This window comes from Ruegeria sp. AN11 (assembly GCF_056536005.1).
Genome location: NZ_JBQFJD010000002.1, coordinates 786,195 through 901,537 on the forward strand (window position 1 = coordinate 786,195; position 115,343 = coordinate 901,537).

Genomic DNA, 115,343 nt, shown 5'->3' on the forward strand with positions numbered 1-115,343 from the left:
CGAATGGATCGCCGAGCATTCGAAATACCGCGTGTGGAACTTTGATCCGCAAAACTGGCATCCGTTGTCGATGCCGACGATATCTGAGGGCACCCGCCCGGACATTGATGCCTCGCACCACCTAATCGCCATGGGTGAGAACATTCTGGACATTGCGCCCGGAGATGGCAGTTACCGGCTTTGGGGGTTTGATCCGTTCCTTCCCGACCCGTTTGTCGGCCCCCTGAAACAGGGCGCCTTGCCTCAGGGGTTTGATGTGTCTGGTCAGCTGACTCCGGTACAGATGCCGGTTCCGATTGATGCGGCCAAAGCGCTTGTTCCCGGCACGATGGATTTCATGCGCACCAATATCGAACATGTGGTCGTCTACATGCTTGAAAGCCGGACCATGGACAGTGTTCTGGGCTGGCTGTACGAGGCGGACGCACCCCATCTGAACTATGTGAACGCGGAACCGCCGTTCAAGGCAAACTCAAAATCCTATACGAACACTTACAAAGGCACCCCGTACCCGGTGCACCAGTATGAGGATGGCAAGCTGAGCGATCAGTTCGTGCTTTCCTCGCCCAAGATCGATCCGTTTCATTCGACAGCCGACAGCATTCAGCAGCAATACAGCGGCGGTTTTCCTGCCTACCAAAGCGGTGCAGTGCCGGACATGGGCGGATTTGTGTCCAACAACCTCAGCCCCGAAGCAATGAGTTCGTTCAGCCCTACACAATTACCGGTGCTGAACGGTCTGGCCGAGAATTACGCGGTGAGCGATTATTGGTTTTCACCCATGCCGGGCGGCACAATTGCCAACCGGGGCTTTGCCCTGTCGGGATCGAACTACAACATTACGGTAAACTGCGAAGGTGAGCCGCAATACACGCAATACGCAGAGCGGCCCTTGCGGCAGCCGATCTGGAAAGTGCTTCAAAACAACGGCCATCAGGACTGGAAGATTTATTACTCGGTGGAATGGGAGAACCAAGTGTTCACCTATCACCTGTATATGCGCAATCAGTTGCCCAGCGTGGACAAAAGCAAGTTTCAGTACGTGCAGCCGCTCAGCACATTCATTGCAGATGCGAAGGCTGGGATGCTGCCGAAATTCTCGTTCCTCGAACCCGCCTGGATCGCACCAAGTGGCGCGACCTCGTATCATCCCGGTGCTTCCGGCGACATGGTTCCGGGCGAGCGCAAACTGAAAGAGATCTACGAGGCGCTGAGGGCCAGCCCGCAATGGGACAAAACCGCATTGGTGATCACGTTCAGCAAGGGCGGAGGAATGTACGACCATGAGGCACCACCGATGGCACAACCGGCCTGGCCGAGGGATGTGAACGACGGGTTCAAGTATGATGTTTTGGGCCCGCGTGTTCCGACAATAGTGGTGTCGCCGCGAGTGAAATCCAACACGGTGTTTCGCAGTGGCCAACCGCAGCCGTATGAAGGCACCTCTCTGCTGTCGACGGTTTTGGACTGGTACGGCATCCCGCGTGCGCGCTGGGGCTTGGGCGATCGGGTACAGGCGGCACCGACTTTTGAATCCGTGTTTGAACTGAGCGATCCGCGCACCGATCACCCTAAGCTCTCGGTGCCTTACGACAAGGACTATCCGCCTATCGGTTCGGATGGCTGATCCGATGGCTGAGTTTTCCTATTCTCTGGGGGCGGTGGAGCTGTTGAACGAACTGTTCCCACCTGCCGAACTTGCCAATTCCGATCTCGGGTTGACCGACCGCGAAAGCGTGATTGCGCATTACACAAGGAACTCGCTTGAGGCTGACGGGTTTTCCTCGGGCAACGTGCAGGTCACAAAGTCAGGCGGGCAATACCGGGTTTCGATCTCGGCTGATCAGCCGGAAGCGGCGTTGTCTGTCTTTGCCGAACACCATCAGAAACTGTTCGCGCCGGATGCCGCGGGCAAGGCGGTCGCGGGAAAAAACCTGTTGCAGGACCTTGGGGTCTGGAACCCGATGGCCGGTTATCCGGTCAACAGCGACAAGGACGACGGCCTGTGCAAATGGCATCTCTTCCCGCCACTGGGGCTGAACGTCCTGGGTCAGCGGGGTTTGTTGCTGATGCATTACCCGCCGTGGCAGGTGTTGCAGCAGGGTACTTTTCTGGAGTGTATGACCATGCATCGCTGGGATACCGTGTTGCGGGCCAGCGGAATTCCCGCGGATGACGTGAGTTTTTACCGAACCATTGTGGATGTAAATCCAATCGCCGCGCCCGGTGCAGGTCAAAGCGAATACCCCAATGACTATTTTCCCATCATGATGGCCTCGGGCTTTTTCGATGGCCCGCCCGAGCGCAGCTATATCCGATCGATGCTTAACCTCTATCTGAATGGGCCCAACGCAACAGGTGAGCGTCACACGCTGCCGCTGCTGGTCTGCGGATCACCTCTTTATGATCCGCAGGCTCCCGGCTGGTTCAGGGTCGCGTTCAAGGATGATATGCCGAAAGACGAAAACGGCACGCCGGAAACGCCGGTCTTGCAGGTCGGGAAAGTACGGATTTCCCCCGACGACCCGCGCGAGACACCGTATATGGTTGCCAATCACATGATCGCGGCAGGAGTGACCGGAAAGTGCACGGACTGCGCGAAAAAGATACCGGATATTCGGATGTACGAGGCGCAGGATTTGGTGGCTGCGTCCTTTTTGTTTGAATACACCAAAAACCCCGATATCGAGCCGGAGCAGGCAAAGGAGAATGCCTGCCAACGCTGGTTCGGCAACACCAAAGGGCTCGGGCCGCCCAATCCCGGTGACCCACACGACGCGCAGGTCATGTGCGCGCTGGCCCAGATGGACTTGTTCTATTGTCCGGGACCGCCGCCGCACCCGAAATACACGTTCGACGAAGCGATGGCGCGGTGCGCCGGGGCTGGGAACGAAACCTGCGGGTGCAAGATTGCGCCTCCGTCCGGACCGAAGAACAGCATGACACACAGCTAGCGAGGCGTCCAAGAACGGGACAATTGATGTCTTTCATGTACCTCAGGTGTTTTCGTCCTGTTTCAGACCAGTGATTTCGTATGTTCTGACGGGCGCCCCGATGCCGCGCAGTTCAACCGTTCCATGTTCGACGCAGGCGATTTCGGGTTTGATCCGGTCATACGTGTCCTGCGAAATCAGAATGCTACCGGTGCGCGCAGCGTTTTCAAGGCGCGAGGCCTGGTTCACAGCGCGGCCAATCAGGGTGTAATCCATTCGGGACTCGCTGCCGAAATTGCCAACGGTGCAGTATCCGGTGTGAATGCCCATGCGGCATTCCAGAGGTTTTCGGATGCCTTCTTTCAGCCACTCCTCGCGCAGCGCTCCAAGTCTGTCACGCATGGCAATCGCCATTTTGGCGCATGCAATGGCATCATTTTCAGGCCCGCGGGTTTCCGGATCGCCAAAAAAGATGACAATTCCGTCGCCGACAAACTTGTCGATGGTCGCGCCAAAAGACAAAGCAACTTCGGACATTTCTGACAGGTAGTGGTTCAGCAATGTCTTCAGATCTTCGGAACTCATCTGTTCGGCAAGCTCGGTGAACCCGACCAGATCCGAAAAGAAGATCGTCAGAAGCTTGCGCTCCGACGTCAGTCTGACTTCTTTCCTGCGATCGAAAATCGATCGATATACCTGCGGTGACAGGTATTTGGACAGCTGGTTTGCAACGGCTTCCAGTGCATTTGTTTTCTGACTTAGTTCAGCGGTGCGCTGTTCGACCTTCTGCTCAAGATCGACATAAAGCTTGGCGTTCTCGATGGATATTGAGGCTTGCGCCGTCAGCAATTCGGCAATTGCAACCCGCTCCTCCGGGAATGCTCCGGCGGCCAGGTTGTTCTCCAGATAGGCAATCCCGGAAAAGCGGTCGGAACGGATCACCGGAACACACATGACCGAGCGGATCTGATTCCTGACGACATAAGGATCAATGCCATACCGCGGATGGCCGGCTGCATCGTCGAGAACCAGAGGTTTCTGGGTTCGGGCCACATAATTGACAACGGACATTGCTAGGGTATCGGGGTCGGGTTCAAACTGAATATTGCGTGTTTCCAGGTCGCCCTCTTCAACGAGGCATTCAACTACGGCCAGTAGTTGATCGTCATTCATTGACAGGAAAACGCCACGCTGCGCGCCCGTGCTTTCCAGCAGAATGCGCATTGTGCGTGACAGCAGATTGCTCAACACGATTTCGCCCGAAATCGCGCGGGCCGCATTCATGACCGCCTGCAAGTCAAGAGCGCTGTGCGAGATCGAATATCCGCTGTTTTCTGCATCCCTGTCCCCCGATGAACGGGTTGGTGCGATGAGTTGAAGGGTGGGGTTCTCGGCATCCATCAAATCGACTTTCCGCCTTGCACCCCATCGGTGATACAGGCGGCGAGCAGCGTCCAGATGCGCATTGGCCGCAAAACTCTGGCCGATCTTCTCAAAGGCCGACGACGCGAGTTCGTGAATCATGGCCCGGTCGCGGGTAAACCCGTTCTCTTCAGCACATGCGACGGCCCGGGTATAACACGACAGCGCATTCAACATATCGCCCTGCAAGCGCGCAAACTCTCCGCGCATGGCAAGGTCGAGATGGCTGAAATTCTCGGGGCAGTGCTGGGCCCAGTCGGCCATATGATTGGCGTGATCCTCCATCTTCTGCCAAAGATGCGATTGCTCGTCCGCAGGGGATGTCTCGTACGTCGCGGAATAGGTCAGAAAGGCCAGAAACCGGAACCGAACGGATTGCGGCAGCGACATGACACTGTCCATCAACCTTTCCTGCGCGGCTACGTGCGGAACGGCCCCCTTGAAGTTGCGGTACAGGCAGTGAAGTTCGGCCTTATAGATGTGATAGTTCGCGACACCTGTCATGAAACCGCGCTCGGTCATTCCCTTCAGGCAGGAAACTTCATCGAACGTGTCATCGCTAAGTGAATACAAATCCCGGGTGTTGCCTGCGAAATTCTGCAACATCTGCAGAAAAAGACTGCCTGAATCGTAGCTGTCCGCATAGTTGCAGTCCTTGACGATCACCATGTATCGCGACTGTTCGGCAATTGCGGTTTCAAGATCCAGACGCGGGTCCCAGATGATGCAATCCTGAGCGTTATAGGCCAGATACAACAGATCGCCCGACTGGTATCCCGCCTCCAAGCCACGGGTGAACCATTCTGTCATCGTGCTCCAGTGGTGGCCCCAGTGGTGGATGAACATCGTGTAGACGTAAATAATGCGGGATTTCAGGGCAATGTCGTCATATGCCTCGTTCATAGCAAGCGAGAGCTTGCCGAACTCGATCGCTTCAGCAGGGCGGTTCATGCCCCCGCACAGCAACATCCCGTACGTCGAGTAGGCAAAGGCGGTTTCGGCCGAGTTTCCGAAACGCAGTGACAGGTTGACGGATTTCAGGATCAAAAGACGGAACAGGTTTCCGGCACCTGACAGAAAGGCCGCAGGAAAGATCTCCATCAACAGCCCGACCGCCGTTTCCATATTGGCGTCCGTCATACGGCCCGCGTTGATCAGATCGGCAATCTCCCGGCCTGCCAGGTTGACAGAAATCTCTGCGACTTCTGCTTCAACCTCTGCATCCGAGACATCCGCCGTGAACCTGACCCCAAGAAGGGAAAGCCCTTCGAGGGCTGAATCGATGGAGTCTTTCATCCGGCCCAAGGTCGAGTAATGCCTTGTTCTCATCGACAAAACGCGCGCCTTGTCCAGCGAGGTCCGAAGGTTTTCCAGCGCGCGTGACAACTCGGCATCGGCCTCGTCATGCAAGCCGTTCAGATAGGCGGTTTGTGCATAGAGCGATGATAGCGATCTGGTCAGCCCATAGGCCTCTTGCCACGGGTTCGAAGGAAGGAGGGACCGGGCAATACGCAAATAGTTCAAAGCCACCTGATACGAGGACGCATTGTGCGCAATGCGAGCAGCCGCCAGGTTCAGCTCCGCAAGTTCGCGTTTGTCATCTTTCCGGGTGATCAGATCGCGGGCCACGTTCAGATGGCGAACGATCTTGATCAGGCGTTCGTTTTGCGGCTCATCCGTGTCTTCGCTCTGCAAAAGTCGTCCGATCGACAGATGAACAGGCTGTTTTTCGGCGTCATCAATCAACTCGTAAGCGGCCTGATGCAGACGATCATGCTGGAACCGGTAGCGCGGGTTGACTGCCGCATCTGCCCTGGCGTCCGTCAGAGCTGCGGCCTGATCGAAAAGCTGGTAGCTGTCGTCCAAGGGCAGGATGATGTTGCGGGCCAGGGCGCTCATCAGGGATATGCCCAGCTGCTCTTTAGAGCGCTGATAAATCAGCGACAGCTTGGCCATGTCGAACTCGTGTCCGATACAGGCGGCCATGCGCAACGTTTCCTTGGTGTCATCCGGAAGTTTGTTCAGGTTTCCAATCAGGAACTCGACAATGTTATCGCCAATTTCGGCCTTCCTGATCGCAGCCAGATCCCATGTCCAGCGGCCATGTGTGCGGTCAAAATTAATCATCCCATCGTCGAACAGGGATTGAAGCAGTTCCTTTACAAACAGGGGGTTGCCTTCGGTTCGTTGAAAAAGAACAGCGCCAAGCTCTTGCGTGTCCGCCTCATCCGTTCGGAATGTCCGGGCAACTATCTGGTTCACGACCGCCTGATCGAGCGGCGGCAAGGTCAGATCATGTACCGTCCGTGTCTTGGCAACCTCCTTGCGCATCAGGCTCAGCAGGTGGCCGCTGTCCACTTCATTCTCGCGATAAGCGCCCAGAATAAGCAGATGACCGCTGTCCCGGGCCGTTGCCATTTTCTGCAAAAGGTTAAGTGTCGGTGCATCGCTCCATTGCAGGTCGTCAAGATACAGTACCAGCGGGTGGTTTTCATCCGCCAGCAGCCTTACGAAGCTTAGAAATGTCAGTTGCAGCCGGTTCTGCGCCTCGGTCGGAGGAAGGGTCGGGACCGGCGGTTGCGGTCCGATGATCAGCCCCAGATCCGGCAGGACATCCAGCAGAACCTGCGCGTTTCGTCCCAACGCGCCAATAATGTTTGTTTTCCACGTCGCCAGTGACTCTGGCGGTTCTGCCAGCAGTTCCTGAACCAGCCCGGAAAATGCAGCAGCGATGCCGCTATAAGGTCTGACCCTTTCAAACTGGTCAAACTTGCCGCGCAGAAAAAAGCCGCGCGCCTCAAGAATTGGCCGGTTCAGTTCCGCGACCAGCGCGGTTTTCCCAACCCCTGAACTGCCGGAGATCAGGCATAGCTCGGATGCGCCGGCCTCTACCTTGGCAAGCAATTGGGTCAATTGTTCCAGCTCGGCATCGCGTCCGATCAGCACTTGCGGAACACGAAACGTTTCGGACGTGTCTCGCTGCGCGATATCAAAGGGCGCAATTTCACCTGTGCGCGAGAGGCTTCGGCGGCAGATCTCAAGATCGTGCAACAGACCAAACGAGCTTTGGTAGCGGTCTTCAGGGTTTTTGGCCAAAAGCCGCAGCACAATCTCGATCAGCGTCGCTGGAACATATGCCCCGGCATCATCCGGGACACGTGGCCGCTTGGCGATGTGCGCATGGACCCATTCAAGTTGCGTTTCGGCCCTGAATGGCAATTGCCCAAACAAAAGTTCAAAGAATACGACACCAAGAGAATAGAAATCTGATCGGTAGTCGACATCGTGCGAAATCCGTGCGGTGTGCTCGGGCGAGATATAAGGCAGATGGCCCTCGATCAGTTTCGAAGCGACTTTCCCCTGATGTTCCCGCGACAGGGCCGTCGCGATTTCGAAATTCATCAGCCGGACGCTCCAATCCGTGTCATCCAGCAGAATATTCTGTGGTGCGATGTTTTTGTGAACCATACCGCGCGCATGGATGGCGTCCAGCGCAGTGGTAAGCCGGATTATGATGTCGACAACACGCTCAAGCGGCCATGTGGCGGTTCGTTTGGCGCGCAGGTAGTGCGACAAGGTCCATCCGGTCGCGGGGCTGATCATAACCGGGGCACCATTGCCAAGGAAGACCATATCCGTGACCGGGATAATCCCGTCCAGGCTGCCTAGCTCGTTTAACAGCCAATACTCACGTTCCAGCCGCTTGGCATCCCGAATGTCGGGGAACTCGGCAGACAAGGTTTTGACAATCGCCGGCTGTCCGCTTTTGCTGTTGCGGGCATGAAAAAGCGAACTTGCGTAAAACGCCTCGATCTGCTGTTCGATCTGGTATCCGGCGATCTCAAGATGCAAGGCAGAAACTACCTTCCTGAAAGACTACAAGGAACTGTTTAAAAAAACTGTGACACAGACGCGGGCTCCTGCATTATTACACAGGATGAAATTAAGATAGAGCATAACCTTGATTAACTATTTTGGATACGGCTCTAATATGAATTTTACTTCATTAAGAGCTAAAGGCGTCACACCTTCGGCGTCGCGTGCGGCGACGCTCAGGGGGTGGCGTTTAACGTTCAATGTCGAGCATTTCTTTCGCCACGAAGGGGGCGTTGGAAATATCGAACACACCGGAAACCCACAGGACCGGGTTCTGGGCGTTCTGCATTGCTGCAACGAGGCCGACTTGGCAGCGCTCGACCAGATGGAAGCCTATGGCGTGGGGTATGACCGGACTGTGGTCGACATCGAAACTGTTCAGGGGGCCGAGCAGGCGCTGGCCTATGTTGGCTTGCCGGATTTTGTCAACGACGCCTGCCTGCCAACGCGCCGTTATCTGAACATTCTGGCGCGCGGGGCGTCCGAGGCCGGCATTGACCCGGAATACATTTCGGCGCTGAATCGGCATCCGGTTCTTCAGCCACCGGTCCTGCCCGCCTTTGACCCGGGACCTGTTCCCCGTGTCATAGACCACACCGGGCTTGCCCGGCACCTGACGGTGTTGGCGGGATCTGTCTTTGACATGACGAATGCGCGTCCGGCGCAATCTATCGGGAAGGACTGGTTCGGCGGCAGGGAAGTCACGGTGTTTTTGCTCAAGCGACTGGACACCAGCGACGGGACCGAATGTCTCGAAGATATCCTGAACGACCGGCTGCGGCCGGACCAGAAAGACTGTCTGAACACCTATCTGCACGCCTTTGCGGATGAGTATCAGTATGCAGGTCAATTCGACTATACTTCCCTGCCAGCCGAAAAAAGGCTAGGATAGGGCTTTTTAAAGGGGGGTATTATGGGCCATCTGGCAGCGTCTCCGCATGGAGTCATCTCGGAACCTTTGCCTGACATATTTTTCGTCACCGGCACACGAGAGATGCATTTCAATGACATTGACTGGCAGTTCAGCCGGAACATGACGATAGTTCGCGAAGGTGACAGGCTGATATTGTTCAATGCGGTCAGGCTTTCCGATGACGGGTTGAAGGCGCTGGAGCAGTTGGGCCGGATTACCGACGTCGTTCAGGTCGGTGGTTTGCACGGAGCCGACGATGCCTTTTACCGGGACACATTTGGCGCGACCTACTGGGCCCAGCCTGGTGCCGGTCAGGAAGGCGTTCCGGTGGATCGTGAACTGGTCGAAGGCGGCGAACTGCCGATATCAGGTGCGCAGCTTTTCACCTTCAGGACCACCAAGACCCCCGAATGCATTTTTAGGCTCGACCGGGACGGCGGCGTAATGATCGCGTGCGACGCTTTGCAGAACTATCTGAATCCAGACGAATTCTTCAGCAAGGATTCCGCCGAAATGATGGAAGGCATGGGGTTCTTTACACCGGCCAATGTCGGCCCGGTCTGGATGCAGGTGTCCGAACCGCAGGCCGAAGATTTTCAGCGGCTGTCGGCTCTGCAATTCAGGCACGTTTTCTGTGGCCACGGCGCGCCGGTATTGGGTGGCGCGTCTGACGCCTACAAGGCGACTTTCAGGCGGCTTTTTGAGTTTTGACTAAAGTGAGCGTGTGCAAACGGCACGCGCGCATGCTTTTACTTTTGGCCCGCCCCTCGGGAGCGTGCCCAAGACCTATTGTTTGTTCACAGAGGAATTCGTCATGACGAGCGCAAATTGGAAAGCAAATCCGTCTTCCGATCAGTGGAATGATCCAAACAACTGGGACACAGATCAGATACCGATGGCAAACGCCCAGTTCGGAGGATCCTCTCATACCGCGATAACCTTCACTCCTGATTCAATGGCTCAGATCGAGTGTCTTGAATTTTCGGAACAGTCGGATGCCTATTCATTCACAATCCGGGATCTTGCCAAGCAGCCCGCGCTGACGATCACCGGGCGCGGCATCGTCAATCAATCGCTCAATACCCAAAGCTTCATCGTGGCTTCCTTTGGAACCTACAACCAACCTCAGCTGAAGTTCACCGGTTCTGCATCCGCTGGCGAGGGGCCGGTCAGTTTTTACGCAGGCCCTCCGTCGCTGGAAACGACCTACGGGGGCGGCACGATCGCCTTTCATGACGACGCCGATGCCGGGGCCGCGTACTTCACCCTCAGAACCGGGAAAGTGCCCCCTCCGGACAGAAACAGCAGTCTTGGTGGCACAGTAAAATTCAGCGAACGTGCCCGCGCGGGAACCGCGACCTTTTCGATTTTTGGAACTCTGGGCAGCGACGGGGATACCTTTGCCAATGCCGTGTTTCATCAGGCGGCATCTGCGGATCGGGGCACTTTCATCAATCACGGTGGCACTGTCCCGGGCGGTGATGGCGGCAACACGCAGTTTTACGACTATTCGACCGCCGGACAGGCGACCTACCTGAATTTTGGCGGCACCGCAGTGGATGCGGACTGGCATGGGGCCAATGGCGGTGACGTCGCTTTTGACGGCTGCGCGACAGGCGGGCAGGGAAAGTTCAACAACTACCCGGCTACAATCGACGGTGCGCATGGCGGCGTGACCAGTTTCAACAACAACCCCAACTATCCTGCGATGGACAATCCCGGCGCATCAGCGGGCGACGGGACCTATATCAACTATGGTGCAACAAAAGACTGGCCCGGAGGCGGCGGGCATACCGAATTCACAGCGCGCTACGGTTATGCCACAGCCGCCAACGCAACCATTGTGAATTTCGGAAGTGCCGTAAACCGCAACTCGGGCGCGGGGCATACGATCTTTTCAATCAAACCCCCGAACGAATTCTTTTCCAGTGCCGGTAAGGCGACAATCTGGAACCACCCCGGTCAGGTTGGCGGCTATACGATATTTGAATCTTCCTACGGCACCGGCGCGCCAAATCTTCCACCGACCGCAGAAACTGCGATCTTTCACAATCTGGGCGGCAACGAACCGGGTCAGGAGGGCGGATATACCTCGTTCACGGATGTGGGCACCGCAGCCAGTGCCACTTTGATTGCTTATGCCGGGGCGCGCGGCGGCGATGGTGGTCAGGTCCTGTTTTCCGACAAATCTACCGGAGGCTCGGCAACGGTTCAGTTGATCGGCAATGGCGTGCTCGACCTCAGCGGACATGATGGCGGTCTTGGTATCGGACAACTGGATTTGACCAATGGCATACTGAAGGTCCAGCTTGGTACGAACCCCACAACGCTCAGTGTTTCCGGGGCCGTAAACGTAAATCGTTCCCCGGTAACGTTGGTTTTTTCCTTCCCTCGCGGCCATGGTCTGAAAAACGGGGTTGAGTACCCCGTTCTTCAGGCTCCGAACATGGCTGAACTGGATGTGGCGCAATTCGTTGGAAATGCCATAGATGGCAATTCACCGACATTTGTGATCACCGGTGACACCCTGAAGGTATCCTACTAGGCCGCGTCCGAGTTTAAGCGGGCTTGTGCCCGAAGGGTACCTTGCAGAAAACACTGGACAGAGCTGTCTATTGATGCTGTTCTCTAATGGACAGTTATGAACAGTACTGTGCCTGTCCGGATCAAAAGCACTCAGGGAAGGAAATGGACCGATGAAGTCACACTATCGTGCGGTCGTTATTGGTGGCGGCGTTGTCGGCGCGTCTGTTTTGTACCATCTGGCCAAATTCGGCTGGAAAGATGTCTGTCTGATCGAGCGGAACATTTTGACCGCGGGCTCAAGCTGGCACGCCGCAGGCGGCTTTCACGCCCTGAATGCGGACCCTAATATCGCTGCATTGCAGGCCTATACGATCGACCTGCTGTCCGAAATCGAAAAGGAATCCGGACAATCCGTCGGGATGCACATGACTGGTGGCCTCACCCTGGCCGGAACACCCGACCGATGGGAATGGTTGCAATCGGCGTATCGGACATTTCAGGCCATCGGCATCGACGACGTGTGTCTCGTGTCGCCCAAAGAGGCCAAAGAACTGTGCCCGATCATGTCCGATCACGGGATTCTGGGCGGCATGTGGGCCGAGCGCGAAGGATATATCGACACCACCGGCACGGTCCATGCCTATGCGGGCGCGGCCAGGAAGCACGGTGCAGAAGTCATAGAACACAACCGAGTTCTGGAATTGAACCAGACCCAGGGCGGATGGGAGGTTGTGACCGAAAAGGGGACGATCCACGCCGAACATGTTGTCAACGCCGCGGGCCTGTGGGCCAAGCAGGTGGGTCGCATGGCCGGTATCGAACTGCCGGTCTCGCCGCTGAACCATCATTACCTGATCTCCGACACGATCCCGGCCGTCGAGAAGCTGGAACGAGAACTGCCGTTGGTCGTGGATCTCGAGGGCTTTACTTACATGCGGCAGGATCAGAACGGCATCCTGCTGGGCATTTACGAGATCGATCACGAACACTGGATGATGGACGGCGCGCCCTGGGAATACGGATTCGAGTTGCAGCAGGAGGACCCGGATCGGATTGAAAAAGAACTGACGCTGGGTTTTGAGCGTTTCCCGGATCTTCAGCATGTGGGCGTCAAAACATGGGTGAACGGCGCCTTTACCTTTTCACCGGACGGCAACCCCCTGGTCGGTCCGGTACGCGGCAAGCCCGGCTACTGGTGTGCCTGCGCGGTGATGGCAGGTTTTCTGCAAGGCGGCGGCGTCGGGAAGTCGCTGGCCGAATGGATGATCCATGGCGAGCCCGAGGCGGATGTCTTTGGCATGGATGTCGCGCGCTACGGGCCATTTGCCGAGAACAAACAATACATCAAGGAAACCACCGGTCAGTTTTACACCCGGCGGTTTGTGATGACCTATCCGAACGAACAATTGCCGGCCGGCCGGCCGCTGAAAATGGCGCCTGCCTATTCGGACATGACCGAAGCGGGCTGCCAGTGGGGCGCCAGTTGGGGACTTGAGGTTCCGCTGTACTTCGCCCCCGCCAAGGATTTTGCAGAAACACCAACCCTAAAACGATCCAACGCATTCGATCTCGTGGCCGAGGAGTGTAAAGCCGTTCGAGAAACCGTCGGGCTGCTGGACATCTCCGGATTCTCGCGTTTCGAAATCTCGGGTCCCAATGCAGAAGCCTGGCTGGACAATCTGATGGCCAGCAAGTTGCCTGGACCCGGACGGGCAAGACTGGCCCCAATGCTGTCCCCCGAAGGCAAGCTGAAAGGTGATTTGACAGTCTTCAACTGGGGCGACGGCACATGGTGGATCATGGGCAGCTACTACCTGCGCGAATGGCACATGCGCTGGTTCAATACCTACCTGACCGATGGTGTCACGATCCGCGACATTGCCGATGATATTGTTGGGTTCAGCCTGTCTGGGCCAAACAGCCGCAAGGTTCTGGAAAAACTGACGGTTGGCCCTATCGGCGACCTTCGGTTTATGGGGTGCGGTACGTTCGATATCGGACTGATCCGCGCCAAAGTCGGCCGACTTTCAGTAGCGGGAGAGCTGGGATACGAAATCCACTGTCGAGCGGCTGAACACATCGCTCTGCGAAAAACCCTTCTGAAGGCCGGAGCGGATCTGGGCATACGTGAAGTTGGTTTCAACGCGTTGCTGTCACTGCGGCTGGAAAAGAGTTTTGGCATCTGGTCGGCCGAGTTTACGCAGGCGTACACGCCCGCGCAAACGGGAATGGATCGCTGGATCGACTGGTCCAAATCGTTCATCGGAAAGTCCGCGGCCGAAGCGGAACGCACGGCCACACCGGATCAGGTCATCGTCACGGTTGAGATCGACAGTCAGGATGCGGATGCCAGCGGTTATGAACCTGTTTGGAAAGATGGCAGGCGCGTGGGCTTTGTCACATCGGGTGGATACGGGCACACAGTACGGAAATCGCTGGCAATGGCCATGGTGGATCGGGAATGTGCCGAGGAAGGGACCAAGTTGCAGATCCATGTGGTGGGCGTTGAAAAAACGGCGCGTGTGATCGCCGCATCGCCCTATGATCCCCAAGGTCTGGCGATGAGAGGGTGATGCGATGAACCCAGAAAACAACAGCCCGGGTGGCAGGCGCAGGGGACGCGGCGGCGAGACCGTCAGGACCCCGGCGCGCGATGTGAACTACCGCCAGCTCAAAACCCCGTTTCCGGCGATGGACGTGTTTTCGGCAGATGAGATTGCGAACATGCACGCAACTGCCCTGCGATTGCTGGAAGAGCTGGGCATAAAAGTTCTGTTGCCCGAGGCCCGGGCTATTTTCGCGAAAGGCGGTGCCCGCGTCGATGAGGACACCGAAATGGTGAATATCGGACGCGACATGGTCGACGCGGCGCTGGCAACGGCGCCAAAGTCCATCACCTGCCGCGCGGGGGCGCGACACCGGGATGTGACACTGGAGCTTGGCAGCCTTGTATTTCAAGCCGGGGCAGGGGCACCCAACGCGACCGACCTCGAACGGGGGCGGCGTGCGGGTTCGGCGCGGGACTACAGGGAATACACGCAGATCAACCATCACTTCGATGTGTTTCAGATGCTATCACCCTCGGTCGAACCTCAGGATGTGCCGACCCATCTGCGGCACTATTTCACGACCGAAGTTCAACTGACGCTGTCAGACAAGTTTCCGTTCCTGTTTTCCCGTGGCACACCGCAGGCAATGGACAATTTTGAGATGCTGAGGAACTTTCGGGGTCTGTCGGACGATGAATTCCTTGCCACGCCACATGCATACACGATCATAAACACCAATAGTCCCCGTACACTCGACATCCCGATGGCGCAGGGTCTGATCGATTTTGCCCGACACGGGCAACTTTCGATTGTCACGCCCTTCACGCTGATGGGTGCGATGGCTCCGATCACGGTGGCCGGGGCGATTACGCTCAGCCATGCCGAGGCGCTGGCGGCGATCACGCTGACCCAGCTGGCCCGTCCGGGTGCGCCGGTCTGCTACGGCACGTTCACGTCCAATGTCGACATGAAATCCGGGGCGCCCGCCTTTGGGACACCTGCGCATTTTCACGCCTCGCTCGCGGCCGGGCAGCTGGCGCGTTTCATAGGTTTGCCCTGGCGTTCCGCTGCCGGTTCAGCGTCCAATCTGAACGACGTGCAGGCGGCAAACGAAAACCAGTTTGGCCTGTGGGGATGCCTGATGGCCGGGGCAACGGTGATCATTCATTCCGCAGGATGGCTCGAAGGTGGGCTCAGTGTTTCCTACGAGAAACTCATTACCGACGCAGAGGTTCTGAACATGGTGGCCGAACTTTGCGCCGGGCGCGCGGCGGGGGTCGATGAAATCGGACTGGATTCGGCACTGTCGCAGGTGGAGCCGTGTGGTCACTTCTTTGCCGCGCCGCAGACAATGAAGCGTTATAACACCGAATTCTACGAGCCGATTGTGCACGACTATGCCAATTTCGGCACCTGGAGCGAACGCGGCTCAGTTGACGCCTCGGTGCGGGCGACCAAGGTCTGGAAAGATATTCTTGCTGCAGACAAAAGACCCGATTTGGATGGTGCACGGGTCGAAAACCTGAAACAGTTCATCGCAAAGCGCACGGCGGAAGGCGGTGCACCGCCGGAGAGTTGAATGAACAAGCGTGCCCAACCAATTTTAAACCGGGATGACCCGGAAAAGGACCCGCTGGTCGGAAACATCAAGGTCACGCGTGAAGACTGGCTGAACCTGTCGCGTGACGTTCTGGTTCACGAAGGTGTTGCCGAGCTGAAGATACTGTCTCTGGCCCGTCGGCTTGGGGTCTCGCGGTCCAGCTTTTACTGGTACTTCGAGGACAGGGCCGATCTTCTGGCAAAGCTTCTGGAGGAGTGGGAGGCGCGGAACACGCAAACGATTGTAACCCACTGCGCAAAACCCGCGCCAGATATCTGTGCTGCGGTTTGCAATTTCTTCCGCTGCTTTGTGACCTCGGATCTGTTCGATCAGGGGCTGGATTTTGCGGTGCGGGAATGGGCGCGCCGGGACGATCAGGTCAATGCTCTGATCGACGCCGCCGATAAAACCCGACTGGACGCCATAACCGAAATGTACGCGCGCCACGGCTACGACGCAGGCGACGCAGATGCGCGGGCCCGCATCCTGTATTTCATGCAGATCGGATATCACGCGGCAGAAATGCGCGAAACTATGGAGGTGCGGGTCAGCCGGATCGAAGGGTTCCTGAAGGGTTTTACCGGAAAGGAACCTTCAGCTGAGTTGATTCAGAGTTTCGTGGCCTATTCACTGGCAATGGATAAGAAAGAATGACGCGGTATTCGGCATTTCAGGTTTTTCGCGAAGGTTTGCGCGGTCAGAAAGGCTGGGCCAAAGCCTGGCGGTCTGCCACGCTGAAACCAGCCTATGATGCGGTGATCATCGGCGGTGGCGGGCACGGGTTGGCAACCGCCTACTACCTTGCCAAAAACCACGGGATGACCAATGTCGCCGTACTTGAAAAAGGCTGGCTTGGCGGCGGCAATACCGGGCGAAACACCACCGCGATCCGCTCCAACTACTTTTATCCTGAAAGCGCCGCGCTTTATGATTTTTCGGTCCGGTTGTACGAACGCCTGTCCAAAGAGCTGAACTACAACGTCATGTTCTCGCAACGCGGTATGCTTGTGACCGCTCATTCCGAGCATGACATGGAAATGGCCGCGCGGCAGTACAACGCCATGCGTCTGAATGGCATAGATGCCGAGCTGCTGAGCCGGGAAGAGATCCGCAAGCGGGTTCCTGTTCTGAACTTCCGGGACGATGCGCGTTATCCGATTCATGGTGGTGTCAATCAGCCGCGTGGCGGAACCGGTCGGCACGACGCGGTTGCCTGGGGATATGCGCGCGCGGCCGACCAATTGGGGGTAGACATCATTCAGAACTGCGAAGTGCAAGGCTTTGTGATGGAAGCCGGGCGTTGCGTCGGTGTGCAGACGTCATTGGGTGAAGTGCGCGCGGGTGTGATTGGCGCTTCTGTGGCAGGGCATTCGTCTGTTCTGGGGCAAATTGCCGGGTACAAATTGCCCATCCATTCTTATGCGCTGCAGGCGTTTGTATCCGAACCGTTGAAGCCGGTTCTGGATACCGTCGTGTTATGCCCGGCACTGGGAACTTATGTCAGCCAATCAGACAAGGGCGGGCTGGTGGTCGGCGGTGGGCTGGACCGAGTGCCGTCCTACGGTCAACGCGGCAACCTGCCGATGCAGGAAGTCGTTTTGGGCGGGCTGGCCGAGATGATGCCGGCCTTGGCCAAGGTGAAGCTTCTGCGCCATTGGGCCGGGATCGTCGACGTGACGCCCGACAGTTCTCCGATTATCGGACCGTCGGGCGTGGATGGCATCTATCTCAATTGCGGCTGGGGTACCGGCGGCTTCAAGGCGATCCCGGCGGGCGGGTATCTGCTGGCACATCTGATGGCCACGGGCGGCCATCACGAGATCAGCCGCCCCTTTGACATCAGCCGTTTCGCAACAGGCGCGCTTGTGGATGAAAGCGCGGCCTCTGGCATTCCGCACTAGGAGGTTGAATTGCAGATATTTCCCTGTCCCTTTTGCGGTCCCCGGGACGAGCGCGAGTTTCACTTTGCAGCCGAGGCGGGAAAAACCCGCCCGGATACCAGCGGCGCGGTTTCCGATGCGGAATGGGCAGGCTATCTGCACATGCACCGCAACGATAAGGGAGTGGTCCGGGAAATCTGGATGCACACAACCTGCGCCGAAGTGTTCCTGTTGGAGCGTGACAGTGTGACGATGGATGTCCTTGGCTCGACCCCTCTCAGAAAGGTCGCGCCATGACGTCATTTCGCACTACTTCGGGCGGGCTGATTGATCGGACCCGGCCGCTGAATTTCACATTCGATGGCAAACCCTATCAGGGATTTGCTGGCGACACTGTGGCTTCGGCGCTGATGGCCAGCGGCGCGCGTGTGATGGGGCGCAGTTTCAAGTACCATCGTCCGCGCGGTGTCTGGAGTGCCTGGGTGGATGAGCCCAACGCGATCATGACAGTCACCTTGAACGGCCGCGAACTGCCCAATTGCCTGGCCACAACCACGCATCTTGAGGAGGGGATGCAGGTCCGCGCGGTCAATGCCTGGCCCACTGCACAGTTCGATATCAAGGGCGGCCTTGATTTCTTTCACCGTTGGTTGTCTGCCGGGTTTTATTACAAAACCTTCATCTGGCCCGACTGGCATCTGTTTGAACCATCGATCCGGAAAATGGCCGGATTGGGCGCAGTGTCGACGGACGTTTTCGACGGCTATTCCTCGGACAAAACTCATGCGCATTGCGACACGCTGGTTGTGGGCGCGGGCCCGGCAGGGCTGGTCGCTGCCCGCACAGCCGCAGAGGCCGGGCAGGACGTCGTTCTGGTCGATGATCATCCGGAAACCGGCGGCAGCGCCTATCAGTTCGAGGCGATTGAATCCGGGGCGCCGGTAGAATGGGTTACATCGCTAAGAATGGCCATCGAGTTGGCAGGCGGGCGCATCCTGACATCGACCACAGCTTTTGGGGTCTATGACCACGGTTTGGTTGGGCTGGTTGAAAACGGCCCTTTCGGCACCGCTCCGCGCCTATGGCGGATGAGGGCAGGGCGCGTCATTCTGGCCAGCGGGGCTTTGGACCGGCCGATAACGTTTGCCAACAATGACCGGCCGGGCGTGATGTCGCTGATGGGCGCGGCCGAGTATCTTGCGCGGTATGGTGTTCTGGCCGGGCGGGAGGTTGCGGTTCTCAGCAATCACTCATTGGCCGATCCGATCATTGCCAAGCTCAAGGACACCGGGGCGCGGGTCGTCCAAATCGACCCTTCGACGGGACCGGTCAAAGTTTCTGGCGGCAAGTCTCTGAAATCAATCTTTGCAGGTGACAGAACCTATCCGGTCGATACCGTGCTGAGCTCAGGCGGGTTGACGCCGCTGGTGCATCTGTGGCGGCACGCTGGGGGTAAACTGGATTGGTGCGCCACGCGGCAGACCTTCCTGCCTGGTGCCGCACCTGGCGGGATGGTCGCAATCGGCGCGGCCAACGGCACCTACGATCTGAACGCAGCGCTGGATGAGGCAAGTGCGGCCGGTCGGGGCGAAACTACAACACGTCCGGACACCACTATTATCCTTAACCCGTTGTGGCCAACACCCGGCTCGAAAGGGCGCCAGTGGATCGATTTTCAGCATGATGTCACGCTCAAAGACGTGGAACTTGCCGCCCGCGAAAACTTTGTCTCGGTCGAGCATCTGAAACGCTACACGACACTTGGGATGGCGTCGGATCAGGGCAAGACATCAAACATGGCCGGGCTTGCGGCCATGGCAGCCATTCAGGACCGGCCAATCCCCGAGGTTGGCACCACAACCTTCCGTCCCCCCTTTGTGCCGGTCCCGATAGAGACCTACCATGGGGCGCGAACCAAGGAACTTTGCAATCCGCTGAAACGCTTGCCGCTGGAACCGCAGCACCGCGCGCTTGACGCGGCGCTTTGTGAATATGGCGGGTGGCTACGCCCGGGATGGTACGGCAACGGAACGCCGGAACAGTTGATCCGGGCCGAGGCAGTGCGCACACGCGAGAGCGCGGGCATTCTCGATGGCTCTCCCTTAGGCAAGATCGAGGTAATGGGCCCGGATGCCGAAGCCTTTGTGAATTTCATCTTTTATAACACCATCAAAACACTCAAACCCGGTGCAATCCGCTACGGATTCATGCTGACCGAAGGCGGCATCGTTTATGATGACGGGGTGATCTCGCGGTTGGATCAGAACCGGTTTGTGATTTCCTGCTCGTCCAGCCACGTGGACAGCGTGCGCATGCACCTGGAATCCTGGCGTCAGGATGGCAACGACCCCGATCGTATTTTTGTGCACGACATGACCCATCAATATGTCACGGTTACGGTCACCGGGCCCAAAGCCCGGGAAATCCTGACGGTTCTCGATCTGGGTATTGATCTGTCCGCTCAGGCGTTCCCGCACATGACCTTTCGGGAAGGGAGCTTCAATGACGCCTCTGTTCGGGTGTCACGTGTCAGTTTCACCGGCGACCTCAGCTATGAAATCTCGGTCCCTGCATCGTCTGGGCGCAGCCTGTGGCAGGCCGCAGTTGAGGCGGCTGCGCCATTCGGCGCCGCCCCTGTCGGCATCGAGGCAATCTCGGTCCTGCGAGCCGAAAAAGGCTATATCATGATCGGCAAGGACACGGATGGAGAGACCATGCCGCACGATCTGGGTTATTCCATGCCCCGGGAAAAGAAGAAAACCCCATTTGTCGGGGACCGCAGCCTTCACACCGCCACGGCCAACCGTTTGGACCGCAAGACACTGGTCGGCCTGACCGTTCCGGTGGGCGAACCGGCCATTCCGACCGGCGCGCATATGGTGACTGGTGACACACCACCCCGCTCGCTGGGTTACGTAACATCAAGCTATGACAGTCCAAGTGTCGGCGCGCCGATTGCATTGGGGTTGATGGAAAGCGGTGCAGAACGAACAGGCGAAATGATCGACATCTGGCACGACGGCCAGCGTCGCAAGGCGACGTTGTGTGCGCCTTGCTTCTACGACCCGGAAGGGGAGCGTCTGAATGCGTGACGACCGGAATAAATGGGCCCCCGCTGGGCAATACGGGCAAGAGATTGATTTGGGGTCAACCGCTATGTCCCGAGTGCATCTCGAACGCCAGACCCTGATGTCCGGCCCCGACCTTGCATCGCGGTCGGTGCCCCCGTGCACCGGCTGGCCTGATGTCGTGGCAGATGACGTTTACACCATCGCCCTGCGTCGCGACAGATTGCTTGAGATCAACGGAGCAGACCGACAGGAAGGCTGGCACGAAGAACAGAACATGGCTGTTTCTGACGTTTCGCACGCCTATTCGGTTTTTGACCTGATTGGGCCGGGGGCGATGGAGTTGCTACAGCGCGGAACCGAAATCCGGCTTGATCAGCCATCCAAAAGCGCGGTCCGTCGATTTTTCGGGTTCGAGGTCATTCTTTACCGCGTTCAATCGGAAACCCGGTTTCGCCTGCATATCGCAAATGCACACGACCACGCATTGTGTGAGTTTCTTACCAAAGCGGCCAATGCTTTCTGACAGTATCTGTGTCGCGAGCGAAGGCCCGTTTCGGGCAGATGAATGGTCGTTCGGTTGATCAGCGAGTGGGGCAAAAACCCACGTTTGGCTTGACTTGGCTTCCCCAAGCAGGAACCGTTAAGTCAGAGGGGTTTATCGGGCTCGGTGGGCATTCCGCTATCTGACCCGCCAGCTTCCGCAGGAGGGCCAGGAACATGTATCGCCTTCGTCTATTTTCGGTCCGGCATTCGGGTACATTTGAAAAAATTTACAAGTACGTGGAAAGGGCGATGGTTGCGCTTGACCCGCTGTTCGACCGGATCGGATATCACCGGGTGGAAAAACCTGTTGCGCTGGTTGAACGGGGTGTGAAATCGCTGCTGTTTGATTGCCGCATGTGCGGTCAATGCGTTTTGTCATCGACCGGTATGTCGTGCCCCATGAATTGCCCGAAACAGTTGCGCAACGGCCCCTGCGGCGGGGTTCGGCCCGGCGAATACTGCGAAGTGAAACCGGACATGAAATGCGTCTGGGCATTGGCCTGGAGCGGGGCGAGCCGGATGAGCAGCGGTGCGGCACAGATCAATGAGGTTTTGCCTCCGGTCGAGCACACCTTGCAGGGGACGTCTTCGTGGCTGCGTGTCAGCCGGGAAAAAGCGATGCGTGCGCGGGATCAACGTGACCTGGCCAAACAAGCCCTGGCGCAGTCCTTCCCCGAGGCCCGGTCGATGGAGCCGGTTGCCGCACCTTTGGCGCAGGAACCCGAAAATATCGGGAGCGGTAAGAAATGACTGGTCATATCGAAGCGCTGGACACTCATTCATCCCGTTCTGCACTTCCGGAAGGATTTGTCTCACACAGTCGTCTGGAAAAAGTCCTGCGGTCTGGCCGGTTTGCCGTCACGGCCGAATTGAACCCTCCTGACAGCGCCGATCCGTCCGATGTCTACGATGCCGCCCAGCCGCTCAGCGAGGTTGCCGATGCCATCAACGCAACGGATGCTTCAGGTGCCAACTGCCACATGTCCTCGATCGGCATATCCGCGTTGCTGACACGGGCCGGGTACTCGCCCGTCTATCAGATCTCCTGCCGTGATCGTAACCGTATCGCAATTCAAGGCGATGTGCTGGGCGCTGCCGCGCTTGGTGTCAGCAACGTCCTGTGCCTGACGGGCGACGGGGTCGGTGCAGGGGATCAGCCCGGCGCGAAACCTGTTTTTGACTTTGATTCGCTGACGTTGCTGCGCACCATCCGCTCGATGCGGGACAACGGAACATTTCTGTCGGGGCGCAAAATAACCGCGCCGCCGCAGATGTTTCTGGGCGCAGCCGAGAACCCATGTATTCCCCCGTATGAATGGCGTCCAAACCAATTGGCCAAAAAGATCACTGCCGGGGCGGATTTCATCCAGACCAACTACATTTTCGACATGCCGTTGTTCGAATCTTTCATGTCTCGTGTCCGGGACGAAGGGTTGGACAAGAAAGTGTTCATTCTGGCGGGGGTCGGCCCGCTAGCATCGGCCCGAGCGGCCCGCTGGATGCGCAACAACGTGCCCGGGATTCATATCCCGGACGCGGTCATCGAACGGCTTGAAAAAGCGGACAATCCCAGCGAGGAAGGCAAAAGGATCTGCATTGAACTGCTTCAGCAGGTACAGCAGATCAGGGGCGTCGCGGGGGCGCATGTCATGGCTTATCGACGCGAACATATGGTTGCCGATATCATCCGCGAAGCCGGAGTTCTGCACGCCCGCCGCAGGACCAACCGATGACACCGGCGCCCTCGTCCAAGCGCAGCGAACTTGGATTGTGGCAAAGAATTTGAATATCATTAGAGTATTGAACAACAAAACCGAAAGACAGCGGCGCTGGCTGTGTGCGCCTGTGGCGGTCTAATTCAAGGGAAGGTCTGCATTATGAAAATTGACGGCAAGCATTACCGCTCGCTCTGGTTCAACACAGAAAAGGATGTGCTGGAGATCATTGATCAGCGATGGCTGCCGCACAAGCTGGTGATCCGGCCTGTCGACACCATGGATGCCTTTTGCACTGCAATCGTGGAAATGAGCGTGCGTGGCGCGCCTTTGATCGGAGCGACCGCCGCATACGGCATGGCGCTGCAAATGCGGCTGGACCCATCGGATGCGGCAATGGATCAGGCCTGGGAAACGCTGCACGCCACACGACCGACCGCGATCAACCTTCGGTGGGCGTTGGACCGGTGCCGTACGGCTATGCGTCAGTTGGCCCCGTCTGACCGGGCGGCAGCGGCATTGCAAATGGCCCATGACATTGCGGACGAAGATGTCGAGATCAATCGGATGATCGGTGTCCACGGACTTGAACTGATCCGCGACATTGCAGCGAAGAAGCCCGAAGGCGAACCGGTCCGCCTGCTGACCCACTGCAACGCCGGCTGGTTGGCGACGGTCGATTGGGGCACCGCCACCAGCCCGATGTATCACGCCTTTGATGCGGGTATTCCCATCCATGTGTGGGCCGATGAAACCCGGCCGCGCAACCAGGGTGCACTGACATCATGGGAACTGGGCAACCACGGCGTGCCGCACACCTATATTGTCGACAACGCAGGCGGGCACCTGATGCAGCACGGGCAGGTCGACATGGTCATTGTCGGCACCGACCGGACCACCCGCCGCGGCGATGTCTGCAACAAAATCGGAACCTATCTCAAGGCGTTGGCCGCCCATGACAACAATGTGCCTTTCTATGTGGCTCTGCCGTCGCCGACCATTGACTGGACGGTCAGTGACGGCGTTCGCGATATCCCGATCGAGAAACGCGATCCGCGCGAAGTTACGCATATCTGGGGCAGGGACGATGCGAACGAGATTTCTTCGGTGCAGGTGACACCTGACGGAACTGAAGGCATGGATTTTGCGTTCGACGTCACACCCGCGCGGCTTGTCACGGGGCTGATCACTGAACGTGGCGTATTCGAAGCTTCAGAGGAAAGTCTGGCAGCGGGGTTCCCCGAGATGCAGCGCGGCGCTGCCTGATCTGGCACGGCACAGAACAGATCAAATAGTTATTTAGCGAAACGCTGGTGCACTTGCAGCCCGCCTAACTATGGCGGGCTAGATGCTTTCGAAGGCGAAATTCAGGCTTTAGAAGAAAATGAATTCATCCACGTGGAATGGATGAAACGCCTGAGCTTTGCCTGTGCTGATGCCATTCGCTTTGGCCTGGTGAGGGGCGGCTTCCTGCGCCCTTGCCGCCCGGATACGTGCCCGCTCAAGCTCTGCCCAAAGAAAAAACAGGCCCTCACGTTTCCCTACCAGGGATTCCGGCACCAAACGCCGCGATTTTTTGACTTTCTGCTCGATTTTTGCCTCCGGGCTTTGCACCCCTTTTGCACATTTCTAACAATGCGGCAAAATTTGGGCAACGAAATTCCCGGAGGACGTCGAGTTATGCGCTGATATATGCCCGGAAAGCCTACTTTCCGTTCATATCCCGCCACCCACATTACGTTTTGACAGTGTATGAACCGAGGTTAGTTTGCCCTGTTCACCATGTTCGTCACGCTTGTTGCCGCGAAGAGCAAGGCAGCCACACAAACGATTGTTGGCCCGGCAGGCGTATCGAATTCCAAGGCAGCGCGTAGCCCCCCAATAACCGATAAGGTGCCGATCACGGCAGCTATCACCGCCATGCTTTCAGGCGTACGGGCCAGAGGCCGGGCTGCTGCCGAAGGGATGATCAGCATTGCGCCGATAAGCAACACGCCAACAACCTTGATGGCAACTGCAACCGTGACAGCCAGCGCCAGCGTGAGAAACAACTGCTCTCGTCTTGGGTCAATACCGCTTGCATAAGCCAGATCGGTGTTGAGGGTCGCCGTCAGCAATGCCGACCAGCGCCACGAAATCAACAGAACAACCAGCGCCGCACCGCCCCAGATCACAGCCAGATCACCGCGTGATACGGCCAAAATATCGCCAAACAGATAGGCCATCAGGTCTATTCGCACCCCTGACAGAAACGAAACTGCGACCAGACCGAAGGCAAGTGCGGAATGGGCCAGTACCCCCAACAAGGTGTCCATCGTGTATCCGCGCCCGGACAGGAACGTCACAGTCAGCGCCAGTAGAAGCGCAACGGCAGTCGCGCCTGCAAAGATCGACACCTGAAAAGAAAGGGACAAGGCAACCCCCAGAATTGCGGCATGGGCGGTTGCATCGCCGAAATAGGCCATGCGCCGCCAGACCACAAAAGAACCCAAAGGTGCCGCTGCGCACGCTACACCAACCCCGGCCAGCGTGGCGCGCGTCAAAAAATCATCCAGCATTACTCGGCAGCCTCCTTCGAAGCGTGATCATGACCATGGTCGTGGTCATGGCGATACAGTGCCAGTGCACCACCTGTCCCCGAACCGAACAGGGCCCGGTATTCCGGCGCGGTTGCCACCGTTGCAGGCGTACCTTCGCAACAGACGTGGCCGTTCAGGCATATGACACGGTCCGAGGCGCTCATGACCACGTGTAGATCGTGGCTGATCATCAGTACGGCGCATCCGGTCTCGGCACGGGTGGCTTCGATCTGTTGATAAAACGCTGCAGAACCCGGTTGATCGAGCCCCTGAGTCGCCTCGTCCAGCAACAGCAACTCGGGCTGGTTCAGCAAAGCCCGCGCCAGCAGGACGCGCTGGAACTGCCCACCGGACAGTTGTGACATTTGCTGCCCCGAAAGATCGGGAACGCCCGCACGTTTCAGCGCTTGTCTGCAGGCCGATCGATTAACGGCGCCCGGAAGACGCATGAACCGTTCCACCGTGATCGGAAGCGTAGGGTCGATATGCAGCCGCTGCGGGACATAACCCAGCCTCAGCCCGGGTTTCAGCCGTACACGGCCAGTCGAAGCACGCGTCGCCCCGATCAGGGACCGCAGCAGGCTTGTCTTTCCCGATCCGTTTGGCCCGACTATCGTGACGATCTCACCCGGATTTATCGACAGGTTCACATCGCGCAGCACGGTTTTTGCGCCATAGCGGATGCTGAGGCCTTCAATGGTTGCGAGACTCATGAATTTTCTTTCCCAACGCAGGTCGGGCACAGGCCTTCTACTTCGATGATGGTACGTTCAATCCGGAATCCGGATGTCTTGGCAGCTTCTCCCAATGCCCCTTTTTCGGGGGTGGATTGTGCCTCGGCGACTATTTCGCAGTTTCGGCAGATCATGAAGGCAGGGGCGTGCGCTTCGCCGGGATGGGCGCAGGCAACGAACGCGTTCAGTCGTTCGATTTTGTGAACGAATCCATGCTCAACCAGAAAATCCAGCGCACGATACGCGACCGGTGGTTGAGATCCGAAACCCGCCTCGCGCAGCCTTTCAAGGATCGCATAGGCGCCAAGCGCCTTGTGGTCTTCCAGCAGCACTTGCAACACCTTGCGTCGAACGGGTGTAAAGCGAAGGTTCTCTTTCTCGCAACGCGCATCTGCCGACGCGATAGCGTCGGTAACGCAGGCGGAATGGTCATGCTGTTCGAACCCGACGCTGACGGCTTCCTCGCGGTTCTGCAAGTCACTTGTCATGTTATTACATATCGTATAGTTGAGCGATTAATGTTATACAATCACATAGGGAACCCCATGTCCAGAAAGCTTCTTTCCCTGTCCATCAGCGCAACCTTGTTTGGAAGTGTGGCGTGGGCTGATACACCGAATGTCGCAGTTGATATCGCGCCCGTGCATTCACTGGTCGCGCGGGTAATGGATGGTGTCGGCAGTCCGGTTCTGATTGTTCAACCCGGAGCTTCGCCGCACGAATACTCCCTGCGCCCTTCGGACGCCGCTGCACTGCAAGACGCGGACTTGGTGTTTTGGGTCGGAGAAGACCTGACACCCTGGTTGGAAGGGGCAATCGAAACGCTTTCGGAAAACGCAGATGTGACATCCCTGATGGAGGCTGAGGGCGCGGTCGAACTGGAGCTTCGCGAGAGCGCGTTGTTCGAGGCGCATGACCATGAAGCACATGCCGACTCGGACAATCACGATCACGATGACCACAATGATCATGAAAACCATGATGAACATGATGACGATCATGCCGAAGAAAAAGATCATGACGACCACGATCACGACGAACATGCTGAACACGATCATGGGTCACACGACACTCATGTCTGGTTGTCACCCGAGAACGCGGCAATCTGGCTGAACCTGATCGCCGGGAAGCTCTCAGCCTCTGATCCGGACAATGCAAGTGCCTATTTCTCGAACGCTGCGGCGGCACGGGAAGAAATCGAAGCCCTGAAAACCGAGATCAACGAGATATTGGAACCGGCGCGCGGGAAAGAGTTCATTGTCTTCCATGATGCCTACCAATATTTCGAAGTTGCCTTCGATATTCCGGCCGCCGGGGCAATTTCGCTTTCTGATGCCTCCGATCCCAGCCCGGCACGGATCGCCGAGATTCAGGGCCGTATTCGTGCGGAGGGCATCGACTGTGTCCTTGCCGAACCTCAGTACGACCCCAAACTGGTCCAGACGGTTCTGGACGGGACCGAGGCCAATACCGGCGTCAGCGACCCGATCGGCGCAAATATCGAACCGGGTCCATCGTTTTATCCTCAACTTCTTCGTAATCTTGCAACCACCCTCTCGGATTGCCTTTGACCATTCGGCCTGCATTCCGCTGAAATCGGAGTGCAGGCCGAAACCTCGCAAGGAAACCGTTCGGTTGACCGGCGGATTCATTTGAATCCGCCGAATTTCAGCGCAACGCTTTTCGCGCAGCAACTCCTCGGCTACACTTCTCTCATTGATAACGAGTATTTACCGCTGTCCCGGCATTCATTTGTTTTTTGAGAGGAAAAGTCATGAGCAAACGTCCCACAAAATCGCGGAAGTCAAAGTCTGGCGGAAAGTCCAGCTTGCCAAAAGCGCTTGCTGCGGCCCCGCGGCTTGGTAACCGGGTGCTGAACGCTCACAGGGATATGACTGACCTGCGGGACAGAGCATATAAGCCAACATTGCGACAGCTTCGCCTGACGATGGATCCGCCGCATCCCGATCTAAGCCCCATACGGGATCAGGGACGGGAAGGGGCTTGTACCGGGTTTGCCCTGTCCAGTGCGATCACCCTGATGAACCGGCAGCGCCACGCACGGATCGATCCGTCCGCACAGGTCCCGATGGCCAGTGCACGCATGCTGTACGAGATGGCCAAAATCAACGATGAATGGCCCGGGGAAGACTACGAAGGGTCCAGCATCCGTGCGGCCTTGAAAGGGTTCTACCACAACGGCGTCTGCAGCGACGAAACCGCACCGTACCAGGATGGTGACTCCGGCTGGCATCTGACTGTTGAGCACGCCAAAGAGGCCCGCAACCTTGGACTGGGCGCATATTATCGCATGCGTCCGGAAATTATCGACTACCACGCCGCTTTGAATGAGGTCGGCGTCATCTACGTGTCCGCGCGGATTCACCGGGGATGGCGAAATCCGGCGGATGGCGAAATCGAACCTTCATATTTCAGCGAGGGCGGACACGCCTTCATCATCGTCGGCTATAATGAACGCGGGTTTCTGATCCAGAATTCATGGGGCGAGGACTGGGGCGGCTTCGATGGCCGTCCGGGAATTGCCCTGTGGAAGTATGAAGACTGGTCCGCCACCATTATGGATGCCTGGGTGTTGCGCCTGGCGGTTCCGACGCCGGACGCCTTTGACCTGACAATCAGCAATCCTTCACCTCAATCTCGAACCCTGTTCGGTTCACAGGAAGTCCGCGCGCCCCGGCACGAAGACATCATCGGACACATCATCCATCTCGATGACGGTCAGCTTAGGGAAACCGGGAAATACCCGACACCGATGACGACCATACAGGAGACTGCGGACTTTCTGTCCGACGAAGCCGCAACGGCTGAGCGTGGGTACGAACACCTGTTATTCTATGCGCATGGCGGCCTGAACAACGCCAACGCCTCGGCCAATCGCGTCCGGAAAATGAAGGAAGTGTTCAAGCGCAACGGAATTTACCCCATCCACTTCATGTGGGAGACCGGTTTTTTTGAATCGCTCACCGATGTCGTCTTTTCGTCGCGCAGTAGGGCCGAGGCTCGGGTCGGCGGCCTGTCGGATTTCTTTGATACCGCCCTGGAATCCTTTGCCCGCAAACCGGGAACAGCTGTATGGCGCGACATGAAATGGGACGCCCGGGAAAGCTTTAGGGCCGGGGGCGGCGGGCGTAAAGCTGTCAAGGCACTTCTAAAGGGCAACGCGCAGCGGTCCAAACCCCTTCAGATCCATTTTGTGGGTCACAGCGCGGGCTCGATACTTCTGGCGCATATGCTGGATGCCATGGACAAAATGAACCCGCTCAAAACCCCGGTTGCATCATGTTCCCTGATGGCTCCGGCCTGCACCGTCGATCTGTTCCAGAAAAGCTATCACCCCAGAATACGCAAAGCCGGAGTTGCCAGCGGTGTCGCAAACCTTTGGCAGTATAACCTGATCGATCAGCGCGAACAGGATGACAGTGTCGGGCCCTATCGGAAATCCCTGCTGTATTTCGTGTCCAATGCATTTGAAGACCAAAAGGAAATGCCGATCCTGGGCATGGACAAGTTCGGCAAAAAGGTTCCCGGGAAGAAGGGCTACAAAGTGCACTTTGCCGGGCGTGCATCATCTATGACGGACAGTCACACCCATGGCGGATTCGACAATGATCGCCAGACAATGAACGATATTCTCAAAAATGTGCTTGGGAAAAAACCGTCACCTGCGAACGGGTTCCAGCCCAGCGATCTTGTCGGTTACTGACATGCGCTCTGGTTAGAGCGCAGACATCAGTTCAGTAAGCGACCGAGGACGGAAACTGGGCCAATGCGGTGGCACCTGAACTGTGTTGTTTCACCGGTCCAGGCAGGCATCCGGAGAACCGCTGTTCCCGGACCTTTTCCGGAGTGTTGTTGTACATTGTCCAAAAGGACCGACCCAGGGACGTGATCGACGAAAACCCGGTCGCGGCAGATATTTCTCGCAATGACATGTCCGTATTGCGCAGCAGGCTGTTTGCACGCTCCAGCCTCAGCGCCCTGTAAGTGCATAGCAGCTTGGTTCCTGTTTTGCTCAGAAACCTTCGCTGAAGCTGCCGGGTCGACGTGCCCAGTACGGTCGAGATATCAGGGATTTTCAGCGGCTCTTCAATGTGGGTCAGCATAGTGTCCACGGCCTGCCTGACCAGTGGGTCTGCGCCCGACCGTTGTATAAGCCGGATGGCCAGTTGGCTTTGGTATTGTGGTCCCGACTCCGTCAGACCGATATAGTCGCGCAGGGATTCCGCAATGTAGGCCCCGTGATCAAGCGACACGAAATCCGACATCAGCCGCAGTGAGCTGAGCCGGGTCGAAGCACTGTGCATGCGACCTGTCGAAGCAAGATGTGTATCGGTTCCGCATTGCTGCAACCCGTTTTCCTGCGCTGCGGCAACAAAGTTTGAATGGACAGCGGCGTCTGTTTTGTCGGCCCGTCCCATCTGCGCCAGCAGCAGAACGGCGCCGCCAACCAGAATTGTTCTTGGTGCCAGGCTAAACACCTGCGAGGTCCAGTTGCGCTCGCGCGAGGAGAGTTTCCAGTTTTTGTGAATATCGCCCCAGAAAATCGCGGTCCGTCCGGCCCAGTACAAGGGTGTCCCCGCGCTTTCAACGGCGACACGCCGGATGTTTACCTTGTAGGAGTGCCCCTCGATCAGATCGTTCAACGCGTCGTAGAATTCGACGATCATATCGGTGGATGGCAGTGCACCCGTTTCCTTTACGAAAACGTCAACTTCATGGACCTTCAGGGCCTTGAGCGCGGCCGGCTCAGCCAGTTCGCTGCTGGCGTTTTTAGGGATATAGTGCTTCATCTCAATAACAGTGACCTGCTTTCAATTTGTGCACCGGAGTGTGGCTGCGGAGGTGGCTAAATGGTGCCCCCGCCGGATGTTTCCGGCGAGGGGTATTATCTTTCACTCAGCGGCTTCTTCGTATTCTGACATTGGAGGGCATGTGCAGATGAGGTTTCTGTCGCCGTATGCGTTGTCGACGCGGTTGACGGGGGACCAGTATTTGTCGACGCCCATGGAGCCCGGGGGGAAGCAGGCCTGTTCGCGGGTGTAGGGGCGGTCCCAGTCGCCGACCAGATCGCGCACCGTGTGGGGGGCGTTTTTCAGCGGGTTGTTGTCCGCGTCGATCTTGCCGTCGATGATGTCCTGCGCCTCGGCCCGGATGGACAGCATGGCATCGCAGAAGCGGTCCAGCTCGGCCATGGGTTCCGATTCGGTGGGTTCGACCATCAGGGTGCCCGCCACCGGCCAGGACATGGTCGGCGCGTGGAAGCCGCTATCGACCAGACGCTTGGCGATGTCGTCGACGCTGACATGCGCGGCCTCGTCCAGCGGACGGGTGTCGAGGATGCATTCATGCGCCACCCGGCCCGTTTCCGAGGTGTATAGGATCGGATAGGCATCCTTGAGCCGTGCCGCGATGTAGTTGGCGTTCAGGATTGCCACTTTCGTCGCCTGCGTCAGACCCTCACCGCCCATCAGCAGCACATAGGCCCACGATACGGGAAGGATCGAGGGCGAGCCGAAGGGCGCCGCCGAGACCGGGCCCACGGCGGTGCCGTATTCCGGGTGGCCGGGCAGATGCTCTTCCAGATGCGCCTTGACGCCGATCGGGCCCATGCCGGGGCCGCCGCCGCCATGCGGGATGCAGAAGGTCTTGTGCAGGTTCAGGTGGCTGACGTCGCCGCCGATCTTGCCCGGCTGGGCCAGACCGACCATGGCGTTCATGTTGGCGCCGTCGATATAGACCTGACCGCCGTGGTCATGGGTGATCTGGCAGACCTCCTGCACGGTTTCCTCGAACACGCCATGGGTCGAGGGGTAGGTGATCATGCAGGCGGCCAGATGGTCGCTGTGCTTTTCCGCCTTGGCGCGGAAATCGGCGACATCGATGTTGCCCTTGTCATCCGACTGCACCGGCACCACCTGCCAGCCCACCATCTGCGCCGAGGCCGGGTTGGTGCCATGCGCCGAGGTCGGGATCAGACAGACATTGCGGTGCCCTTCGCCACGGGCGAAGTGATAGTTGCGGATGGTCAGCAGACCCGCGTACTCACCCTGCGCGCCCGAGTTGGGCTGCTGGCTGATCGCGTCATAACCGGTGATCTGGCACAGCTTGTCGTTCAGATCGGCAATCATCTCAAGATAGCCCTGCGCCTGATCTTCCGGGCAGAACGGGTGCAGATTGCCGAACTCGGGCCAGGTGACCGGGATCATCTCGATCGTGGCGTTCAGCTTCATGGTGCAGGACCCCAGCGGGATCATCGCCCGGTCCAGTGCCAGGTCGCGGTCGGCCAGACGGCGCATGTAGCGGGTGATCTCGGCCTCGGCCCGGTTCTTGTGGAAGATCGGGTGGGTCAGGTACGCGCTTTCGCGCAGCGCATGTTCCGGCAGGCGGTAATGCTTGTTCGAGCTGTCATCCTTGCGGTCGATGCCGAAGGCACCCCAGACCGCCTCGATGGTCTCGGGGCGGGTCTGTTCATCAAGGCTGATGCCGACCTTGGTCTCGCCCACCTTGCGCAGGTTGACGCCCCGGGCCACGGCGGCCTCCATGACCGTCTTCTGCAGATGGCCGACCTCGACCGTGATGGTGTCGAAGAACACCTCGGGTTCCACGGCAAAGCCTGCCGCCTCCAGACCGTCGGCCAGGCGCGAGGTCTTGCGGTGCACCGATTGCGCGATGGCCTTGATGCCGTCGGGGCCGTGATAGACCGCATACATCGAGGCAATGACGGCCAGCAGCGCCTGCGCGGTGCAGACGTTCGAGTTCGCCTTCTCGCGGCGGATATGCTGCTCGCGGGTCTGCAGCGCCAAGCGATAGGCCTTGTTGCCACGGCTGTCGATGCTGACGCCGATGATCCGCCCCGGCATCGACCGTTTCAGCTTGTCGGTGGTCGCCATGTAGGCCGCGTGCGGGCCGCCATAGCCCATCGGCACGCCAAAGCGCTGGGTCGAGCCGATGGCAATGTCCGCGCCCATCTCGCCCGGTGACTTCAGCAGTGCCAGCGACAGGATATCGGCCGCTACGATGGCGATCGCCTTATGTTCATGCAGCGCCGCGATCTCGGCAGAGAAGTCGCGCACATGGCCATAGGTGCCCGGATACTGGAAGATGGCGCCAAACACCGCACCAGCATCCAGCGTATCCGGATCGGCCACCTGCACGTCGATGCCCAGAGGCTCGGCGCGTGTTTTAATGACCGCGATGGTCTGCGGGTGGCAGTTCTTGTCCACGAAGAAGGCCGCGTTGTTGGCCTTGGACCGGCCGCCGCGCTTGGCCATCGCCATGGCTTCGGCCGCCGCGGTGGCTTCGTCCAGCAGCGAGGCGTTGGCCACGTCCAGCCCGGTCAGGTCGCTGACCATGGTCTGGAAGTTCAGAAGCGCCTCAAGACGGCCCTGGCTGATCTCGGGCTGATAGGGCGTATAGGCGGTGTACCAGGCCGGGTTTTCCAGGATGTTGCGCAGGATCGGCGCCGGCGTGGTGGTGCCGTAATAGCCCTGACCGATCAGCGAGGTCAGAACCTTGTTCTTGCGCGCCACCTCTTTCATGTGGAACAGCGCATCGCGCTCGGTCATCGCCGGACCCCAGTCCAGCGGCTCTGTCTGCCGGATCGCCGGCGGGACGGTGGCGTCGATCAGCTCGTCCAGCGTCTTGAAGCCGATCACCTTCAGCATGTCGCGCATCTCGGTGGGCGACGGGCCGATGTGGCGGCGATTGGCGAAGTCATAGGCTTCGTAATCGGTCAGTTTGAAGGCCATTGCAGCGCTCCTCATGAAATGTCTCACCCAGCCGCTCTGGCAGGAGCCTCCGGCGTGGGGTAAGGGCCGTCCTGGAACCTGTCCGGGGACAGTTTCAGGCCCAAACGGGCGGAGCCCAAATCAGCGGCTCCGGGTGAAAGAAGGGGGCGGATCCCGTCGGAACCCGCCGTTTGCTCAGCCGATCAGGGCCTTGTAGCCGTCCAGATCCATCAGATCCTCCAGCTGCGACGCATCCGCGATCTTGATCTTGTAGATCCACGCCTCGCCCTCGGGGTCGTCGTTCAGCGAACCGGGATTGTCCGCCAGCGCCTCGTTCACCTCGACAATCTCGCCATCCACCGGCGCATAAAGCTCGGACGCCGCCTTGACCGACTCGATCACGCCGATCTCGCCGCCCTTCTCAAACTCGTCACCCGCTTCCTGCTGCTCGACAAAAACAACATCGCCAAGCTGCTCAGCCGCATGAACCGTAATCCCCAGCGTCGCAACTTCTCCTTCAACTCGCAGCCACTCGTGCTCTTCAGAATAATACGTCGACATTCCTGTTCTCTCCTGACTTCAACGCTTGTAGTTTTGTTTGACGAAAGGCGTGGCCACGATCTCGGCCGGTTGCGCCTTGCCCCGAATGATCAGGTTCACCTTCTCGCCCGGCTCGCCGTGGCCTGCGGACACATAGCCCATCGCGACCGGACCGCCGATGGTCGGACCAAAGCCACCCGAAGTGATCTGCCCGATGGTATTTCCTTCGGCACATTGGATCTCGACGCCCTGACGCGCGGGGGCACGACCGGAAGGCAGAATGCCGACCAGTTTGCGCGCGGCGCCCTCTGCTAGTTCCCGTTGAACACGCTCAGCGCCAGGGAAACCGCCTTCTTCCTTGCGGCGCTTTTGAATGGCCCAGGCCAGCGACGCCTCGATCGGCGAGGTGGTCTGATCGATGTCGTTCCCATAGAGGCACAGACCGGCTTCGAGCCGCAGACTGTCGCGCGCGCCCAGACCGGCCGCTTCGCAGTCTTCGTGGGCCAGAAACGCCTTGCTGATCTCGATGGCCTTGTCCTCGGGGATCGAGATTTCGTAACCGTCCTCGCCGGTATAGCCCAGACGCGAGATACGGCATTCGACGCCGTTGATCGGGGCCATTGTGGTTTCCATGAACTTCAAATCGCGCGCCGCAGGGCAAAGCGCGCCCACCACATCCTCGGCCTTCGGTCCCTGAACAGCGACCAGAGCACGGTCGAAAATCTCGGTGACTTCGACCCCTTCCAGATGCTCTTTCATGTGCGGGATGTCCTGATGGCGCAGGGCTGCGTTGACCACGACAAAGAAATAGTCACCCGCGTTGGACACGATCAGGTCGTCCATGATCCCGCCTTCCGCGTTGGTGAAAAACCCGTAACGTGCCTTGCCGGGCTTCAGAGTGGCATAGGCCTGAGGGCAGATGGCTTCCAGCTTCTCGCCCACGTTCTCGCCACGCAGGATCACCTGACCCATGTGGCTGACGTCGAACAGCGCGGCTTTTTCCCGGCACTGAAAATGTTCACCCATGATACCCAGCGGATACTGAACGGGCATCTCCCATCCGGCAAAATCCACCATCTTTCCGCCCAGTTCGACATGCAGGTCGTATAGCGGCGTACGTTTCGGTTCGGTCATCTTCTCAACCTTTCAATCAGCGGGACTGGTCGCGAACGACCATAACGGTGCAATGCGCATTGCGCACGACACGTGCCAGGTTCGGACCGATTTCATAATTCGGGAAATCGCCTTTGGTCGACGCCATGACGATCAGGTCGAAGCCTTCCTTGTGGGCAAGCTTCAGAATTTCGCGGTAGACGCTGCCTTCCTCGACATGCACGGGCACGTCAGAGGCATTGCCGTGATCCAGAATGGCCTGAACCTTGCCCCGCACGTGGTCTTTTGCGCCTGCGCCATAGTTGGCGGGCAGGTTCGGCAGCTGGATGATCTCGGGGATGACAGCGATCGCGTGCAGCTCGGCACCGTAGAATTTCGCCTGTTCCAACGCGACCGGCAAAGCCAGCTTCCACGAGTGGTCGTCGGTGTGATCAATTGGCAGCAGGATTTTCGTGGCCATCACGTCTCTCCTCGAGATATGGAATTCTGTTTCGAAGGTGGAGGGCCGGGACGGCCCCCCGTTTTTTCTGTTCGAATTACTCGGCAGGAGTGTTGCCGGGTTCTTCCGATTGGCCGCCCGAGGCGAAGAACTCTTTCGTCAGTTTGAAGACGATCGGGCTCAGCAGGACCAGGGCTATCAGGTTCGGAAGCGCCATCATCGCGTTCAGCGTATCCGCCAGCAGCCAGATGAAGCCCAGATCCGCGGTTGCACCGAAGTAGATCATGACAATCCAAAGGATGCGGTAGGGCAGCAGGGATTTGACGCCCAGCAGGAACTCGACGCATTTCTCGCCGTAGAAGGACCAGCCGAGGATGGTGGTGAAGGCAAAGATCGACAGAGCGATGGCGATCAGATACCCACCGATACCAGGCAGGGACAGTTCGAACGCCGCCGAGGTCAGTGCCGCGCCGGATTCACCCGATGTCCATGCACCCGACGAGATGATCGCCAGACCGGTGATCGAGCAAACGATGATGGTGTCGATGAACGTACCCAACATCGCGATCAGGCCCTGGTTGACCGGACCTTTGGTCTCGGCCGCTGCGTGTGCGATCGGAGCTGAACCCAAACCGGCTTCGTTCGAGAAGACACCGCGCGCCACGCCAAACCGGATTGCGGCCCAGACTGCTGCACCGGCGAAACCACCTTCGGCGGCCGACGGAGTAAACGCGTGGGTGAAGACCAGCGACAGGGCGTGACCGATGCTGCCGATGTTAATCAGCAGAACCAGCAGTCCCGCGATGATGTAGGCAATTGCCATGAACGGAACCAGTTTGCCGGCAACCGCACCAATGCGGGTAATACCACCCAGGATCACGGCTGCTGTCAGAACCATCAGGACGACGCCAGTGACCGAAGTGTTCAGGCCGAAATTTGATTCCAGAACCTGCGCCACACCGTTGGCCTGCACACCGTTGCCGATTCCGAAAGCGGCCACCGCGCCGAACAGGGCGAAAGCAACACCCAGCCAGGCCCATTTCGCGCCCAAACCGTTCTTGATGTAGTACATCGGACCGCCGACAAAGTTGCCCAACTCGTCCTGCTCGCGGTATTTCACGGCGCAGACAGCTTCGGCGTATTTGGTGGCCATGCCCACCAGGGCGGTCATCCACATCCAGAACAAGGCGCCCGGACCGCCCAGGAAGACAGCAGTGGCCACACCGGCGATGTTACCCGTGCCGATTGTTGCCGACAGCGAGGTCATCAGCGCGTTGAACGGGCTGATCTGCCCTTCGCCCTGACCCTCACGGCCTTTGAACAGCAGGCTGAAGCCTGTGCCAATTCGCAGGATCGGCATGAACTTCAGGCCGACCTGTAGGAAGAAACCAGCGCCGAGGATGAGGACCAGCATTGGTACCCCCCACACGATGCTATTTATTTCCCCTACAAAGTTAGATAACGCTTCCATGGTTTCCCTCCCATTTGCGTCAGGTTTATGCCCCGTTGGCGACGGCCCGCTGGCGGGCCTGCTTAAGAGCAGCGAAATCTTCGTCCGCGTGGAACGACGACCGGGTCAGCGGTGTTGCCGACACGTGCAGAAAGCCCTTGGAACGGGCAATTTGTTCTAGCTTTTCAAACTCTTCCGGTGACCAAAACCGGTCAATCGGATGGTGTTTCGGGGTCGGTTGCAGATATTGTCCGACGGTTAGGAAATCGACATTGGCAGCGCGCAGATCGTCCATCACCTGGCGCACATCATTAATTGTTTCGCCCAACCCTACCATAAGTCCCGATTTTGTGAAGATTTCCGGTTCGGCCCGTTTGGCATCGTCCAGAAGCCGCAAAGAGGCATAATAACGGGCACCCGGCCGCACCGTCGGGTACAAATGCGGCACGGTTTCCAGATTATGGTTAAACACATCCGGCGCCGCTTCGAAGACGACATCCGGGGCTTTGCCCTTGCCCAGAAAATCAGGCGTCAGAACCTCGATTGTCGTCCCGGGGTTCTGATGACGCACGGCGCGGATCGTTTGCGCGATATGCTCGGCCCCACCGTCTTCCAGATCGTCGCGATCCACGGAAGTGATCACCACATGGCGCAAACCCAGCTTTTTGACCGCCGCCGCGACCCGGCCCGGTTCGAACGCATCCAGAGCGTCAGGACGGCCCGTCGCCACGTTACAGAAGGAACAGCCGCGGGTGCAGACCTCGCCCATGATCATCATGGTTGCGTGGCGTTTGGACCAGCACTCTCCGATGTTGGGGCAGGCGGCTTCTTCGCAAACGGTCGCCAGATCGTGCTCGCGCATCAGGCGGCGGGTTTCGTAATACTCGGATCCTTCGATCTTTTTCTTACGTATCCACTTCGGTTTGCGCGGTATGACACTGTCGGCCTTTTTGGCCTTTTCCGGGTGGCGTGGGCGAAGCTGGATGGTCATCTGGCTGCTCCGGTTCAGGCGTGGATTGCGCGGCCCATGGCGTCAAGGCAGGCTTCCTTGACAGCCTCGCCCATCGCCGGGTGCGCGTGGCAGGTTGCGGCGACCTCGGCGACGGTTGCGCCTTTGGTCATGGCCAGCACCAGTTCGGCGATCAGGTCACCGCCATGCGCCCCGCAGATATGGCCCCCCAGTATCTTGCCACCCGCGTCGGCCAGAACCTTGACCGCGCCGTCTGTTTCTCCGGTCGATCGGGCACGGGAATTGGCCATGAAGGCAAATTTTCCGACCGTATACTCCGATCCGGTCTCTTTCAGCGCTTCTTCGGTCAGACCAACGGACGCAACCTCGGGGTCGGTGTAAACCACGCCGGGTACCGTGTTGTAATCCACATGCCCGGCCAACCCGGCCAGCATCTCGACGCAGGCAACACCGTCTTCCTCTGCCTTGTGCGCCAGCATCGGACCGGGCACGCAGTCACCTATGGCGTAGATGCCGGGCACCGATGTCTGGAATGTGCTGTCGACTTCGACAAAGCCGCGCTGATTCACGGCAACACCCAGTTCTTCCAGCCCGAGACCCCGGGTAACGGGACGGCGACCGACTGCGATCAGAACCTTGTCGGCTTCCATCACCTCTTCCTTGTCCTTGCCGACGCGGTCCATGGTTAGGGTCAGGCCTGAAGCGGTTTTTTCAACCGACTTCAGGGCGCGGCCCAGTTGGAACTTCAGCCCGCGCTTGGACAAGGCCCGCTGCGCCAGCTTGGCGATCTCGCCGTCAATGCCCGGCAGCACGCGGTCCAGATATTCGACAACAGTGACCTTGGCGCCCAGGCGCGCCCAGACCTGCCCCAGTTCCAGACCGATTACACCCGCACCGATTACGACCAGATGCTCGGGTACGCTCTCCAGCGCGATCGCGCCGGTCGAACTCAGGATATCCTGCTCATCAATTTCGATACACGGCGGCGAGGTCGGCTCGGACCCGGTGGCGATCAGGATGTTTTTGGCTTTATGAACCGCGTCGCCGACCTTGACCTGACCTGCGGCAGGGATGCTGGCCCAGCCTTCGATCAGATCGACACCATTCTTCTTGAACAGAAACGCGATGCCCTTGGTCAGATCACCTACGATCTTGTCCTTGCGCTCCATCATCGCGCCAACGTCGATGCTGGCCCCCTCGACTGCAATGCCGTGGGAGGAGAGATGGGAGAGTTCGGCATATTTGGCCGAGGAGGTCAGCAAGGCTTTGGAGGGAATGCACCCCACATTCAGACAGGTTCCGCCCAGTGCCCCGCGTCCTTCCACGCAGGCCACTTTCAGCCCCAGCTGAGCTGCGCGGATCGCGGCGACATAGCCGCCGGGTCCGCCACCGATAACGATAAGATCGTAGGTATTCATGGGCTTGCTCTCAGTAGATCGGGTAGCTCGCGCACAGGGCGCGGACTTGTTCGCGGGTTGCCTTCTCGACGGTTTCATCCCCATCCGGCGACTGTGCAAGCGCATCCAGAACGTCGCCGATCAGGTGGCCGATCTTCTTGAACTCTTCGGGACCGAAGCCACGGCTGCATCCGGCGGCGGTGCCCAGACGGACTCCGCTTGTGACCGTCGGCTTTTCCGGGTCTCCGGGCACGCTGTTCTTGTTGCAGGTGAACCCGGCGCGCTCCAGCGCCGCCTCGGCCGCGTTACCCTTCACCCCGATGGGTCGAAGATCGACCAGCATCAGGTGGTTGTCCGTGCCACCCGAAACGATGTCACAGCCGCGCGACATCATCACATTGGACAATGCCTCGGCGCTGTCGACGACGCGTTGCATGTATTCCTTGAATTCCGGCTTCTGAGCTTCGCCAAACGCGACTGCTTTGCCTGCGATGACGTGCATCAGCGGGCCACCCTGAAGGCCTGGGAACACAGCGGAATTGATCTTCTTCGCCAGCGCTTCATCATTGGTCAAGATGATGCCGCCGCGCGGACCGCGCAGCGTTTTATGGGTTGTCGACGTCACGACATGCGCGTGTCCGACAGGCGAAGGGTGCAGACCTGTCGCGACCAGACCCGCGATATGGGCCATGTCGGCCAGCAGCCACGCCCCGACTTCGTCGGCGATTTCGCGGAACCGGGCAAAGTCGATCTTGCGCGAATAGGCCGACGCGCCCGCGATGATCAGTTTGGGTTTCTCTGCGCGTGCCAGTTCGGCGACTTGATCGTAGTCGATCACACCCGCGTCGGTCAGACCGTACTGAACCGGACGGAACCATTTGCCCGACTGCGCAGGTTTCGCGCCATGAGTCAGGTGGCCACCAGCATCCAGCGACATGCCCAGGATCGTGTCGCCCGGGCTCAGCAACGCCAGTTTGACGGCACCGTTGGCCTGTGCGCCGGAATGCGGCTGCACATTGGCAAACTCGCAGCCGAAAATCGACTTCAGCCGTTCGATGGCTTCAATCTCGACCTCATCCACATATTCGCATCCGCCATAGTAGCGACGACCGGGATAGCCTTCGGCATATTTGTTGGTCAGCACTGAACCCTGCGCTTCGATTACGGCCTGCGAGACAATGTTCTCGGACGCGATAAGCTCAATTTGTTCAGCCTGACGGGAAGCTTCACGCGAAATCGACGCCGCAATAACCGGGTCGGATGCTGCAAGAGACGTTCTGAACATGATTTCCTCCTCCGAAATCCGAATCCTTAACAGGGGATTTTGTTTCCTATAGTGGAAAACAAATGATCTAGGCAACATTTTTTTCCGATTTGTTATGTTGAGGGCTAATCGGGAACTATGTATCCTTGCTGAAAGTGGGGGGATTCAATATGTCAGACGATTTACAGCCTGATGGGGCGGGACTTCAGGACCAGGACGATGGAGCCGCTCTGGGTCGCTCGATCCGGGATGCACGCCGTGAGAAGGGCTGGACGCTGGAAGAGGCTGGCAGGGCCGCCGGCATTGGTCGCTCGACGCTTTCAAAGATTGAAAACAACCAGACCCGACCCAGTTTCGATATTGTCCGCCGGTTGACTCAGGCGCTGGATATGAACCCGCCGCAGCTGTTCCGGCAATCCGGTCAGACGGGGGTCGCCGGGCGGCGTGACTTCACCCCAAAAGGGACGGGCGAGATCAGGCATACCGCCACCTACATGCACGAGTTGCTGTGCCCGGAACTGACCAGCAAGCGCATGCTACCCTATGTAGCGACAATCAAGGCGCGTGACATATCCGAATTCGACAACTGGATCCGGCATTCCGGGGAAGAGTTCATGTATGTCCTGAAGGGCGAGTTGATCTTTGTTTCGGAGCATTATCGCCCGCTGCCGATGAAGGCGGGGGACTCGCTTTATTATGACAGCAGCATGGGCCATGGATGCGTATCCACCAGCGAGGAAGACGCGCAGGTTCTGTGGGTGTCACTGGAATAGTCCCGCTTTAGACCAGAGCGGTTGAAAACCATGGGAAACGGCTAAGCAGAACCAGGATTGCTGCAACAGCCAGCAAGAAGGGCCAGAGCGATCGCAAAATGCGACCCGGTGAGGCCCCGCTCATGGAAGATGCGATGTAAAGCCCGACACCCACCGGTGGCGTCAGCAGGCCCAGAACTAGGTTCAGGCACATGACGACGCCGAACTGATAGGGGCTGATGTCGTAGTCGTTCATTGCGATGGGCAGCAGGATGGGGGTGATCAGAATGACGGCCGCGATGCCATCGATCAACATTCCGACCCCCAGCAAGATCAGGTTGACGATCAGCAGGAACAGGAATGGATCATCTGTAATGGAGGTGATCAGGACCGCCAGCTTCTGCGGCAGTGCCTCATAGATGATTACCCAGCCAAAAACACTTGCGGCAGAAATCATGAAGATGATCATAGACGCGTTGATTGCCGTGCGCCGGAACATCTGGGGCAGCGCCTTGGGCTTAAGCTCTCCGTAGATCAGCCAGCCAATCAGGAACGCGATCAGGGACGCGATAGCGGCGGATTCCGTGGGCGTGGCAATACCGAACAGAACCCCCCCGATAATGGCCATGGGGATCAATACCGCCGGTAAACAGGCAAGCAGGGCCGAAATCGATTCCTGCCGCGTAAACCAGGCGCCTTTGGGAAATCCCTGCGCGAAACCGATCAGGGCGATCACCACGGCAAACGAGATCGACAGCAACAGTCCGGGCAGGATGCCGGCAAGAAACATGTCACCGATGGGGATCTGCGCCAGAACGCCAAAGATCACGAACATCATGGATGGTGGAATGACCGGTGCCAGCAATCCCCCAGCGGCTGTGGTGGCAGCGGCAAAGCCCTTGTCATAGCCTTCCCGCTCCATCTCAGGCGTCATGGCCCGCGCCATGACGGCAATCTGCGCCGTGGCCGATCCGATGATGGCGGCCATGAACATGTTGGCCAGCAGGTTGATATAGGCCAGCCCGCCGCGAAAGCCGCCGACAAAGACCCGGGCGGCATCGATAAGCCGTCGGGTCATGCCACCTTCGTTCATCATCTCGCCGGTCAGCATGAAAAGAGGAATGGCCAGAAGCCCATAGTTCTCGAGGCCCGAGAACATCTTCTGGGCAAAGCTGTCATACAAAACGGTGTTGCCGCTTTCCCAAATGTACCAGATTGCGGTCAGCGACAGGACCAGCGCAACGGGAACCGCGATCAGCAGCTTGAAGGCAAAAATCAGAGGCGTCATGCGTTGCCCTCGGGTTGAGGGACACGGGGGCCGGTCAGATTTGAAATGCTGTGCAGCGTTGCCCCCAGCGCAAACAGCCACATGACCATCCAGACCAGGTATTTCGGAACGCCCAGCGTTGTTGTCGGTTCCGCGTAGATGAAGTTGAAAGTCGCACCCTGAAACTGCTTGGTGTCGAACCCATGCCGCGCCAGTTCCAGCGGTGAATACCAGCGCCAACAGAACCAGATCATGAACAGGGCAAAGATCAGAACGATTAGGTCAACAAGCCGGGCCGCCAAGTCCCGCAACATAGGGGGCAGGGCATCCGTCAGGATCGTAACGGCCACAGCGTGACCATAGTGCAGCGCCGCGGATGCGCCGAGAAAGGTCATCCAGGCCATGGCATAGATCGCCAGCTCATCCACCCAGAACAAAGCGGACCCCAGGCTCCGTGTCACGACGTTCAGCAGGATAAGAACCGATATGGCGGCGGCCAGAAAAGACGCGAGCCACAGTTCAGCACGCGCCCATGCTGCAGAAATCCGCCGGATCATTGCGCTCACTCCTCAAAACAAGGGGCGCAAATCACCTGCGCCCCAATTGCATGAGTACCGTATTAGTTGGCGGTTTCCGCAGCAACCTGTCGCAATTGATCCAGCGCACCTGATTTCCCGGCCCAGGTCTGGTTCCATTGATCAATGGCATCACCAAAGAATGAGCTGTCCACCTGAACATAGGTTTTGCCGGTGCCTTTCACCTGATCCAGCCATTCCTGTTCCTTGGCAACATAGGTGTCGATGGTACTGTCCACGTGACGGGCCATCAGTTCACCGATCATGGTGCGGTCTTCTTCGGACAGACCGGCCCAGACCTTGGCCGACACAAGACCAACCATCGGGAACATCATGTGGTCCGACTGCACGACGGTGTCGGCATGTTCGTAATATTTCAGAACCCAGATCAGTTCTGCGTCCATGTCGATGGCATCGACCTGACCGTTGGCCAGCGCATCGTAAACGGCGGGCAGGGGCATCGGGGTCGGGGCCGCACCAACGGCGTTGTAGAAGTCGAGAATAGGCTCGAACGGAGTGATCCGCAGTTTGAGACCGGCTAGGTCCTCTGCCGAGTTCACGTCGCCCCGGGCAACGATCTGGCGCAGGCCGGCCATGCCGTACCCGGTGCCGACGACACCAACCTCGGCCGGAAGCTGATCCAGCATACTGCGTGCGCCATCGCTGCGCAGGATGCGGCCCGCGTGGCCGATATCGCTGGCCAGATACGGGGCATAGAACGCGCCGAAATCCTTGGCGCGATTGGACACTTCGGCCACTGTCATGAACGCCATGTCCAAAGCACCTGTTTGCAACTGCTGCAGCATCTCGGCTTCGTTGCCCAACTGACGCGCCGGAAAAACTGTCACGCTATGCGCGCCACCGCTGGCTTCCGACAAGTCTGCGCCAAAGGCCTCGGCCGCCTTGGTCCAGATATGCGGCGGTGGCGTGATCAGACCCAGGCGAAACTCATCTGCCAGCGCAATCGTTGCGGAAAAAGAAGCCACAACCGCAGCAGTCGCGCCGCAGAGGGCTTTGTGAAGGTAGTTCATTGTATTCTCCCTGTTTTGTTCCGGTTCGGCTCAGAGCTGGACCCAGTCCGCAGGCGGCTTACCCTTTCCGGGATGCAGCGTTCCGCAGTTCGGACAAGTTCGAGCTTCGGTACTGTTATGGAAAGCATCGTAAATCTTTGGCAGTGCGGTGACGATCCCTTCGGGGCCATCAAGCGCAACTTCTTCGCGATGCACAAGGCCTTCGCAGTTAAAGCAAAACCATTCGAACCCTTCTTTCATCCCCGGCTGACGCGGGGCTTCGACCACGATGCCGATCGATCCTTCCTGTGGGCGCTGCGGCGCGTGGCGCACATGAGGCGGCAACAGGAAAACCTCGCCTTCACGCACCGGCACATCGTAGATTTTGCCGCCGTCGGCGATCTTCAGCATCATGTCGCCCTTTTGCTGAAAGAACCATTCTTCAACCGGATCATCGTGAAAATCGACACGTGTATTCGGGCCGCCAACGACCATGACAATCATGTCGCCTTCCTTGTGCAGCAACTGATTGCCAACCGGAGGGCGCAGTTTGTCAGCGTTGTCTTCCACCCATTTCTGGAAATTGAAGGGTTTCAGCGTCGGGTGTTGTCCCATGTGCTTTCTCCTGCCTGACCGGTGCTTGGGGCACAGCAACACTATATCGTGCCGTCAAAAAGCCTAGGACAAGCCGTATGAAAGAAATATTTGTTTCTGGGAATGTCGGTATCCATTAACCTGATATCAGATTGATCAAAGCTGAAGGCCGCAATCCTCGAACGCTGCGCTTGTGGCGGCTTTTTCGGCCTCGGTCAGTTCCAGCATGGGATGGCGCACGCGGCCTCCGACCTGCCCAAGCAATTCCTGCCAGTATTTACCGTGAGCGGTTGGTTTTCCGCCAGGCTTGGTACGCTTAATCGCGGTTCGGACCGGATCAAGACTGTCACGCACGCGCCGGGCCTGGTCGAACTTTCCGGCAAATGCCAATTCAGTGTATTCGTGCATACGCAAGTCGTTCGCCGTCTGGATTTGGTAGGGCGGCGAGGAACACAGGTAAAGCTGCCAGCCCAGCTCCTCGATATTGTCCAGCCAGTCGTCTTCCAGAGACGTGGACACCAGGATCTTGTCACCCACCATCCGCGTCAGTTTTGCATACATGTCCCGGGGGACCGAGTATTTGATGGCCATGATGTTGGGCAGCTCCGCAATACGCGCACAAGTTTCGGGCTGCATCAGATACCCGCTGTCGGGATGGCTCCACATGGCGATGCCGATATCCAGGCGGTCGCAGATATACTTGTAGTAATTGTACAAAACCTCGTCGCGGTCGTGACAAAAGCTGAGCATCGGGGCGTGGACCACCACATAATCCGCACCGCAGTCCTGAGCATGCCGTCCAAGCTCCAGCACGGTGTCCACGTTCTGATCCGAGATCGACATGATCGTCCCGGCCTTGTCCCCGCATTCCTCGGCGGCGATGGTCATGTTGCGTTTGCGTTCGTCCAGCGACATCGACCAGAACTCACCCTGTTTGCCTGCGATGAACAGGCCCTGAATTTGCAGATCGTCGATCCAGTGCCGAATGTTCCGGCGCAATCCGGCCTCGTTCAGGCTGAGGTCTTCGTTGAACGGGTTCAACGCGGCTGCCCAAATCCCCCGCATGGTTTCGCGCGAATAGGCTTTGGCGTCGTGTTTGGCATATTTCATGGGCAGGAAGTCCGAAGGTCAGATGTTAGATCGCTAGCGTGCAAACACTCTGGTTCCGTCAAACGCACAAAGCCAAGCGCATAGGGCGGATCTGGATATTAAATATTTCGATAACAGAGAGCCTGCAGTTTCGGATAGGTTAAGGCTGCATCTGGAGGCTCTATGAAAATCGGCATTATCGGCGAAGGCGCTATCGGGCGTTACGTGGCACAGCACTTGCTTGAAAAAGGCGAAGGGCCTGATGCCATATTGGTTTCACCCGGACGGCGACTTGACGGAAAGGAGGCCGGTCCATCCCGTGTTTCCTGCGTCTCTGACCTGCCCGGCGGGATCGATCTGATGGTCGATTGCGCGGGCCATGCGGGCCTGAAAGCACACGGAGCCGCCATTCTGGAACGGGGCATCGACCTGGTAACACTGTCAGTCGGCGCATTGGCTGACCCTGATCTTGAACAGGCGCTGGCACTGGCGGCGCGTAACGGTCATTCGCATTTGCGCCTTGCCAGCGGGGCAATCGGCGCACTGGATTGTCTGTCCGCCGCAAGGGTAGGGGGGCTGACCGAGGTCATCTATCGCGGCAGCAAGCCCCCGGCGGGATGGCGCGGTTCAGCTGCAGAAGAACAATTGAAGCTGGACGACCTAAAATCAGCGGCAGTACATTTTTGCGGAACTGCCCGGCAAGCAGCCGTGGCCTATCCAAAGAACGCCAACGTGGCAGCGGCCATAGCGTTGGCGGGGCTGGGATTTGACGAGACAAGGGTTGAACTGATCGCCGATCCGGCTGTTAATGCCAATATCCACGAAATCGAGGCGCGCGGCAGTTTTGGCACCTTCACATTCAGGATCGAAGGAAAGGCGCTGCCGGACAACCCGCGCAGTTCGGCTCTGGCTGCCATGAGCGCGATTGCCGCCATCGAAAGACAGCCCGCAGCGATCAGTATATGAGGGGCCTTCATGGTCGCACATCATACCCGTATCGTTGAGCGCGCGCTGACGCGGTTGAAGCTGCGCCAGTTGCGTCTGCTGGTTGCGGTCGGGCAGCACGGCAGCATCCAGAACGCGGCGCGCGATCTGGGCATTTCGCAGCCTGCCGCCACCAAGATGATTCAGGACCTGGAGCTGGATTTCGAGGTCAAGCTTTTCGAGCGGACCAATCGCGGCGTTGTGCCCACGGTGTTTGGTGAAGCACTGATCCGCCATGGCAAGCTGATCTTCGCGCAGGTCTCAAATGCCGCTCAGGAATTGGATGATCTGAACGAAGGCAACAGCGGCCGGGTTGTGGTGGGAACCCTGCTGGCGGCGTCACCAACCTTGCTGCCACGCGCTGTCGAACGGCTGCTGAAAGACCGCCCGAAAGTCGCGGTCAAAATTGTCGAGGGGACAAACGAAGTGCTGATGCCTGCGCTTTTGTCGGGCGAGATCGACATGGTTGTCGGTCGTCTGCCAAGTCATCGCCACCGAGCACGGATCACGCAGGAAAAGTTCTTTGATGAACGGGTATTGGCCGTGACGGGAACGCAGCATCCTTTGGTCGGCAAGCCGAATATCACTTTCGAAGAACTCAGACGCTTTGGCTGGATACTTCCGCCGGTCGAAACCACTCTGCGCCGCCAAACCGACCAGTATTTTGTGCGGCAGGATCAGTACCAGCCGGGTGTTTCAATTGAATCGGTCTCCTATCTTGCCAACAGGTCCCTGTTGCGATCCCACGATTTTGTCGGGCTGATGCCGGCCCATGTCGCCTCGTTGGATATCGACCGTGGCCTGCTGGCCTGCCTGGACTGGGCTGTCCCATTTGGTGCGGGCCCGGTTGGCGTCTCGCACAGAGGGGAAAACAGCCTGTCCCCGGCAAGCAGCACATTTCTGGATGCCCTGCGCGCGGCAGCAGGGGACATCTGAACCATCCCTGCAGATATCACGCAATCGGATATCAGTATTTCTTCAATTCAGTTGAGGTGATGCCAGCGGAAATGAGACCCTGAAGCTGAATTGCAACCTGCGAGGGCGCCATGAGCACTTATCCGGACCTGAAACTTTATATCGGCGGTGAGTGGCGCAAGGCAGCAGACGACATTCCCGTGTTGAACCCTGCGACCGAAGAGGAAATCGGCAGGCTTCCCAAAGCGGGCAGGTCCGATCTGGATGACGCGCTGGCTGCGGCCGAAGCGGGGTTTCGCGTTTGGCGTCGCACGGCCCCACGCGACCGTGCGGACATCATGATCAAGGCTGCGGCGCTGATGCGCGACCGGCAGGAGGAGATTGCCCGCTCAATCACTGCCGAGCATGGAAAGCCGCTGGCACAGGCCCGGCTCGAGGTGATCCGCGGCTGCGAGTTTTTCGAATGGGACGCGGGCGAGGCCATGCGTACTTATGGCCGCGTTATCCCCTCGGCGCCCGGCGTTCGATATGTTGTGCACCACCAACCCATCGGGGTGGTTCTTGGCCTCTCGCCCTGGAATTTCCCGATGAGCCAGCCGGCACGCAAGATTGCAGGCGCGCTGGCATCGGGGTGTTCGATCATCCTGAAAGCGGCTGAAGAAACTCCGGCAGGTGCCATGCATATCGCGCGCGCCTTCCACGACGCCGGCTTGCCACCGGGTGTCCTGAACCTTGTCTTTGGTGAGCCTGCGGATATCTCAAGCCATCTTATCCGGCAGGATCCAGTACGGCTTGTCGCCTTTACCGGGTCAACAGCGGTCGGGCGCCACCTGACGACGCTCGCCTCGGAGAACATGACGCGCGTCCTGATGGAGCTGGGCGGGCATGCACCAGTCATCGTCTGTGAAGATACAGACGTTGAAAAAGCCGCACTTAGCGGAGCGGTCCGCAAATACAGGAATGCAGGGCAGGTCTGCACCTCGCCAACCCGGTTTTTTGTGCACGAAAGCATCTACAAGCCATTCCTGGACACATTCACTAAACGGGCCGCTGCCACTGTCGTAGGGAACGGAGTGGAAGAGGGTATCGAAATGGGGCCGCTGGCAAACGACCGCCGCGTTCCCGCGCTGAGCGAACTTGTGGAAGATGCCCGTGATGCCGGTGCAACGATCTGCACCGGGGGCGGTCGGATCGGAGCCAAAGGCTATTTCTTTGCGCCGACCGTTTTGACGAATGTGCCTGACGACGCCCGCGTGATGCAAGAAGAGCCATTTGGCCCGCTGGCCGTGATCAATCCGGTTGCTTCACTGGACGAAGCCATAGCCAAGGCGAATGCGACACCTTTTGGTCTTGCCGCTTACGGGTTTTCAAACAGGGCCGACTATATTGACCGGATGACCGATGAAGTCGAAGCCGGAAACCTTTCCTTTAATACGCTGGAAGCATCATTGCCGGAAACACCTTTTGGCGGGGTCAAATCCAGTGGATACGGCCGGGAAGGCGGGACGGAGGGTCTGGAAAACTATATGATTGTTAAAAATATCTCGCACAGCACCCAGATCGTTTGATCATGCGCGGGGCAAAATCCGGCCCCGAAATATCGTTCTGACAGTAAATGGCGAAGTAGCTTAAAGCACTGTCATTGTTAAAATTTTTGACAAATTAAAGAATTAGTAGAATGGGTCATATTTTGGCCTCAATCAAACGTCAGTTCACATAGCCACTGGCATTGACGCCGCTCACACTCAATCGCTGCGGCATGCAGTTGCTTTTCCCCCTCGTGGCAACTCAGATCCGACCTCCCACTTGAAAACGGATCTTGCCGTAGCGATTGAAAGCCAGTTTTTTCACATCTGATCTGGTTCGGGTCATGCCTATTGATGCTCTGAAAACTCCTGTTCAAGCCAGGTTTCGAACAGTTGCTTAACAGGCTCGTTTGCGCCTGTTCCGCTTGTCTCAACAAGAAAGTGGGATTGGTTGATTGGGACCGCATCGCCGACAATCGCGATGGCCTGTCCGGACTCGATCGCGGTTTGCGCGAACCTTTCCAGCACCATTGCGTACCCTCCGCCCGCCGCAACGACGCCCATCGCGGCGACGGTTGTATCGACGGAGTAGGGGGACAAGGGTTCAGAATACGCTATGCCCAACGCTTCGAAATACTTCTGCCCCATGTCCTGAAATCCCAGAATCTGCACAAGCGGTTGCTTGCGGAGTTCGGCAACCGGAATGCTTTGCCCCGACGCCGAATCCGCCGCGACAGGTACGATACGCTCGGTCGAGATTTTTCGGGTTCGCGCATCAGGCCAGTCACCAACCCCCACGCGCAACTCGACATCCACGTTTTCGCGACCAGCCGAATCCGCCCAAATGTTCGAGACCAGCCGAATGGATACATCGGGCTGGCTGCGGGTGAATTCCGGCAGCCTGTGTGCCAGCCAGAGCGTCGCTGTCGAGATCGGAGCCCGCACGGTTAGAACCTGCGCGCTTCCGGACCCGAAAAGGCTGGCGGTCGATACCGTAATATCGCTTAGCGCGCGCCGCACGGAATAGGCGTAGGCCTGTCCGACCTCTGTCAGGCTCAGGTTTCTGGCCGCGCGAAAGAAAAGCTTGCACCCCAACTGCGCCTCTAGCGAGCGGACATGCAGACTGAGCGCCGTTTGCGTTATGCCCAGTTCCTTAGCTGCGGCCGTAAAGCTCATATGCCGCGCTGCGCATTCAAACGATCTGAGCCAGACAAGATTTGGGGAATTGGACACGTTCAGCACCAAGGAAAGTTTGTGATTATTGCTCTTTTTATTCGTTTTACTTTTTCGCTTCAACGTCGCTAAATCGGTGCGCAAACGGAATTTTCACCGGCCTGATCAGACCGGACAACCTGGGGAACGCGCTCATGAAAGTTGGATTTATTGGTCTGGGCAACGTCGGCGGCAAGCTTTCGGGTTCGCTGCTGCGCAATGGTATGGACCTGACAGTCCATGATCTGAACGAAGAACTGGTTGATGCCTTCGTGGCCCGTGGTGCGAAAAAGGCGGAAGGACCGGCGCAACTGATGCGGGATTGTGATGCGGTCATCACCTGCCTGCCGTCGCCTGCTGCGTCGGACGCCGTCATGCAGCAGATGTTGCCTGAAGTGACCGACGGCAAAATCTGGATGGAGATGTCCACCACGGATGAGGCTGAAGTCAAACGCCTGGGGGCCATGGTGATGGAGCGGGGCGGGGCGGCAGTGGATTGCCCGGTCTCAGGCGGATGCCACCGCGCGGCGACTGGAAATATCTCGATCTTTGCGGGATGTGATCGCGCAACGTTCGAGCGTATCGCGCCGTTCCTCAAGACCATGGGCCGCCGTATTTTGCATACCGGTGAGTTGGGGTCGGCTTCGGTCCTGAAAGTTTTGACGAACTATCTGGCCACAGCCAATCTGGTGACCTGCTGCGAGGCTCTGGTCACGGCCAAAGCCGCAGGTATGGACCTGAATACCACCTATGAAGCGATCAAGATCAGTTCCGGCACATCGTTTGTTCATGAGACCGAGAGTCAGGTCATCCTGAACGGATCACGCGACATCTCGTTCACCATGGATCTGGTCAAAAAGGACGTGAGCCTGTTCCAGCAGGTTGCCGACCGCCACAACGTCCCGTTGGAAATCTCGCCCATGCTGGTTCAGATTTTCGAGGACGGGATCGAACGTTTTGGCGAACGTGAGTTGTCGCCCAACATAATCAGGCGCCTGGAAGAGGTCACAGGCCTGGAGATCCTTGCACCCGGCTTCCCGCCCGAGATGGAAGACGATGAACCCGAAGAGCCCGGCTATGAGGTGATCCCGCAAGGCAAGGCGCTGAAAGCCGCTGAATGACCTGATCACGTCGGGCTTTGAACCGGCTCAGGCATATCATAGCTGTGGCCGCCAGGGCCATTCTGTCCGGCAAGCTGGTGCTGCTAAATCGCGAGTAGGGGATTGGACATGACGACAGCGGACACCAACCCAACGGAAAATGCCGCCCATCGCCCCGAGCCTGGTCCGATGAGCCGCGAGTGGCACTGGCACCCTGAATTGCCGGTGAACCACGCGCCATATTGGCATTGGCCGCCGAAACCTCGTGTTCTGGCTAAGTGGCTTTGGCAGAATTACCTGCAGGTTTCCGATCGTTCGATCTATTTGGCACTGTCGTTTGTTGTGGCGTTCTGGATGCAACCCGTTGGCCCCGAACAAATGCAATTCGCGTTCGGGTGGATGTCATGGGTTTTCATCCGAAACTGGGCTCTGCTGATCATTGTCGCAGGTGGGCTGCATTTCTGGTTCTACGGAATTGACGGGCAGGGCAAGCTGCTGAAATACGACCCAAGACCCTACATGAAGCGCAAGAATGCGCTTTATAAGTTCGGCTATCAGACCTGGGACAATATGTACTATTCGCTGGTCTACGGTGCCACGATCCTGTCGGCGCTCGAGTGCTTTTTGCGCTGGATGTATGCCAATGGTTACGTCGCCACGCTTAGCTTTGACGCTCATCCGGTCTGGTTTATTCTACTGTTTCCGATACTCGCCATATGGCAGAGTTTTCATTTCTACATGGTGCATCTTTTTCTGCATCAACCGTTCATTTACAGACATGTCCACGCAGTTCATCATCGCAACGTAAACACCGGACCCTGGTCGGGCATGTCGATGCACCCGGTCGAGGCTCTCGGCTACCTCAGCGCGATCCTGATCGTTCTGGTATTGCCAAGTCATCCGGTTCACATGATCTTTCTGGGATTTTGGCTGATGCTGGGCGCCGCTTCATCTCATTCAGGTTACGAGGCGATTTGGGCCCACGACCGCAAAGCACTCCTGATCGGTGCCTTTTTTCATCAGTTGCATCATCGATACTACGAATGCAACTACGGCAACGCGGAAATGCCGTGGGACAAGTGGTTCGGCACATATCACGACGGCTCAGAGGAGGCGACCGTACGCACGCGCAACCGGAAACGCGAAATGCATGCGTCAGGGAAGTAGCTAACGTTTCGTTTTCCCGTGGTTTTATGAAAATACAACTCTAAATGGCGTTCGTCGGGATATCCCGCATAATGATGATTATGTTAATAACGTGGGGGTGTATCGTTTAGGTACTCGCTTTGGCCAACGACAACGGCTTCGCAATGCTTGTTTTCTGATACTTCTTATCTATATTGTCATATATGAAATATAAGGAAGCTTGTGATGTCCAGGATTCTTCATCTTTATGATGTCGCAGAAGATACCGAACGCGATCTTTCCGCGCAGGAAGCGGTTCGGCTTGCCCAAAAGGACAAATCCCTGATCCTTATCAGCGGTGTTCGGGACATGTCGCCCAGGACATTTCACCTCATCGCATCCTCGGTTGCCAGACGAAAGCTGGAGCGCGCTCAGGAGCGTATTGACGCGATGATCGATGCCTATCTCGACACGGACGCGTTCGATCAGGTCGAGGCAAAGATTGACGAAGACAACGCCCGGCTGCGCGCTGAGTTCCTGAGCGATTTTGAGGTCCTTACAAGCGCCCAGATCCATGCCATGTCTGGCAGCACATCGAGAAACAAGTCAGCCACGGCGAACGACTGGAAAAAGGCCGGAAAGATCTTTTCGGTCAAACTGCAGGGCAAGGACCTGTATCCGGCGTTCCAATTTAATGCTGATGGGCGGCCCTATGCGACCTTGGTGGACGTGCTTGCGGCGCTTCCGCAGGATTTGACTCCCTGGCAAACGGCCTTTTGGCTTGTCGCGCCCCAAAACGCGCTGGATGGTGCCCGGCCCATTGATCTTGTTCAGGCCGGTGACGCGCGGGTTGCCGATGCCGCTGCACGCGCGTTTAAAACGCCGGCAGGCTGACGGCGCGTGATACTTCCGAATTCGGCCGGACAGCATCCCTACTTTGCGCTGGAAAGCGGGCGAGAGGTCTTTCGCCTGCACCGAGACGTTCTGGATGGTGATCAGTTCAATCCCGGCTACGGCACGTCCCGCTTCGCCCCCTTTCAGGATCTCGAGGGCAAAATAGTTCCCACTCTTTACTCCGCTACCACATTTGATGGCGCGGCTTATGAAACACTGTTCCGAGAACGTCCGGCCAAGTATCAGACATTCCCTCGTAACCGTCTTGATGACTATGCAGCAAGCCGGTTAACGACCAGGCGGGAACTTCAGTTGGTTCGTTTGTTTACGCCGGAACTCGCCGCCTGGGACATCGCGGAAGCTGACCTGCTTACCTACGATGAAAGCAACTATCCCACTTGCCGGGAGCTTGCCGCCTTGATCTGGAAAGACAATCCCGCCGCAGATGGCATGATCTGGTCATCCGTGCGTGACAGTTCCGCATTGGCGATGATGCTGTTCGAAGATCGGGTAACACCCGGCGCGCTGACGGTAACAGAAACGCGGTACGTTCAGCGCGACGCGGACTTGCTGGATCAGCTGAGAACAACGGCGCGCCGCGCGGGCATCACGATCAGCCGTTAAGCTTGTTTTGAAAAGGTGTCGAACGCCTTGAGCGCCTTGGCGCTGTAGGCATAAGACGGGCCGCCCCCCATATAGGTCGCCATGGCCAGCGCCTCGCACAGTTCTTCCCGGCTGGCACCGAGGCGCACCAAAGAACGGACGTGAAAGCCGATACAACTGTCACACCGCGTCGCAATTGCGATCCCGAGCGCCATGAACTCTTTGGTTTTTTCGCTGAGCGCGCCGTTGGACTTGGCGGCCTTACCCATGATGCCAAAGCCTTTGACCGTCTCGGGCACTTCTTTCGAATATGTTGCGATGTCGGCCTCAATCGCGGCCATGAAGTCATTCCAGTCCATGTCGTCCTCCTTCAGCCGCGTTCGTCCGATCCCATGCGGCGTTCCAGCCAGCGCACTCCGGCGCTGATGATCAGAACCAGGATCAGATATTCAAGGATCAGCAGCGAATAGATCTCAAGCGGGCGGTATTCTGTCACCACCAGCTCGTTCGCGCGCCGCGTCAGTTCCTGCATGCCGATGACGCTGGCAAAGGCGCTCATCTTGACAATGTAGATGAACTGGTTCGCCAGCGGCGGCAAAATGCGCCGGATCGCCTGAGGCAGGATCACATAGCGCATGGTTTGAAGGTAGTTCAGGCCGATGGTCTGGGCCGCCTCGGTCTGTCCCTTGGCAATCGACTGGATACCGGCCCGGTATATCTCGGCCGTAAATGCGCTGTCGGACAAGGCAAGCGTGATGATCGCACCCCAAAACGGATCAATCGGTATGTTCAGGCCCATTTCGCGAAAAACGATCGGCAGGCCGTAGAAGACCCAGAACAGCATGGGCAGCAGCGGGATCGAGCGGATCAGTTCGACATAGATCCGGTTCACCAAACGCCAGCCTCGGCTTTTGGCCAGCCCCGGCAATGCCACGATTAGCCCCAGGACAATCGAGATGACGGCAGCGATCACTGAAATCAAGATGGTGTCGCCCATGCCGGAAATCAGGAATTTGACATTGATCCAGCCCGCTTCGGTCATCGGATTGATGACATACCATCCCCATGTGGAAGAACTGGAACAAGCTGCAAGCGCCAGAAACGACAGGAGAAGAAGAAGGTTTCTTATCATCGCGTTTGGCCCCCTCAATGTTGCAGTATCTGGCTGAGAAATTTCTGGCAGCGCTCGGATCGGGGGGCGCCAAAGAACTCCTCGGGGTTGCCCTGCTCGACAATCTGCCCCGCATCCATGAACACCATGTTGTCTGCCACTTTGCGGGCAAAGCCCATCTCATGGGTCACCACGACCATGGTCATACCTTCTTGCGCAAGTTCCACCATCACATCGAGCACTTCGGAAATCATCTCGGGGTCCAGTGCCGACGTGGGTTCGTCAAACAACAGGACCCGGGGCTCCATGCATAACGACCGCGCGATGGCAACGCGCTGCTGCTGTCCGCCGGACAGTTGGCCGGGGCGTTTTTCGGCCTGATCCGGGATGTGAACCCGTTCCAGATAATGCCTCGCCCGAGCCTCGGCGTCGGCACGCGACATTCCTCGTGACTTGATCGGGCCAAGGGTCAGGTTTTCCAGAACGCTCAGGTGCGGGAATAGATTGAACTGCTGAAACACCATTCCGACCTCTGACCGGATGGCCGTCACGGATTTGGGGTCATTCGTCAGTTCAATTCCATCAACACGGATGGTGCCTTTCTGGTGTTCTTCCAATCGGTTGATACAGCGCACCACGGTCGATTTGCCGGACCCCGAAGGGCCGCAGATCACAACCTTTTCGCCCGACTTGATGCCAAGATTGATGTCCTTCAAAACATGGAAATCGCCGTACCATTTATTGACATTCACAAGTTCGATTGCCGTTTCGCTCACTGGCCGGGCTCCCTTGGTATGAAGTTTTCCTGGGAAGAAATATTTTTCTTGAGGTTAACGTTGCACTTGACGTTAAATCAAGCATCAAAAATGCTAGTATACAACGGCAATCAATGAACAACCAACGGGAGCACTCAGATGAAAAACCTACTCAGGACGGCCGCTGCGGCAGCCATCGGACTGGCCCTTGCCGGGGCCGCACAGGCCCAGTCAGCGCTGAACGAAATCCTTGATGGCGGTGTCCTGAAGGTTGGCACAACCGGTGACTGGAATCCGATGACCCTGCGCGACCCTGCGACCAACAGCTACAAAGGGTATGACATCGACATCATGACCGAGCTGGCCAACGACCTGGGGGTCGAGGTCGAGTTTGTTCCGACCGACTGGAAAACGCTGGTCAACGGCGTGGTCTCGGGCAAATACCACATGACCGGTTCGGCTTCGATCTCGCCGCCACGCATGAAGGTTGCGGGTTTCTCGGAAAGCTACATCTCGGTCGAACTCTATCCTTTCACGACCAAGGACAAGGCCGACCGTTTCAACGGCTACGACTCGATCAACCAGCCTGACGTCAAGGTTGCAACAACCCTTGGCACCACATTCGAAAAACGCGCGCGCGAATGGTTCCCGAATGCGGATATCAAGGTGGTCGAGGCCCCTGCCCGCGGATTTCAGGAGGTTCTGGCCGGACGTGCCGACGTCTTTATCACGTCAAACATCGAAGGCGCGACGCTGGAAGCCAAATTTCCGGTTGTCCCCGTTGCAGGCGCCGAGGCGCGTTCTCCTTCGCCCATCGCCATGCTGCTGCCACAGGACGATCAGGTGTGGATCAATTACGTGAACAACTGGATCAAAGTGAAAAAGGCGCAGGGGTTCTTTGAGGCCAACAAGGAAAAATGGGGGCTTTGATCCCCATATTCAGAACCGTTCGCTCCGGCCGGAGCGGACGGTCTATCCGGGCAATGCTTTGGCCAGAAGCGAAATAAAACTGACCTTGTCCGTCTTTAGCTCAACCGCCCCATGGGTCGTACTGGAATCATAACTCAGACTGTCGCCGGGGCGCATGTGGTACAAGCCTTCGCCGCACCGAAAGATCATTTCGCCCTCGGTTACATGCACGAACTCTGCCCCTTCATGCTGATACAGCGGACCCGGCGGCAAGGGGCCTTCAAGCGTGACAAGGAAGCTTTCGAAGCTCACGTGGCTGGCTTCGGCACGTCCGATCAGTTTGAACGCATGCCCAAAATCGCTACCCATACGCTGAACCGTCATGCCCTCGCCGGCGGCCACAAAGGATACATCCGTCACTTCGGCAGTTCCGGCGAAGAAATTGATCAGCGGAACGCCCGTGGCCTTCGCCAACGCCTCAAGCGAACTCAGCGAAGCGGAAACCTGTCCCCGCTCGATCTTGGAAATCATCGCTGGCGAGACATTGGCGCGCGCCGACAGTTCAGCGATCGTCAGGCCGGCCAGAACCCTATGGGCTTTGACCGCTGCGCCGATTACCTGATCCAGCCGGGGCTTTTCCCCTTCGATGGGTGCGGAACCTTCCATGCACGCAGCGTAACGCCCCGGTACAAAAAGGGAAAGCGCGCGTAACCGTAAGGACACATGATGCAACTGGAACACATGACCTGGTACGAAGTTGACGACCGCCTTGGCAGTGGCTGCGCGGTGATGCTTCCTATCGGTTCGACCGAACAACACGGGCCGATCGGGCGGATCGGGACCGACACGATCTGTGCCGGGGCCGTCGCACTGCGCGCCGCTGATCTGTGTGACGCGATCGTGGCACCCGCCCTGGCCTACACGCCCGCACCCTTCAACGCTGCCTTTCCCGGCACGGTTTCCGTTACCCCGGATGTGTTCACCCTTTACGCAAGGGAAATCATTGAAGGCCTTTTGGCGCAGGGCTTTTCTGGCGTCTTCATCGTTAACGGCCATGGTGCGAACATTGCACCGCTGCAGGCCATAAGCGCCGACCTGCCCCCGAACGCCTTGATCATCCGCAGCTGGTGGGAGCCTGAACCCGTCAACGCATTGCGGCGAACGCTATACGGAGAATGGGAAGGGATGCACGCCACCCCGTCCGAAGTTGCCATCACGCAATCCTTGTTGGGCGCCATATCCGACGAACGCGCCGATGAGCCGCCGCAAAAGCTGACCCCTCAATACCTGCGTGATCACAGCGGAGACCGTCACGGGCCGCCCGATGAACACCGCGCAGAATTCCCGGACGGGCGGGTCGGATCCCATTCCGCGCTGGCCACGCCTACAGACGGAGCCCGACTGTTGGAGATGGCGGCTCAAGCCATCTCACGGGAGTTTCTTGATTTTCAAAAGGCAAGGAAGCAAAGTTGACAACACTTGGTGCCAGATTTTTAGTTGCACTAAAATAAATTTTGATCTTACCCACATTCTTCTGTTCAATGGTCAGAACAAATGGAATGCAGGAGAGACCGGATGCAAGCTCCGACAACGCGGGCAAAAACCAAGGGGCAGCCGACCGAATTGGGTCAGGCGATCCGGCGACGCCGAAAGGCGATGGGGCTGACGCTGGATCAGGTTGCCAAGAAAGCCGATCTGACTACTGGCTTTCTGTCGCAGGTCGAGCGTGGGCTCAGCTCTCCCTCTTTAACCTCTCTCATGGCAATTGCCGCGGCTTTGCAAACAACCATTGAACAGCTGCTGAGCGTTCCACAGGTCTTTTCCGAGTTTGTCGCCAAGGATAGCAGACAGACCTATTCCCTTGGTTTGCGCGGGCGGTTTTACGAGAAACTCGGGCCGGGATTTCTGGGCGCTCTGTTCCACCCGCAGATCGTTCATCGTCCGCCGGGGCACATATCGGAACGTATGTGCCACAGCGGTGAAGCCTTTTGCTATCTGCAAGCCGGTCAACTGGAATACCATCTGGGTGATCGTGTTTTTATCATGTCACCCGGTGACGTGGTTCATCACGACACATCGACGCCTCACTATTCCGTTGTCCTGGGCGAAACCGAGGCCGTCGAACTGTGGGTTACAACCTCTCCGATCAAGGATTCCGCGCCACCAGACAGCGGTTAGGACTGCGAAAAACTCAGTCCCGGAATGCCGCGGTCTAAAAAAGTTTCATCTTTTGCTAAAAAAAACTTTAGTAAAACTAAGAATCGCTTAATGTCCCTCCGCAGGAGCAAGAAGATTTGCGGGAGGAGAAGAAGATGAAGCTGAAGACACTATTGGGCGCCACGGTCGCCGCGACGCTTGCGCTGCCCGTTCTGGCGCAAGAACGCGGGGGCACATTGAACTTTGCCCGCTATGACGGATCGCGCCTTATCGATCCGATCTACGCGGACCGCAACCCCGATATCTGGATGGTTGGCAGCCTGTTCGACACGCTTTTGCGCAGCAGCCCCGATGGCAACTCGGTCGAACCCGGGCTTGCAGAAGACTATGCAGTGTCAGAGGACGGCAAGACCGTATCCCTGACCCCGCGAGAAGGTATCCAGTTCGCTGACGGCTCGCCCATGTCGGGCGCGGATGTGGTCTTTTCGCTGGATCGCGCCCGCAACCCTGACCTGAGCCCATGGGCTGGTCTACTGGGGTCGATTGACGCGGTGTCCGCGGATGGAAACGCGATCACCATCGCTTTGAAAGACCCCGATCCCACCCTGTTGTCGATGTTGGCCATATTCAACACCGCCATCGTTTCGAAAGCCGCATTCGACGCAGCCGCAGGTGAAACGGATCAGGACAAATCCGCTGCCATTTTTGCGGCCACAAGCGCAGGCGTCGGCTCCGGCCCGTTCTATTTGTGCGGCTTTGAACAAGGGGCCAGCATGGATTTCTGCGCCAACGAGCATTACTGGCGCATGGCCGCGGATGGCAAAGCCCTGCCCTATCTGGACGGCGTCCATTTCGAGATCGTTCCCGATGATGCAACCCGCATTCTACGCCTCCAGGCGGGAGAGGTTGATGCAGCCGAGTTCATCCCGTTCAGCCGCGTGGCCGAGCTTGAGGCCGATCCGAACATCAACATGCAGCTGTATCCGTCAACACGGATCATCTATTCGCCGATCAACACCCATGAGACACGCGCCGACGGTTCCCCCAACCCGCTGGCAGACCCCCGCGTGCGGCAGGCGCTGAACTATGGAACCAACAAGGATGCTCTGATCGGTGTGGTTCTGCACGGTGCGGGCCAACCCATGAGCTCACCGCTGATGGCCAAAGCAACGCAATATGCGGCCGATCTGAGCCCGCTCTATAGCTATGATCTTGAAAAAGCCAAAGGGTTGATCGCGGATGCCGGGGTCGCGGACGGCACGCAGGTGACTCTGACCACGCTGGCCGGATCCGCCGATGACGCAACAATTTTCGCCGCGCTTCAGCAAATGTGGGGCGAGTTGGGAATTGATCTGGTGGTCGAACAGGTCGACGGCGCCACGCGCGGGGCCAAGAACCGCTCGGGTGAGTTTGACATTCACACCTATGGCTGGGTCAACGATGTGAACGATCCCAGCCAGGTTGTCGGCTGGCTGGGCTACACACCGACTGCCAAGGCTGTCGGCACCGGTTGGGAGAACGCAGAGTTCAACACCCTGTTCGAAGAGGCCGCCAAAGACATGGACCCGGACTCTCGAAAGGCCAAGTTCGACCGCATGCAGGCACTTTATGCCGAGGCAGCCCCCTTGCTGTTCATGTATGAAACACCTTTCGCTGTCGCGCTGGGGACGGCGGTCGAGGGCTATGTTCAGACCCCGCTTGGCAATAACATCTTCGATGAAGCCACAGTCAGCCGCTAAGAGCTGATCCCTTGCCTCGCCGCACCCTGCGGCGGGGCCCTTTGCGGAGCGTCGAATTGTCCAGCCTGTCCTACATCTTCAAACGGCTTTTGCTGATGATCCCGACCTTCTTTCTGGTCATGATCATCATATTTATGCTGGTGCGCCTGTTGCCCGGTGATCCGGCCATCGCCATGGCCGGGGACCGCGCATCTGACGCCGATATTGCTGCAATCCGGGAAAGACTGGGTCTGACGGAACCGATGCCAGTGCAATTCTGGCTGTTTCTGACCAATACTCTGCAGGGCGATCTGGGCCGTTCGATCCTGATGCGGACGGATGTCGTGGGCGTCATTGCCGATCGATTGCCGATCACGGTTTTCCTGACGATTTACTCGGTTGTGCTATCCCTGATCATCGCTGGTCCGCTGGCCTTTGTCGCGGCGCTCAATCGCGGCCGCTGGCCCGATGCGGTGATCCGCACTGTGTTCCAGATCGGCCTGTCGATGCCGGTGTTTTACATCGGACTGGTTCTGCTGACCTTTTTGGCGGCGCAGTTGCGCCTGTTCCCGGTGGGTGGCTATGGCGACACGTTTGGTGAGCGTCTCTATCACCTGTTTCTGCCTTCGGTGACCGTGGCGCTTTATACTTCGGCCATGATCATGCGGAACTTGCGCAGCGCGATTATCGAGGTTCTGGATGCCGAGTATGTCCAGTTCGCCCGCGCCAAGGGTCTGCCGCCGCGCCTGATCCTTGGCCGTCACGTGTTGCGCAACGCGCTGATCTCCACGGTCACCCTGCTGGGCCTGTCCATCGGCAATCTGATGAGCGGAACGCTGGTTACCGAGACTGTCTTTGCGGTGCCCGGAATGGGACGGCTGATGCTGGAAGCGATCTTTGCGCGCGACTACCCGCTGATACAGGGGCTGACCCTGACCTTCGCGCTTCTGGTTTCGCTGGTCTTTCTGATGACGGACCTGTTCCAAAGCCGCCTGGACCCAAGGATGCGCCTGCAATGAGTGACGTGCCTTTCACAGCCGACCGCCCATCCCTTGCCCGCGCCGCCTTGCGCAAGCCGGGTTTTGTGGCCGGTTTGCTGATCATCGGGTTATCGACCCTGCTGGCCATCTTTCCCGGAGCGTTTGCTCCTTACGATCCAAATGCAATTGACTATCTGGCGGTGCGTCAGCCGCCATCATGGGAGCACCCGTTCGGCACCGACCTGCTAGGCCGTGACAGCTTGTCCCGCGTGATCTGGGCTTATCAGGTCAATATGCAAATGGCGATCTTCGGCACAGTTTTTGCTCTGGTGACGGGTGTCATCATCGGAGCTCTGGTCGGATATTACCGGAGCATTGCCGATCTGATCTTCGGACGGATCGTCGATGCGGTCATCACATTTCCATTTCTGGTGCTGGTGATCGCGGTAGTCGCCGTTTTGGGGCCGGGCCTTATCAACATGTATATCGCCATATCAGTGGTCTACTGGGTCTATTACGCGCGTCTGATGCGAGCCGAGGTGATCGCGCAGATGGGCAATGACTATGCGGCCGCCGGGGTCGTCATGGGCTATTCCGACCGGCGCATCATCTTCCGTCACCTGCTGCCCAATGCCATCACCCCGGTCATTGTCTACTGGATGACTGACATGGCGCTGGTGATCTTGCTGGGTTCGTCGCTGGGCTATCTTGGGTTGGGCGCGCAGCCACCGCAGGCGGAATGGGGCGTGCTGATCGCCGAGGGGCGCAATTTCATCTCGACCGCATGGTGGCTCAGCCTGATGCCCGGTTTGGCAATCGTTTTGACGGGCCTTGGCTTTTCGCTGCTGGGCGACGGGCTGGCCGATCTGCTGAGACCACGGGGAAAAGAGATGACTGAACGAACTCCCATCCTCGAGGTTCAGGGGCTTAACACCACTTTCCACCGCAACGGCCGGGAACTGCCGGCCCTGCGCGACGTCAGCTTCAGCGTGGCTCGTGGCGAGGTTCTGGGGCTGGTCGGTGAAAGCAGTTCGGGCAAAAGCGTCACCCTGCGCTCGATCATCGGACTGGCGCGGCGTTATGGCGATGTCAGCGGGCAGGTCCGCTGGCAGGGCCGCGATCTGGTGCCGCTGCCGGACCGCGCTCTGCGGCAGGTCCAGGGGCGCGAGATCGCGATGATCTTTCAGGAACCCATGACCTCGCTGAACCCATTGCTGACAGTGGGTCTGCAACTGGAGGAGACATTGCGCGCACATACGGATCTGTCCGGAAAAGCCCGGCGCGACCGGGCGGTCGAGATGCTGGATCTGGTCGGTATCCCCTCGGCGGCGCAAAGGCTCAGGGATTACCCGCACCAGTTCTCCGGTGGTATGCGCCAACGGGTCATGATCGCAATCGCACTGGCCGCCAACCCCAGGTTGCTGCTGGCGGATGAGCCGACTACGGCGCTGGATGTGACCATTCAGGCGCAGATCCTCGATCTGATTCTGCGTCTGGCGGACGAGATGGAAATGGGCGTCGTCCTTGTCACTCATGATCTGGGCGTGGTCGCCCAAACCTGTGACAACGTGGCGGTTATTTATGCAGGCCGGATCGTCGAACAGGGGCCGGTTCGGGATGTGCTGCGCGAACCCCGCCATCCTTACACAGTTGGCCTGATGCGCTCGGTTCCGGAAAATCTTACACCTCGGACGCCGCTTTATTCCGTGCCGGGTGTTCCTCCATCTCTGGACGCGCTTCCGCAGGGATGCGCCTTTGCGCCACGCTGCGAGGCCTGCATCCAGCCCTGCCAGCAGGACCGCCCGGTTCTGTCGGTGATCGCGGACAGCAGGCAGGTGGCCTGCTTCAACCCTGTGACCAAGGCCGAAGGAAACGCCGCATGAACAATGCCGTGATCGAAATACGCGACCTGCATCAGCGGTTTGCCCTGGGTCGCAGCCTTTCTGATCTTGCCACCGGCCGGCCGGGTCGCGTGGTGCGGGCGCTGAATGGCGTCAGCCTGGATCTTATCCGGGGTGAAACGCTTGGCGTCGTCGGCGAATCCGGTTGCGGGAAATCCACGCTGGCCCGCTGCATCGTTCGATTGCATAGCCCCAGTGACGGGACGATCCGTTTCGAGGGGCAGGATATCTTCGAAGATGCAGGCGGCGACCGCAGTTACAACCGGCGCGTTCAGATGATGTTCCAGGACCCCTATTCCTCGCTGAACCCACGCATGACAACGGGCCAGATTCTGTCCGAGGCGTTGGCGGTCCACGACATGCGCACCAAAGCGAACATCCCCGCCCGTGTCGCGGAACTGCTGGACCTTGTGCGTCTGCCTCAGGACGCTCAGCACAAACTGCCGCACGAGTTTTCCGGTGGCCAGCGACAGCGCATCGCCATTGCCCGCGCACTGGCGGTCGAGCCCGAAGTGCTGATTGCGGATGAACTGGTTTCGGCGCTGGATGTGTCGGTGCAGGCGCAGGTGGTCAACTTGCTGCTGGACCTGCAGCAAAAACTGGGCCTGACCATCCTGTTTGTGGCTCACGACCTGCGACTGGTGCGGCATGTGTCAAATCGCGTTGCGGTGATCTATCTGGGCCGGATCGTCGAAATCGGCGATAGCGAGACATTGTTCTCCGCCCCTGCCCATCCCTACAGGCAGGCGCTTTTGTCTGCCGCGCCATCCCTGAACCCGGATGATCGGGGCAAGGCCATCCCGCTTGAAGGAGAGTTGCCCTCGCCCCTGAACATGCCATCGGGCTGCCCGTTCCATGTCCGCTGTCGCCACGCATCCGAGATTTGCAGGACCGATACTCCTGCCCTGATGCCGTTCGAAAATCGCGGCCGGGTCGCCTGCCACCACGTCAAAGAGATCAACGCCCATGCCTGACCGCGCTCGGATCGTTTTAGCCCTGCGCGACGAGATGCGCACCCGTGGTCTTAATGCATTTGTTCTGCCCCGCTACGATGCGCATCAGGCCGAATACGTCGCGCCGCATGACGAACGGCTGGCCTATGTGACCGGCTTCACCGGTACTGCCGGACTGGCCATCGTGACAGGTGACACTGTCGCCATGTTTGTTGATGGACGATATGTGGTTCAGGCTGCCAATCAATGCCCGGAACCTTTGTTCTCGCATCACCATCTGCACGACGAGCCGCCTGAATTCTGGCTGGCCACCGTTGCCGAACAGGGCTGGTCCGTCGGGTTTGACGCCATGCACCTGCCGCCCGTTTTGCATGACCGCTTCACGGATGCGCTGAATGGATCGCGCGCCCGTTTTGTCGCCGTTGAAGACAACCCTGTTGACGCGATCTGGCCCAATCAGCCCGCGCCGCCCAACGGCATCATCTCTGCCTTTCCGACACAATTCACGGGTGTAGGCGCGGATGAAAAGATCTCTCAGCTTGTCGCAACCCTGCAAAGCGGCGAGGTCGATCTGCTGGTGGAAACACAGCCGGACAACATAGCATGGCTTCTCAATGTGCGCGGTTCGGATGTGGCTTATTGTCCGGTTCCACAGTCTTTTTTGTTGGCGCGTTCATCGGGTCAGGTTGACTGGTTCGTCGAAACCAAAAAATTCAGCCCAGAAATCTGCGATCATCTGCCCGACACCGTGACGCTGCATCCGCCAGCAGCATTTCTACCGACCCTTTCGGAGTTGTCGGGTCGTGGCGCGTGCGTGCAATACGATGCCGAATTTTCCCCGGCTGCGGTGCGTCTGGCCCTCGACCGGTCATCTGCACAAGGTCGAGCGGCCAGCAGTCCGCTGACGCTGTCCAAGGCCCGGAAAAATCCAACGGAAATAGAAGGCCTGCGTGCTTGTCACGTTGAAGACGCCATCGCGTGGACCGAGTTCTGTGGTTGGCTACACGCTGAGGTCCCCGCGCGAGCCTCTCTCAACAGACAAGTGACCGAGCGTGAAGCAAAAGACAAAATTCAGTCCTGCCGCCGCGACCGTGCCGGGCATCTTGAGGAAAGCTTCAATACCATTTCGGCCGCGGGTGCGAATGCTGCCATGTGCCATTACGCGACCATTCCGGAGGATGCGGCAACAATTGACCCTGAAGGGACATATCTGCTGGATTCCGGCGGCCAGTATGAGACCGGCACAACCGACGCCACCCGCAGCTTTGCCTTCGGAAAGGTCAGGCCCGATGGGTATGACCGCGCCTATACCGCCGTGTTTAAAGCGTTCCACGCCCTAGCAACACTGCGGTTTCCACCCGGCACACAGGGCCACCACATCGACGCCATCTGCCGCCGCCCTTTGTGGGATCTGGGGTTGGACTATGATCACGGAACCGGACATGGCATCGGGCATCGCCTTTCCGTACACGAACACCCGCAGCGTATAGGCAAGCCATACAACCCGGTGGATCTTGTGCCGGGTATGATCCTGTCCATCGAGCCGGGGTATTATGAGATGGGCCGGTTCGGCATTCGTATCGAAAACCTGTTCGAGATCGTCGAAGAGGACGATGGCTTCATGGTGTTTTCCAACCTCACATGGATACCGATCCAGACTGATATGCTGCTTACTGACAAGTTGTCCCAAGCGGAACGAAGCTGGCTGAACGCATATAACGCCGAGGTCCTGCGCCGGATCAGTTCGCAGCAATCACCCGCCGGGCGTGCATGGGCCGAGAGAGCCTGCGCAGCCATTGCTTGACGGGTTGTTCAGTACCTCGCAACGGTTCCAAATATTCCGGAATGGAACTTGTGCACAGGGCCCCGGCTCAAAACGGGTCGAAGCCATGTAAGAAACTTGCATGATGGGAAGACAAAGTTCAGGCTTAATCAGCGAAGTGACAGGACAGTCCGGTCATTTGTCCATCGGGTCGCTTTCAGCATATTCCAGAAGAGAAGTGACATCTGAAATCCGCGCGTGGTTGCGATCGATGACGACTCCGGTTGCCTTGAGGCGCGAAAATGCGCGGCTCAGGCTTTCGGGCTTCATTCCAAGGCGTCCGGCGATCAGCATCTTGTCATAGGGCAGCACCACCTCGCAGGCACCGCTGTCGCGATCGCAAAGACCCAGCAGGAATTTTGCCACCCTCTGTGCCCCGGTTTGCGCCTTCAGTTGCTCCAACTGCGCCACCAGTGAATGCAGGTGCGTAAATGTTGCCGCCAGTATCGAGATACCGATTTCGGGGTCTTCCTTCATCAGAGATATCAGCACAGGGATCGGGATATGCATCACCTGACAACGCGACACGGCCTCGGCAGAGACCGGATAGGGCATATTGCGCAACGCCACCGCCTCGCCAAAGCTTTCGCCCTTGGTGAAAACGCTGACCACTGCCTCGGCACCGGACGGAGACATCCGGAACAGTTTGATCCACCCAGCCAGAACCACGTGAACGGCCTGAGCCGTCTCTTCCTGCAGAAAGATGGTTTCCCCACGGTCGTATTCGCGCCAGATGGCTTGGCTCAGTAACGTATCTACATGTTGCTCTGGCAAGCTCCTGAGCAGCAAAGACTGCCGGGCAACTGCCTTTTCGGCTTCATGGGCCACGAATATTCCCCTTTTTCAGGCCGGGTCTCCGACCGGTATTTTCCTTGCTTTATGGCTATGCCAAAGCCATCGCCCAGGCACCAGCCCTTTCCCGCCCACCAACTTGACTATTGTCATGTCACGCCTCGGCCGCAGCGATTAACCTCGCTGCAAAGCCAGCAATCCGGGGAGCACACACCATGGACTACGAGCGATTTTTTAGTCAAAGCCTCGACGCATTGCGGGATGAGGGAAACTACAGGGTTTTCATCGATTTGCAACGCCACCGCGGCGCTTTTCCAAATGCGCGGCAAACCGATGGCGATATCCAGCGCGATGTGCGGATCTGGTGCTCGAACGACTATCTGGGCATGGGTCAGCATCCGGATGTGATCAACGCGATGCAAAATGCGTTGAATCGCTGCGGCGCAGGTGCGGGTGGAACGCGCAACATTTCCGGCACAACCCACGATCATGTGTTGCTCGAGGCGGAACTGGCTGACCTGCACGGGAAAGAAGCCGCGCTGCTGTTTACGTCCGGTTACGTTTCGAACTGGGCCGCGCTTGGTACACTTGCGGCGAAAATTCCTGGTCTGATCGTGTTCTCCGACGCGCTGAATCATGCCTCGATGATCGAGGGCATTCGCCACTCACGGGCGCAAAAGGTGATCTGGCAACACAACGACCTTGCCGATCTCGAGGCCAAACTGGCCGCCGCTGACCCCGATGCGCCCAAGATGATCGCCTTTGAATCCGTTTACTCAATGGACGGGGATATCGCCCCGATCAAAGAGATCTGCGACCTGGCCGACAAGTACGGGGCGATGACTTACCTGGATGAAGTTCACGCCGTTGGCCTCTATGGTCCACGTGGCGGCGGCATCGCCGAACGTGAAGGGCTGATGGACCGCCTGACCGTCATCGAAGGCACGCTTGGCAAAGCGTTCGGAGTAGTGGGCGGTTATATCGCAGCGTCGGTCGCCTTATGCGATTTCGTGCGCAGCTTCGCCAGTGGATTCATCTTTACGACCGCCCTGCCGCCGGCGATTGCAGCCGGGGCAGCGGCATCAATTCGGCATCTGAAACAGTCGAACGCCGAGCGCGGTTTGCAGAAGGCCCGTGTGGAACAGGTCCGGGCCAGACTGGATGCCGAAGGCATCCCGCATCTTCCCAACCCCAGTCACATCATTCCGGTGATGGTGGGTGATCCGGTGAAATGCAAATTCATTTCGGACACGCTGTTGGAAGAATTCGGCATTTATATCCAGCCGATCAACTATCCGACCGTTCCCAAAGGCACCGAGCGTCTTCGGATCACGCCGTCGCCCGTCCATACTGACGCAGATATCGATCATCTTGTCGGCGCACTGTCCGCGCTGTGGCAACGCTGTCAGATTGCCCGGCGGCCGATGGCCGCGCAGTGATACCGGCTTGAAAATTGTATAAAATGGCCGCCCTTTCGGGCGGCTTTTTCTATCATACCAGGTAGAGGCCAAAAACCGTGACTGAAAACCCGGTCAATACCATCGTAAAGCCTCGTAGCCAGCCGGGGCTGTCCGTCAGGTCGAGGTAGCGCGCGAGGATGAGGCGCGCCTTGAGCAAAGCCAAAAGCAGGATTCCACCCCCTATTGTCGCAGGCGCCGCAGGCAGCAGGGTCAGAAGCGCGGATGCCAGGCTGAGCGCCAGTAGTCCAAGCCAGGCCTTTGTTAGCGGGTTCGGGAGCCTCCGGCGGGAGTATTTGGGAAAAGATGAAGAGGCGGCCATGATGTTCATCCCAGCAGGTAGATGACCGGGAACAGCATGATCCAAACCAGGTCGACCATGTGCCAGAACTGGGCGCCTGCCTCGACATTTCGGGGTTCATCCCGCCAGGCGACCAGCAGGAGGATGAAGGCTCCGGCCAGCACATGTGCGGCGTGAAATCCGGTCAGCAGATAATAGAAGAGAAAGAACGGGTGGGTTTCGTAGCTGATACCCTGCGCTGCTTTGCCGGCATATTCCACCCCTTTGATGACAAGGAAAACCAGTCCCAGCAGGGACGCACCCAACAGGGCCAATCGGGCGGTATTCCGGCGGGCATCCCGCCGCCAGCGCAGTGCCTGTGCGGCCAGATAGCCAGACGTGACAAGAACGATGGTGTTCAATGCAGCTCCGGTGCGGTGAAGATGCGACTGGGCTTCGGCAAATCCTGCGGGGTCAGTCAGACGCACGCCCATGAAGGCGATCAGCCCTGCCCCAAACACCAGCAGTTCACTGATGATCAGCACCCACATCAGCAATTCGCCGGGCAGTTCGTCGATCAGGGTGGTGTCGCTCATGCGCCGACCAGTTGTCGGTAGATTTGCGGCAGGGCCATTGTCAGCCGGTGCGGGTCCGGGATGACGGCAAAGCCACCCTGCCCGAACATGCGCGGGAACCAGCTTTTGCCGGTCTTGTCGATGGTGACGCCAAAGACCGAATGACCGGCACGGCGGGCTTCGCGCACGGCCATACAGGTATCCTCGATCCCGTGGCGGCCCTCGTAATGGTCAAGGTCGTTGGGTTTGCCATCGGTGATGACCAGAAGCAGGCGGCGCTTGCGAGATTGCGCGGCCAGATCGGCAGAACAGTGGCGAATTGCGGCTCCGAGCCGGGTGTAGTGCCCCGGTCGCAGCGAAGCGATACGTTGCTCGACCTTCGGCCCCATGGGTTCGTCAAATCGTTTGCAACGCTGAACGTATACGCGTTCGCGTTTCAGCGAACTGAAGGCGTGGATGGCGAAATCGTCGCCGCAGGCATTCAGGCCCCAGGCCAGCGCCGCCAGCGCCTCGCGTTCTATGTCGATCACAGCGCGGCCGGCGACGGCGCTTTCGGTCGAGCGGCTGACATCCAGCAAGATCGACACCGCCAGATCGCGGGCCTCGGGGCGGGATTGCATCCAGACGCGTTCGTTGCTTTCCCCGCTTGCGAGACGGTCGGTAGCAGCCCGCACGGCGGCTTCGATGTCGAGTTGATCACCGTCCAGATGACCTCTGGTCATGACCCGACCGGGGCGCAGGGCTTCGAACTGGCGTTTGACGGCACGAATGCGGCGGGCCGTGGCGGGGTCCTTGCCGAACTCGGCTGCATCCTCGCGGATATCGGCGTCGGACAGCAGAACGTTGACGTGGTCGGGCAGGTATTGACCGGTGCGCACGTCCCATTCAGGATAGAGGGTGCGGCCTGACAGGCGTTCTCGGTTCACGTCTTCTGGCGCGAGATCGAGGTGGAGTTTTAACTTGGTCGGCGGCGCCTTGGAGATCTGACCGAGGCCGATCTCCTCCTGATCGTCGGCCGCTTTCTTCGCGTTGTCGGGGTCATCATCGTCGATACGACGGTTGATGTTCAAAAACTCGGCCCAACTGAGTATTGCTTCGAACTTGTGCAGGATGAAACTGTCGCTGCGCGAAGCCTGGTCAGATTTTCGGCGCCGCGCGCGGTGGGTCTTTTCACCGGATTCTTCGGGTGGGCCTTCTGTATCCGGGTTTTCAACCTCGTTATGTTCGGAAAACCCGACGGCGCGCAACTCGGGCCACAGCGGGACCGGGCGGAAATGCTGATAGCCGCGCGGGGCGGTGAGATCGTCACTCAGTGCCAAAAGCTCTTGGGCTTGCGGTGACAGGGGCGTGGGGTCACCCAGCATGTTGCGGACAACCTCTTCGACCGCCGCCTCGAGCGGTGGCAGGCCGGGTATGTTCCGTTGATACAGAACGCCCTTGCAGAGTTCAGCGTACAGCGGGCGCAGACCGGGGGCATTTTCCAATGTCGCCTCGACCATGTGCCGGGCAGCGACCAGTGCGCGCAGGTCGCCGCGCAGAGGATCGTCTTCGTCAATTCTTGTTGCGGCATGGGCGGCAGTTGCGGCCAGCCAGACATAAAGCGCGCCGTTTGCTTCGCGCGCGGGGAATACGGCCAGCCGGTCCGGCAAGCGCAGTACTTCCCCGTCGAACGACGCGCGCGGCATCAGTTCGGTTTCGGTCGCCAGACGGCGGCGCCAGCCGAGACGGTGGCGCGAAACTTCAGGAGAGACCGGGCGCAATTCGACGCCCGGACTGCCCCCCAGTCCCCGGAAGAGGACTGCCAGCCGCCCCGCGACCTCAGAGAGGTCGACCGCGGCTCCAACATGCACCTCAGGTGCATCGAGGCGGCTGGCAAGGGTGTGCCACAGTTTCCCGATCGTTTCTTCGGGTTCCCATGGCTCAAATTCGATCCTGACCATCGGCCGGCCTCACCCAAAGACAGCCGTGACAAGATCGAGGAGCCCGCGTTTGATGTCCTCATCATCAGTCAGAGGTTCGATCATTGCGGCAAGGATGGCGCGGTCGGTGGACATGCCCTGTGCGATCAGCGTCGCCGCATAGACAACCAGACGAGTGGAAACACCTTCCTCAAGATCCTGACCCTTGAGCCCGCGCAGCTTGTTCGCCAGCCGGATCAGCGGTTTGCAGCGCTCCAGCGCCAGCCCGCTTTCCTGGGCGACAACCTCGGCCTCCATCTCGGGCGACGGGAAGTCGAACTCCAGCGAGATGAACCGCTGCCGGGTCGAGGGTTTCAGGGTTTTCAGGATATTCTGGTAACCGGGGTTGTACGAGGCCACCAGCATGAAACCGGGTGCGGCCTCAAGCTCTTCGCCCGTGCGGTCGATCGGCAGGATGCGCCGGTCGTCGGTCAGCGGGTGCAGAACGACGGTGACGTCCTTGCGAGCCTCGACTACCTCATCAAGGTAGCAGATTGCACCTTCACGTACTGCGCGGGTCAGGGGGCCATCGACCCAGACGGTCTCGCCGCCTTTCAGCAAGTAGCGGCCGATCAGGTCGGCGGCAGCGAGGTCATCATGGCAGGCCACGGTGTAAAGCGGGCGGCCAAGGCTGGCGGCCATATGGGCCACAAAGCGGGTCTTGCCGCAGCCCGTCGGTCCTTTCAGCAAGACCGGCAGGTTGTTGGTATAGGCGGCGGCGAACACATCGCATTCGTCGCCCTGGGGGAGGTAGAAGGGGGCGTCAGCCGCCCCCGTTCCCATTTGTATGGAGCCGTCCATATCCATTACTCCGCAGGTGTTTCGGCTGCGCCGGGTTCAATGATCTCTTTCCGGGGAACCCAGATCGAGTAGATGAACAGCAGCGCACCAAGGACCACGACCAGACCAGAACCAAGACGCATCCAGTAGAAGATCTCGATCTGATCCTGCACATCCATGAAGTAGTCACCGACCACCCGTTGCATGTGAGTCTGAACAGTACCGGCAAAGGTCAGCACGAAGGTCATGAAGACCATGCCGCTGGTCATCAGCCAGAAGGACGCCATGTTGAGAACCTGATTGTAGGGATCGCGGTTCTTGAGGATCGGCATGGCATAGCTGAAGATCGCCAGGTTGAGGCAGACATAGGCACCGTAGAAGGCAAGGTGACCGTGAGCCGCGGTGATCTGTGTGCCGTGGGTATAGTAGTTCACCCCGTGCAGCGTGTGCAGGAAGCCCCAGACACCGGCACCGAAGAACGCCAGCGTGGCACAGCCCAGCGACCACAACAGGGCGGCCTTGTTGGGGTGGTCACGGCGGCCCTTCCAGACCATGACGAAGGCAAAGGCCATCATCGCGAAGAACGGGATCACCTCGAGGCTCGAGAAGATCGAACCGATCCACTGCCAGTACGCAGGCGTACCGATCCAGTAGTAGTGGTGGCCAGTGCCGAGGATGCCTGAGAACAGGGCCGCGGCAACGATGACATAGAGCCATTTCTCGACGATCTCACGGTCAACGCCGGTCAGCTTGAGCATCAGATAGGCCAGGATCGAGGCCATGATCAGTTCCCACACACCTTCGACCCACAGGTGGACAACGTACCACCAGTATTGTTTGTCCAAGGACAGGTTGCCGGGGTTGTAGAAAGCGAACAGGAACAAAAGCGCCAGACCCCACAGACCCAACAAAAGGATGTTGGTGATAGCGGTCTTTTTGCCCTTCAGAACGGTCATCGACACGTTGTATAGGAAGATCAGCGCAGCCACGACGATACCCGCCTTGACCCATTTGGGCTGTTCCAGGAACTCGCGCCCTTCTTTGCCCAGCAGCCAGTTGCCTTCGAACAGGTTGAAGACATAGGTCACGACCACGCCCAGCGTGCCGACGACCAGAATGATCAGCTGCAGATAGGCCAGCTTGGGCGAGTGGATCTCGCGCTCGGCCTCTTCCGGGATCAGGAAGTAAGCAGCGCCGAAGAAGCCCAGGATCAGCCAGACGATCAGCGAGTTGGTGTGAAGCATCCGCACGATATTGAACGGCAGAAGCTCACTCAGGAAGTTTGGCGATACATAGATCAGTCCGGCCAGCAGGCCGCCGATCACCTGGATCGCGAACAGGCCCATTGCCACTGCGAAGTAGGCGTAGGCGATTTTTTGGGATTCGTATTTCATTGTCCTTGTCCCTTTCTCAGCCTGCCTCGTTGGGCGGCCAGCCCTGAGCGTCGATATTGTCCGTCCAGATCAGGAAGTTGGTCAGGTCGCGGAGTTCTTCGTCGCTGAGGTTGAAATTGGGCATCTGTCGGCGACCGGGAATGCCGGTCGGCTGCGCCTCCATCCAGCCCTTGAGGGATTCAAAGGCTGATTCCGGGTCGTCCAGCACCCCCCAACGGGTCATCACGTTACCGACTTCCGGGGCGAAGTAGGCCCCTTCGCCGAGAATCGAGTGACAGTTGATGCAGGCGTGTTTTTCCCAGACGTGCTTGCCGCGAACCACACTTTCGTCAAGCTTTGCCGCGTTTTCGGAATTGACGATATACAGGTGGGAATGGGCCGACAGGGCCAGAAAGATTAGAATGAAGAACAGTGACCCGCCATAGAATATATTGCGAGCCATGCTCTTTGTCATGACTTCTCGCATCGCGCTCTCCTTTGCGCAGATTAGCTAGTTTGCTCAGAATGGCGGGTGGGTCATGGTATCGCCTTAACGAAAGTCAAGACTTGCGACAGGAAATCAGATTCAGTTTGAGTGCCCCAGCCGTGGACCCGTCAGCGCAGGCCACATGGCGATCAGATACAGCACAAAGGCGCTGACCCAGAGACCATCGGACAGCAGCATCGCAACTAGATAGCCAGATTCCATATCCGCCGCGATCCAGCGCGAGATCGCTGCCGCGGCCATCAGTCCATAGGCCACGACCATCGGGCCGGGTGCGATCAGATCCCGTCCGCTGTGCCCCAGCGCAGCTCGGCTCATGACCGCAAGGGTCATGCCGCCCACGCAACCGATGCCCAGAACGTGCAGCGCAGCAACCTCGTTGCCGAAACCCAATGCCGCAAGCCCCCAAAGAATCAGCCCCAGCGCCAGCATTCCAAGTCCCAGGTGCAGCGCGAGCAGGATTGGCTGCCGCGCGGACCAGATCATGCGCCAGCGCAACATGCGCAGGATTTGCACACCGCCAAGGGCCAGCCCCAGCACTCCGGCCGTGCCCGTCGCGCCCAATACCAGAACGCCACAGGGCAGAACCAAGGCCAGAATCATGCCCGCCTTGTCCAGGCCCGCCACCGAGACCGGCCAGTTCGCCTCGGGCTCTCCGGCGCGTTTCATTGCATTGCGTGTAAAGGCGGGAGTGATCCGGCCCCCCAGAATGGCGATCATCGCACAGAGTGTCAGCAAGCCTGCTCGCAGACCTGTTTGCAGTGTGTCGCTTGTAATACCAGCCCATTCCAGATGGGTCAGCAGGTTCGCGACCCAGATGAGGCTTAGCAGCAGGAGAAACACCATGTTCTGCGGCTTGGGACGGCGGATGAGCAGTGTGGCGATCTTGGCTGCCAGAATTGGCACAAAGGCCAGATCCAAAACCGCGACCACAAGCGGCGGCAGTATCCCGGAAAACCACATTGCCATCCGGCCGGCCAGCCAGACCCCTGCCGCCAGTGCGATGAAGCGAGCCCGCGCGTCGGGCGCACCGGTCCAGTTCGGCACCGCGGTCAGGAAGAACCCTCCCAAAGCTGCTGTGGCATAGCCGAAAATCATCTCATGCGCGTGCCACATAGGCGGTGTCATGCCGTAATCCGGTGCCAAATACGGCACCGCCAGCCACAGCCCCCAGACAAGGCCGACAAACAAGCCGTAGAGACCTGCAGACAGGAAAAAAACTCGGAATCCTTCACCAAAAATACGGGTGATGATCGTGGGCATTTCTGCTCTCCTAGACCGTTTTGCCACACGTAGCAGCCCGGCGGCCCGGATGACTTAACCAAAATCAAAACCGTCGCAAAACATGACCCGGAAACACCTCTTTTATTAGGAATTATTTTTGCATTTCAGTCTGTGTACAAACCCGTTTCCGTCCCTTCCGTTGACTTTGGTCAAGGATAACATCTCCGTGATGTTTCAGTCTCCAGCCTGCCTCACCAGCAAATGGAGAGTGATCATGTCACTTGGAATCAGCTACAACAAAACTGGCCGCGCCTTTGGGGTCGGTTTGGCGATGCTGCTGGGCAGCGTCGCTGCACCAGTCTTCGCCGAAGAGCCAACATTGAGCGACGAAGCGTTTGAATCGTCCAAACAGCTCTATTTCGAGCAATGCGCAGGTTGCCACGGCGTTCTGCGTAAAGGCGCCACAGGCAAAAACCTTGAACCCCACTGGAAGAAAACCGCAGCCGATGGCACCGTGACCGAAGGCGGCACCCTCGCGCTTGGGCAGGAACGTCTTGAAAAGATCATCGCCTGGGGGACCGAAGGCGGCATGAACAACTTCTCGGACATCATGACCGAGCAGGAAATCAAGGACATGGCGACATACATTATGATGGAGGCCCCCAAGCCGCCTGAGATGTCGCTGGAACAGATGAAAGCGACACGCAAGGTCTATGTCGAAGAAGCCGACTATCCGACCGAACCGCTGCATGGCCGCAACTGGGAGAACTTCTTTGTCGTCATCGAACGTGACGTAGGTAAAGTGGCCGTGATCGACGGCGACACCAAAGAAGTGCTGACACACATCCCGACCGGTTACGCTGTCCACGTTCTGAAAGCATCCGAACACCACAGCACTACCGAACCGGAACATCCGGGCCGCTTCTGGTACACCATGGGCCGCGACGGCAAGATGACCAAGATCGACCTCTGGCAGAAACCTGAGAATATGTTGGTTTCCGAAGTCAAGATTGCCTATGACGCCCGCGATGTGGCCGTTTCCGGCGATGGCAAATACGTCATCGGTGGTGGTTACTGGCCGCCGCATTTCGCAATCGTCGATGCCCAGACCATGGAACCGGTCAAAGTTGTATCGACACGCGGCGTGAACGTGGACGGGGACTATGTGGAAGAGGCCCGCGTGGCCGCAATTTACACCACACCGAACGAGCCAACCTGGATTGTCGCGATCAAGGAATTGGGTCAGCTGTGGCAGGTCGACTATACCGACCTTGAGAACCTGCGGATCGACAAGATCGACAGTGCCAAGTTCCTGCATGACGGGTTCTTCGACCCGACAGGCCGTTACTTCCAGATCGCCGCGAACGCGTCGAACAAGATGGTTGTCGTCGACACCGAAACTCACAAGCTTGAGGCGATGATCGACACGGCCGCGTTGCCGCACCCCGGCCCGGGTGCCAACTGGGTTGACCCGAATTGTGGTCCGGTTGCTGGTACAACCCACCTTGGTGTTGGTGCCGTGACCGTCTGGGGCAACGACCCAGAGAACCGTCCGGACGATGCCTGGAAGGTCTGCTACGAAGTGGAAACCGACGGCCCCGGCCTGTTTATCCGCACGCACCCGAATTCGGATTACATCTGGGCTGACCAGACCAAACATCCGGAACCGGAAATTCAGCAGTCCGTTCAGGTCATCTCGAAAGAGACCGGCGAGATCGTGAAAACCATCCAGATCACCGAAGATGAAGGCAGCGCTGCTGTTCACTTCGAGTTCAACGCGGATGGTACCGAGGTCTGGGTTTCCAAATGGAACCTGTCGGATTCGAAAGAACCCAACGGTCAGATCGTGATCTTCGACGCCAAGACGCTGGAAGAAATTGGCCGCATCGAAGGGCTTTATGCCCCGACCGGCAAGTTCAACGTCTACAACCGTTCGAACCACGTCACCTGACGGGATCGCATCCAGAACCGGAAAGGGCGGGCCCCTCGCCCGCCCTTTCCTCGTTTGACCTATCAGCCAAACTCACCGGCCTGCCACACAAGGCCTGACAAGACAGCCATAACGGAGCACGGATATGACCTCCGAACCGGATAAAAAACCACCGATCTGGCGCCGGTATTTCCTGTGGGGAATGCCCGTGGCCGGTCTCGCTGCCGCCTTTGCTGCAGGCATCATCTTCTGGGGCGGCTTCAACACCGCCATGGAAGCGACCAACACCGAGAAGTTCTGTGTCTCGTGTCACGAGATGCGCGATTATATTTACACCGAATACACCGGCACGATCCACGATGTGAACCGTTCCGGCGTGGGCGCGGTCTGTTCAGACTGCCACGTGCCCAAGGACTGGACCCACAAGATCATCCGCAAAATCCAGGCCTCCAAAGAGCTTTATGGCAAAATGGTCGGGACCATCAGCACCCCAGAGAAATTCGAAGCCAAACGCATCCATCTGGCGATGAACGAATGGGAGCGGATGAAGGCTACCGACTCGCGCGAGTGCCGTAACTGCCACGATTTCGAATCGATGATGCCCGAATTCCAGAAACCCCGCGCCCGTCAGCAGCACCTGAACGCGATGGAAACCGGTCAGACCTGTATCGATTGCCACAAGGGGATTGCGCACTCGAACATCCGGGACCGTGCAACCGACGAGTATCTGGAAGAGCTGGAAGCCCCGAACCCTGCGTTTGTCCGGCCGATCCCGCCAGAATATCTAGCCAGCCTCGAGAAGATCGAAGCCCTTGAAGCTGCCGAGGCCGACGCGGAAAAAGCCGCCAAACAAGCCCAGCAAGAGGCTGTTCAGGCCCAGATTGCGGCCGCTGTTGACGCCGCTGTGGCGGAAGAACGCGCCAACGCTGCGGGAGAGGCCTCGGCCGCGCCTGCGGGCGGCGGTGGCAGCGACGTCGCTTCGAACATCGACTGGAATGCCGTGGCCAGTGCGGACCTGAAACTGTTCTACCCCGGTCAGGCGTCGTTCGAATGGGTGCAAAACGGCAAGACCCACGGCGGTGCCCGTCCGCTGACCAAGGGGGGCGATCAGTGTTCGACCTGTCACGCCAAGGAACTGGACACCATCGGAAACAAGATCGTTGCCGGTGGCGAACTGGAACCGACCCCGATCCCGGGCAAACGTGGGGTGATCGACGCAACCGTTCAGGCGGCGCATGACGATGAAAACCTCTATATCCGCCTGCAATGGCCGGATGCGGGCCATAGCCCTGCCCCGTTCGTTGATGGCGGCAAAATGGACCCCGACAACCAGATCAAGGTCGCCATGATGATCACCGGCACAGATATTGAACTGGGTGATCAAGTGGGTTGCTGGGCTTCATGTCACGCCGACAACAGCTACATGCCCTTTGACCCGGGTGCGGATGCCATTGCCGCCAATGGTGATGTTACGGGACGGCTGACCGCGCAGGACACGGTGACCAAATACATCAGCGAAAGCCGCACCGAGGTTGAAGTCAAGGGCCGCGGTGGCAAGCCCCTGGGTGGTTGGGACAAGCTGCAGTCTGCCGAGCAGATTGAGCAATACCTGGCCGACGGTGCCTATCTTGACCTGATGCGGGTCTATGCTGATGGCAGTGCAACCAACGGCTATCTGCTGGATCAGCGCGTGGTCAATGACGGTGAAATCGCCGCCTCGGCCGAGCTTTCCGGCGGAACGTGGACTGTCGTGTTCACGCGGCCGTTGAACTCCGGTGCGCCGGGTGATGTGCCGCTGGAACCCGGGCAGACCTATACGGTCGGCTTTGCAATCCACGATGACTATGCCAGTGCGAGGTTCCACCATGTGACGCTGAACACCAGCCTCGCGCTGGACGACGACAGCGCGAATATCAACGTGGTGAAACAGTAACGGTTGGGGCCGGAGGATCCGGCCCCTGACCTTTCAGAAAGGAGATTGGATCATGAAAACCCAAAGACTTCTTCCTGCACTTTTGTTTCTGGCATCACCGGTGCTTGCGGCCGACGAAGACACAGCCGCAATCTGCGCCGAGGCCGAAGAACGTTATGTCGAATTGTTCGACCAACCATCGTCAGCCGTTGAGGACGCCGAAGTTGTGTTGATGTACAAATACAATTTCTGCCCTGCCGAACTGACGGTCAAAGCAGGAACCACGGTCCGCTGGGTGAACGTGGACAAACGCACCAGCCACAGCGTGCTGCTGAAAGACGGCAGCGAACCTGAAAGCGACCGGCTGTTTCCCGAGGAAACGGTTGATCTGACCTTCCTCACCCCGGGGCCGCAGGACTATCTGTGCGGTCCGCATTGGGAGACACAGAACATGATCGGAATGATCACAGTAGGTCCCTGAGCAGAAGCAGACATACGGGCAGAAGTAAGGAGCGCGGATGCAAATCCCGCGCTCCTTAACTTATGTCAAGGAGGTTGAACCGCGAATGCGCCAACCTGCCGTCATGACACGCCCGGTTCACCCAGCAACGTCCCGTAATCACACTGGATTCGCGCAGGAAACACCGGGTTCCGACGACATTCAGGACAAGTGAGTTTGCACATGAGCGGTAAGGTTTTTCTGATTGGTGCCGGACCGGGTGATCCGGAGCTGATGACCCTGCGCGCCCTGCGGATGCTGCAACAGGCGGATGTGGTGGTCTATGATCGATTGGTCTCGGACGAAATCCTTGCCATGCACACCGAAGGGGCACGACTCATACCTGTCGGCAAAGCCCCGAAATGCCACACTGTCCCACAAGACCGCATCAACGAAATCCTGCTGGAAGAGGCCCGCGCTGGCCATACTGTGGCGCGCCTGAAAGGCGGCGACCCGATGATTTTTGGCCGCGGTTCGGAAGAGGCCGCCTATCTGGTGGACCACGGCGTCGAGGTCGAATACGCGCCCGGAATTACAGCGGCACAAGGCGCGTCTTGTTCAACGGGCGTGCCACTGACCCATCGGGGCCTTGCGACCTCAGTCCAATATGTCACCGGGCACCGGCAGGCAGACAAGGTTCTGGATCTGGACTGGAAACGTCTGGCCGACCCGGATTCGACGCTGGTGGTTTATATGGGCGTTGCCAACATCGGTCAGATCGCCATGGGTCTGATGACCGAAAACCTGCCCGGATCGACCCCTGTTCTGGCCGTCGCCAAGGCCACCACCCGCGCAGAACGCCGCCTTGTTTCCCGGCTGGATCGGTTGGCTGCGGATGTGCGTCAGGCGGAACTTGCGGCCCCTACGCTGTTCATCATCGGTCAGGTCGTTTCGCTATATTCCGAGCGACCCGTGGCTGAGTTATTGGAACAGGCTCATGGCTAGGCTAGGTCGCCAAAATACCGCGCCGGCCCGCAATAATCCGCAGTCAGGATGGGCCGGGCGCACCGTTCTGACCATGGCCGTGCTAGTGGCAACCTCGGCAATTGCCGCCGATACGCTGGACCCCAACGCTCTGAAGCGGCTTGTCCATCAGGATTGCGGATCGTGCCACGGGTTGTCTTTGAAGGGGGGCCTAGGCCCCGATTTGCGTGCGGGAACTCTTGCACATTACGACGCCGAAGTTCTGACCGGCGTCATCCTTGACGGAATCCCGGACACCGCGATGCCGCCCTGGCGCCCCTTGATCACAGAAGAAGAGGCCGAGTGGATCGCTCGCTACCTGCTGGAACCGGAGGCACAATGAAACAGCTCATCCTCGGCCTTGCCGCAACCCTCATGATGTCCACTGCGCAGGCGGAACCCACCGCCACCGGCGACCTCGGGCTGGTGATCGAACGGGCGCAGGGTTCAGTCCTGCTGGTCGATCAATCCGAGCGCACGGCGCTGGCCCGGATCGAAGGCCTGGGCGATCTGTCTCATGCGTCGCTGGTCTATTCGCCCGACGAACGTTTTGCCTACGTGTTCGGCCGCGATGGAGGTCTGTCCAAGGTCGACATCGTCACCCGCCAGATTGCCAATCGTGTTGTACAGGCGGGCAACGCCATCGGCGGCGCAATCTCTGACGATGGTACGCTGGTGGCAGTGTCCAACTATGAACCCGGCGGCGTGCGCGTGTTCGATGCCGATACGCTTGAAATGGTCGCAGACATTCCGACCGGCAGCAAAACCATCGGCCTGGTTGACGCGCCCGGTCGGCGGTTCGTGTTCACCATGTGGGACACGGGTGAGACTTGGATAGCCGATTTTTCCTCAGGTACGCCGGAAATCACCAAAATCCCCGATATGGGTGAAAACCCCTACGACGCTTTGATAACCGCAAATGGCCGGACCTATATCACAGGCCTGTTTGGCGAGGATGGCTTAACGGCGTTGGACCTCTGGGCTGACACCCCGCAACCCATCCGCGTGCTGCCCGATTACGGGCGCGGGCAAGAAGAGATGCCCGTCTACAAGATGCCCCATCTTGAAGGTTGGGCGCTGACCGGTCGTGAATTCGTTCTGCCCGCTGTTGGCCATCACGAGGTCTTGTGGATCAACGCCGATACCCTGACCGAGACCGGGCGTACCCAAACCCATGGCCAGCCGGTCTTTGCAATGGCGCGGCCCGACGGGCGGCAAGTCTGGGTCAACTTCGCCCACCCGCTGAACGATACAATCCAGGTCATCGACAGTGTCAGCAAGGACATCATCCACGAATTCAAACCCGGCCCCGCCGTACTGCACATGGAGTTCACGCCGCGCGGTCATGAGGTCTGGATCAGCGTCCGGGATGCCAACAAGGTCATGATCTACGACACGCAAACATTTGAAAAACTGCGTGAAATCGAAGCGGACAGCCCATCGGGCATCTTCTTCACCGCCCGCGCGCACAGAACAGGCCTGTAACCCATGTGCCATATCACCGACCCGATCGATCGCCACCTTCTGGATGATTTCCAGCGCAACTTTCCAGTCACCGAACGCCCTTTCCAAGTTGTGGCCGACACACTGAAGCTCAGCGAGGCCGATGTGATCGACCGGCTGGCCCGCATGCGGGCGGCAGGCCGGATCACGCGTGTCGGGGCGACCATCGCGCCCGGCGCGGTTTCCGCAAGCACGCTGGCTGCGGTTGCGGCACCTGAGCACCGCATTGAAAAGATTGCTGCCCTGATCGACGCGGAACCGGGCGTGAACCATAACTACCAGCGGGAAGATGATTGGAACCTCTGGTTCGTCGCCACCGGGCCGGATCGCGCACATGTCGACAACACGCTGGCCCGGATCAGAAAAAAAACCGGACTTCGCGTTCTCGACCTGCGGCTGGTGCGCCCCTTCAACGTAGATCTGGGGTTCCGCATGTCCGGTGGCGCGCGACGCGTTCCCAGCGCGCGTCGGATCGACCGGTCGGCCATGCAGGACGGTGACCGTGATTTGCTCCAGTCACTGAGCTCGGGCCTGTCACTTGTCGGTGACCCTTACGCGGCGCTGGCCCGGTCGCTGGGTCGAGAGCCCGAAGATGTAATGACGCGCATTCGCTGCCTGCACGAGGCGGGCATCATCTCGCGTTTGGGCGTCATCGTGCGTCACCGTGCACTCGGATGGTCTGCCAACGCGATGGTCGTCTGGGACCTTCCCGCCGATCAGATTGACACTGCTGGACCGGCCCTTGCGGCCCATCCCGGGATCACCCTGTGTTACGAACGCAATCCGGTCGAGGGGGTCTGGCCCTATCGGCTCTATTCCATGATCCACGCCCGCTCGCGGAGCGAAGCGTATGAGGTGCTGGCTGGCGCGACCGAGCTTCAGGAGCTGACCGGTGCGCGGCACAAGGTTCTGTTTTCGACCCGCTGCTTCAAACAGACCGGCGCGCTGATCCAACCGAAGGAGTCCGCCGCATGACACTCGACGCAATTGATCGCAGAATCCTGAACAGGATGCAGGACGACCTGCCATTGGTACCGAACCCCTACGCCGCCGTGGCAGACGCGTTGAGCATATCTGAAAGCGATTTGCTGAATCGCCTGTCCCGGATGAAGAAAGAGCGTGTGATTACCCGGTTTGGCCCGTTCTTCGACGCAGCCGCCATGGGGGGGGCTTTTTGCCTCTGTGCCATGGCTGTTGAACCCGAGAATTTCGAAGCCGTCCTAACCAAAGTCAATGCGCACCCCGAGGTGGCCCATAATTATGAACGCACGCACCGGCTGAACATGTGGTTCGTTTTGGCGACCGAAACACCTGAAGGGATTGCAACAGCGGCCGAGGCAATCGAAAGGGAAACCGGGATCGCCGTCCTGCAGTTCCCCAAACTACAGGAATTTTTCATAGGCTTCCGGGTGGCAGCATGATCGACGCAAAAGACAGAGAGATCATTGAGGCTTTGCAAGGCGGCCTGCCGCTGGTCCCTGCCCCCTATGCCAGTGTGGCCGAAACCCTGGGCATGGACGAAGACGCCTTGCTTTCTCGGCTTGCGGGTCTGAAATCGCGCGGGGTGATCCGCCGTATCGCTGCGGCACCCAACCACTACAAGCTGGGCATGACGTCGAACGGAATGACCGTGTGGGATGTGGACGACAACCGTGTTGCCGAACTGGGCGCAGAAATCGGCGCGCTGCCCTATGTTACGCACTGCTATGAACGCCCGCGCGCCCTGCCCGACTGGCCCTATAACCTTTTTGCCATGGTCCATGGTTCGGACCGGACCGAGGTCGAAGAAAAGCGGGCAGAAATCACGGCCATTCTGGGCGACGCCTGCCGCGCCAAAGACATCCTTTATTCTACACGCATCCTGAAAAAAACCGGGCTGCGTCTGAAGTCCAAAGAGCAATTGAAAGGCTGAAACATGTTCCGCCTGACCGAATACATGCATCAACTGGTCAATCCGACGCCGGTGCGCAAACGGCGTCCGGGTCCGGTGAAGCCGGTGGTGATCTGGAACCTGACACGGCGCTGCAACCTGAAGTGCCGCCATTGCTACACCGTCTCGGCGGATGTGGCCTTCCCGGGTGAGCTCAGCCACGAGCAAGCCATGGTTACCCTTGAGGATCTGGGCCAGTTTCGCGTCCCGGCCCTGATCCTCTCGGGTGGGGAGCCGCTGGACCGGTTCGACTTCTTCGACATCGCGAAACGCGCCCGCGATCTGGTGCCGATGCTGGCGCTGTCGACAAATGGAACGCGGATTTACGACGAAACCGCTGACATGATCGCCGATGTGGGGTTCAGCTATGTCGGCATCTCGCTGGACGGGATCGGGGCCACGAACGATTGGTTCCGTGGGGTCAAGGGTGCTTTTGCCGACGCCCTGCGCGGCGTACGTGAATGCAAGAAACGCGGCATCAAGGTTGGTCTGCGTTTTTGCCTGACCGAAGGGACCCAGCATCACCTGCCCGACCTGCTGAAACTGTGTGACGACGAGGGAGTGGACAAGTTCTACTTGTCCCACCTGGTCTATGCCGGACGTGGCGACAAGAACCGGGGCGAGGATGCCGAGCATCTGCTCACCCGCAAGGGATTGGACCTGTTGTTGGAGCGCGCATGGGAGGCGGCCTCTGGAGGGCGACCGCTGGATATCGTCACCGGCAACAACGACGCGGATGCCGGGTATTTTCTGAACTGGGTACGTTCGCGTTTCGATGCAGAGAAAGAGGCGCATGTGCGCGAACATCTTGCCGCATGGGGTGGCAACTCCAGCGGTCTGGGTGTTGCCAATATCGACAATCTCGGTCGCGTGCATCCCGACACTTATTGGTCCGACTACACGGTCGGCAACGTGAAGACAAAATCGTTTTCAGAACTTTGGACCAGTGATGACCCGATGCTGGCCATGCTGCGCACGCGCCCCCGCCCGCTGAAGGGGCGCTGTGGCGCCTGTCAGCTGAAGGATGTGTGTGGCGGCAACACCCGCATTCGCGCCTTGCAACTGACCGGCGATCCCTGGGCCGAAGATCCGGCCTGCTATCTGTCAAATCAAGAAATCGGCGTGGACGACGCGGGCGAACGTCTGCAGGTCACGCCGTTCCGGGGGAAACGTCATGATCCGGCGCATCAGTTCTTTTGATAATGGGCGTTCTGTTCACCCAGCACCTGTGCGGGTGGTGAGTTCTGAAGCCTCCGGCGGGAGTATTTGTAAAAAGATGAAGATCGGGGTCTTGTGTTCGATCCTCAGTGTCGGGGCGGCATGGGCGGATGCGCCTTCAGACTATGCCGAGCATTGCGCATCGTGCCACGGTGAGAGCCGTCTGGGCGGTGTGGGTCCGGCGCTGATCCCCGAGACCTTGAAACGCATGCGCGGCCCCCGTGTTGCCGCAGTAATTGCCGAAGGGCGGGCGGCGACACAGATGCCGGGGTTTTCGCATGAGCTTGACGCCTTGCAGATCGAGGAATTGGCAGGTTGGCTGAAATCGCCGCTGGAGACCGACCCGGAATGGGGTGAGGCCGAGATTATGGCCAGCCGTGCTCTGGACGAGGATTACACATCGGTTGATGCCCCTGTCTGGGACAGTGACCCCATGAACATCACGCTGGTCGTTGAAACTGGCGATCACCATGTCAGCGTTCTGGATGGTGACACTTTCGAGGTTCTCGACCGGTTCGAGACACCCTTTGCCGTGCATGGCGGGCCAAAGTTCAGCCCCGACGGGCGATATGTCTTCATCATGTCGCGCGACGGCTGGGTGCAGAAATATGACATCTGGGCGTTGAAACAGGTGGGTCGTGCGCGCGCCGGCCTGAACAGCCGTAACATCGCTATGTCAGGCGATGGCAAATGGGTGGCCGTGGCAAATTACCTGCCCAACACCCTGACCTTGTTGTCGACAGAGGATCTGTCGGTTGCAAAGGTCATCGAGATCAAAGGCAAGAAGGGCAAGGGCAGCCGTGTTTCGGCCGTGTATCAGGCTCCGCCGCGCGAGAGTTTTGTTTTGGCGCTGAAAGATGTGCCCGAGATATGGGAGGTCTTTTATGGCGCCAACCCGCCGCAATCCGGGCTGGGTCATGACTTCCGCATCGAAGGGCAGTTCAAGAACCCTGACCCCTTCCCGGTGCGCAAGATCACGACGCCGGACTACCTGGACGACTTCTTTTTCGATCAGAGCTACGAATACGTCATGGGTGCGTCCCGCGATGGTAAAGGCGGGCAGGTGATCGACCTGGTCATCGGTCAGAAAGTGGCCGATCTGGACCTGCCGGGGATGCCGCATCTGGGGTCGGGCATCACTTGGCAGCACGGTGATACAACCGTGATGGCCACTCCACATTTGACCGATGGCACCGTGTCGGTGATCGACATGCAGACATGGGAAACCGTCAAGCGGATCAAGACCGATGGGCCCGGGTTCTTCATGCGCAGCCATGAGAACTCACCCTACGTCTGGGCCGACGTGTTCTTTGGACCCAACAAGGACGCGATGCATGTCATCGACAAGCAAAGCCTTGAAATCATAAAGACTCTGCGACCTGCTCCGGGCGAAACCGTGGCCCACGTGGAATTTACCAAGGACGGCAGCCATGCGTTGGTTTCGATCTGGGAGGATGACGGCGCGGTGATCGTCTATGATGCGCAGACGCTGGAGGAAGTTCGCCGTCTGCCGATGCGCAAACCTTCGGGGAAATACAATGTCTGGAACAAGATCACCTTCTCGGAAGGCACCAGCCACTGAGGGCAGATGGTCGGTTTGGAAACTGGCCATACTGCTGTACCCGGCCACCGCACTGACCGTGGCCATCAACCTGTTTTTGCTTGGCCTGATCCTGCACAGCGCCGGGTTCGGCGCGATTGAACCAGTTCCGGCGATCCTTTGGTCGATTCCTTTAGGGATTCCAGCGACATGGCTGGCCGGGCGCTGGCTGCGCGGGTTGATGGACGAGGCCGATGAATAGGTGCAAAATTTCTCGGACCTGACCTAAGTCAAGTTTCTGCTTGAGAGAATCCCATAGGGTTCGGGAAAGAACGCCGAGTTGGATTCTCAATGCCCACCTTCCGCCCTCCGCATAGCCTGTTTGATCGCGTGTCCCGCGCGGTGTGCGGTTTGGTGGGCATATTCCTGTTGCTGTTACAAATGCTTGGCCCGGCACTGGCGAGTTCCGGCGACAGCATGTGGATCGAGATCTGCTCGGAGGCAGGGGCGGTCTGGGTTGAGGTTGATCTGGAAGGAGATACCGACGACCCGACCGCGCCCTGTCCGAAATGCGCCGATTGTGCGCTTTGCGCGGTGACGACGGCAGCGCCGCTGCCAGACCTGCCGCTTGTCGCGCAGGCCGGAGATGTGCGGCTTGTCCACGTTGCGAACCAGAGCCTGTGCGATTTGCACAGCCCGAAATGGCTATGGCCCGAAACCCGGGGTCCCCCGCATTTGACCAAAGAAGAATCTGAACGCGCCCTGCGCGCGTCCATGGCATCCACCCAAGTATTCGGAGGTGCGCCATGGTCGTAAGTCGCGCAATCCATTTCCTGCTGGCCTTCACCCTGTCCTGCCTGATGGCGATCAGCGCGCATGCCGACAGCCTCGCCAGCTTTCTGCCCGAAATTGCTCCTGCCGATCTGGTTCCAGCAGCCGATGCCTTTGGTCCGGTCCGCGATGACATACCCGTTGCCCCGGTTTTGAAGGGGGGCGAAACGGTTGCCTGGGCTTTCCTGACGTCTGACTTCGTCGGCACCACCGGTTATTCCGGCAAACCCATTCACGTGGTGGCGGCCATCGACAGTGACGCGGTTCTGACCGGTGTGAAACTGGTCAAACACTCGGAACCGATCGTTCTGATCGGCATCCCCAATTCGCGCATGGTCGAGCTGACCGAAGGCTATGCCGGCCTGGACCTCAAGCGTGAGGCCGAAACCGGCGGTGAAGGGCATGACCTGGACATCATCTCGGGCGCGACCGTGACGATCATGGTGATTGACGACAGCCTTGTGCGTGGTGGTATCAAAGTGGCGCGCGCGTTGGGGCTGGGTGGACTGTCTCCGGTAAAGGCCGATGGACCGAAACGCGAAGTCGACATGGCGCAGAATGCTGTTTTCGACTGGACGACACTTTCGGGCGACGGTTCGGTCCGGCGGATGACGCTGGATATCGGCCAGGTGAATGCCGCCTTCGAGGCCACCGGAGATCAGCGCGCCATCAGACGCCCCGAACCCGGCGAACCCGATGATACCTTCATCGACATGCACGTGGCACTGGTTTCGGTGCCGTCCATCGGCAAGTCGCTGCTGGGTGAGGCCGAATACCAGAACCTGATCAACTGGCTGGACGAAGGCGAGCAGGCCATTCTGGTATTGGGGCGCGGCGCCTATAGTTTCAAAGGCTCGGGCTATGTGCGTGGCGGCATCTTTGACCGTATTCAATTGATCCAGGGTGACAGATCGGTCCGCTTTTTCGACCGTCAACAACGGCGTTTGGGGGAAGTTGCAGCCTCTGACGCGCCCAGTTTCACCGAGCTGGACATCTTCAAGATCCCGGCCGACGCCGAGTTTGACCCCGCCGCACCCTTCCGACTGCAACTGCTGGTGCAGCGCGCCGTGGGTGCGGTCGAAAAAACCTTTCTGACCTTCGACCTGGGCTACAAGTTGCCGGAACAGTACCTGCTGCCCGTCGCTGCCCCCGTTGTTGTCGATGATGCCACCGGCGAAGCCGCTGCCAAGGCCGCCTTGTGGCAACGCATCTGGAAGGACCGCACCGTTGAGATCGGCGTTCTGATCGTCATGCTGCTGGTGCTGACCGCGACTTTCTTCTTCCAGTTCCACGCCACCATGAACGCGCGCGTCTTTTACTGGTTCCGCATCGGATACCTGACCATGACGCTGTTCTTCATTGGCTGGTACGCCAATGCGCAGTTGAGTGTGGTGAATCTGATGGCACTGGCCGGAAGCTTGCGGACCGGATTTTCCTGGGACGCGTTCCTGTTGGACCCGCTGGTCTTCATTCAGTGGTTCGCTGTCGCCGCTGCGCTGCTGTTCTGGGGGCGCGGGGCCTATTGCGGCTGGCTGTGCCCGTTTGGTGCACTACAGGAGTTGTCCAACAAGATTGCGCGCGCGTTGAAGGTTCCGCAATGGACCCTGCCTTGGGGCCTGAACGAACGGCTTTGGCCTGCGAAGTACATGATCTTCCTCGTTCTCTTCGGCATCAGCTTTGTCTCGATCCCGCTGGCCGAGAAATACGCCGAGGTCGAGCCGTTCAAGACCGCGATCATTCTGAAATTCATGCGTGACTGGCCCTTTGTGGTCTTTGCGCTGGCCCTGCTGGGGATCGGGCTGTTCATCGAACGGTTCTACTGCCGCTACCTCTGCCCGCTGGGCGGAGCGCTGGCGATCCCTGCCCGTATCCGCATGTTCGATTGGCTGCGCCGTTACCCCGATTGCGGCAGCCCCTGTCAGACCTGCGCCAACGAATGCCCCGTTCAGGCGATCCACCCCACAGGTGAGATCAACCCGAACGAGTGCGTCACCTGTCTGCATTGCCAGGTGCTCTATCAGTCCGAGACGAAATGTCCCGTCGTTATCCGCCAGCTAAAACGGCGGGCCAAGACAGGGTCGGTCAACCTCAAGACCCCTCTCGGACAACCACCGGCGAACCATCCGAACGCCAAACCGCAATCCGTTTCCTAAAAAAGGAGGAACGATCATGTCGGACAATGAAAACAAACTGAACATCACACGCCGCGGGATGCTGGGGGCAACCGCCACCGGCGCGGTGATCGCCGGGACCGGTCTGGGCTCGACCCTGATGACGGCCAAGCAAGCCAGTGCTGCCGCCAATGCCGCGCTGGAACCGGGCGAACTGGATGAGTATTATGGCTTCTGGTCTTCGGGCCAGACCGGCGAACTGCGCATCATGGGCGTGCCGTCCATGCGCGAACTGATGCGGGTTCCGGTGTTCAACCGCTGCTCGGCCACGGGCTGGGGTCAGACCAACGAGTCACTGAAAATCCTGACCGAGGGCCTGCTACCCGAAACCAAGGAATTCCTGGCCGCAAACGGCAAGGTGACTTACGACAACGGCGACCTGCACCACCCGCACATGTCCTTCACCGATGGCACCTATGACGGCCGCTATCTGTTCATGAATGACAAGGCCAACACCCGTGTCGCCCGTGTGCGCTGTGACGTGATGAAATGCGACAAGATCATCGAGATCCCGAACGCGCATGACATCCACGGCCTGCGTCCGCAGAAATACCCGCGCACCGGCTACGTCTTTGCCAATGGTGAGCATGAAGCGCCGCTGGTGAACGATGGTCAGATTCTCGACGATCCGTCGCAATACGTGAACATCTTCACCGCCATCGACGGTGACACGATGGAGATCGCGTGGCAGGTGATGGTGTCGGGCAACCTCGACAACACCGACTGCGACTATCAGGGCAAATACGCCTTCTCGACCTCGTACAACTCGGAAATGGGTATGAACCTTGCCGAGATGACCGAGAACGAGCTGGACCACGTGGTCGTGTTCAACCTCAAGGGCATCGAAGAGGCCGTGGCCGCCGGGAACTATCAGGAACTGAACGGCGTCAAGGTCGTGGACGGCCGCAAAGAGGCTGGCGGCAACCTGACCCGCTATATCCCGATCCCGAACTCGCCGCACGGTGTGAACGCCGCGCCCGACAAGAAACACATCATGATCAACGGTAAGCTGTCGCCGACAGTGTCCGTGATCGATGTGGAGAAAGTCGACGCGCTGTTTGCTGACAATGCCGATCCGCGTTCCGCCATCGTTGCTGAACCGCAGTTGGGCCTTGGCCCGCTTCACACCGCGTTCGACGGCAAGGGCAACGCTTATACCACCTTGTTCCTGGACAGCCAGGTGGTGAAATGGGACATCGCCAAGGCCATCGAAGCCTATGCAGGTGCGGACGTCGATCCCATTGTCGACAAGGTGGATGTGCATTATCAGCCCGGCCATAACTCGACCTCGATGGGCGAAACGGCCGAGGCGGACGGCAAGTGGCTGATTTCGATGAATAAGTTCTCGAAAGACCGCTTCCTGAACGTGGGTCCGCTGAAGCCCGAGAACGAGCAGCTGATCGACATCTCGGGCGACAAGATGAAAGTGGTCCACGACGGCCCGACCTTTGCGGAACCGCACGACTCGATCATCGTGCACCGGTCGAAGGTGAACCCGGTCAATGTCTGGGACCGCAACGACCCGATGTGGGAAGAAGCGCGCCAGCAGGCCGCGGCAGACGGTGTCGATCTGGAGGAAGGGGCCGAAGAACCCATCCGTGACGGCAACAAGGTCCGCGTTTACATGACCTCGACCGCGCCCGTTTTCAGCATGGAGAAGTTCACGGTCAAGCAGGGCGATGAAGTCACCATCTATGTCACCAACCTGGATGACGTGGATGATGTGACCCACGGTCTGTGCCTTTCGAACTTCGGCGTCGCGATGGAGATCGCACCTCAGGCCACCGCCTCGGTCACCTTCATTGCCGACCGTCCGGGCGTGCACTGGTATTACTGCCAGTGGTTCTGCCACGCGCTGCACATGGAAATGCGCGGCCGGATGTTTGTTGAGCCGCGGAGCGCATAACGATGCGTTGGTCCCTGCTCATACCGCTCCTGCTCGGCTCGCCCCTTTGGGCGGCGGACTGGGATGTGCCCAACCGGGCGGGGGCCATCAACGAAACACTGGCGCAGGCGGCGGATGGAGACACCCTCCGCCTGAGCCCAGGCGTATACTTTGAAACACTGGTTCTGGACCGGCCCGTTACCCTCGACGGGCAGGGCCAGGCCACCATCGACGGGCAAGGCGACGGCAGCGTCATTACCGTGACCGGGCCGGGCGTAACGGTACGCGGGCTGACGGTGGTCGGCTCGGGTTCTGACCATGACGGAATCGACAGTGGCATCCAGCTGACCAAAACGGCCAATGCGCCAGTGGTCGAGGATAACGTATTGCTGGGCAACCTTTATGGCGTCGACATTCACGGGGCCAAGCACAGCATCGTGCGTGGTAACCGGATCGAAGGGCGTTTGGACCAGCGGATGAACGACCGTGGCAATGGAGTCTACGTCTGGAACGCGCCGGGCGCGCGGGTGGAAGACAACGACATTCGCTACGGCCGCGATGGGATCTTTGTGAACTCGTCCAAGAAGAACACCTTCACGGGCAATTTGTTCCGCGATCTTCGATTTGCCGTGCACTACATGTATGCCGACAATTCGGTGGTCAGCGACAACGTCTCAATCGGGAACGATCTGGGCTATGCGGTGATGTTCACGACCAATGTGACCGTCGCCAACAATGTCTCGATCAGTGACCGGGAACATGGCGTGATGCTGAACTACGCTAACAAGAGCGTTATCACCGGAAACGTGGTGAAAGGTGCCAAGGAAAAATGCACCTTCCTCTATAACTCGAACAAAAACGAATTTACCGACAACTGGTTCCAAGGTTGCGGCATCGGCATCCACTTTACCGCTGGGTCCGAGCGCAATCGGATCGTCGGCAACGCCTTTGTCGGTAACCGGACACAGGTGAAATACGTTTCGACCAAATGGGTCGAGTGGTCAGAAGAAGGGCGCGGCAATTACTGGTCCGATTTCGCCGCGTATGATGTGGATGGCAACGGTATCGCCGATGCCCCCTATCGCCCCAATGACTCGATGGACCATGTGCTGTGGACCCAACCCTCAGCCAAATTGCTGCTCGGCTCGCCTGCCGTGCAGTTGGTGCGCTGGTCCCAATCTGCATTCCCGGCCCTGCTGCCGGGCGGTGTGATGGACAGCAACCCGCTAATGCAAGCCCCTGAACCCCCAGCTATGAAAAAGGTGCCTCATGACGGATAAGGCCCTGTCAATCGACCATGTACTCAAGGACCGAGGGAAAACCCGCGTTCTTGACGATATCACCCTGTCACTTGCCCCCGGCCAGCGCGTCGCGTTGCTGGGCCATAACGGTGCGGGCAAGTCAACCCTGATCAAATCCATTCTCGGACTGACACCTATCCATGGTGGTGCCATTCGGATCGGGGATGCCGCCCCCGGCAGCGCACAAGCTCGGCGCGAGACGGCCTATCTGCCCGAAGCGGTCTCCTTCCACCCGGCCCTGACCGGACGCGAGCAACTGACGCTGTTTGCCAAGCTGTCCGGAGCCAAAGCCGATGTGCCCGGTCTGCTGGAACGCGTCGGCCTGAGCGATGCACTCGACCGCCGGATTGGCGCTTATTCCAAGGGGATGCGGCAGCGTCTGGGTCTGGCTCAGGTTCTTCTGGGCAGGCCGAAAGTGGCCCTCTTGGACGAGCCGACATCGGGGTTGGATCCGATTTCTCGGCAGGATCTCTACGCCATCATCGACGAACTGGCGGCGCAAGGCACGGCGGTCCTGATCGCCTCGCATGCTTTGACCGAGGTCGAGGCGCGTACCGACCGCATTGCCATCATGCGCAAGGGCCGGATGGTGGCCGACGATACGCTGACCAACCTGTCCGCCCTGGCGGGACTTCCGATACGCCTGCGGGTCCGCGCCAGCGCCAACCCTGAAGCGCTTGCCGCCGAACTGGGCGGCAACCGGATCAACGGCGCATCCGTTGAGTTGCTCTGTACATCTGACGACAAGATGGAGGCCCTGCGCCGAATCGCCGGGTTGGGCGACGCGGTGGCGGATGTGGAAATGACCCCGCCCAAGCTGGAAGACCTCTATCGCCATTATGCACAGGAGGAGAGGCTATGACCCGCTTCCTCGCCATCACCCGCACCGAGATGCTGATCCTGCGCCGCAACCGCTGGCTGCTGGTGGCAACGTTGATAATGGTGTTGTTCGCGCTAGCCCTGACCTTTGCAGGCAGCGCCCCGACCGGCACGTTGGGCGTTGACATGCTGACCGTCTCGGTCGCCTCGATGACAACGCTTTCAGTCTACCTGGCGCCGCTGCTGGCGCTGATGATCTCGTTCGACGCTATCGCAGGCGATGTGGACCGCGGCAGCCTGTCGCTGCTGCTGTCCTACCCGGCGGGGCGCGGAGAAATCCTGTTAGGCAAGTTCACCGCCCATCTGGCCGCCCTGGCCTTTGCCATGACCGTCGGTTTCGGAACCGCTGGCGCCGTCGCCGCCTTCTTTGGTGGCGCAGGCCCGGAAAGCCTGATGGCGCTGGCGCGCCTCATCCTTACATCCATGCTTCTGGGCGCTGTCTTTCTGGCGCTGGGATACCTGCTGTCCGCCCTGGCAAAGGGGTCCACGGCGGCGGCAGGTCTGTCGGCCGGGCTATGGCTGGTATTTGTCGTCCTTTATGATCTGGGCCTGTTGGGGGCCGTCGTCATGGACAAGGGCGGCACCTTCACCCAATCCGTCTTTCCATGGGTGATGGTGGCCAACCCGGCCGACGCATTCCGTCTGTGGAACATCGCCGCGACCGAAGGCGTCGCTATGGCGTCCGGCATGACCGGTGCAGCGCAGGCCCTGCCCGTCTGGGCCGCACCCGCGTCGCTGCTGCTCTGGCCGTTGATCGGTTTTGCCCTTGCCCGTGCGGCATTCCGGAGGGTCGAGCCGTGAAACGCCTGTGCCTGATTGCGCTGATTGCTCTGGCCGCCTGCAAGGAAGAGGTCGCTGTCGTCCCCGATCCGGTCGATCTGACCCCGGATGCGCTGAGTTTCTTTTGCCAGATGAACATCGCCGAGCATGGTGGGCCCAAGGGGCAGATCCATCTGGATGGCTACCCCGCGCCGCTTTTTTTTGCGCAGGTGCGCGACATGGTGGCCTATCTGAAAAGCCCTGAACGCGATGCCAAGATCACCGCCGTCTATGTCAGTGACATGGGCATCGCGGTAAACTGGCGGGAACCCGGTATCTCCAACTGGATCGCCGCCGGCGGCGCGACATTTGTGGTCGGGGCCAACGTCGCCGGCGGCATGGGCGCACGCGAGGTTGTTCCTTTTGGTGATCCCGCCGACGCCGATGACTTTATCAATCGGTATGGCGGCACCGCCCTGCCCCTGTCCGACATCCCGGCTGACGAGGTTCTGGGGCCCGTCGATCTGGACCTGAATCTGGAGACCCCCGTATGACCGTTTTGTCCCGTCGCCGTTTCCTGTCGATTTCCGCGGCTTGCATGGCCTTGCCCGCCGGAGCAAAGGCTGCCCCAGTCGCCCATTGGCGCGGCACCGCACTGGGCGCGCGTGCCAGCCTGCAATTGTCCGGTCTGACCGATGACGAGGCCCGTCCTGTGATCTCTGCCATCGAGGCGGAACTGCACAGGCTTGAGAACATTTTCAGCCTCTATCGCCTGGATTCCGAGTTGAGCAGGCTGAACCGTGATGGGATGTTGACCGCTCCCGCGCCGGAGTTGCTGAACGTGCTCAGCCTGTGTTCGGCACTGCATGACGCATCGGGTGGGGTGTTTGATCCGAGTGTTCAACCTCTGTGGCTTGCCTTGGCCTCTGGTGCCGATGAAAGCGTGATCAGCTCGGCCCGGCAATTGGTCGGCTGGCACCAAGTCACAGTGACGGCAGATCGTATTCTTCTGCCACAACCCAGTGTGTCGGCTCTGACCCTGAACGGAATAGCGCAGGGGGCGATAACAGATCGTATTGCCGATCTGTTGCGGTCCATGGGCCTTGGGAACGTTTTGGTGGACATGGGCGAGATCGCAGCCATAGGCGCCAACGCGGATGGCCGCCACTGGCGTGTCGGGTTGGCCGGGCCAGACGGTGCGGTTCTGAAACGGATCGGGATCAGCGACCGGGCGGTTGCCACTTCTGCACCCGGAGGTTCGATGCTGATGCGCGGTCAGGGCCACATCCTTAGCCCGGACGGCAGCAAGCCCTTGCACCGGGCCGTCTCGGTCTCTGCCCCCCGAGCGGCGATTGCAGATGGTCTTTCCACAGCCCTTTGCCTGATCCCAAAGACGCGGGTTGATACCGTGCTGGACCGCTTTCCCGGCAGTCGGATCGAGATGATGATCTGATCACAACTTTTGATTGTGGCACAAAAGTTTTGGCAAAGGGCCGAAGGTGTTGTACCACTGTGAGAGTGGATGTTTCGCTGGCAAACAAGCAGATACTTCGGCAACCGCTCTTGGGCGTGTCTGCCTTGTTTTTGCAAGCCGGAGAAACGGTTCCGAAAAAACATGATCTGGATCAACTCCGGTCTTGTGAAAATGCGCTAGCAAGCGAATCCGGGCAGGATCACCTGCCCCCAGAAACGCAGGTCAGCAACGCATGAGTCAGCCAACCAGCAGACGCGCTTTTCTCAGTGGGCGCATGCTCCGCGAAGACCCCGGTGCCATCAGGCCTCCGGGCGCGGTGGAAGGCAGGTTTCTGGACCTGTGCACCGCCTGCGGTGATTGTCTGGACGCCTGCCCCGAAGATGTCATTACGCTCAGCGCGGGTGGATACCCGACGCTGCGGATGACGGACGGTGCGTGCACGTTCTGCGGCGATTGCGTGGAAGCCTGCCAGACGGGCGCCCTGATCGCTGATCGCATGGCCGACTGGCCCTGGCGCGCATCTATTGTCGCCAGCGCTTGCCTGTCACTGAACGGGATCAGTTGCCGCATTTGCCAGGACAGTTGCGATGAAGGCTCGATCCGGTTCAAGCTGATGCCTGGCGGCAAGGCGGAACCGGTTCTGAATACCGAGACCTGCACCGGATGCGGCGGCTGCGCCACGTCCTGCCCCGCCGACGCGGTCAGATTTGAACGCCCTGCAACCTTACACCCGGAGACACTGCAATGAATATCTGCGGTTGCCTTGTTCACGTTGCCCCGGACAGCACCGGCACAGCGCGCCAGGTCATGGAAGACACGCCGGGGGTCGAGGTTCACGCCGCAACCGACGACGGCCGCTTTGTCGTTGTCGTAGAAGATACGCCCGCACGTATGGCGTCCGAGATCATCATGGATCTGCACCAGATCCCCGGAGTGATCTCTTTGACGCTGACCTATCACCATTTCGAGGATCTCGCGGAAAGCTATCCGCGTCCTGATGCCCCAAGCCAACCGACCAGCAGGAGGCCCATGCAATGACCATCTCTGAATCTCGCCGGACTTTTCTAAAAGCTTCAGCCGCGGCAGCCACTGCTTCGGCCGCAGGTATTCCAATGGCCGCCGGACAGGCCAATGCCCAGGTGGCAACGCCTGATATTCGCTGGGACAAGGCGGCCTGCCGGTTTTGCGGCACAGGCTGTTCGGTTCTGATCGGCACCAAGGATGGCCGCGTCGTGGCCACGCAAGGTGACCCGGACGCGCCGGTCAACCGGGGCCTGAACTGCATCAAGGGCTATTTCCTGTCCAAGATCATGTACGGCAATGACCGCCTGACCACTCCGCTGCTGCGCAAGTCAAACGGCGAATACGACAAGAACGGCGAATTCGAGCCGGTCAGCTGGGACGAAGCCTTCGACGTGATGGCCGCCAAGTGGAAAGAAGCGCTGGCCAAGAAAGGCCCGACCAGTGTCGGCATGTTCGGTTCCGGTCAGTGGACGGTCTGGGAAGGTTATGCTGCCGCCAAGCTGATGAAGGCCGGGTTCCGGTCAAACAACATCGACCCGAATGCGCGGCACTGCATGGCCTCGGCCGTTGTGGGTTTCATGCGCACCTTCGGCATCGACGAACCGATGGGCTGCTATGACGATCTGGAGCACGCGGATACCTTCGTGCTGTGGGGGTCGAACATGGCCGAGATGCACCCGATCCTGTGGTCGCGCCTGACCGATACGCGCCTGACCAAGCCGGGGTGCGAGGTACATGTTCTGTCGACATTCGAACACCGCTCGTTCGAGCTGGCCGACAACGGCATGGTGTTCAACCCGCAGACCGACCTGGCGATCCTGAACTATATCGCCAACTACATCATCCAGAACGGCGCAGTGAACGAGGAATTCGTCAAGAACCACGTCAACATCACCAAGACTGCCACCGATATCGGCTATGGTCTGCGCGACAACCACCCGCTGCAGCAAGAGGCAGCGAACCCCAACGTCGGCAAGATGGAACCGATCAGCTTCGAGGAATATGCCGAAGCGGTGTCGGAATACACGCTGGAATACACCGAGGAACTGTCCGGTGTGCCCGCCGAAAAGCTTGAGAAGCTGGCCCAGCAATATGCCGATCCGAACCGCAAGGTCATGAGCCTGTGGACCATGGGGTTCAACCAGCATACCCGCGGGTCGTGGGTGAACTCGCTGATGTACAACGTGCACCTGCTGGTTGGTAAGATTTCCGAACCCGGCAACTCGCCCTTCTCGCTGACCGGCCAGCCCTCGGCCTGTGGTACGGCGCGCGAGGTCGGCACCTTTGCCCACCGTCTGCCCGCCGACATGGTGGTGACAAATGACAAGCACCGCGAGATCTGCGAGACCGCATGGAACGTGCCTGCGGGCACCATCCCGCCCAAACCGGGCTTCCACGCTGTGCTGCAGAACCGCAAGCTGAAGGATGGCGATCTGAACGCCTATTGGGTGCAGTGCAACAACAACATGCAGGCTGCGCCGAATATCAACGAAGAAGGGTATCCCGGCTACCGCAACCCGGAAAACTTCATTACCGTGTCGGACCCCTACCCCACCGTTACCGCCCTGTCCGCCGACCTGATCCTGCCAACCGCCATGTGGGTCGAGAAGGAAGGCGCCTATGGCAACGCCGAGCGCCGCACCCAGTTCTGGCGGCAGCAGGTCAAGGCCCCGGGTGAGGCCAAGTCCGACCTGTGGCAGCTGATGGAATTCGCGAAACGCTTCACCGTCGAGGAGGTCTGGGGCGAGGAACTGCTGGCTGCCATGCCGGAACATCGCGGCAAGACCATGTATGACGTGCTGTATGCCAACGGAAAGATCGACCAGTACCCTCTGTCGGAAACAGCCGAAGGTTTCGACAACGATGATGCCGAGCATTTCGGATACTATGTTCAGAAAGGCCTGTTCGAGGAATATGCCGATTTCGGACGTGGCCATGCCCACGATCTGGCACCATTCGAAATGTACCATCAGGCGCGCGGAATGCGCTGGCCGGTCGTGGACGGCAAGGAAACGCTCTATCGTTTCCGCGAAGGCTATGACCCGTATGTACCCGAAGGCGCAGGCGTGAAGTTCTATGGCAAGCCCGACGGGAAGGCGAGCATCATCTTTGCGCCGTATGAACCCGCCCCAGAGGAGCCGGATGCGGAATACGACCTGTGGCTGTGCACCGGTCGTGTGCTGGAGCACTGGCATTCCGGCTCGATGACCCGCCGGGTGCCCGAACTGCACCGCGCCTATCCGGCGGCCGTGGTCTACATGCATCCGCAGGATGCCAAGGATCGGGGTCTGCGCCGTGGTCAGGAGATCGTTCTGTCCACCCGTCGCGGCGAAGTCACAAGCCGGGTCGAGACCCGCGGGCGCAACAAGGTTCCGCGTGGTCTGGTCTTCATGCCGTGGTTCGACGAGGGTCAGCTGACCAACAAGCTGACGCTGGACGCGACCTGCCCGCTTTCGAAGGAGACCGACTTCAAGAAATGCGCCTGCAAGGTCGAGCGCGCGTAACCGGCACGGATCGCGAAGGTAGTCCCCATGTCCCTTGCCGGCACACCTCTTTCGCCGCAACGGCGTCGTTTCCTGCAGGGAACGGCGCGCGCGGCGGGCGGCTGCGTGGTTGCAGGATCGCTGCTGGCCTGGCTGGCGCGCGATGCGCGCAGCCTGCCGGCCGAGGCCCTGCGCCCGCCCGGTGCGCTGCCCGAAGAGGATTTCCTGTCGGCCTGCATCCGCTGCGGGTTATGCGTGCGGGACTGCCCTTACGATACGCTGAAACTGGCGGAACTGGGGTCGGATTCCGGTGCTACCGGGACGCCGTATTTCACCGCCCGCGACGTGCCGTGCGAGATGTGCGACGACATTCCTTGCGTCGCCGCCTGCCCCACCGGCGCGCTGGACCCGTCGCTGGACAACATCGACGATGCCAAGATGGGCGTTGCGGTGCTGGTGGATCAGGAGAATTGCCTGAACTACCTCGGCCTGCGCTGTGATGTCTGTTATCGCGTCTGCCCCGTCATTGACGAGGCCATCACGCTTGAGCCGTCACACAATACCCGCTCGGGCAGCCACGCGATCTTTGCGCCGACGGTTCATGCGGACCGCTGCACCGGCTGCGGCGTATGCGAGAAAAGCTGCGTTTTGCCGGAAGCCGCGATAAAGGTGCTTCCAGCCCGTCTGGCGCGTGGCAGCGCGGCGGATCACTACCGCAAGGGCTGGGAAGAAAAGGCCGCCAAGGGAGCACCTCTGGTCGAGGGCATCATTGACCTGCCCGACCGCCTGCCGGGACCAGGTACCGACAATCTGGTCACACCCGGAGGGTTTGCGCCCGATTACAACCTGCCGGGAGTGGGGCAATGAGCGCCAGCACCCAGATACCTGTGGGCCAAGAGGCGATCGAGGCCAAGGGCTGGATCGGCGCGCATCGCTTTTTGCTGTTGCGCCGGGCAAGCCAGGTGTTCTTTCTGGTACTGTTCCTGCTGGGGCCGTGGTTTGGCATCTGGATTGTTCAGGGCAGCCTGGCCGGATCATTGACGTTGGGCGTTCTACCGCTGACCGATCCGCTGATCCTGCTGCAAAGCATGGTGGCAGGCCACTGGCCCGAACTGACCGCACTGATCGGCGGGTTGATCGTGCTTGTCACTTACGCGCTGATCGGTGGCCGGGTCTATTGTTCCTGGGTTTGTCCGATCAACCCGGTGACTGATGCCGCCAGTTGGCTGCATCGGCGTTTGGACTTGCCGAAGGGCTGGCAGCCAAAGCGCAGCACCCGTCTGTGGGTTCTGGCGACAGTCCTGATCGTCTCGGGCCTGACCGGCGTGATTGCGTGGGAGATCGTGAATCCGATCACCATGCTGCACCGGGGCCTGATCTTCGGCATGGGATTTGTCTGGGCCATGATCGCCGCGATCTTTGTGTTTGACCTGCTGGTCGCACGCCATGGCTGGTGCGGTCATATCTGCCCGGTCGGGGCTTTCTACGGCCTGATCGGCACAAAAAGCCTGCTGCGCGTCAGCGCCAGCAACCGCGCTGCGTGTGATGATTGCATGGACTGCTATGCGGTCTGCCCGGAAAACCAGGTGATCTCGCCCGCGCTGAAGGGCAAGCCGGGATCCAGCCCACTGATCTTGTCGCCTGACTGCACCAATTGTGGCCGCTGCATTGATGTGTGCGCGGTTGATGTCTTCAAATTTACTCACCGGTTCGACGAGGCCCTCGTCGCGCCTGCCGATCCAGCCGCCGCGCCCAAGCCGCGCGCCGCCAGACCTATCTAAGGGAGTGCCATGATGAATAGACCAATCCTGACAGGCGGAATTGCCCTGATCCCCGTTTTGCTCCTGAGTGGGTTTGCTCTGGCGCAGTCCGCTCAGGTGAATTCGCTACGCGGAGCCGAAGTGGATGAACCAGTGGTCCTCGATCAAGTCCATCGGAATGTCGAAGGACGCATGCAGCGGAATTATCGCCAGCAGCCACCACTGATCCCGCATTCGATTGAACAATACCAGATCGACTTGCGCACCAATCAGTGCCTGTCCTGTCACGACTGGACCAAAGCGGGCGAGCGCAACGCACCGACCCTTTCGATGACCCACTACCTGGACCGCGAAGGCCGTGAACTGGACCGGATCGCGGGCACACGGTATTTCTGCAATCAGTGCCACGTGCCGCAGGCCGACACTCCGGCGCTGGTCGACAATGAATTCGAACCTTCTTCCGGCAACTGATCCAACGCATCTTTGAAAGGAGCACCGATATGGCAGACTCCCCCGAAAATCGCGGCTGGATTGGCCGCCTCTGGAACGCGATCTGGACCCCGGCTGTGATGTTCAGCTCGGGCTTTCTGATATTGGCCGGTTTTCTGGCCGGTATCTTGTTCTGGGGCGGTTTCCACTGGACGCTGGAACTGACCAATACCGAGGAATTCTGCACCTCGTGCCACACGATGGAAACCAATCTGGGTGAATACCGCGAGACAATCCACTACAACAACCACTCGGGCGTCCGCGCGATCTGTTCCGACTGCCACGTGCCGCACGAATGGAACCACAAGATCAAAGCCAAGATCATGGCGGTCAAGGACGTTTATCACGAGCTGGCCGGCACCATCAGCACACCCGAAAAATATGAAGACCATCGTCTGAGCATGGCTTCGGCGGTGTGGAAGAAAATGAAGGAATCCGACAGCCGCGAATGCCGCAACTGTCACAATTTCGAGTATATGGACTTCACCCTTCAGGAAACCCGCGCCGCGTCCGAGCATCAGCGCGCCATCGATTCCGGCATGACATGCATCGACTGCCACCAGGGCATCGCCCACAGTCTGCCGCCCAACTATCTGGAAACCTATCAGGACATCACTGCCGAACTGGACGAGGCGCCGCAGAACCTGCAGCAGCACGCCTCGGCAGGCAGTGACGAAATCCGGTCGTTTCTGGCCAAACGGGCAGACTGAGAGGAGCTCGACATATGCTTGAATTACTTGGAACCATCGGTGGCAACATCCTCAGCCTGCCCGGCATTCTGGGTTTGGCGCTTGGCATGATGACCCGCAAGCTGTGGCTGGGCGCGGTCATGGGCGGTGTGGTCGGCGTGCTGGAGACACTGGTTTTTGCCAAATGGCAGTTTGCCCATGTCGAAGTGTTGGAACTGATGATCGCCATCGCCGTCGGCGTTTGCGCGGGCGCGGTGGGCAGTGCCATCCGCATAAAGGGCGCAACCGCCTGATCCGAGCCAAGCGGCCCGGCGTCTGAATTTCTCAGAGCGCCGGGCTGAAGCGGTGTTTCTTGGCAGGCCTGTTGTGCAACTGTTGGAAAAGGAACGACAACTCATCAAGTTTAAGCATCAGGACCGAACAAAGCTCTCGATGCTGGCAATCATTCTTTCGAAATCTGGTTCTGACGAAAAAAGTAAGTGGTTGGGGCTATCCAGTTGCACGAATGAAGCATCCGGAATCTGGGAAGCCAGTATTTTCCCTTCCGAAAGCGGTGCCACTGCATCCCTGTCGCTGTGAAGAACCAAGGTCGGCAATGAAATCTCTGTTAGCAGGTTGCTCACGTCAATGTCGTCAAACAAAGCGCGAAACTGAGCAATATTCTCGGCTGGTCCGCAGAGCTTTTGGAAATCGTTGAACCACTGCATTTCTGCTTTTGTAGCGTCCGGCATAAACATCGTGGTCAGGATTTGCCGGATTGCGGGGTTTTCGTTTCCCCAGCTGTTGCGGATTAAATTGACAAGAGCTTCGCTTTCTTCAATCTCGGCTTCGTTGCCGCGATGTTTTCGCCCCCTTGAATACCCTCCACTTAGTACAAGATGCGAAATTCGTTTCGGATGCCTCAGCGCATATGCCAACGAAACAGATGCACCTTGCGACAAACCCAGGATCGCTACTTGTTCAAAATCGTAGGCATCGATCACGACTTCCATATCGTCGACCATGCGCTCAAAACTGATGTCGACATCCGCCCACTCGGACAGACCATTCCCCCGTTGGTCATAGCGAATGACCGTAAATTTATCCGAAAGGTGTCGAATGTAATCGCCGTAAGCAGGGTTTTGCCAGTCTTGTTCCAGGTGGGTCATCCAGCTTCCGGAAATCAACATCGGATACCCTTCGCCGGAAACAGTATGCGCGATGGAGGTCCCGTCCTTGGAACGACAATATTTCACCAAAGGCAATGGGTTGGGTTGCGCCTGGGAAAGAGCAGAGTGTGCAGCCTGATCTTCACCGTGTTGGACGGAAACTGGTCCAATCAGCCGAAATCCGCGCCGGCCTACAGTCTCAATATAACTTGGATTTTTTGCGTCATCCCCGAGCGATTTTCGGATCTCAAAAATGTACTCGCGCACAAGATCCGGGTTCACAAACAAGCCATGCCATACGGCTTGAAGTATTTCTTCGCGAGACAAAACCATACCGGCCCTGGAAATCATGTACTCCAGCACTTCGGTAGCTTTTGGCGATAGTGTCGATTGATCCTGTCCCGATGACAATTTGCCATCCTTGAGATTCAATACCCATCGCCGCATGTGCTCCTCCCACACTGCCTGCAAGATCAACGATACATCAACGATAAGTCAACGGCATCACCAAGTTCATGCGGATACCCTGTCCCGGAGAGCCAATCGGGAATTCGCGCTATGCCACAAGTATCAACGAACAAACTGGGTCAAACCGGAGCCTCTGGCAACAACAACGGTGTCAACGAAGTCGCGCCTTTGTTGCTGCGACTTGCAAACCAATTGGAGGAAGAGATTTGCCGCGCGCTGATGGAGGACAATGTCGCGCTGGCAGAACGATTGGTGGCCCCACAATGTGAGCTGAAGAAGCTTGCCCAAGGTCTTGGTTGATGAAGCTCACAGCCACTAGTGGAAAGTACAGAGAATGCTTGATTTTTTGCCCACCAAAGGATCAAGCCACCGCTTTTTAACACACAATAGGGACATAACCTTCAGCTCGGGCACCGAGCGTTCAGAACCGCAACAGTTCCAGCGCGTACCCCTCTGGTAGGGTTTCGACATCCGCAGGGATAATGGCCAACCCGTCCGCCTGCGCCAGCAACGCCACGCGCCCGCTGTAGGACGGTGCCATCAGGTGCAGGCGCGGCCTGCCGTCCGGAGCTGTGCCCCGGATCTGCACCGGGCGAAATTCCTGCCGCCCGGGATGACGCTGCAGCGGTTCCGCCAGCACCGCCTGTTCGGCGACAAGCGGGCTTGGATGCAAACCGGCGCGCCGTGCCATCATCGGCGACCCGATGATTTGCCAGGTAACGTAGGCGGAAACCGGATTGCCCGGCAACCCGATATAAAGCGCATCGCCGTGACGTCCGAACATGATCGGCTTGCCCGGTTTCATGGCCACTTTCATCACATCCGTCTGACCGCCGATTTTGGAAAACAGGCGCGGCATGTGATCCTCGTCGCCAACAGACACGCCGCCGGTTGTGACGATCAGATCGGATGTGTCGCATGCCTGCCGCAAGACCTGTTCCAGCAAAACCGGGTCATCCTCGACCGGGCCGATGTCCGTCAGGTCGATCCAGCGCTTGTCCAGCAGCGCCCGCAGCATATTACGGTTCGAGTTGTAAATCTGGCCGGGGCCAAGGTCTTCTCCGGGCTGGCGTAATTCGCTGCCGGTCGAGAAGATGGTGATCTTGAGCTTGCGGTATACCTTGACCTGGCCAAACCCGGCTGAGGCCAGCGCCGCGACCTCGCGCGCGCCGATCTCGCAGCCGTGACGCAGGATCAGTGCCCCCGCTTTCAGGTCCTCACCCGCGCGGCGGATATGCTGTTCGGCGGTCGGGCGACTTGAGAAGCGGATACCGCCTTTTGTTAGCTCGCAATCCTCCTGCATCAGAATGGCATCGAAGTCATTTGGCACCGGCGCACCGGTAAAGATACGCAAGGCGCTTCCTGCGGGTGCCTGATGCGCGCCGCTGTCCCCGGCGGCCACGCGCCCGGCGACGGGCAGATCAAAGACCGGCCCCGCGCCCAGATCGCGAGTGCGGATCGCGTAGCCATCCATGGCAGAGTTGTCGAAGGCGGGCATGTCAGTTTTGCTGAGGCAATCCTCGGCCAGAACCCGGCCAATCGCCTCAGTCAGCGGTACGGGCTTTGTTTCGACAATCGGATTGGCGGCGGCCAGCCCCCGTGTCAGGGCGTCAGCCACGGACACGTACAGGTGGGCGTGCCGGTCGCAGGCGCATCCATCAGCCATCTGTGTTTCTCCGGGTTCAGCCGAATGCAAGGACAACCCCGGCAAATCAGCGTCAACACTGTTCATGATCGGACGGGTCGCAACCCGGCCAACAAACCGCGCCCAATGGACACCGAGACCCGAGCGCTGTCCTTGACATAGGTCACAGTTCGTCGCCACTTGCCTGAACACGTCCCCCATGCCCATGCTGTGATTGTCGGTCTGCGGCAGAATCTCGGCCGGCCCACGCAGCCTATTGGCTAAATTGCGTAGTCCCCGCAAATCATCAGCAGGTGATCACCGGGTGAGACCAAAGGGTTTCGACGCGTGACGCAAACGACTCCGTTCTGCTGAGTCGTCAATGACGCAGGTGGGTGCCCGATGTTGTGTATGTCATACAAGGTCGCAACGACCTGTCCTTTGCCGACCTCGCCACCAAGCTGCACGTGAAGGTCAATCAACCCCTCAAAATTGCTGGTGACATGCGAGCAGTCTGCACCCACATCAACAAAACGGGTCATGGCAGCATCCGCGGGTTCCGTCATGACCTCATCGGCTGCGAAAAGCCCTAGGTTAGACAGAACACGGCAGCAGCCCGACCAGCCAATCTGGAAAGAGCGGGTGGTCATCGTGCCCATCCCCCCAAGCTCGCAGGAAAGGAATTTTTTGCCCTGACGATAGGCTTCCGAGTCGAAATCTGCACCCTCGTCGGACGTTCGGCTTACCATTGTAAAATCGGCACCAAATTGGCGCGCAAGATCAATATTGTCTGCATTCAGCGCCGCATCATTCCCCAGGCAAACGAACGCGCAGTCAATGTAGCGCGTCGCAGTTCCCCCTGAGTGAAAATCCAGAATGATGTCGGATTGCGGGATCAACTCCTGTGACACGAACCGGGCAATAGCAGCCGTCGGTCCGGGAGCATGTGTCCCGGGGAACGCCCGGTTCATATTTCCCTGATCCAGTGGCGACACACGGGTACGCGCACGCACGGCAGGCGCATTCAATGCCGGCAGCACAATGATGCGCCCGTTCAGCTGCTCCGGCTCGAGCTCTCTCAGCATCCGGTGAAGGATAAGCTGCCCTTCGTACTCGTCCCCGTGGTTGCCCGCCGTAAGTAGCACCGTAGGTCCGGCCCCACCGCACAACACGCCAATGGGAACGCGAATGGTGCTGAAAGCAAGCGCATTGTTGGACAGGGTCACGTCGATGAAACCGGTCCGCTTGCCCGGACTTACAAGATCAAGCGAGCATCGGACCGGGCAATTCTGAACCATCGAGGCACCTTCTGAAAATGTCACGTTTGTCAGCGGCTTCAAATTCGACCACCGCGCGCATGCTCTCATCTTTATGGTTGAGATCAAAGCCTTCGTTGATCTGATCTTGCATTGGCCATCAGTGATCATCGGATCGCTTTTTGGGCCAATCAACAATTCGGGGGGCGCCCCCCTGACCAGAAGCTCCCCGCGGTGCCGCTCTTCGCCAATTCCGATCTGTGGCCAGCTCGAACGGCCGGGTTGGTGTCCACCTATGTTGCTTAAGGCCTATAGGTGAAAGCCGTCGGTCATGTCGCCGCTTCTTGTGTTCATACCTGAACTGGATCTGTTTTCTTCAGACGCCAAGTTGGGTAGCCTGCATCACAATGCAGTTTTCTAAACTTCGCCAAGCGGTATATATGCGTCGACCCCCCCTCCCCTCCCTCCGGGCCTTGCAAACATTCGAGGTGTTTGGGCGTACCAATTCCGTCGCCGATACCGCGCGGGAGCTGAACGTCACACCCGGTGCGGTCAGTCAGCAGCTCAAGGTGCTGGAAGAACAAACCGGTCGCGCGCGCCCCTGCTCTGCACAGACTGGGGGCCCGGCTTCGAAGACGTCCCGGACTGGGAAGACTGGTTTGCAGCGAACGATATCGACGCCTCACCACGACGGAAGGATGCCGTCTTTTCGCTGTCCAGCCTAGCTTTGGATGCCGCCATTCAGGGACGTGGTGTGGCGCTGGCGCAAACGTCTTTTGTTCAACGGGACTTGCAGATGGGCTATCTGTGTCGCCTGTCCGAACAGGAAATACCATTGCCCAGACCCTATCTGGTCTGCTGGGGTGAAGGCGCGCTGGATGAACGAACGGCACGCAGCTTTCTGGACTAGATTCTGCAGGCAGGACGGGACGTCTCAAGATCGCTCGGAAACTCCTCAAGAGATCGGTAAAATGATTTAGTTTTCCTGAACAACAAGGCAGGCAGCAATACTATACAAGCCCGCATTCCCCGCACATAAGTTCCTAAAGCTCGAACAAACTATTCTGCGGGAGGTGAACCGTGTTTCTGAAAAATGCCTGGTACGTTGTGGCCTGGAGTTCCGAGATCACTCATGAGCTGCGGCAAATCCGGGTTCTGGGCAAGAAAATCTGTGTCTATCGGACCCGGGCCGGTGAAGTTGTCGCGCTGGAGGACGCCTGCCCGCACCGAAAACTGCCGCTGTCAAAAGGCCGCATGAAAGGCGACGATGTGGAATGCGGCTATCACGGGCTGACGTTCGACTGCGTCGGTCAGTGTGTCTCGGCCCCCGGCAAAGGGCGCATCCCATCCTCGGCTAAGGTGCATTCCTATCCCGTGCACGAAAAATACGAACTGGTCTGGATCTGGATGGGCAATCCGGCCATGGCCGAGCCTTCCGAGATCTTCGAGATCGAGCATTACGACGACCCCGACTGGGGCATAAACCGTGGTGCGGCGATGGAGATCAGGTGCAACTATCTGTACATGACCGACAACCTGCTGGATCCAACCCATGTCGCGTGGGTGCACCAAAGCTCTTTCGCGCAGGATGCCACGAAGGACACGCCGCTGTCGGTTACAAAAAAGGACAACGGCATCGTCGTGCATCGGTGGATGATGGATGTGGAACCTGCCCCGTTTTACAAGAAGGTGGTCGAGTTCGAAGGCAATTGCGACCGGCTTCAGCACTATGAAGTGCACTATCCCAGCCATGCGCTGATTAAGGCCGTCTTCACCCCTGCTGGTACTGGGGGGCCGGACGGACCGCTGCATGCGCGGACCTTCATCATGGACAGCTACAACTTCATGACGCCGACCTCGGAAACCGAGACCCGGTATTACTGGTTTCAGCTGCGCAACATCCGCCCGGACGACGCCGAGCTTTCCAGGATGATGAGTGAGGATGTCCGCTACGCATTCGAAGAAGACCTGGCCGTTCTCGAAGAGGTTCAGATCGGCATGGACGAAAAGGAAAGCCCCCATATCGACCTGAGCATCGACGGAGGCCAGCTGCGGTTCCGCCGCCAACTGGAAGCAATGATCGCCGAAGAGGCGATGGTCGATGCCAAGATGGAGGGCTGAGGCGGCCGGGAATGTCCGTTAGTATCGGGTCGCCCAAGATAAGGGAGCACGCGATCACCACTGCGTTCGAACCTGAATTCAGGTGCCGCAAGGCCTAGGCCTTGCGGGCTTCCGTGGCAATCGCAATCTTCAGTACAGATGCGGAGGGGCAACCCCTCCGCCACTTACATTTACCCCAGGATGCCGGGCAAGCGCAGGCCATGTTCGCGGGCGCAGTCTTTTGCGATGTCATAGCCGGCGTCCGCGTGCCGCCAGACTCCCGAGGCCGGGTCGTTCCACAGGACGCGCTCAAGCCGTTTGGCGGCCGCATCCGTGCCGTCGGCGCAAATCACGACGCCTGCGTGCTGGCTGAACCCCATTCCGACCCCGCCACCGTGGTGCAGCGACACCCATGTGGCGCCCGAGGCAGTATTGACCAGCGCGTTCAGCAGCGGCCAGTCACTGACGGCGTCCGAGCCATCCAGCATTGCCTCTGTCTCGCGGTTGGGTGATGCGACCGAACCGCTGTCCAGATGGTCGCGACCAATGACGACAGGTGCTTTCAACTCGCCGTTCCTGACCATTTCGTTGAACGCCAGCCCGGCGCGGTGACGGTCGCCCAGCCCGATCCAACAGATGCGCGCGGGCAGGCCCTGGAAGGCGATACGCTCCTGCGCCATGTCGAGCCAATTGTGCAGATGGGTGTTCTCGGGGAACAGTTCCTTCATCTTGGCGTCGGTCTTGTAGATATCCTCGGGGTCGCCCGACAGCGCACACCAGCGGAACGGGCCAATACCACGGCAGAACAGCGGACGGATATAGGCCGGGACAAATCCGGGGAAGGCAAAGGCGTTTTCCAAACCCTCATCCTGTGCCACCTGCCGAATGTTGTTGCCATAATCCAATGTCGGAACGCCTGCGTTCCAGAAATCGACCATGGCGGCCACATGTTGTTTCATCGAGGCCCGTGCCGCTTTTTCGACCGCCTTGGGATCGGTTTCGCGCTTGTCTTTCCACTGTGCCATGGTCCAGCCCAGGGGCAGATAACCGTTGACCGGGTCATGTGCCGAAGTCTGGTCGGTGACGATATCGGGACGCATGCCGCCGGCCTGCATCCGGGCATAGATTTCGGGGAATATTTCGGCGGCATTGCCGAGGAGGCCGACGGATTTCGCCTCTCCCGCTTTGGTCCAGCGGTCGATCATCTCAAGCGCCTCGTCCAGCGTCTCGGCCTTTTCGTCCAGGTATTTGGTGCGTAGGCGGAAATCGATGCTGTCGGGATTGCACTCGACCGCTAGACAGCAGGCCCCGGCAAAGACGGCGGCCAGAGGCTGTGCGCCACCCATGCCGCCCAAACCGCCAGTCAGGATCCATTTTCCTTTCAGATCGCCGCCATAATGCTGACGTCCGGCCTCGGCAAAGGTTTCGTAAGTGCCCTGAACAATGCCCTGCGTGCCAATATAAATCCACGAGCCGGCGGTCATCTGGCCGTACATCATCAGGCCCTTCTTATCGAGCTCGTTGAAGTGATCCCAGTTGGCCCAGTGCGGCACGAGGTTCGAGTTGGCGATCAGCACACGTGGAGCATCGGCATGGGTGCGCACGATGGCCACCGGCTTGCCGGACTGCACCACCAGCGTTTCATCCTCTTCCAGATCCTTGAGGCTGGCGACGATGGTGTCAAAATCTTTCCACGTCCGCGCGGCGCGCCCGATGCCGCCATAGACCACCAGTTCATGCGGGTTTTCAGCAACGTCCGGGTGCAGGTTGTTCATCATCATCCGCAGGGGGGCTTCGGTCATCCAGCTTTTGGCGTTCAACTCAGGGCCGGTTGGCGGAAAGATGTCGCGGGTGTTCTTGCGTGGGTCGGTCATGGGGCAAGCTCCAGTGCAGTGTCTTGGATGGCGTCCAGAATGTCGGAAAGCCAGCGGCGCAGGCGGGTGGCCTTGCGGTCGTCATAGGACCAGGGCGGGCTTTCTGTGGTCAGGTAGGTGGATTGGGCCAGTTCCATCTGAATGGCGTGCAGACCCTCAGCCGGGCGGCCATAGTGCCGGGTTGTCCACCCGCCCTTGAACCGCCCGTTCAATACGGTGCTGTAGGGGGACGAGGCGGCAAATTCATGGGCAATGGCCTCGATCTGGGGCGCGCAGGTTGTCCCGCCATTGGTACCCAGATTCATGTCCGGCAGGACACCGTCAAACAGGAATGGAATGTGGCTGCGGATCGAATGACAGTCATACAGAACCGCAATTCCATGGATCGCCTTCACCCGCGCCAGTTCGGCCTCGAGCGCTGCGTGATACGGTGCATGGAACGTCTCGCGGCGCTCGGTGATCTCTGCCTCGGAAGGTGGCTGGTCCCAGATGTCATGCCCGTCGAAATCCGTCAGCGGCACCAGCGTCGTGGTGTTCTGCCCGGGATAGAGAGACACGCCCGACGGATCACGGTTGGCATCAATCACATAACGGTGGAATGTGGCCCGCACCGTGGTGGCCCCCGGAAGAAGCCCGTCGTAAAGCCGGTCAATATGCCAGTCCGTATCGGCCAGTTCCCGGCCGCGGTCGTTCAGCCTGGCCTTGATGTCAGGCGGAACGTAGGTGCCCGTATGGGGCAGCCCAAGCACAAGGGGGCTGTCGCCCCGAATGTTTTCCATCGGATGGGTCATGCGCCAAGCCCGGGCATTTCTATCTCTGTGCCATTGGCAATCTCACCACTGGCAATCAGAACCGAGGCGGCTTCGATATCCGGGGCGGTATAGCGGTCATCGCCAAGGGGAGGAACCACCGCGCGCAGACGCGCCATCACGCCCTGCAGGGTTTCACTGGTGGGCAGCGGCGCGCGGAACTCGATCCCTTGCGTGGCGCAAAGCAGTTCGACCCCCAGAATGCGTTCCAGATTGGTCACCATCTGCCCCAGACGTCGTGCACCATGAGCGGCCATGGACACGTGATCCTCCTGATTGGCCGAGGTCGGGGTAGAGTCGGTCACGCAGGGGTTGGCCAGATGCTTGTTCTCGCTCATCAGGGCGGCGGTGGTGACCTCGGCAATCATAAGCCCCGAGTTCAGCCCAGGATTGGGGGTCAGGAAGGGCGGCAGGTCAAAGCTGAGCACCGGATCGACGATCAGGGCGATACGGCGCTGCGCAATGGCCCCGATTTCCGCAATCGCCAGCGCGATCATATCGGCGGCAAACCCCACGGGTTCAGCATGGAAATTGCCACCCGAGACGATGAGCCCCGCGTCGGCCAGCACCAGCGGGTTGTCGGTCGCGGCATTGGCCTCGATCTCGAGCGTCGTGGCGGCCTGTCGCAGGACGTCCATCGCGGCACCCACGACCTGCGGCTGGCAGCGGATGCAATAAGGGTCCTGCACCCGCGTGTCGCCCTCGCGATGACTGTCGCGGATCACCGATCCGGCCAGCAATGCGCGCATGGTGGCTCCGGCCTCAATCTGGCCGCGATGGCCCCGCAATGTGTGAATCTCGGGCTGCAATGGCGCGGTTGACCCCATAATCGCGTCGGTGGTCAGCGCCGATGTCACCAGCGCGCTTTGAGCGGCCTGCCACGCACCAAAAAGACCGGCCAAAGCAAACGCGGTCGAAAACTGGGTTCCGTTGATCAGGGCCAGACCTTCTTTGGGGCCAAGTTCGACCGGGGTCAGACCGGCTGCGGCCAGTGCTTGGTCGCCCGGCATCACGGTGCCGCCAAACTCGGCCTCGCCTGCGCCCATCATCACCGCTGCCATATGCGACAAGGGCGCAAGATCACCTGACGCGCCCACGGACCCCTGCGCTGGGATCACCGGTGTCACGCCCTTGTCCAGCATCGCCTCAATCAGGTCGATCAGTTCCAGCCGCACACCGGATGCACCGCGCCCGAGGCTGAGCAGTTTCAGCGCCATCATCAGCCGCGCATGGGCGCGCGGAATGGCCGGCCCCACCCCACAGCAATGGGACAGGATCAGGTTGCGCTGCAGGGTCGCCGTATCTTCGGCCGCGATCTTGACGCTGGCCAGTTTTCCAAACCCGGTATTGACCCCGTAAACCGCCGCTTCGCCCGCTGCCGCATCGGCAATGCGCGCATGGGCAGCTTCGATACCGGGGCGGCAGGTCGGGTCCAGCCGAACCGCGCATTCTTCCCGGTATGCCTGTTCCAGTTGCGCCAGAGACACAGAGCCGGGGGTGAGTGTCAGGGTGGTCAATTGAGTTCTCCGAGTATGCGGGAATGAAGCGGGTTGAAGCCGATGCGATAGGCCAGTTCAGCCGGGTGCGTTGCATTCCAGACGGCAAGATCGGCGCGCAAACCGGGGGCGATACGGCCGCAATCGTCCAGGCGCAGTGCGCGGGCCGCATGGGTGGTGACACCCTGCAGCGCCTCTTCGGGCGTCATCCGGAACAGGGTGCAACCCATGTTCATCGCCAGCAAAAGCGAGGTCATTGGCGCAGAACCCGGATTGCAATCAGTGGCCAGCGCCATCGGTACCTTGTGCTTGCGCAGCAGGTCGATTGGCGGGGCTTGTGTTTCGCGCAGGGTGTAGAAGGCCCCGGGCAAGATGACGCCGACCGTGCCGGCAGCCGCCATGGCCTGAACGCCGTCCTCGTCCAGATATTCAATGTGATCGGCTGAGATCGCCCCGTAGGATGCGGCAAGTTTCGTGCCGCCCAGATTGGACAACTGTTCGGTATGGCATTTGATCGGCAGTCCCAATTCTGTGGCCGCATCGAACAATGGCACCAGTTGCTTGGGCAGGAACGCAATCCCTTCGCAGAAGGCATCCACCGCGTCCACCAACCCTTCCGCATGGGCGGCACGCAGGGTCGGAATGCAGATTTCGGTGATATACGCTTCGGGGCGGTCCTGATATTCAACCGGAACTGCATGGGCGCCCAGAAAGCTGGTCACGACCCGGGCAGGGCGATGTCGTGGCAGCGCCCTTGCCGCGCGCAGCATGTTCAATTCGGTTTCTTTATCCAGCCCGTAGCCGGATTTGACCTCGATCACCGAAACACCTTCGGCCAGCATCGCATCCACTCGTGGCAGCGCCTGCGTGACCAGATCCTCCAAACTGGCAGAGCGCGTCGCCTTTACGGTCGAGATGATGCCACCGCCTGCACGCGCCACTTCTTCATAGCTGGCGCCGTTCAGCCGCATCTCGAACTCGACCGCGCGGTGGCCGCCAAAGACCACATGCGTATGACAGTCAATAAATGCAGGTGTCACCAGTCGACCCTCGAACGAGGTCCGGGGCAGCACTGCAAATTCAGCGGGCAGTTCGGTCTGCGGACCGACCCAGGCGATACGGCCATCCACAGCCGCAATCGCGGCATCCTCGATCAGACCATAGGCATTGG

Annotated in this window: 103 protein-coding genes and 1 pseudogene (2 of these 104 cut by a window edge); 66 read left to right on the forward strand and 38 right to left on the reverse strand. The window is 58.9% G+C overall.

Annotated elements, in window-relative coordinates:
- A protein-coding gene (locus ACR3EQ_RS23470) for an alkaline phosphatase family protein (RefSeq protein ID WP_170613921.1) crosses the window boundary here: on the forward strand, positions 1-1,627 show its 3' portion. 572 nt of this gene lie to the left of the window's left edge; the window shows 1,627 of its 2,199 coding nt (coding positions 573-2,199); its start codon lies off the left edge, out of view; the stop codon is at positions 1,625-1,627.
- Positions 1,628-1,631: 4 nt separating this feature from the next.
- Complete coding sequence (locus ACR3EQ_RS23475; protein ID WP_170613922.1) at positions 1,632-2,954, forward strand: hypothetical protein; 1,323 nt, start codon at positions 1,632-1,634, stop codon at positions 2,952-2,954.
- 42 nt (positions 2,955-2,996) lie between these two features.
- On the opposite strand, the gene ACR3EQ_RS23480 is transcribed toward ACR3EQ_RS23475, so the two are convergent.
- A complete protein-coding gene (locus ACR3EQ_RS23480; protein WP_480492309.1) occupies positions 2,997-8,207 on the reverse strand; it encodes an AAA family ATPase in 5,211 nt (1,736 codons plus the stop codon).
- A gap of 109 nt (positions 8,208-8,316) precedes the next feature.
- Between ACR3EQ_RS23480 and ACR3EQ_RS23485 the strand changes: the two genes are divergently transcribed.
- The 13 genes from ACR3EQ_RS23485 (at position 8,317) to mtnA (ending at position 24,294) form a co-directional block, all read left to right on the forward strand.
- Positions 8,317-9,123 (forward strand): gamma-glutamylcyclotransferase family protein, encoded by an 807-nt coding sequence (locus tag ACR3EQ_RS23485; protein ID WP_170613924.1) that lies wholly within the window; start codon positions 8,317-8,319, stop codon positions 9,121-9,123.
- 21 nt (positions 9,124-9,144) lie between these two features.
- Positions 9,145-9,855, forward strand: a complete 711-nt coding sequence (locus ACR3EQ_RS23490) for an MBL fold metallo-hydrolase (protein WP_480442034.1) — start codon at positions 9,145-9,147, stop codon at positions 9,853-9,855.
- 103 nt (positions 9,856-9,958) lie between these two features.
- Positions 9,959-11,689 (forward strand): hypothetical protein, encoded by a 1,731-nt coding sequence (locus ACR3EQ_RS23495; protein ID WP_170613925.1) that lies wholly within the window; start codon positions 9,959-9,961, stop codon positions 11,687-11,689.
- A 151-nt stretch (positions 11,690-11,840) separates the two neighbouring features.
- Positions 11,841-14,243: a GcvT family protein gene (locus tag ACR3EQ_RS23500; RefSeq protein ID WP_170613926.1), complete on the forward strand. Its 2,403-nt coding sequence runs from the start codon at positions 11,841-11,843 to the stop codon at positions 14,241-14,243.
- A gap of 4 nt (positions 14,244-14,247) precedes the next feature.
- The gene (locus ACR3EQ_RS23505; protein WP_170613927.1) at positions 14,248-15,798 is read left to right on the forward strand and encodes a trimethylamine methyltransferase family protein; all 1,551 of its coding nucleotides are present in this window, start codon (positions 14,248-14,250) and stop codon (positions 15,796-15,798) included.
- On the forward strand, positions 15,799-16,473 hold the full coding sequence (locus tag ACR3EQ_RS23510) for a TetR/AcrR family transcriptional regulator (RefSeq protein ID WP_170613928.1): 675 nt from the start codon (positions 15,799-15,801) through the stop codon (positions 16,471-16,473).
- Complete coding sequence (locus tag ACR3EQ_RS23515) at positions 16,470-17,720, forward strand: sarcosine oxidase subunit beta family protein (protein ID WP_170613929.1); 1,251 nt, start codon at positions 16,470-16,472, stop codon at positions 17,718-17,720. Before ACR3EQ_RS23510 ends, ACR3EQ_RS23515 begins: the two co-directional genes overlap by 4 nt.
- A 9-nt stretch (positions 17,721-17,729) precedes the next feature.
- Positions 17,730-17,996 (forward strand): sarcosine oxidase subunit delta, encoded by a 267-nt coding sequence (locus ACR3EQ_RS23520; protein WP_170613930.1) that lies wholly within the window; start codon positions 17,730-17,732, stop codon positions 17,994-17,996.
- Positions 17,993-20,791, forward strand: a complete 2,799-nt coding sequence (locus tag ACR3EQ_RS23525) for a 2Fe-2S iron-sulfur cluster-binding protein (protein ID WP_170613931.1) — start codon at positions 17,993-17,995, stop codon at positions 20,789-20,791. The genes ACR3EQ_RS23520 and ACR3EQ_RS23525 overlap by 4 nt, the downstream gene beginning before the upstream one ends.
- On the forward strand, positions 20,784-21,293 hold the full coding sequence (locus tag ACR3EQ_RS23530; RefSeq protein WP_170613932.1) for an aminomethyltransferase family protein: 510 nt from the start codon (positions 20,784-20,786) through the stop codon (positions 21,291-21,293). Before ACR3EQ_RS23525 ends, ACR3EQ_RS23530 begins: the two co-directional genes overlap by 8 nt.
- Before the next feature lie 269 nt (positions 21,294-21,562).
- Positions 21,563-22,063 (forward strand): methylenetetrahydrofolate reductase C-terminal domain-containing protein, encoded by a 501-nt coding sequence (locus tag ACR3EQ_RS23535; protein ID WP_480492313.1) that lies wholly within the window; start codon positions 21,563-21,565, stop codon positions 22,061-22,063.
- Entirely contained in the window at positions 22,060-23,046 is a 987-nt protein-coding gene (locus ACR3EQ_RS23540) for a methylenetetrahydrofolate reductase (RefSeq protein ID WP_480492315.1), read from the forward strand. Before ACR3EQ_RS23535 ends, ACR3EQ_RS23540 begins: the two co-directional genes overlap by 4 nt.
- Before the next feature lie 144 nt (positions 23,047-23,190).
- Positions 23,191-24,294 (forward strand): S-methyl-5-thioribose-1-phosphate isomerase, encoded by a 1,104-nt coding sequence (gene mtnA / locus ACR3EQ_RS23545; protein WP_480492316.1) that lies wholly within the window; start codon positions 23,191-23,193, stop codon positions 24,292-24,294.
- Positions 24,295-24,791: 497 nt separating this feature from the next.
- Here the strand turns inward: mtnA and ACR3EQ_RS23550 are convergent, their stop codons facing one another.
- Genes ACR3EQ_RS23550 through ACR3EQ_RS23560 form a run of 3 tightly spaced genes read right to left on the reverse strand, consistent with a single transcriptional unit; the run spans position 24,792 to position 26,829 of the window.
- Positions 24,792-25,586 carry a metal ABC transporter permease gene (locus ACR3EQ_RS23550; RefSeq protein ID WP_170613936.1) on the reverse strand — a complete coding sequence of 265 codons (795 nt, stop codon included), beginning with the start codon at positions 25,584-25,586 and terminating at the stop codon, positions 24,792-24,794.
- Positions 25,586-26,320, reverse strand: coding sequence for a metal ABC transporter ATP-binding protein (locus ACR3EQ_RS23555; RefSeq protein WP_170613937.1), 735 nt, complete (start codon positions 26,318-26,320; stop codon positions 25,586-25,588). Before ACR3EQ_RS23555 ends, ACR3EQ_RS23550 begins: the two co-directional genes overlap by 1 nt.
- A complete protein-coding gene (locus tag ACR3EQ_RS23560) occupies positions 26,317-26,829 on the reverse strand; it encodes a transcriptional repressor (protein ID WP_170613938.1) in 513 nt (170 codons plus the stop codon). Before ACR3EQ_RS23560 ends, ACR3EQ_RS23555 begins: the two co-directional genes overlap by 4 nt.
- Before the next feature lie 57 nt (positions 26,830-26,886).
- On the opposite strand from ACR3EQ_RS23560, the gene ACR3EQ_RS23565 reads away from it, so the two are divergent.
- Both ACR3EQ_RS23565 and ACR3EQ_RS23570 read left to right on the forward strand, forming a co-directional pair.
- Positions 26,887-27,912, forward strand: coding sequence for a metal ABC transporter solute-binding protein, Zn/Mn family (locus ACR3EQ_RS23565; protein WP_170619777.1), 1,026 nt, complete (start codon positions 26,887-26,889; stop codon positions 27,910-27,912).
- Positions 27,913-28,115: 203 nt separating this feature from the next.
- Positions 28,116-30,065 (forward strand): C1 family peptidase, encoded by a 1,950-nt coding sequence (locus ACR3EQ_RS23570; RefSeq protein WP_480492319.1) that lies wholly within the window; start codon positions 28,116-28,118, stop codon positions 30,063-30,065.
- A 31-nt stretch (positions 30,066-30,096) separates the two neighbouring features.
- Here ACR3EQ_RS23570 and ACR3EQ_RS23575 read toward each other — a convergent pair whose 3' ends face one another.
- The 9 genes from ACR3EQ_RS23575 to glyA all read right to left on the reverse strand — a co-directional run bounded on the left by ACR3EQ_RS23575 (position 30,097) and on the right by glyA (position 41,283).
- Positions 30,097-31,152 carry a helix-turn-helix domain-containing protein gene (locus ACR3EQ_RS23575; protein WP_170613941.1) on the reverse strand — a complete coding sequence of 352 codons (1,056 nt, stop codon included), beginning with the start codon at positions 31,150-31,152 and terminating at the stop codon, positions 30,097-30,099.
- A 102-nt stretch (positions 31,153-31,254) separates the two neighbouring features.
- On the reverse strand, positions 31,255-34,110 hold the full coding sequence (gene gcvP, locus ACR3EQ_RS23580; RefSeq protein WP_170613942.1) for an aminomethyl-transferring glycine dehydrogenase: 2,856 nt from the start codon (positions 34,108-34,110) through the stop codon (positions 31,255-31,257).
- Between the two features lie 174 nt (positions 34,111-34,284).
- Entirely contained in the window at positions 34,285-34,650 is a 366-nt protein-coding gene (gcvH, locus tag ACR3EQ_RS23585) for a glycine cleavage system protein GcvH (protein ID WP_170613943.1), read from the reverse strand.
- 18 nt (positions 34,651-34,668) lie between these two features.
- The gene (gene gcvT, locus ACR3EQ_RS23590; RefSeq protein WP_480492321.1) at positions 34,669-35,763 is read right to left on the reverse strand and encodes a glycine cleavage system aminomethyltransferase GcvT; all 1,095 of its coding nucleotides are present in this window, start codon (positions 35,761-35,763) and stop codon (positions 34,669-34,671) included.
- A 16-nt stretch (positions 35,764-35,779) separates the two neighbouring features.
- Positions 35,780-36,202 (reverse strand): universal stress protein, encoded by a 423-nt coding sequence (locus tag ACR3EQ_RS23595; protein WP_170613945.1) that lies wholly within the window; start codon positions 36,200-36,202, stop codon positions 35,780-35,782.
- Positions 36,203-36,278: 76 nt separating this feature from the next.
- Complete coding sequence (locus ACR3EQ_RS23600) at positions 36,279-37,652, reverse strand: alanine/glycine:cation symporter family protein (protein WP_170613946.1); 1,374 nt, start codon at positions 37,650-37,652, stop codon at positions 36,279-36,281.
- A 25-nt stretch (positions 37,653-37,677) separates the two neighbouring features.
- Entirely contained in the window at positions 37,678-38,622 is a 945-nt protein-coding gene (gene lipA / locus ACR3EQ_RS23605) for a lipoyl synthase (protein WP_170613947.1), read from the reverse strand.
- A gap of 14 nt (positions 38,623-38,636) precedes the next feature.
- Positions 38,637-40,019 carry a dihydrolipoyl dehydrogenase gene (gene lpdA, locus ACR3EQ_RS23610; protein ID WP_480492322.1) on the reverse strand — a complete coding sequence of 461 codons (1,383 nt, stop codon included), beginning with the start codon at positions 40,017-40,019 and terminating at the stop codon, positions 38,637-38,639.
- Between the two features lie 10 nt (positions 40,020-40,029).
- On the reverse strand, positions 40,030-41,283 hold the full coding sequence (gene glyA / locus ACR3EQ_RS23615; RefSeq protein WP_170613949.1) for a serine hydroxymethyltransferase: 1,254 nt from the start codon (positions 41,281-41,283) through the stop codon (positions 40,030-40,032).
- Between the two features lie 149 nt (positions 41,284-41,432).
- Here glyA and ACR3EQ_RS23620 point away from each other — a divergent pair, with 149 nt between their 5' ends.
- Positions 41,433-42,035, forward strand: a complete 603-nt coding sequence (locus tag ACR3EQ_RS23620) for an XRE family transcriptional regulator (RefSeq protein WP_170613950.1) — start codon at positions 41,433-41,435, stop codon at positions 42,033-42,035.
- Positions 42,036-42,042: 7 nt separating this feature from the next.
- On the opposite strand, the gene ACR3EQ_RS23625 is transcribed toward ACR3EQ_RS23620, so the two are convergent.
- The 5 genes from ACR3EQ_RS23625 to ACR3EQ_RS23645 form a co-directional block, all read right to left on the reverse strand.
- A complete protein-coding gene (locus ACR3EQ_RS23625; RefSeq protein WP_170613951.1) occupies positions 42,043-43,302 on the reverse strand; it encodes a TRAP transporter large permease in 1,260 nt (419 codons plus the stop codon).
- Positions 43,299-43,838, reverse strand: a complete 540-nt coding sequence (locus ACR3EQ_RS23630; RefSeq protein ID WP_170613952.1) for a TRAP transporter small permease — start codon at positions 43,836-43,838, stop codon at positions 43,299-43,301. The genes ACR3EQ_RS23625 and ACR3EQ_RS23630 overlap by 4 nt, the downstream gene beginning before the upstream one ends.
- A 62-nt stretch (positions 43,839-43,900) precedes the next feature.
- Positions 43,901-44,887 (reverse strand): TRAP transporter substrate-binding protein, encoded by a 987-nt coding sequence (locus ACR3EQ_RS23635; protein WP_170613953.1) that lies wholly within the window; start codon positions 44,885-44,887, stop codon positions 43,901-43,903.
- A 30-nt stretch (positions 44,888-44,917) separates the two neighbouring features.
- Positions 44,918-45,481, reverse strand: a complete 564-nt coding sequence (locus ACR3EQ_RS23640; protein WP_170613954.1) for a 3-hydroxyanthranilate 3,4-dioxygenase — start codon at positions 45,479-45,481, stop codon at positions 44,918-44,920.
- 135 nt (positions 45,482-45,616) lie between these two features.
- The gene (locus ACR3EQ_RS23645; protein WP_170619365.1) at positions 45,617-46,570 is read right to left on the reverse strand and encodes a dihydrodipicolinate synthase family protein; all 954 of its coding nucleotides are present in this window, start codon (positions 46,568-46,570) and stop codon (positions 45,617-45,619) included.
- Between the two features lie 162 nt (positions 46,571-46,732).
- On the opposite strand from ACR3EQ_RS23645, the gene ACR3EQ_RS23650 reads away from it, so the two are divergent.
- From ACR3EQ_RS23650 to ACR3EQ_RS23660, 3 genes are all read left to right on the forward strand, one after another.
- Positions 46,733-47,515 carry an aspartate dehydrogenase gene (locus tag ACR3EQ_RS23650; protein WP_170613956.1) on the forward strand — a complete coding sequence of 261 codons (783 nt, stop codon included), beginning with the start codon at positions 46,733-46,735 and terminating at the stop codon, positions 47,513-47,515.
- A 9-nt stretch (positions 47,516-47,524) separates the two neighbouring features.
- The gene (locus tag ACR3EQ_RS23655; protein ID WP_170613957.1) at positions 47,525-48,469 is read left to right on the forward strand and encodes a LysR family transcriptional regulator; all 945 of its coding nucleotides are present in this window, start codon (positions 47,525-47,527) and stop codon (positions 48,467-48,469) included.
- Between the two features lie 110 nt (positions 48,470-48,579).
- On the forward strand, positions 48,580-50,016 hold the full coding sequence (locus tag ACR3EQ_RS23660) for an NAD-dependent succinate-semialdehyde dehydrogenase (RefSeq protein WP_480492325.1): 1,437 nt from the start codon (positions 48,580-48,582) through the stop codon (positions 50,014-50,016).
- A 306-nt stretch (positions 50,017-50,322) separates the two neighbouring features.
- On the opposite strand, the gene ACR3EQ_RS23665 is transcribed toward ACR3EQ_RS23660, so the two are convergent.
- Positions 50,323-51,216, reverse strand: a complete 894-nt coding sequence (locus ACR3EQ_RS23665) for a LysR substrate-binding domain-containing protein (protein ID WP_480492326.1) — start codon at positions 51,214-51,216, stop codon at positions 50,323-50,325.
- 125 nt (positions 51,217-51,341) lie between these two features.
- Here ACR3EQ_RS23665 and ACR3EQ_RS23670 point away from each other — a divergent pair, with 125 nt between their 5' ends.
- The 4 genes from ACR3EQ_RS23670 (at position 51,342) to ACR3EQ_RS23685 (ending at position 54,929) form a co-directional block, all read left to right on the forward strand.
- On the forward strand, positions 51,342-52,307 hold the full coding sequence (locus ACR3EQ_RS23670) for an NAD(P)-dependent oxidoreductase (RefSeq protein ID WP_170613960.1): 966 nt from the start codon (positions 51,342-51,344) through the stop codon (positions 52,305-52,307).
- 108 nt (positions 52,308-52,415) lie between these two features.
- Positions 52,416-53,453, forward strand: coding sequence for a sterol desaturase family protein (locus ACR3EQ_RS23675; RefSeq protein ID WP_170613961.1), 1,038 nt, complete (start codon positions 52,416-52,418; stop codon positions 53,451-53,453).
- Positions 53,454-53,657: 204 nt separating this feature from the next.
- Complete coding sequence (locus tag ACR3EQ_RS23680; protein ID WP_170613962.1) at positions 53,658-54,305, forward strand: hypothetical protein; 648 nt, start codon at positions 53,658-53,660, stop codon at positions 54,303-54,305.
- Between the two features lie 6 nt (positions 54,306-54,311).
- Positions 54,312-54,929: an RES family NAD+ phosphorylase gene (locus ACR3EQ_RS23685; RefSeq protein WP_170815888.1), complete on the forward strand. Its 618-nt coding sequence runs from the start codon at positions 54,312-54,314 to the stop codon at positions 54,927-54,929.
- Here ACR3EQ_RS23685 and ACR3EQ_RS23690 read toward each other — a convergent pair.
- The 3 genes from ACR3EQ_RS23690 to ACR3EQ_RS23700 are packed head-to-tail and all read right to left on the reverse strand — an operon-like array spanning position 54,926 to position 56,795.
- Positions 54,926-55,267, reverse strand: coding sequence for a carboxymuconolactone decarboxylase family protein (locus ACR3EQ_RS23690; protein ID WP_170613964.1), 342 nt, complete (start codon positions 55,265-55,267; stop codon positions 54,926-54,928). The genes ACR3EQ_RS23685 and ACR3EQ_RS23690 overlap by 4 nt on opposite strands.
- 11 nt (positions 55,268-55,278) lie before the next feature.
- Entirely contained in the window at positions 55,279-56,040 is a 762-nt protein-coding gene (locus ACR3EQ_RS23695) for an amino acid ABC transporter permease (protein ID WP_170613965.1), read from the reverse strand.
- A 14-nt stretch (positions 56,041-56,054) separates the two neighbouring features.
- On the reverse strand, positions 56,055-56,795 hold the full coding sequence (locus ACR3EQ_RS23700; RefSeq protein ID WP_480492329.1) for an amino acid ABC transporter ATP-binding protein: 741 nt from the start codon (positions 56,793-56,795) through the stop codon (positions 56,055-56,057).
- A 138-nt stretch (positions 56,796-56,933) separates the two neighbouring features.
- On the opposite strand from ACR3EQ_RS23700, the gene ACR3EQ_RS23705 reads away from it, so the two are divergent.
- Positions 56,934-57,704, forward strand: a complete 771-nt coding sequence (locus ACR3EQ_RS23705) for a transporter substrate-binding domain-containing protein (RefSeq protein WP_170613967.1) — start codon at positions 56,934-56,936, stop codon at positions 57,702-57,704.
- A 42-nt stretch (positions 57,705-57,746) separates the two neighbouring features.
- Here the strand turns inward: ACR3EQ_RS23705 and ACR3EQ_RS23710 are convergent, their stop codons facing one another.
- Positions 57,747-58,349, reverse strand: coding sequence for an XRE family transcriptional regulator (locus tag ACR3EQ_RS23710; RefSeq protein WP_170613968.1), 603 nt, complete (start codon positions 58,347-58,349; stop codon positions 57,747-57,749).
- Positions 58,350-58,406: 57 nt separating this feature from the next.
- On the opposite strand from ACR3EQ_RS23710, the gene ACR3EQ_RS23715 reads away from it, so the two are divergent.
- The 7 genes from ACR3EQ_RS23715 to ACR3EQ_RS23745 all read left to right on the forward strand — a co-directional run bounded on the left by ACR3EQ_RS23715 (position 58,407) and on the right by ACR3EQ_RS23745 (position 67,196).
- Entirely contained in the window at positions 58,407-59,156 is a 750-nt protein-coding gene (locus tag ACR3EQ_RS23715; protein ID WP_480441047.1) for a creatininase family protein, read from the forward strand.
- Positions 59,157-59,258: 102 nt separating this feature from the next.
- Positions 59,259-59,861: an XRE family transcriptional regulator gene (locus ACR3EQ_RS23720; RefSeq protein WP_170613969.1), complete on the forward strand. Its 603-nt coding sequence runs from the start codon at positions 59,259-59,261 to the stop codon at positions 59,859-59,861.
- A 134-nt stretch (positions 59,862-59,995) separates the two neighbouring features.
- Positions 59,996-61,579, forward strand: coding sequence for an ABC transporter substrate-binding protein (locus tag ACR3EQ_RS23725; RefSeq protein WP_480492332.1), 1,584 nt, complete (start codon positions 59,996-59,998; stop codon positions 61,577-61,579).
- A 56-nt stretch (positions 61,580-61,635) separates the two neighbouring features.
- On the forward strand, positions 61,636-62,577 hold the full coding sequence (locus ACR3EQ_RS23730) for an ABC transporter permease (protein ID WP_480492333.1): 942 nt from the start codon (positions 61,636-61,638) through the stop codon (positions 62,575-62,577).
- Positions 62,574-64,421, forward strand: coding sequence for a dipeptide/oligopeptide/nickel ABC transporter permease/ATP-binding protein (locus ACR3EQ_RS23735; protein ID WP_480492335.1), 1,848 nt, complete (start codon positions 62,574-62,576; stop codon positions 64,419-64,421). The genes ACR3EQ_RS23730 and ACR3EQ_RS23735 overlap by 4 nt, the downstream gene beginning before the upstream one ends.
- Positions 64,418-65,413 carry an ABC transporter ATP-binding protein gene (locus ACR3EQ_RS23740; RefSeq protein WP_480492337.1) on the forward strand — a complete coding sequence of 332 codons (996 nt, stop codon included), beginning with the start codon at positions 64,418-64,420 and terminating at the stop codon, positions 65,411-65,413. Before ACR3EQ_RS23735 ends, ACR3EQ_RS23740 begins: the two co-directional genes overlap by 4 nt.
- Positions 65,406-67,196: an aminopeptidase P family protein gene (locus ACR3EQ_RS23745; RefSeq protein WP_480492339.1), complete on the forward strand. Its 1,791-nt coding sequence runs from the start codon at positions 65,406-65,408 to the stop codon at positions 67,194-67,196. The genes ACR3EQ_RS23740 and ACR3EQ_RS23745 overlap by 8 nt, the downstream gene beginning before the upstream one ends.
- Positions 67,197-67,349: 153 nt before the next feature.
- Here ACR3EQ_RS23745 and ACR3EQ_RS23750 read toward each other — a convergent pair whose 3' ends face one another.
- Positions 67,350-68,042, reverse strand: a complete 693-nt coding sequence (locus tag ACR3EQ_RS23750) for a Crp/Fnr family transcriptional regulator (RefSeq protein ID WP_170613974.1) — start codon at positions 68,040-68,042, stop codon at positions 67,350-67,352.
- A 179-nt stretch (positions 68,043-68,221) separates the two neighbouring features.
- Between ACR3EQ_RS23750 and hemA the strand changes: the two genes are divergently transcribed.
- Entirely contained in the window at positions 68,222-69,445 is a 1,224-nt protein-coding gene (gene hemA, locus ACR3EQ_RS23755) for a 5-aminolevulinate synthase (RefSeq protein ID WP_170613975.1), read from the forward strand.
- Positions 69,446-69,497: 52 nt separating this feature from the next.
- Here hemA and ACR3EQ_RS23760 read toward each other — a convergent pair whose 3' ends face one another.
- The 7 genes from ACR3EQ_RS23760 to ACR3EQ_RS23790 form a co-directional block, all read right to left on the reverse strand.
- Entirely contained in the window at positions 69,498-69,785 is a 288-nt protein-coding gene (locus ACR3EQ_RS23760) for a cytochrome C oxidase subunit IV family protein (RefSeq protein ID WP_170613988.1), read from the reverse strand.
- 5 nt (positions 69,786-69,790) lie between these two features.
- Positions 69,791-70,339, reverse strand: coding sequence for a cytochrome c oxidase subunit 3 (locus ACR3EQ_RS23765; protein WP_170613989.1), 549 nt, complete (start codon positions 70,337-70,339; stop codon positions 69,791-69,793).
- Complete coding sequence (locus ACR3EQ_RS23770) at positions 70,336-72,258, reverse strand: nitric oxide reductase activation protein NorD (RefSeq protein ID WP_480492341.1); 1,923 nt, start codon at positions 72,256-72,258, stop codon at positions 70,336-70,338. Before ACR3EQ_RS23770 ends, ACR3EQ_RS23765 begins: the two co-directional genes overlap by 4 nt.
- Before the next feature lie 9 nt (positions 72,259-72,267).
- Positions 72,268-73,077, reverse strand: coding sequence for a CbbQ/NirQ/NorQ/GpvN family protein (locus ACR3EQ_RS23775; RefSeq protein ID WP_170613991.1), 810 nt, complete (start codon positions 73,075-73,077; stop codon positions 72,268-72,270).
- Positions 73,078-73,082: 5 nt separating this feature from the next.
- Positions 73,083-74,450: a cbb3-type cytochrome c oxidase subunit I gene (locus ACR3EQ_RS23780; protein ID WP_170613992.1), complete on the reverse strand. Its 1,368-nt coding sequence runs from the start codon at positions 74,448-74,450 to the stop codon at positions 73,083-73,085.
- Positions 74,451-74,466: 16 nt separating this feature from the next.
- Positions 74,467-74,916: a c-type cytochrome gene (locus tag ACR3EQ_RS23785; RefSeq protein WP_170613993.1), complete on the reverse strand. Its 450-nt coding sequence runs from the start codon at positions 74,914-74,916 to the stop codon at positions 74,467-74,469.
- A 99-nt stretch (positions 74,917-75,015) separates the two neighbouring features.
- Entirely contained in the window at positions 75,016-76,197 is a 1,182-nt protein-coding gene (locus ACR3EQ_RS23790) for an NnrS family protein (RefSeq protein ID WP_170613994.1), read from the reverse strand.
- Between the two features lie 235 nt (positions 76,198-76,432).
- Here ACR3EQ_RS23790 and ACR3EQ_RS23795 point away from each other — a divergent pair, with 235 nt between their 5' ends.
- The 28 genes from ACR3EQ_RS23795 (at position 76,433) to ACR3EQ_RS23930 (ending at position 103,690) form a co-directional block, all read left to right on the forward strand.
- Positions 76,433-78,109: a cytochrome D1 domain-containing protein gene (locus ACR3EQ_RS23795; protein WP_170613995.1), complete on the forward strand. Its 1,677-nt coding sequence runs from the start codon at positions 76,433-76,435 to the stop codon at positions 78,107-78,109.
- Between the two features lie 124 nt (positions 78,110-78,233).
- Positions 78,234-80,021, forward strand: coding sequence for a NapC/NirT family cytochrome c (locus tag ACR3EQ_RS23800; protein WP_170613996.1), 1,788 nt, complete (start codon positions 78,234-78,236; stop codon positions 80,019-80,021).
- Between the two features lie 52 nt (positions 80,022-80,073).
- On the forward strand, positions 80,074-80,481 hold the full coding sequence (locus ACR3EQ_RS23805; RefSeq protein WP_170613997.1) for a plastocyanin/azurin family copper-binding protein: 408 nt from the start codon (positions 80,074-80,076) through the stop codon (positions 80,479-80,481).
- A gap of 201 nt (positions 80,482-80,682) precedes the next feature.
- Entirely contained in the window at positions 80,683-81,444 is a 762-nt protein-coding gene (gene cobA / locus ACR3EQ_RS23810) for a uroporphyrinogen-III C-methyltransferase (protein ID WP_170613998.1), read from the forward strand.
- 73 nt (positions 81,445-81,517) lie between these two features.
- Positions 81,518-81,805 carry a c-type cytochrome gene (locus ACR3EQ_RS23815; RefSeq protein ID WP_170825200.1) on the forward strand — a complete coding sequence of 96 codons (288 nt, stop codon included), beginning with the start codon at positions 81,518-81,520 and terminating at the stop codon, positions 81,803-81,805.
- Positions 81,802-82,947 carry a cytochrome D1 domain-containing protein gene (locus ACR3EQ_RS23820; RefSeq protein WP_170614000.1) on the forward strand — a complete coding sequence of 382 codons (1,146 nt, stop codon included), beginning with the start codon at positions 81,802-81,804 and terminating at the stop codon, positions 82,945-82,947. Before ACR3EQ_RS23815 ends, ACR3EQ_RS23820 begins: the two co-directional genes overlap by 4 nt.
- Before the next feature lie 3 nt (positions 82,948-82,950).
- Positions 82,951-83,940, forward strand: a complete 990-nt coding sequence (gene ahbB, locus ACR3EQ_RS23825) for a siroheme decarboxylase subunit beta (RefSeq protein ID WP_170614001.1) — start codon at positions 82,951-82,953, stop codon at positions 83,938-83,940.
- The gene (locus ACR3EQ_RS23830; protein ID WP_170614002.1) at positions 83,937-84,386 is read left to right on the forward strand and encodes an Lrp/AsnC family transcriptional regulator; all 450 of its coding nucleotides are present in this window, start codon (positions 83,937-83,939) and stop codon (positions 84,384-84,386) included. The genes ahbB (ACR3EQ_RS23825) and ACR3EQ_RS23830 overlap by 4 nt, the downstream gene beginning before the upstream one ends.
- The gene (gene ahbB / locus ACR3EQ_RS23835) at positions 84,383-84,877 is read left to right on the forward strand and encodes a siroheme decarboxylase subunit beta (protein ID WP_170614003.1); all 495 of its coding nucleotides are present in this window, start codon (positions 84,383-84,385) and stop codon (positions 84,875-84,877) included. The genes ACR3EQ_RS23830 and ahbB (ACR3EQ_RS23835) overlap by 4 nt, the downstream gene beginning before the upstream one ends.
- 3 nt (positions 84,878-84,880) lie before the next feature.
- A complete protein-coding gene (gene nirJ / locus ACR3EQ_RS23840; protein WP_170614004.1) occupies positions 84,881-86,095 on the forward strand; it encodes a heme d1 biosynthesis radical SAM protein NirJ in 1,215 nt (404 codons plus the stop codon).
- A gap of 76 nt (positions 86,096-86,171) precedes the next feature.
- On the forward strand, positions 86,172-87,695 hold the full coding sequence (locus ACR3EQ_RS23845) for a nitrite reductase (RefSeq protein ID WP_170614005.1): 1,524 nt from the start codon (positions 86,172-86,174) through the stop codon (positions 87,693-87,695).
- Positions 87,652-87,915 carry a hypothetical protein gene (locus ACR3EQ_RS23850; RefSeq protein ID WP_170614006.1) on the forward strand — a complete coding sequence of 88 codons (264 nt, stop codon included), beginning with the start codon at positions 87,652-87,654 and terminating at the stop codon, positions 87,913-87,915. Before ACR3EQ_RS23845 ends, ACR3EQ_RS23850 begins: the two co-directional genes overlap by 44 nt.
- 89 nt (positions 87,916-88,004) lie before the next feature.
- Positions 88,005-88,469 (forward strand): DUF2946 family protein, encoded by a 465-nt coding sequence (locus ACR3EQ_RS23855; protein ID WP_480492347.1) that lies wholly within the window; start codon positions 88,005-88,007, stop codon positions 88,467-88,469.
- Positions 88,460-90,637, forward strand: coding sequence for a 4Fe-4S binding protein (locus tag ACR3EQ_RS23860; protein ID WP_480492349.1), 2,178 nt, complete (start codon positions 88,460-88,462; stop codon positions 90,635-90,637). The genes ACR3EQ_RS23855 and ACR3EQ_RS23860 overlap by 10 nt, the downstream gene beginning before the upstream one ends.
- A gap of 16 nt (positions 90,638-90,653) precedes the next feature.
- Positions 90,654-92,561, forward strand: a complete 1,908-nt coding sequence (gene nosZ, locus ACR3EQ_RS23865; RefSeq protein WP_170614008.1) for a TAT-dependent nitrous-oxide reductase — start codon at positions 90,654-90,656, stop codon at positions 92,559-92,561.
- 2 nt (positions 92,562-92,563) lie between these two features.
- On the forward strand, positions 92,564-93,820 hold the full coding sequence (locus ACR3EQ_RS23870; RefSeq protein ID WP_170614009.1) for a nitrous oxide reductase family maturation protein NosD: 1,257 nt from the start codon (positions 92,564-92,566) through the stop codon (positions 93,818-93,820).
- Positions 93,810-94,703, forward strand: a complete 894-nt coding sequence (locus ACR3EQ_RS23875) for an ABC transporter ATP-binding protein (protein ID WP_170614010.1) — start codon at positions 93,810-93,812, stop codon at positions 94,701-94,703. Before ACR3EQ_RS23870 ends, ACR3EQ_RS23875 begins: the two co-directional genes overlap by 11 nt.
- Positions 94,700-95,521 carry an ABC transporter permease gene (locus tag ACR3EQ_RS23880; RefSeq protein WP_170619359.1) on the forward strand — a complete coding sequence of 274 codons (822 nt, stop codon included), beginning with the start codon at positions 94,700-94,702 and terminating at the stop codon, positions 95,519-95,521. Before ACR3EQ_RS23875 ends, ACR3EQ_RS23880 begins: the two co-directional genes overlap by 4 nt.
- A complete protein-coding gene (locus tag ACR3EQ_RS23885; RefSeq protein WP_170614012.1) occupies positions 95,518-96,033 on the forward strand; it encodes a nitrous oxide reductase accessory protein NosL in 516 nt (171 codons plus the stop codon). The genes ACR3EQ_RS23880 and ACR3EQ_RS23885 overlap by 4 nt, the downstream gene beginning before the upstream one ends.
- Positions 96,030-96,932: an FAD:protein FMN transferase gene (locus ACR3EQ_RS23890; protein ID WP_480492350.1), complete on the forward strand. Its 903-nt coding sequence runs from the start codon at positions 96,030-96,032 to the stop codon at positions 96,930-96,932. Before ACR3EQ_RS23885 ends, ACR3EQ_RS23890 begins: the two co-directional genes overlap by 4 nt.
- Positions 96,933-97,185: 253 nt before the next feature.
- Positions 97,186-97,701 (forward strand): ferredoxin-type protein NapF, encoded by a 516-nt coding sequence (napF, locus tag ACR3EQ_RS23895; protein ID WP_170614014.1) that lies wholly within the window; start codon positions 97,186-97,188, stop codon positions 97,699-97,701.
- Entirely contained in the window at positions 97,698-97,991 is a 294-nt protein-coding gene (locus ACR3EQ_RS23900; protein ID WP_170614015.1) for a chaperone NapD, read from the forward strand. Before napF ends, ACR3EQ_RS23900 begins: the two co-directional genes overlap by 4 nt.
- Positions 97,988-100,480: a nitrate reductase catalytic subunit NapA gene (gene napA / locus ACR3EQ_RS23905; RefSeq protein ID WP_170614016.1), complete on the forward strand. Its 2,493-nt coding sequence runs from the start codon at positions 97,988-97,990 to the stop codon at positions 100,478-100,480. Before ACR3EQ_RS23900 ends, napA begins: the two co-directional genes overlap by 4 nt.
- 27 nt (positions 100,481-100,507) lie before the next feature.
- Positions 100,508-101,326 carry a ferredoxin-type protein NapG gene (gene napG / locus ACR3EQ_RS23910; protein ID WP_170614017.1) on the forward strand — a complete coding sequence of 273 codons (819 nt, stop codon included), beginning with the start codon at positions 100,508-100,510 and terminating at the stop codon, positions 101,324-101,326.
- Positions 101,323-102,240 (forward strand): quinol dehydrogenase ferredoxin subunit NapH, encoded by a 918-nt coding sequence (napH, locus tag ACR3EQ_RS23915; protein ID WP_170614018.1) that lies wholly within the window; start codon positions 101,323-101,325, stop codon positions 102,238-102,240. The genes napG and napH overlap by 4 nt, the downstream gene beginning before the upstream one ends.
- Before the next feature lie 9 nt (positions 102,241-102,249).
- Complete coding sequence (locus ACR3EQ_RS23920) at positions 102,250-102,690, forward strand: nitrate reductase cytochrome c-type subunit (protein WP_480441068.1); 441 nt, start codon at positions 102,250-102,252, stop codon at positions 102,688-102,690.
- A gap of 29 nt (positions 102,691-102,719) precedes the next feature.
- Complete coding sequence (locus tag ACR3EQ_RS23925; protein ID WP_170614020.1) at positions 102,720-103,418, forward strand: NapC/NirT family cytochrome c; 699 nt, start codon at positions 102,720-102,722, stop codon at positions 103,416-103,418.
- A 14-nt stretch (positions 103,419-103,432) separates the two neighbouring features.
- Positions 103,433-103,690, forward strand: coding sequence for a hypothetical protein (locus ACR3EQ_RS23930; protein WP_170614021.1), 258 nt, complete (start codon positions 103,433-103,435; stop codon positions 103,688-103,690).
- Between the two features lie 117 nt (positions 103,691-103,807).
- Here the strand turns inward: ACR3EQ_RS23930 and ACR3EQ_RS23935 are convergent, their stop codons facing one another.
- Entirely contained in the window at positions 103,808-104,992 is a 1,185-nt protein-coding gene (locus ACR3EQ_RS23935; RefSeq protein WP_170614022.1) for an alpha/beta hydrolase, read from the reverse strand.
- A 111-nt stretch (positions 104,993-105,103) separates the two neighbouring features.
- Here ACR3EQ_RS23935 and ACR3EQ_RS23940 point away from each other — a divergent pair, with 111 nt between their 5' ends.
- Positions 105,104-105,313 (forward strand): hypothetical protein, encoded by a 210-nt coding sequence (locus tag ACR3EQ_RS23940; RefSeq protein ID WP_170619357.1) that lies wholly within the window; start codon positions 105,104-105,106, stop codon positions 105,311-105,313.
- Positions 105,314-105,434: 121 nt separating this feature from the next.
- Here ACR3EQ_RS23940 and ACR3EQ_RS23945 read toward each other — a convergent pair whose 3' ends face one another.
- Together ACR3EQ_RS23945 and ACR3EQ_RS23950 are read right to left on the reverse strand one after the other, a co-directional pair.
- Positions 105,435-106,679 (reverse strand): molybdopterin molybdotransferase MoeA, encoded by a 1,245-nt coding sequence (locus ACR3EQ_RS23945; protein ID WP_170614024.1) that lies wholly within the window; start codon positions 106,677-106,679, stop codon positions 105,435-105,437.
- Between the two features lie 239 nt (positions 106,680-106,918).
- Positions 106,919-107,977, reverse strand: a complete 1,059-nt coding sequence (locus ACR3EQ_RS23950; RefSeq protein WP_170614025.1) for a succinylglutamate desuccinylase/aspartoacylase family protein — start codon at positions 107,975-107,977, stop codon at positions 106,919-106,921.
- A gap of 356 nt (positions 107,978-108,333) precedes the next feature.
- On the opposite strand from ACR3EQ_RS23950, the pseudogene ACR3EQ_RS23955 reads away from it, so the two are divergent.
- The 3 genes and pseudogenes from ACR3EQ_RS23955 to ACR3EQ_RS23965 all read left to right on the forward strand — a co-directional run.
- Positions 108,334-108,471: pseudogene (locus ACR3EQ_RS23955) on the forward strand (LysR family transcriptional regulator); the annotation flags it as partial.
- 23 nt (positions 108,472-108,494) lie between these two features.
- Positions 108,495-108,803, forward strand: a complete 309-nt coding sequence (locus ACR3EQ_RS23960) for a LysR substrate-binding domain-containing protein (RefSeq protein WP_480441199.1) — start codon at positions 108,495-108,497, stop codon at positions 108,801-108,803.
- A gap of 170 nt (positions 108,804-108,973) precedes the next feature.
- Complete coding sequence (locus ACR3EQ_RS23965; protein WP_480492353.1) at positions 108,974-110,014, forward strand: aromatic ring-hydroxylating dioxygenase subunit alpha; 1,041 nt, start codon at positions 108,974-108,976, stop codon at positions 110,012-110,014.
- A 170-nt stretch (positions 110,015-110,184) separates the two neighbouring features.
- On the opposite strand, the gene hutU is transcribed toward ACR3EQ_RS23965, so the two are convergent.
- The 4 genes in view from hutU to hutI are tightly spaced (each overlapping or abutting the next) and all read right to left on the reverse strand, a layout consistent with a single transcriptional unit that may run on beyond the window.
- Positions 110,185-111,867, reverse strand: coding sequence for a urocanate hydratase (gene hutU / locus ACR3EQ_RS23970; protein WP_170614027.1), 1,683 nt, complete (start codon positions 111,865-111,867; stop codon positions 110,185-110,187).
- On the reverse strand, positions 111,864-112,658 hold the full coding sequence (hutG, locus tag ACR3EQ_RS23975; protein WP_170614028.1) for an N-formylglutamate deformylase: 795 nt from the start codon (positions 112,656-112,658) through the stop codon (positions 111,864-111,866). Before hutG ends, hutU begins: the two co-directional genes overlap by 4 nt.
- Positions 112,655-114,193: a histidine ammonia-lyase gene (gene hutH / locus ACR3EQ_RS23980; protein ID WP_170614029.1), complete on the reverse strand. Its 1,539-nt coding sequence runs from the start codon at positions 114,191-114,193 to the stop codon at positions 112,655-112,657. The genes hutG and hutH overlap by 4 nt, the downstream gene beginning before the upstream one ends.
- Positions 114,190-115,343: the 3' portion of an imidazolonepropionase gene (gene hutI, locus ACR3EQ_RS23985; protein WP_480492355.1), read on the reverse strand. 58 nt of this gene lie beyond the right edge of the window; only the last 1,154 of its 1,212 coding nucleotides appear in the window; the start codon falls outside the window, past its right edge; its stop codon occupies positions 114,190-114,192. Before hutI ends, hutH begins: the two co-directional genes overlap by 4 nt.

Excerpts from the sequence above, each read along its gene's own strand:
- ACR3EQ_RS23475 (WP_170613922.1), top strand. The coding sequence starts at position 1,632 with ATGGCTGAGTTTTCCTATTCTCTGGGGGCGGTGGAGCTGTTGAACGAA.
- ACR3EQ_RS23490 (WP_480442034.1), top strand. The coding sequence starts at position 9,145 with ATGGGCCATCTGGCAGCGTCTCCGCATGGAGTCATCTCGGAACCTTTG.
- ACR3EQ_RS23495 (WP_170613925.1), top strand. The coding sequence starts at position 9,959 with ATGACGAGCGCAAATTGGAAAGCAAATCCGTCTTCCGATCAGTGGAAT.
- ACR3EQ_RS23500 (WP_170613926.1), top strand. The coding sequence starts at position 11,841 with ATGAAGTCACACTATCGTGCGGTCGTTATTGGTGGCGGCGTTGTCGGC.
- ACR3EQ_RS23505 (WP_170613927.1), top strand. The coding sequence starts at position 14,248 with ATGAACCCAGAAAACAACAGCCCGGGTGGCAGGCGCAGGGGACGCGGC.
- ACR3EQ_RS23510 (WP_170613928.1), top strand. The coding sequence starts at position 15,799 with ATGAACAAGCGTGCCCAACCAATTTTAAACCGGGATGACCCGGAAAAG.
- ACR3EQ_RS23515 (WP_170613929.1), top strand. The coding sequence starts at position 16,470 with ATGACGCGGTATTCGGCATTTCAGGTTTTTCGCGAAGGTTTGCGCGGT.
- ACR3EQ_RS23525 (WP_170613931.1), top strand. The coding sequence starts at position 17,993 with ATGACGTCATTTCGCACTACTTCGGGCGGGCTGATTGATCGGACCCGG.
- ACR3EQ_RS23530 (WP_170613932.1), top strand. The coding sequence starts at position 20,784 with ATGCGTGACGACCGGAATAAATGGGCCCCCGCTGGGCAATACGGGCAA.
- ACR3EQ_RS23535 (WP_480492313.1), top strand. The coding sequence starts at position 21,563 with ATGGTTGCGCTTGACCCGCTGTTCGACCGGATCGGATATCACCGGGTG.
- ACR3EQ_RS23540 (WP_480492315.1), top strand. The coding sequence starts at position 22,060 with ATGACTGGTCATATCGAAGCGCTGGACACTCATTCATCCCGTTCTGCA.
- mtnA (WP_480492316.1), top strand. The coding sequence starts at position 23,191 with ATGAAAATTGACGGCAAGCATTACCGCTCGCTCTGGTTCAACACAGAA.
- ACR3EQ_RS23550 (WP_170613936.1), bottom strand. The coding sequence starts at position 25,586 with ATGCTGGATGATTTTTTGACGCGCGCCACGCTGGCCGGGGTTGGTGTA.
- ACR3EQ_RS23555 (WP_170613937.1), bottom strand. The coding sequence starts at position 26,320 with ATGAGTCTCGCAACCATTGAAGGCCTCAGCATCCGCTATGGCGCAAAA.
- ACR3EQ_RS23560 (WP_170613938.1), bottom strand. The coding sequence starts at position 26,829 with ATGACAAGTGACTTGCAGAACCGCGAGGAAGCCGTCAGCGTCGGGTTC.
- ACR3EQ_RS23565 (WP_170619777.1), top strand. The coding sequence starts at position 26,887 with ATGTCCAGAAAGCTTCTTTCCCTGTCCATCAGCGCAACCTTGTTTGGA.
- ACR3EQ_RS23570 (WP_480492319.1), top strand. The coding sequence starts at position 28,116 with ATGAGCAAACGTCCCACAAAATCGCGGAAGTCAAAGTCTGGCGGAAAG.
- ACR3EQ_RS23575 (WP_170613941.1), bottom strand. The coding sequence starts at position 31,152 with ATGAAGCACTATATCCCTAAAAACGCCAGCAGCGAACTGGCTGAGCCG.
- gcvP (WP_170613942.1), bottom strand. The coding sequence starts at position 34,110 with ATGGCCTTCAAACTGACCGATTACGAAGCCTATGACTTCGCCAATCGC.
- gcvH (WP_170613943.1), bottom strand. The coding sequence starts at position 34,650 with ATGTCGACGTATTATTCTGAAGAGCACGAGTGGCTGCGAGTTGAAGGA.
- gcvT (WP_480492321.1), bottom strand. The coding sequence starts at position 35,763 with ATGACCGAACCGAAACGTACGCCGCTATACGACCTGCATGTCGAACTG.
- ACR3EQ_RS23595 (WP_170613945.1), bottom strand. The coding sequence starts at position 36,202 with ATGGCCACGAAAATCCTGCTGCCAATTGATCACACCGACGACCACTCG.
- ACR3EQ_RS23600 (WP_170613946.1), bottom strand. The coding sequence starts at position 37,652 with ATGGAAGCGTTATCTAACTTTGTAGGGGAAATAAATAGCATCGTGTGG.
- lipA (WP_170613947.1), bottom strand. The coding sequence starts at position 38,622 with ATGACCATCCAGCTTCGCCCACGCCACCCGGAAAAGGCCAAAAAGGCC.
- lpdA (WP_480492322.1), bottom strand. The coding sequence starts at position 40,019 with ATGAATACCTACGATCTTATCGTTATCGGTGGCGGACCCGGCGGCTAT.
- glyA (WP_170613949.1), bottom strand. The coding sequence starts at position 41,283 with ATGTTCAGAACGTCTCTTGCAGCATCCGACCCGGTTATTGCGGCGTCG.
- ACR3EQ_RS23620 (WP_170613950.1), top strand. The coding sequence starts at position 41,433 with ATGTCAGACGATTTACAGCCTGATGGGGCGGGACTTCAGGACCAGGAC.
- ACR3EQ_RS23625 (WP_170613951.1), bottom strand. The coding sequence starts at position 43,302 with ATGACGCCTCTGATTTTTGCCTTCAAGCTGCTGATCGCGGTTCCCGTT.
- ACR3EQ_RS23630 (WP_170613952.1), bottom strand. The coding sequence starts at position 43,838 with ATGATCCGGCGGATTTCTGCAGCATGGGCGCGTGCTGAACTGTGGCTC.
- ACR3EQ_RS23635 (WP_170613953.1), bottom strand. The coding sequence starts at position 44,887 with ATGAACTACCTTCACAAAGCCCTCTGCGGCGCGACTGCTGCGGTTGTG.
- ACR3EQ_RS23640 (WP_170613954.1), bottom strand. The coding sequence starts at position 45,481 with ATGGGACAACACCCGACGCTGAAACCCTTCAATTTCCAGAAATGGGTG.
- ACR3EQ_RS23645 (WP_170619365.1), bottom strand. The coding sequence starts at position 46,570 with ATGAAATATGCCAAACACGACGCCAAAGCCTATTCGCGCGAAACCATG.
- ACR3EQ_RS23650 (WP_170613956.1), top strand. The coding sequence starts at position 46,733 with ATGAAAATCGGCATTATCGGCGAAGGCGCTATCGGGCGTTACGTGGCA.
- ACR3EQ_RS23655 (WP_170613957.1), top strand. The coding sequence starts at position 47,525 with ATGGTCGCACATCATACCCGTATCGTTGAGCGCGCGCTGACGCGGTTG.
- ACR3EQ_RS23660 (WP_480492325.1), top strand. The coding sequence starts at position 48,580 with ATGAGCACTTATCCGGACCTGAAACTTTATATCGGCGGTGAGTGGCGC.
- ACR3EQ_RS23670 (WP_170613960.1), top strand. The coding sequence starts at position 51,342 with ATGAAAGTTGGATTTATTGGTCTGGGCAACGTCGGCGGCAAGCTTTCG.
- ACR3EQ_RS23675 (WP_170613961.1), top strand. The coding sequence starts at position 52,416 with ATGACGACAGCGGACACCAACCCAACGGAAAATGCCGCCCATCGCCCC.
- ACR3EQ_RS23680 (WP_170613962.1), top strand. The coding sequence starts at position 53,658 with ATGTCCAGGATTCTTCATCTTTATGATGTCGCAGAAGATACCGAACGC.
- ACR3EQ_RS23690 (WP_170613964.1), bottom strand. The coding sequence starts at position 55,267 with ATGGACTGGAATGACTTCATGGCCGCGATTGAGGCCGACATCGCAACA.
- ACR3EQ_RS23695 (WP_170613965.1), bottom strand. The coding sequence starts at position 56,040 with ATGATAAGAAACCTTCTTCTTCTCCTGTCGTTTCTGGCGCTTGCAGCT.
- ACR3EQ_RS23705 (WP_170613967.1), top strand. The coding sequence starts at position 56,934 with ATGAAAAACCTACTCAGGACGGCCGCTGCGGCAGCCATCGGACTGGCC.
- ACR3EQ_RS23710 (WP_170613968.1), bottom strand. The coding sequence starts at position 58,349 with ATGGAAGGTTCCGCACCCATCGAAGGGGAAAAGCCCCGGCTGGATCAG.
- ACR3EQ_RS23715 (WP_480441047.1), top strand. The coding sequence starts at position 58,407 with ATGATGCAACTGGAACACATGACCTGGTACGAAGTTGACGACCGCCTT.
- ACR3EQ_RS23720 (WP_170613969.1), top strand. The coding sequence starts at position 59,259 with ATGCAAGCTCCGACAACGCGGGCAAAAACCAAGGGGCAGCCGACCGAA.
- ACR3EQ_RS23725 (WP_480492332.1), top strand. The coding sequence starts at position 59,996 with ATGAAGCTGAAGACACTATTGGGCGCCACGGTCGCCGCGACGCTTGCG.
- ACR3EQ_RS23735 (WP_480492335.1), top strand. The coding sequence starts at position 62,574 with ATGAGTGACGTGCCTTTCACAGCCGACCGCCCATCCCTTGCCCGCGCC.
- ACR3EQ_RS23740 (WP_480492337.1), top strand. The coding sequence starts at position 64,418 with ATGAACAATGCCGTGATCGAAATACGCGACCTGCATCAGCGGTTTGCC.
- ACR3EQ_RS23745 (WP_480492339.1), top strand. The coding sequence starts at position 65,406 with ATGCCTGACCGCGCTCGGATCGTTTTAGCCCTGCGCGACGAGATGCGC.
- hemA (WP_170613975.1), top strand. The coding sequence starts at position 68,222 with ATGGACTACGAGCGATTTTTTAGTCAAAGCCTCGACGCATTGCGGGAT.
- ACR3EQ_RS23760 (WP_170613988.1), bottom strand. The coding sequence starts at position 69,785 with ATGGCCGCCTCTTCATCTTTTCCCAAATACTCCCGCCGGAGGCTCCCG.
- ACR3EQ_RS23765 (WP_170613989.1), bottom strand. The coding sequence starts at position 70,339 with ATGAGCGACACCACCCTGATCGACGAACTGCCCGGCGAATTGCTGATG.
- ACR3EQ_RS23770 (WP_480492341.1), bottom strand. The coding sequence starts at position 72,258 with ATGGTCAGGATCGAATTTGAGCCATGGGAACCCGAAGAAACGATCGGG.
- ACR3EQ_RS23775 (WP_170613991.1), bottom strand. The coding sequence starts at position 73,077 with ATGGACGGCTCCATACAAATGGGAACGGGGGCGGCTGACGCCCCCTTC.
- ACR3EQ_RS23780 (WP_170613992.1), bottom strand. The coding sequence starts at position 74,450 with ATGAAATACGAATCCCAAAAAATCGCCTACGCCTACTTCGCAGTGGCA.
- ACR3EQ_RS23785 (WP_170613993.1), bottom strand. The coding sequence starts at position 74,916 with ATGCGAGAAGTCATGACAAAGAGCATGGCTCGCAATATATTCTATGGC.
- ACR3EQ_RS23790 (WP_170613994.1), bottom strand. The coding sequence starts at position 76,197 with ATGCCCACGATCATCACCCGTATTTTTGGTGAAGGATTCCGAGTTTTT.
- ACR3EQ_RS23795 (WP_170613995.1), top strand. The coding sequence starts at position 76,433 with ATGTCACTTGGAATCAGCTACAACAAAACTGGCCGCGCCTTTGGGGTC.
- ACR3EQ_RS23800 (WP_170613996.1), top strand. The coding sequence starts at position 78,234 with ATGACCTCCGAACCGGATAAAAAACCACCGATCTGGCGCCGGTATTTC.
- ACR3EQ_RS23805 (WP_170613997.1), top strand. The coding sequence starts at position 80,074 with ATGAAAACCCAAAGACTTCTTCCTGCACTTTTGTTTCTGGCATCACCG.
- cobA (WP_170613998.1), top strand. The coding sequence starts at position 80,683 with ATGAGCGGTAAGGTTTTTCTGATTGGTGCCGGACCGGGTGATCCGGAG.
- ACR3EQ_RS23815 (WP_170825200.1), top strand. The coding sequence starts at position 81,518 with ATGGCCGTGCTAGTGGCAACCTCGGCAATTGCCGCCGATACGCTGGAC.
- ACR3EQ_RS23820 (WP_170614000.1), top strand. The coding sequence starts at position 81,802 with ATGAAACAGCTCATCCTCGGCCTTGCCGCAACCCTCATGATGTCCACT.
- ahbB (WP_170614001.1), top strand. The coding sequence starts at position 82,951 with ATGTGCCATATCACCGACCCGATCGATCGCCACCTTCTGGATGATTTC.
- ACR3EQ_RS23830 (WP_170614002.1), top strand. The coding sequence starts at position 83,937 with ATGACACTCGACGCAATTGATCGCAGAATCCTGAACAGGATGCAGGAC.
- ahbB (WP_170614003.1), top strand. The coding sequence starts at position 84,383 with ATGATCGACGCAAAAGACAGAGAGATCATTGAGGCTTTGCAAGGCGGC.
- nirJ (WP_170614004.1), top strand. The coding sequence starts at position 84,881 with ATGTTCCGCCTGACCGAATACATGCATCAACTGGTCAATCCGACGCCG.
- ACR3EQ_RS23845 (WP_170614005.1), top strand. The coding sequence starts at position 86,172 with ATGAAGATCGGGGTCTTGTGTTCGATCCTCAGTGTCGGGGCGGCATGG.
- ACR3EQ_RS23850 (WP_170614006.1), top strand. The coding sequence starts at position 87,652 with ATGTCTGGAACAAGATCACCTTCTCGGAAGGCACCAGCCACTGAGGGC.
- ACR3EQ_RS23855 (WP_480492347.1), top strand. The coding sequence starts at position 88,005 with ATGCCCACCTTCCGCCCTCCGCATAGCCTGTTTGATCGCGTGTCCCGC.
- ACR3EQ_RS23860 (WP_480492349.1), top strand. The coding sequence starts at position 88,460 with ATGGTCGTAAGTCGCGCAATCCATTTCCTGCTGGCCTTCACCCTGTCC.
- nosZ (WP_170614008.1), top strand. The coding sequence starts at position 90,654 with ATGTCGGACAATGAAAACAAACTGAACATCACACGCCGCGGGATGCTG.
- ACR3EQ_RS23870 (WP_170614009.1), top strand. The coding sequence starts at position 92,564 with ATGCGTTGGTCCCTGCTCATACCGCTCCTGCTCGGCTCGCCCCTTTGG.
- ACR3EQ_RS23875 (WP_170614010.1), top strand. The coding sequence starts at position 93,810 with ATGACGGATAAGGCCCTGTCAATCGACCATGTACTCAAGGACCGAGGG.
- ACR3EQ_RS23880 (WP_170619359.1), top strand. The coding sequence starts at position 94,700 with ATGACCCGCTTCCTCGCCATCACCCGCACCGAGATGCTGATCCTGCGC.
- ACR3EQ_RS23890 (WP_480492350.1), top strand. The coding sequence starts at position 96,030 with ATGACCGTTTTGTCCCGTCGCCGTTTCCTGTCGATTTCCGCGGCTTGC.
- napF (WP_170614014.1), top strand. The coding sequence starts at position 97,186 with ATGAGTCAGCCAACCAGCAGACGCGCTTTTCTCAGTGGGCGCATGCTC.
- ACR3EQ_RS23900 (WP_170614015.1), top strand. The coding sequence starts at position 97,698 with ATGAATATCTGCGGTTGCCTTGTTCACGTTGCCCCGGACAGCACCGGC.
- napA (WP_170614016.1), top strand. The coding sequence starts at position 97,988 with ATGACCATCTCTGAATCTCGCCGGACTTTTCTAAAAGCTTCAGCCGCG.
- napG (WP_170614017.1), top strand. The coding sequence starts at position 100,508 with ATGTCCCTTGCCGGCACACCTCTTTCGCCGCAACGGCGTCGTTTCCTG.
- napH (WP_170614018.1), top strand. The coding sequence starts at position 101,323 with ATGAGCGCCAGCACCCAGATACCTGTGGGCCAAGAGGCGATCGAGGCC.
- ACR3EQ_RS23920 (WP_480441068.1), top strand. The coding sequence starts at position 102,250 with ATGATGAATAGACCAATCCTGACAGGCGGAATTGCCCTGATCCCCGTT.
- ACR3EQ_RS23925 (WP_170614020.1), top strand. The coding sequence starts at position 102,720 with ATGGCAGACTCCCCCGAAAATCGCGGCTGGATTGGCCGCCTCTGGAAC.
- ACR3EQ_RS23930 (WP_170614021.1), top strand. The coding sequence starts at position 103,433 with ATGCTTGAATTACTTGGAACCATCGGTGGCAACATCCTCAGCCTGCCC.
- ACR3EQ_RS23935 (WP_170614022.1), bottom strand. The coding sequence starts at position 104,992 with ATGCGGCGATGGGTATTGAATCTCAAGGATGGCAAATTGTCATCGGGA.
- ACR3EQ_RS23940 (WP_170619357.1), top strand. The coding sequence starts at position 105,104 with ATGCCACAAGTATCAACGAACAAACTGGGTCAAACCGGAGCCTCTGGC.
- ACR3EQ_RS23945 (WP_170614024.1), bottom strand. The coding sequence starts at position 106,679 with ATGGCTGATGGATGCGCCTGCGACCGGCACGCCCACCTGTACGTGTCC.
- hutU (WP_170614027.1), bottom strand. The coding sequence starts at position 111,867 with ATGACCGACCCACGCAAGAACACCCGCGACATCTTTCCGCCAACCGGC.
- hutG (WP_170614028.1), bottom strand. The coding sequence starts at position 112,658 with ATGACCCATCCGATGGAAAACATTCGGGGCGACAGCCCCCTTGTGCTT.